Raw genomic sequence first — 115343 nt, 5'->3', positions numbered from 1 at the left:
TTTGGATTCAGTTCTTGAATATATGACTGATGGCGTGATTGCGACCGATAGGCGCGGCAATATTAATATCATTAATATTGCAGCCTTAAGAATGACAGGGCTTGCAGATAATCATGATGCAATAGGACGTTCAATTCTAGATATCTTACGCATTGCCGATCAATATAGTTTGCGTGATTTATTGGACAATCGTCATGAATTATTGTTAGATTTTAGTACCAATGAACATCAATTAATGATTCGGGCATACTTTAGTTTAATTGAGCGGTCATCCGGATTTATTTCTGGATTAGTCATTGTGTTGCATGATGTTACTGAACAGCAGCGCACTGAACGAGAACGTCGACAATTCGTATCAAATGTGTCTCACGAGTTAAGAACACCATTAACATCAGTTAAGTCATATGTTGATGCCTTGCAAGATGGTGCATTAGAAGATCCAGAAGTGGCTCATAGTTTCTTGAGTGTTGCACAAGATGAAACAACACGTATGATTCATATGATTAATGACTTGTTAGAATTATCACGCATGGATTCTGGTACGATGAAAATTGATAATGAATTTATCAATATTGCTAATTTATTTAATTATGTTTTAGATCGTTTCGATATGATTATTGCAAATGATGATAAACCTGAAAAATATTATACCGTTAAACGAGTTATTCCAGATTTTCAAATTTGGGTTGATGTCGATACATCAAAGTTAACTCAGGTGCTTGATAATATTATGAATAATGCAATTAAATATTCTCCTGATGGCGGTGTGATTACGGCACGACTAGAAGATCATCAAACTGAGGTTGTCTTAAGTATTACAGACCAAGGTTTGGGTATTCCAAATAAGGATGTAACGCAAATATTTGATCGTTTCTTTCGTGTTGATAAAGCACGTTCACGTGCACAAGGTGGTACTGGGCTTGGTTTGGCAATTTCTAAGGAAATTATCGAACGTTTTGGTGGCCGCGTTTGGGTTGAATCAACTGAAGGCCGTGGATCAACATTTTTTGTAGCATTACCATATGAGCCATACAACGAAATAGATGATGATTGGGATGATGGTGATTGGGATGAAGAAAGATAGGCAATGGCGGATTCGCTTAATTTATTTTCGACAACGATATGGTTTAATCATAGCCCTAATTATTGCCATTTTAATTAGCGTATTTTTGTCAGTTCAATTATGGCAAACACCAGGACATGTCACGCAAAAAAAGCAAATAACAGCTACACAACAAGAAGAAGCTGTGGGGAAGAATTTAGCGAATGTTTACGGCCTTTCAAAATTGACGTTTAATGGTAAATCAAAAAATTTAAGCGTGTTGGATTATCAAGCAGTTTCCTCGAAATTAATTTCGCGAGTTAAAGGTTGGCATCTGAAGTATAAAGGTGATCAGAAACTTTCTAAAAGCGCTTATTTGCAATCTTTATCAAAGCAAAATATGCTTGTGATGAGTTTTCCGGATTCAGTGTCAGGAAGTGTTATTAAAAACGTGTTTGGTAAGGATATCAAAATTGCTGATAATGTCATGATTGATCACGTACGTTTGCCACAAAGTGGAACAAATATTATTTTGTATAATGATGCTCATCATAAAACTTATCATTATCAAGGAACTGATGTTGTACAAACGATTAAACAGGTGAAACGTAGTGAAAGTGCAGTACCGGTAGATTATCGATGGATTGGTAAGCATGTTGTGACTGCACCAACAGAACGTGTTCAGTTACAGGCGCACAGTTATTTATTGAATTCTGATGATACGATGGCACAATTATTAAAAATTTTCCCTGATGGTGGCAAACGCACAGTTAATAATGATCAAGAAATTCTGACTTATACAAATGGAAATAATCAGCGTATGACTCGTAATATGACGACTGGTATCATTAGTTATGATGCGTATGGTATAAATGATCATGTTGATCAAGTTAGTCAACGACAACGGCAAGGTTATCAATGGCTAGTTGATTTGCATCAATTGACGGATGATTTATATTATTTTGAAGAAACTAATAATGCCAAGTCGTTAATGTACCGTTTGTTTGTAAATGGATTGCCTGTATTTAACCAAACTGATAATGGTACGGTACAGGTAAAACAAAAACCTAATAACCATGAACAAATTATTTTGTCGCAATATTCATTACGGGTGCCGTTACCAACTGATAATAAAAATAAAGTAACGTTACCAACGATGGATGAAGAAATTAATAAATTAATGGCAGCTGGGATTGATAAAACTGATATTCAAAAAATTTTACTGGGTTATCGTTGGCGACTTAATCCCAAAGATCAAATTGTGACGTTAGAACCAACTTGGTATTTTGAACAAGATCATGTATGGCGTTCGGTAGATAACTGGACAGCTGATAAAGGAGGGCAATAAATGGATTTTAAAAAAGTCTTAACTGCCTTCTTGATTGTCTTTGTGTCTTTGGATATATTCTTAGGTACGCAATGGTTACGACAATATCCATTTAATGATCGTCGTACAACGGAAGAACAAATTATAGACGAGATGCATGATGATGGTATTGCTTACCGGACATTGTCAAAGAGTCGTACAACAGGATCGTATGTGGCTGGTAAAGATGGTAGGAGTATTTTGGCTGCACATCAAGCACAGTTGAATCATGATTGGAAAAGTAAAATGGTAGGCGATACGTTGAAGGTAACGATGCCTACACCAGTTAAATTACATTATCCAAGTAAAAATGATATTCATGCTTTGAATGATTTTATAAAGCAGGACGATCAAGTTATCAATGGTTCCCAATATAAGTTGAGCACTAAATTGAGTGAAATTGCGCAAAAAGATAATAAATCAGCAAATAAATTATATGTTTATGTACAAAAGATTGCGAAAGAGAAAAGAACATTTACTACAAAGCGTGCGCAAATTATTTTTGAAGTCACACCAAATCATGAAATTAAGGGGTATGAACAACGTTATATAAGTGATACACAGTATTTACGGGATGACGTACAATTAATTTCTGAAGAGCAAGCATTGATTTCATTGTATCAATATAATGATTTATCGAATAACAGTCAGATTACCTTTTCACAATTAGGGTATCGTGAAATGACGACCGTAGGAAAAGATGTTATTTTTGTGCCAACATGGCAATTTTGGGTGTCGAATAATAAACGGAAGGCAACAATTATTACAGTTAATGCAATAAATGGTGCAATTATGAAATAAAGGTTTTACAACGTGTTAAAATATAACAAGTGGTGGAATCAGAAATAAAAAGCCGCTTGTTTTAGGATAACTAAAATAAACGGCTTTTTATTTGATAAGGAGTTAGGAATGTCAAATGATTTTAAAGTATCAATGTTAGCATCTGGTAGTAAAGGTAATGTGACATACATTGAAACTCCCAGACATAAGGTGCTTGTTGATGCTGGCTTATCAGGTAAAAAAATAACGGCGCTCATGTCACAAATTGGGCGTTCACTAAATGATGTTGATGCATTATTTGTGACACATGAGCATAGTGATCATATTGCTGGCGTAGGCGTGTTGGCGCGTAAGTATGGTATGGATGTTTATGCTAATCAAAAAACATGGCAGGCGATGGCTGGTAAAATTGGAAAAATTAATACCGATCAAATTCAATTATTTGAACCAGGTCAAACCAAATTAATGGATGATTTGGACATTGAAAGTTTTGGCGTTTCGCATGATGCGGCTAATCCGCAGTTTTACGCTTTTCATCATGATAATAAAACTTTTGCTATGTTGACAGACACGGGCTATGTAAATGATCGTATTGTGGGGACATTAAAAAATGCGGATGCAATTTTGATGGAAGCCAATCATGATTATGAAATGTTACGTATGGGGAGTTACGCCTGGCCATTAAAACAACGTATTTTGGGTGATCAAGGGCATTTATCTAATGAGGATGGCGCATTAGCGTTAACCCAGATATTAGGTAATCGTACAAAACAAGTTTATTTAGGTCATTTGAGTCAAGAAAATAATCAAAAACCCTTGGCACATTTGACTGTACAATCAGTTTTGTCAGAACATGATTTTGGGGTAGATCATGATTTTAATTTACTAGATACAGATCCAAATATTGCAACGAGATTGATTCAAATATAGCCTGGGGTTAAGGCGATTTAAAGGGAATCAGCTTAAAGTAACAACTAACGTTAGTTATGATAAATATATGATGAAATGAATAAGATATGGGGCATAGATATGAAATTATCTTCGGGAACAAAAATTGTTGTCATGAGTGTTGTTGCTGGTTTAATTGGTGGTGGTGTTGCTGCCGGTGGTGTCGTACATTTTACACAAAATGATCAAGCAGCAAACGTGACGACTGCAAAGAATAGTGCAGTTAAAGTGAATGAAAATAATGTAAAAGGCAAGTCTAGTGCAACTAAAGCGTTTAAAAATGTTTCTGGCGCAGTCGTGTCTGTTATTAATTTACAAAAACAACAATCATTACAGTCCGATTTTTTTGGGGATCAAACACAAAATCGTGATAGTGATTCGTCAGATTTACAAACAGCTTCGGAAGGATCAGGAGTTGTGTATAAAAAAGATCGTAATATGGCCTATATTGTGACAAATAATCACGTGGTGGCAGGTTCGAATGCGATTCAAGTCTTATTAAGTGATGGCACGAAGTTAACAGGAAAATTAGTGGGGACTGATGAACAAACCGATTTGGCAGTTTTGAAGGTGAAAGCTGATAAGATTAGTGAGGTTGCTAACTTTGCCGACTCTGGTAAAGTTGAAGCAGGACAATCAGTTCTAGCTATTGGGTCGCCGCTAGGATCTGATTATGCCACTTCAGTAACGGAAGGTATTATTTCGGCAACGAAGCGTCAAGTTGATGCAACAGATGAATCAGGAAATTCTCTTGGTAAAGCAAATGTTTTGCAAACTGATGCAGCTATTAATCCTGGTAACTCTGGAGGCCCACTAGTTAATCTAGCGGGTCAAGTTGTTGGTATTAATTCGATGAAGTTAGCGTCATCTGAAGATGGTACATCAGTTGAAGGGATGGGTTTTGCAATTCCGTCAAACACAGTGGTTACCATTATTAATGGTCTGGAAAAAGATGGTAAAATTGAACGGCCAGCTTTGGGTGTATCAATGGTTGATTTGAGTAACGTGTCAGCTAGTGACCAAAGAGAGGTATTGCATTTGCCAGATAGTGTTTCTGATGGTGTTATTATTGTAGAGGCACAAGATGATTCGCCAGCAGCAAAGGCTGGACTTGAACGTTATGATGTGATTACAAAGATTGACGATACAAAGGTGAGCGATTCTGGTGAATTACGTGATGCGCTTTATAAGCATAAAGTTGGTGATTCTGTTAAATTTACGTACTATCACAAGGGACAAGAAAAGACGGTTACAGTTAAATTAGATAAAACAACCAGTTCTTTAAATAATGCACAATAAACATGACGAGAAAGTACACTTCAAGTATACTTTCTTTTTTTGTGTTTAAATCGAAAGAATTATGAAACTTTTTTGTAACTTTAGTTGTATATATTATATATATTCACTTTTGTTAGTGGAATTCATTACTCCCCAAAGTATATGAAATTACATAGTTCCCCAAACTATGTATCCCCCCTTCGCTGGTTGCGATAGTAGCCGGCGGTGGACCATCGTTGCGTTCCCCCTCTTGCACGATGGTCTTTTTTTTACCCCAAAAAACCGTTTACAAAAGAATTGACAAGTGTCAATCTATTTTTGTAAACGGTTTTTGTTTTATCAGTTAGCTTTTGCTATGGATAAATTTAAGGCATAAGTGCCAATGATGCTATCGTTATTAAGCAATGAATAAGTAATCGCTAGTTGCCCATAAGGATGGTCAGCAGTGATTTGATTAACAAATGAATCAGTACGAACTGCTATTGGTATGTTTCCTTGAGAGGTAACATATTGCGTTTGAAAGGTTTTGTTTGGCACGAAATGCAGTTGCATATCAGTAAAGTCATTATGACGATGCAACAGCACAGCATCAATCTGTGATATTTTAAACGTAACGGGTGTTTCAAGGTTTTGTTGATGCTCTGTGTAGCGAATGTATAATGCGTTTTGCGTACGTGTTAAAATGCCGACTTCTTCAAATGAAAATTCTTCATGACTTGTATCCTGGGTAATTTGTGTGGTGAGGGTGACAATAGTTGACCAACTTTTTGGTGTGGTTTGCATATTAAACTCCTTATAATTAAAGATTACTTCAGTTTATTATACCGTGTTCAATAAGGTATAATATAGTAAATTAGGTATTATTCGTCAGAATTGGAAAGGATATCATGGCACAATTTATTAAAACAGGTTCGGAAAAAGTTTTTAGGGATCCTGTGTTAAATTCAATACGAGTAAAAGATCAAGTGATTTTGGATTTGATTGGAACGTCAGAATTTCAACGTCTACGTCGTATTAAACAACTAGGTGTTGCCAGTGCAGTCTTTCATGGTGCTGAACATTCTAGATTTTCACATTCATTGGGCGTGTATGAAATTGCGCGTCGGTTTGCGAATCACTTAGCGCAATTTTATCCTTCACAGGAGCCTGGGGATGGGTTATGGGATGTGAATGAACGATTGGTGTTATTATGTGCAGCGTTGCTACATGATGTTGGACATGGGCCGTATTCTCATACTTTTGAACATATTTTTAATACTGATCATGAAGCTTATACGCAATCGATTATTTTATCACCAGATACTGAAATTCATCAGGTCTTGGTAAAGGTAAGTACAGATTTTCCACAAAAAGTTGCGAGTGTTATTGCCAAAACATATCCAAATCCACAAGTTGTCCAGTTGATTTCCAGTCAAATTGACGCAGACCGCATGGATTATTTATTACGTGATGCTTACTATTCTGGCGCTACATATGGTCAGTTTGATTTATCACGTATTATTCATGTGATGCGCCCGTACGCAGGTGGCATTGCCTTTGATGATAAAGGTTCATATGCTATTGAAGACTATGTGGTGTCACGTTACCAAATGTACGTTCAAGTTTATTTTCATCCAGTATCACGTTCGTTTGAAGTTGTATTGCAACATTTATTAGAGCGGGCAAAATTTATATATGATGAAAGTAAGCACGATACTCGCGTTAATATTAATTTCATCTCACCGACGCTACAACCGTTATTTGCAGGTGATTTAACCTTGCAACAGTATTTGATGCTGGATGATGCCGTGATGATAGCTGATATTAGTGCTTGGCGGCATGCTGATGATCCCATTTTGAAAGATTTAGCAACACGTTTTATTGATCGCAAGCCATTAAAATCGATTGTGATTACAGATGAAACACGAAATTTGTTGCCAACCATTAAACAGTTAATTGATTCGGCTGGGTTTGATACACGTTATTATACTGCTGAAAATGATAGCTTCGATTTGCCGTATGATGCTTATGATCCCAAGGTTAAAAAGCCACGTACCCAAATTGAATTAATGCAGTTAGATGGCTCGCTGGTTGAATTATCAACGCAAAGTGCTTTGGTAGAAGCGATGACTGGGCGCGTCTTTGGTAATGCACGCTTTTTCTTCCCGCGTGAAATGTTAGTACAACATGCAGTGGATGATATTATGGCACCAATTTATTCAGATTTTCAAAGGTATGTCCATAACGAGACGTTGGTGGCACCAAAATAAATAACTAGGGGAAATATTATTAAAATGGGAATAGAATTAATTACAATTGATATTGACGACACATTGGTGAATTCAGATAAAAAAATTACGCCACGTGTCAAAAAAGCTTTGCAAGATGCGACTGAGCAAGGGGCTAAAGTCGTGTTAGCAACGGGACGTCCACTGTCTGGCGTAAAAGATTACTTAGCAGAGTTGGGGTTGGCTGATGAAACAAATCAATTTGCCATTACATATAATGGGAGTATTGTACAAACAACAGCCGGCGAAAAATTGGGTGGTCATGAATTATCATTGGCAGATTTTAAGAAATTTAAGGCGGTTGCTGATGAATACGATGCGTATTTTCAAATTGAATCGTTAGACTATGCGATTACTGCCAATACATTGATTAATCGTTATGCAAATGGTGAAAACAACATGGTACAAATGCCATTGCAAATTAAGTCAGTTGATGACATGTCGGCTGATGAGCATTATATAAAATTTATGTTTATTGATGAAACAGAAATAATCGATAAATTAGTTGCTAATATGCCAAAAGAATTGCAAGATAATTATTATATTGTGCAGTCGACACCTAATTTTTTAGAGGTCATGCATAAAGAATCAACAAAAGGTAATGGCTTAGCTATTTTGGCGGATAAATTGGGCATTGATCTAGCAAAGACGATGGCGTTGGGTGATCAACATAATGATCTAACAATGATTCAACAAGCTGGTTTGGGGATTGCGATGGCCAACGCAGTTGATGAAATTAAAGATAATGCTGATTTCATAACAACTTCACAAAATGACGATGGCGTTGGCTTGGCTGTTGAAAAGTGGGTTTTAGGTAAAAATGTGCCTGAGTTAGAAAAATAAAGTGAAAAAGATTTGCTGAAAAGCTAGAAATATTGTAATATTAGACATTGAGTAAAATCGCGAAAGGACGTGCAGTGATTTGGCATTAACACAATTTGACGGCCAAAATAAGGATGAGCTTTCAATGATTGAAGTTGCTCGTGCAATTTTGTCTGACCGTAATGAAACAATGGGATTTAATGATTTGTTGAATGAAGTACAATCATTCACGGGTAAGTCGGACGAAGAGATTCGTGCGCGCTTATCACAATTTTATACTGATTTGAATATTGACGGCTCATTCATTTCATTGGGTGATACGATGTGGGGATTGCGTTCGTGGTACCCAATCGACTCAATTGATGAGGCCGTTCATTTGGATCTAGAAGAAGAAGTTGAAGGCAAGCCAAAGAAGAAGAAGCGTAAGAAAATCAACGCCTTCTTGGCAGATGCTGACGCTGATGATGATGTTATTGATTACAATAATGATGATCCTGAAGACGATGATTTTGATGTAGATGCGACGGATGATGAAGTAGCAGATGCAGCAGATGATGATGATATCGATGATGACGATACCGATGACGATGACAGTACGGATGATGATTTTGGTCATGATGAAGTTGCTGGCGGCATTGGCGATGAAATTAGTGGTATTAAGACTGATGTCGATGATGATTATGGTTCAGGAGATATTGAACACTAATTAATCGGTTGAAGGTTGTCTTTGATTAATTGCTTGACAGTCATGTGTTTTTAATGTATAGTTAAATTCCGGGCTCTTGTATTAATATACAAGGCGTAATCAAAGTTGATTAATGCTCCCAACGCTACCTAAGCATTGGGAGCTTTTTTATTTTTTTTGGCATTGACATAGAACTCGGAGGATATATTTATATGACGGCTAAATACATCTTTGTTACTGGTGGTGTGGTTTCATCATTAGGTAAAGGTATCGTTGCAGCTTCATTAGGACGCTTGTTAAAAAACCGTGGCTTCAAAATCGCAGTACAAAAATTTGATCCCTACATTAACATTGATCCTGGTACCATGTCACCATATCAACACGGTGAGACATTTGTGACCGAAGACGGTTTAGAAACTGATTTGGACCTTGGACATTACGAGCGTTTCATTGATATTAACTTAAATAAATATTCAAATGTGACGTCAGGACGTGTCTACTCAGAGGTTCTTGCAAAAGAACGTCGTGGTGACTATGATGGGGCAACTGTTCAAGTAATTCCACATATTACAAATGCACTAAAAGAAAAAATGATGCGTGCAGCGGAAACGACAGATGCAGATATCGTGATTACTGAAGTGGGTGGAACTGTAGGTGATATTGAATCACTACCATTCATCGAGGCTTTACGTCAAATGAAGAGTGAAGTAGGAGCAGAAAACGTTGCTTATATCCACACATCATTGATTCCATATTTACGTGCTGCTGGTGAAATGAAAACTAAGCCAACTCAACATTCTGTTGCTGAATTACGTTCACTAGGTATTCAGCCTGATATGTTGGTTGTCCGTACTGAACAACCAATTAGTCAAGGCATGCGTGATAAGTTAGCTTTGTTTACAGATGTTAAACCAGAAGCTGTTATTGAATCATTAGACGTTGATATTTTGTATGAAGTTGTCTTGAATATGCAAAAGCAAAGTATGGACGACGTTATTTTGAAACGTCTAGGCCTAACGGCACCTGCTGCTGACTTGACTGAATGGCGTGCGATGATTGATAAAATCCGCTATTTAAAGAAGGAAATTAACATCACTTTGGTTGGTAAGTATGCCGACTTGCAAGATGCGTATATCTCAGTTAATGAGGCGTTACGTGCGGGTGGTTATGCCGTTGATGCCGACGTAAAGATTACGGCTATTAATTCTGAAAAGGTTAATGCTGAAAATGTTCCTGAGATACTTGCTGATGCTGATGGTGTGATGGTTCCAGGTGGATTTGGTTCTCGTGGTACTGAAGGTAAGATGGCAGCTATCCAATATGCGCGTGAAAATAATGTGCCATTCTTGGGTGTTTGCTTAGGAATGCAACTGGCAACTGTTGAATTTGCACGTAATGTTTTGGGACATGCTAACGCTAACTCAATTGAATTAGATGAAAAGACGGATACACCAATCATTGCTTTGATGAATGATCAAAAAGAAATCACTGATCGTGGTGGCACAATGCGTTTGGGATTATATCCAGCTAAATTAAAAGAAGGTAGTTTAACGAAAAAGTTGTATGGAGATAAGACTGAAATTACAGCTCGTCACCGTCATCGTTATGAATTTAATACGACTTACCGTCAAGAACTAGAAGAAGCTGGTATGGTATTTGTCGGCACTTCACCTGATGAAACATTAATGGAAATTATTGAAATTCCAGCAAATGATTTCTTTGTGGCTGCACAATACCACCCAGAATTCACATCACGTCCAGATCATCCTGAACCTTTGTATGCCGGATTTGTTAAGGCTGCCTTGGCTCATCATGAAAATTAATAAATGATATAAAAAGAGCTGATAATTTTAAATTGTCAGCTCTTTTTTAGGTTATTATAGTATTCAGTTGTTATAATAAAATATATAGTTATTTTTTGAATGTTTTGTATTATTTTAAAGATGTTTAATAACGACATGTTGTTGTAATTTAAATGTAACTACTGTAAAATTGACTGAGTATATTATTCATGATGATATGGGGTCATTATCGTTTGGCGATAGTCATGCGAAGTAAAATAACAAAAAATTTTGAATGAATGGACCTTGATTAAGGATGATAGAGTTTTAACTCTAAAAGGATTAATAAAATGAAGAAGTTGATTATCCATGGTGGACGGCGACTCAGTGGTGAAGTGACCATTGGGGGGGCTAAAAATTCGACTGTCGCGTTAATTCCAGCAGCTATTTTAGCTGAGACACCGGTGAAATTCGACAGTGTACCTGATATTTTAGATGTTTATAATTTGCAAGCTATTTTAAGTTCTATGAACGTTAATTCAACGTTTAAGGGTGGCGAGTTGATGATCGATCCAACGGAAATTGTTGAATCAGAGTTACCATCAACAGCCATCAAGTCTTTGCGTGCATCTTATTATTTTATGGGATCTTTACTGGGACGCTTTGGTCGTGCAACAGTGACGTTCCCAGGTGGCGATAATATTGGTCCACGTCCAATTGACCAACATATTAAAGGGTTTGAAGCATTAGGTGCAACTGTATATGAAAAAAATGACACCGTGTATATTAATGCTGAAAATGGCTTGAAAGGTGCTCGTATCTTTTTGGATGTTGTTTCAGTAGGTGCCACAATGAATATCATTATGGCTGCTGTTCATGCTGAAGGAACGACAGTTTTAGAAAACGCTGCTCGTGAACCAGAAATTATTGATTTGGCAACATTTTTGAACAATATGGGTGCCCAAATTCGTGGTGCAGGAACTGACGTTATCCGCATTACTGGGGTGTCACGTTTAGAGTCTAAAAATACACATACAATTATTCCTGATCGTATTGAAGCAGGTACGTATCTTGCTTTGGCTGCGGCTCAAGGAGATGGTGTTTTAGTTAAAAATGTGATTCCAGAGCATTTAGAATCATTTACAGCGAAGTTACTTGAAATGGGTGTCAAATTAGATGTTCGCGAGGATAGCATTTACGTCCCTAAGTCAGTTGACTTAAAGCCTATTCAAATTAAGACAGCACCATTCCCTGGCTTTGCAACAGATTTGCAACAGCCAGTGACGCCATTGCTAACATTAGCAAATGGTGAAAGTATTGTGCATGAAACAATTTATCCGGAGCGTACACGTCATGTACCAGAGTTGCAAAAACTTGGGATGGCAGTTACAAATCCAGAACATGGCAAGATGGTCGTCGCACAATGCAGTGATTTCCATGGTGCTCGTGTTTCGGCTGCTGAAATTCGTGCCGGTGCTGCGTTGGTTTCAGCGGGGTTGATGGCTGATGGCGTAACAGAAGTAATTAATGCAGAACACGTATTACGTGGTTACGATCGCATTGTTTATAAGTTAACCATGTTGAACGCTGATATTGAAATTGCTGAAGAATAATGTCTCAAAATGTAAAAGTCAAACAGGTCATGAAAGCGGACTCATTTTGATTTTTACATTTTTTTTGAGTAATTAAGTAAAAAAAGAGTGTTAATGGTTGCTAATTGCTGATTATAAGGATAAACTAGATAAGTTACAAAAATTAGCGGACGATTACTAAAAACAGACGCAGTAGGGACGCCGGATTGTGTCTAGTCTGTTTTTATGTTGATAAGTTCAAGACAATTAGAGAACGTTTGTTGCGGCAATCGTTACTGGAGGAAAAATTTTGAAGTTTTCAGAGTTAGGTCTTACACAAGACCTTTTGACGGCCATTGAGAAGCATGGCTATGTAGAAGCTACGCCAATTCAGGAAAAGACAATTCCGTTGACGATGGCTGGTAAAGACGTTATTGGTCAAGCCCAAACAGGAACCGGTAAGACAGCTGCATTTGGTTTGCCAATCCTAGAAATGATTGACAATGATAATAAAGATGTTCAAGCCTTGGTTGTTTCACCAACCCGTGAATTAGCTATCCAAACCCAAGAAGAATTATTCAAGTTGGGTCGTGATAAGCATGTTCGTGTACAAGCCGTTTTCGGTGGTGCTGATATTCGTCGCCAAATTAATGGGTTAAACCATGGTGCCCACATTGTTGTTGGAACACCTGGTCGTTTAATTGACCATATTCGTCGTGGTACGATTAACCTATCACATGTTAAGACATTGGTATTAGATGAAGCCGATGAAATGTTGAACATGGGATTCTTAGAAGATATTGAATCAATCTTGAAGGCCGTCCCTGATGAGCGTCAAACATTGTTGTTCTCAGCAACGATGCCTGCAGCTATCAAGCGTATTGGTGTTCAATTTATGACTAATCCTGAGCACATTCAAATTGCTGCTAAGGAATTAACAACAGACTTAGTTGACCAATATTACGTACGTGTACGTGATTTTGAAAAGTTCGATGTACTAACGCGTATTTTGGATGTACAACAACCACAACTAGCTATTATGTTCGGTCGTACAAAGCGTCGTGTTGATGAATTGACACGTGGTTTGGAATTACGTGGCTTTAATGCTGCTGGTATTCATGGTGACTTGACACAACAAAAGCGTACACAAGTTTTGAAACAATTCAAGAATGGTGAAATTCGCATTTTGGTTGCAACTGATGTTGCTGCTCGTGGATTAGATGTTTCTGGTGTTGATTACGTTTATAACTTTGATATTCCACAAGATTCAGAGTCATATGTTCACCGTATTGGTCGTACAGGTCGTGCCGGTGCTCATGGAACTTCTGTAACTTTCATTTCAAATGCTGAGATGGATTACTTGAAGGATATTGAAAAGCTAACTAAGAAACGTATGCAACCATTAAAGCCATACACACACGAAGAAGCACTTGCTGGTCGTATGAGTGTTGCAGCTGCATCTGTTGATGCAATTGTTAAGACGACTGCTAACGTTGCTGATTCAGAATTAGTTGATCAATTAGCTGAAAAGTATGATGCTCGTGAATTAGCAGCTGCCTTATTAGGTTCTGCCGCTAATGTTGAAGAGATGGATGCTGAATTTAAGTTATCACACGAACGTCCTTTGCCACACAAGCATGGTGGTAATGGTGGCCGTCATGGTGGCGGTAACCGTGGTCGTCGCGATGGTGACCGTCGTCATGGTAATGGTGGTGGTTACCGTGGTAACCGTGGACAACGTGAGCGTCGTTCATATGATCGTGGTTCACGTACTGGTTCAGGTGATCGTTCACAACGTGGACATTCAGGTGCACCACGTCGTCAATCACGTAACTTTGTGATTAAGAATAACGACTAATCATTAAGTCAAAAATTATTAAAAGCATCACAAGAATTTATTCAAATTCTTGTGATGCTTTTGTGTATGGTAGAATAAAAATTAAGCGAATATATTTGGACATAGAGGGTATAATGAAATTAGTATTTTTTTGGGAGGAAACAACATGATTGTGGGACATGGAATTGATGCACAAATGATTAGTCATGTTGCTGACGTTGCAAAACGACGTCCGAGTTTCATTGACGTTATTTTGACACCAGCTGAACTAGCAGTGTACAATGCTCGAAAAGGCAAACATCAAAAAGAATTTTTAGCGGGTAGATTTTCAATTAAAGAGGCTTATAGTAAGGCGATTGGAACTGGTATTGGCACACAAGCTCGTTGGCAAGATATTGAAGTTTTGCCAAATGAAGCAGGTCAGCCGGTTATGGTTAAGCACCCTAAGCAAGGGGAAGTTAACGTACATATTTCAATATCACATACAGGTGATATGGTTCATAGTTCTGTTATTTTAGAAACGGCTACATCAAAAATAACTGCACCACATCAACTTGATGTCATCGATCAAGCTGTTATTAGTACTAGGCGTCCGGCTTGGATTGAAGTTTCAGCAAGTGCCATTGCACATAATATAACGGCAGTACGCCATTTAACGGGTACTAAACGATTTATCGCAATTGTAAAAGCGAATGCGTATGGTCATGGCTTAACACAAGTGGTGTTGGCTGCGCAAAAGGCAAATGTTGATGGTTTTGGTGTCGCAACAATTGATGAAGCCATCTGGTTACGTGAATTTGGCATTGACTTACCAATTTTTATCCTTGGTGTAACGCCGGCTACTTATGCAGCTGATTTAGTTAAATATCAATTAATACCAGTTGTAACTAGTGAAGCTTGGTTAGATGAGTTAATTAACAATATGCCTCAAGGCAAGCGGCTAGACGTGTCAATTGGGGTCGATACGGGGATGGGACGAATTGGTATTCGTCAAAAAGATGAGTTGGTACGAGTCGTTGCACAAATAATAGCACATCAGCAATTATCTCTAAAAGGAATTGGTATGCATTTTGCAACAGCTGATCAAAAAGATACGGCTTACTATCAAAAGCAACTTCAAAATTGGCATGACTTGGTTGATGATTTAACTTTGCCAGCGGATGTTTGGTATCACATGGCTAATTCAGCCACGACATTATGGCATGAACAACCGACGTTAGATACCGTGCGTGTTGGAGCAGCTATGTATGGTTTTAACCCGTCTGGTGATGAATTAGCAACTGATAAGTTAATCGCTGCTTTATCATTAAAAGCAGCTTTAGTGCATGTTAAACAGGTAGCGGCAGGAACATCTGTATCCTATGGGGCGACTTATACAACTAGCCAACCAGAATGGATTGGGACGTTGCCAATTGGTTATGCAGATGGTTATGCACGTCAATTACAAGGAATGTACGGTTTGTTACCCGATGGCCGCCGTGTTGAAATTATTGGGCGCATTGCAATGGATCAATTAATGGTTCGTTTACCAGAAGCGTTACCAGTGGGAACGGTTATAACGTTAATTGGTCAAGCTGGTCAAGAAACAATTACGCTAGAAATGTTAGCCAATCGCTTAGGAACAATTCCGTATGAAGTAGCAACCAGTTTAGCGCCCCGCTTACCACGAAAATTAGTGAAGTAAAGAGAGACGTATGGCAAATAAAAATGAAATTAAACGCGGTGATATCTTTTTTGCAGACTTATCACCCGTTATTGGTTCAGAACAAGGTGGTCAACGCCCTGTCGTTATTATTCAAAATAATGTTGGTAATCAGCACTCACCAACTGTTATTATCGCACCAATTACAGCAAAAATTGCCAAGCCTAAATTACCAACACATGTTGGCTTACCGGCAGAAGCAACAGAAGCTGGCATTGGTCGTGATTCCGTTATTTTATTGGAACAAATCAGAACCATTGATAAAAGACGTTTGCAAGATCGTATTGGTTTGATACCGGATGAATTATTAGTTAGAGTTGATCAGGCATTAGTCATTAGTTTGGGACTAGTGTAATTTAATGTTAGATAGGTGGATAAAGCGCTAATGCTTTAGCCGCCTGTTTTTATTAGTAACATCCGTGAAAAGGAGGGTAGTATGGCTAAGGAAAGAGATCTTGAACAACATAGATTAAATGATGTGGCTCAAGAAATTGATAAGCAATTACAAAAAGCTGAAACGTTTTATGATAAAGCACATTCAGAGACCCGGGCAGTTGAAAGTAATTATATTGCCAATACTTCGATTAATACTGCTGAAGTAGATGATGCAATGGAAACGAATGCCGAAATTCAACAACAACGAAGTATTGTCGCCCGTGTTACGGAAACTGAAAATATCATGGCTAAAACAGTTGGTACACTTAAACTTTTACGGAAGAGTCCTTATTTTGGTCGCGTAGATATTATTGAAGATAATTGGCCTGAAACTTTATATATTGGTTTAGCATCTTTACAAGATGAGGCGGGTAATTTCCTGATTTATGATTGGCGGGCACCAATTAGCGGTATTTATTATAATGGTACGTTAGGTAAAGTTGCTTATCCCACACCAAATGGTGAACAAACGGTTGACTTACAAAAAAAGCGGCAATTTGTTATTCAGGATGGTCAAATCACGAGTATGTTTGATACAAATGAAACTGTTGGGGATGAAATGTTACAATATGCGCTTGGACAACAAAACGATGATGTGATGCGTAATATTGTGGCAACTATTCAAAAAGAACAAAATCAAATTATTCGTGATACAACTAGTGATTTATTAGTCGTACAAGGTGTTGCTGGTTCCGGTAAAACATCAGCCATTTTGCAACGTATTGCTTTTTTGCTTTTCCATTCTAGAGAAGAATTGAATTCTGATCAAATTGTGTTGTTTTCACCTAATCGTTTATTTTCAAGTTATATTGCGGATGTCTTGCCGTCACTTGGTGAACGAAATATGCGTCAGGTAACGTTAGCAGAGTTCTTTAGCGCTCGTTTGCAAGGGTTAATCGTTCAGACGTTGTTTGATCGTTATGAGCAAGAACAGCATTTTATCGGTCAGGCTAGTTACTCTGTACGCCAAGAATTAGAAAGTGAACAGATTGTATCGTTAATTGATGATTATATGGCACAACTATCTGCTAGTGATATCCATTTTGTTGATATTTATTACGAAGATAAAGTTTTCTTTGGTGCGCAAGAATTTCAGGCATATTTGGCAACGCTATCAACCAGTTATACAATACGCGAACGGATTAGCCAACTTCAAAAACATTTTATGCAAGTGTTAACTGATCGTATTGAAAGTTTACAGGACGCTGACTGGGTACAAACAGAACTAGATAATCTAACAGACCAAGAATATCAAAATTTACTTGGCGATGATGATCTTGAAGAAACGCTGGTTGCTGAAAATGAAGATAGTGTTATTTCATTAGTTGCTAAACGTTATTTAACAAAACAATGGCAAGCTATTGATGATGCTTTGTACAATAATTTTTATTTAGATATTTATCAACAATATCGTTCATTTTTACAATATGTTATGCAACAAAAAAATGATGAACAAGCTGAATGGTGGCGGGCTAAGCAACGACGTTTTGATCTGCAATTAGAATACCATCGCATTGATTTAGAAGACGCAGCACCCTTATTATTTTTGCGTGACGAGTTAACTGGTGGGGGAACTAACCAGGCAATGTCCTATGTCTTTATAGATGAAATGCAAGATTATGCGATGGCACAGTTACTATATTTGAAACATGCTTTTCCTAAGGCTAAATTTACCGTTTTGGGAGATTCTGAACAAGCATTATTCCGACAAGTTGAGACACCGCAAGCCTTGTTAAATAAATATGCGCAAGGATTTGATGCACAAAAACCAGCATTAATTAAATTAAATCGAGCTTATCGTTCAACGCATGAAATTATGAATTTTGCTAAAGCACTCTTACCTGATGGTAATGATATTGTGACTTTTACACGCCACGGCGAAAAGCCAAGCTTACGGCAAGCATATCCAGAAACGATTGTGGAGGTTTTAAATGATGAAGTAGCCCAGCTACGTCAGAATTTTCAAACAGTGGCGATTTTAACTAAAACAGCAGAACAAGCTGAATTAGTACTGGAAGCTTTACGCCGTTACCCAGAAAAAGTACAATTGCTACATGCAATGGATCGTACACGGACAGCTAATGTGTTAGTGATGCCAATTTATTTAGCCAAGGGATTGGAATTTGATGCCGTTATTGGTTATGATGTATCACAAAGCAATTATCCTGATGATAAAGCAATTGGTTTATTATATACATTAGCTTCCAGAGCAATGCATGCGTTACATTTGGTGACAATTGGTCCGGTATCACCATTAATAATTCAAGTACAAAATACGGTGGCGTCATCATTATTAGTACAATAATGATTTAAGTGCTTGTTATCATGCAAAAAAACTTTTACAATTGGGTTTGACGAATTTAAATTTGTGGTTTTACCGCATAGAAAGAAGAAAAGATATGGATGAAAAGAAAGTTTTGTTAACGGGTGATCGCCCAACTGGTAAATTACACATTGGGCATTACGTTGGTTCTTTAAAAACACGTGTTGCAATGCAAGATTCTGGTTTGTACGACCCATATATTATGGTTGCTGATAAGCAAGCATTTACGGATAATGCACGAAATCCCGAAAAAATTCAAAACTCTCTTTTGGAAGTTGTTTTGGATTACTTGGCGGTGGGCATTGACCCTAAGAAAACAACAATTTTCGTGCAATCAGCAGTACCTGAATTATCTGAATTAACGGAATACTTTCTTAACTTGGTCTCAGTTGCACGTGTACAACGTAATCCAACTGTTAAAGCAGAAATTCAACAAAAAGGTTTTGGTGAAAGTATCCCAACAGGTTTCTTTATCTATCCTGTATCGCAGGCAGCTGACATTGCTTTGTTTAAAGGCCAAGTTGTTCCGGTAGGGGATGATCAAAAGCCTATGTTGGAACAAACACGTGAATTAGTTCGTACGTTTAATCGTTATTACAATACAGACCTTTTGGTTGAACCAGAAGGTATCTTCCCACCAGAGGGTCACGGACGTATTCCAGGATTAGATGGTAATGCTAAGATGTCAAAATCTTTGGGTAACGCAATTTACTTGAGTGATGATGAAGAAACATTATGGGCAAAAGTTAAGTCAATGTATACAGACCCAACACATGTTCGGTTGACTGATCCAGGTCATATTGAAGGTAATATGGTATTCACATATCTTGATATTTTTGATGAAGATAAAGCATATGTTGCGGATCTTAAAGCACAATATCAAGCAGGTGGCTTGGGCGACATGAAAATTAAAAAGTATTTGTTTGAAGTATTAAACAAAGAATTAGCCCCAATTCGTGAACGTCGTGCGCGATATGCGGAGGATCATGATGCTGTTTTGCAGATTGTTAAAGAAGGTTCGGAAAAAGCACGCTTAATTGGACAACAAACCATGGCTGAGGTTCGTCACGCTATGGGTGTTGATTATTGGGGTTAATGATTAATTAGTACCTTTAAGGAGTATTAAATGAGTTATTTAGCAGTCATTGACTTGGGTTCAAACTCAACTCGTATGGTAGTTGAAGAACTGCAAGCAGATGGGAATTTTATTGAATTGCGTCGCCGTAAATTGGACACACGTTTGGCAGAAGGTATGGCCGAAAATGATGGTGAATTAACAGATGCAGCGATGACACGTGTTGTTAATGCATTGTTAGAGTTTCAACAAGATTATATGATGTTTGACGATGTGACAGTTGTGGGTATTGCAACAGCAGCTGTGCGTGAGGCTGAGAATCAAGCTGTATTCTTAGATAAAGTTTTCCGTGCAGTTGGTGTGGAAATTCGAGTACTAACAGGTGATCAAGAAGCCTATTATGATTATCTTGGTGCTGCATCAGCGTTGGATATTACTGATGCGTGGTTGTTAGATACTGGTGGTGCAAGTGTTGAATTAGTTGGTATTGAAGATCGAATGGCAACAAATATGATGAGCTTACCATTTGGTGCCGTTAATTTATCAGAAAAATTTAAATTGAATATTGAAGGTGTTGTATCACCTGAGTCCATTGAAAAGGCAGCTAAATATGTTAATACACAGTATGCTAAGTTGCCTTGGCTTGATGATACGGTAACGCTACCAATTATTTTATTAGGCGGTGCTAATCGTTCATTGGCCCGGTTAGATCGGGTAAAACATGGGTTACCTGCTGATTCAGATTTTCATGGATATGAAATGTCAACATCCGCAGTTGTCGAAACCTATCATAAATTAACAATGATGACTAAGGCCGAACGAGAAGAACTATTAGACTTAGAAGCTAATCGTGCTGATATTATTGTGAGTGGTTTGCTACCTTTGATTGAATTAATCAAACACACTGGTGCAAATAAAGTAATTTTCTCCGCTTCAGGGGTACGCGAGGGATTGCTACAAGAATACCGTATGGAAAATTAATAGAAAACAGCGTTTGGAGCATTGCTCCAAACGCTGTTTTGATTTGTTATACAAAACGGTAGTTATATCCGCTCTTCATAAACGCGCACCAATCAGCAACATTCCTTATATAAGCCCAATTTTGACCCAGACTCTTGGCAGAGTCAGGGCACAAAACAGGTCTTATACCGGAACGTTATTCGCAGATTGGCGACGCTCTCCATACAAAAAGCCGCCGGTTCGTTGACCCGCGGCTGTTTTTGTTAGATATGATACGTCTAACAAGGGGTACACTTTAATTTGTATCCCTATATTCAATTGTAATGGTAACTACTAGAGGTTTAATCTGCAGATTTAAACGACTGTCGCTAGCAATTACCTAAACCAACTACATCTTGCTGCAACTACTACTGCATCCAAAGTTATTCGTATAAAAAGCGAATCGTGTCGGGAGCAGCCTTCAAATCAAGATATATGCTTACGCCCTAATGTGGGTTATCATATCTCGTTGAAGAAACTGATGCTAATGATAACAAGATAGTCAATTCATGACTTAATGTTTATCTTTAAAATTTGATACGAAAATTATCTTGTTTCATTACTGTAACACGCCCATATGGATCTGTGTAGAAGAAGTGATGTTTGTGGTTAGATTAATATAATCTGTCAAATCACGCCCTCCTTTTCCTTTTGGTACACCTATATAGTAGCATTTAATGAAAGCGGTTACAAGAAAAAGTGTCTGATTAATCGTTAAAATTTACAATATGAGGACTAGGTGCTGATGCACCAGCTTCTAGAATACTAATTGTTGTGAGTAATTGCTCATTGGAAACCAGTTTATCCTGATGATTAACAAGTGTTTCATAAACGGCATCATAGACACGCCCATAATCACCATTAATAGTAGGAATGATTTTTTCGATACGATCGTTGTTTTGATTATAGTAAGTGACTTTACCATAATCTTGCGGTGCATCAATTCCAAAACCAGTATCACCAGGCATAATACCGGTTTTTAAATCATATTCTTGTTGGTCGATATTGTATTTAATATATGAACCTTTAGACCCATGTAAAATCCACTTAGGATAGTGTACTGCAGTTATTTCACTAGATTGAATCGTTGCTTTAAAAGCATCTTTATAAAATAGGTTGACTTCAAACTGGTCAGACAAACTGGCTGATAAATCACGCGCAACGCGTAAATCATATGCAACATGTTGTGGTTTACCAAATAAGGCAACCATTTGATCGACTAAGTGTGCACCATGATCAAACCAAGTTGTTTCCATAACGCCACCAGATTGTTTAGCATCATTCGGACGATAGTGATCCATATGTAGTTCAAGTTCAATAGGACGACCAATATAACCAGCAGCTAGCACATGCTGTAAAGTAATAAAATCACTATCAAAGCGACGGTTTTGGAATGGCATAAAGAAGGCGTTGTGTTGTTTGGCCAAATCAATTAATTCAGTAATTTCTTTAACAGTTGCAACAACGGGTTTATCGATCAAAACATTTTTACCAGCAGCTAGTAATTGTTTAGCAACAGCAAAATGAGTTGGCGCAGGTGTGACAACAACAACTAAATCTAGCGTGTTATCAGCAATGATATCTTGAATATCGGTTGAAAAGACAGTCCCAGTTGCCTCAAGCTTTGCACGATCACTGGGTCGTTTATCAATATGTGGTGCAACAATACGGCTAATGTGGAAATGTTCTGAACGCTCTTTAACGTAAGGAATATGATAACGATTAGTACTTTTACCAAATCCAATATAAGCAATATTAAGCATAAAAATTCTCCTAAAATATTAATTACTATTATTGTTACTTAATTAATGTATTTGTGCAATAGATGATAGAATAGTAATATAAAATAAAAAATATCGGTTAATCTTATACCACTATCTGGACGCGGTATAATTGATATACTAGACAAACGGAGCGTGACCATGGTTATTAATGAATTAAAATCAGATATTTTACATGAAGTTATTTTAAGGCGTCCTGACGATAGCCATAAAGGGGATTTTGGTCGTGTGCTGTTAATCGGGGGCAGCATGCAATATGGCGGTGCCATCTTAATGGCTGGACAAGCCAGTGTTGGTGCAGGTGCAGGTTTGACCACAGTGGCAACAGATAGGGTTAATTTAACTGCTTTACACACGAGAACACCAGAAGCCATGTTTTTAGATTGGCAAGATGATGACCAATTACTAACTAATATTGAAAAGAGTGATGTTATTGTTATTGGGCCAGGTTTGGGTGTTGATCAACACGCATTACATCTTGTGAAGTTAGTGTTTAAAGCAGTAACTAATAAGCACATTTTAGTTGTTGATGGTTCCGCTTTGACAGTGATGGCAGATAATCATTTAACTTTTCCAAGGTCAGCATTTACAATTGCAACACCGCATCAAATGGAATGGGCCCGTTTAAGTGGTATTCAATTAAATTATCAGACAGAGCACCAATTAAATGAAGTACAACGGCAAATTTTAAATTTGGATGTCTTAGTATTAAAACAACATCATACGTTGATTTATGCTGAAAACGTCTTGCATCAACTGATGATTGGTGGTGCATATCAAGCAACTGGTGGAATGGGTGATGTTTTAGCAGGCATTATTGGTGGATTTGTTGGTCAGTTTAAACAAAATCATCTTAAAGCAACGGAAGCAGCTGTCTATGCGCATTCAATTATTGCGCAAGAAATGGCAGTGCATAGCTATGTTGTTAAACCATCATTTATAGCGGATGCAATATCAAATTATATGTCACGCATTCAATCTAATTTGTAAGGGCATCTAAAGTAAGGTGTGTAATAATATAAAGAAGTGTATAATTGAGAACAAATATGAATGACTCTTGGAGGGATTTACAAATGGTAAAACAATGGCATGCTGAAGCCTTAAAATATGAAGATGATTTATTAACAGATTTAAAAGAAATGTTAGCAATCAAATCTGTTCGTGATGACGATGCAGCAACAACTGATGCACCTTTGGGGCCAGGTCCTAAGGAAGCTTTGTTGAAGTTTGAAGAGTTTGCAAAGCGCGATGGTTTCCGTGTTGGTAACTACAAAAATTTGGTTGCCTATGCTGAATTAGGTCCAGAGGATGCTGAAGAAACAGTTGCTATTATTGGACACTTGGATGTGATGCCTGAAGGGGATGGCTGGACTAAAGATCCTTGGACACCAGTTATCGAAGATGGTCGTTTGTATGCTCGTGGCTCATCTGATGATAAGGGACCAACTTTCACAGCTTATTATGCTTTGAAGATGATTAAAGATTTAGGTTTGAAACTAAACCGTAAACTCGTCTTAGTTGTCGGCATTGATGAGGAGTCTGATTGGACTGGAATGGACGAATTCTTTGCAGAATATGGTGAGCCAACAATGGGCTTCTCACCTGATGCAGAGTTCCCAATCATCAATGGTGAAAAAGGAAATGTTTCAATTGTAACGCGCTTTGCTGGGACGCAAGATGGTGCGTTGAAGTTGGTATCATTTACGGCCGGGCAACGTCCAAACATGGTGCCTGGTGTTGCTAAGGCAGTAGTTGAAACTGTGGATGCAGATGCATTAGTTGCTGCTATGAACAATTATCTAGCAACTGAATCACGCGTTAAGGGTGAGGCTGACGTTGTCGACAATCAGGTAACCGTTACTTTTTATGGTAAGCAAGTTCATGGTGCCATGCCTGAAACTGGTGAAAATGCTGGGACTTACTTGGCTAACTTCCTCCAAGAACAAGACTTTGGTGGTAATGCACAAGGATTCTTAACATTCTTAGGAACGCAATTACATGATGATACAGTTGCAGCTAAAATTGGTGCCAAGACCCATGATGACTTGATGCATGACTTATCAATGAATGTTGGTATTCAACGCTTTGTTGATGGTGAAGATGGTTTTGTGAATGCTAATTTCCGTTATCCACAGAATACAACGGCACAAGAAATTGAAGACCATGTTGCAGCATCTTTGCCAGCTGGTTTTGAGGCAACTGCTAAGGCTGAAGGTCATGCTCAAGTACCACACTACGTGCCTGGGGATGATCCATTAGTTCAAACATTGTTGCAAGTTTATCGTGATCAAACTGGTTTGCCAGCAGCAGAACAGGTAATTGGTGGTGGAACATTTGGCCGCTTGTTGAAGCGCGGTGTTGCTTTCGGTGCAATGTTTGAAGGTGTTCCTGATACGATGCACCAAGCTGACGAATTTTATCCAGTTGCTGATCTAACACGTGCAATGGCTATTTTTGGTCAAGCGATGTATGAATTAGCAAACGTCTAAGCATATATAAATAGGATGTCGTAACAATAAACTACCTATTCTAACAAAAGCAAATTACCAATGTTATTGGTAATTTGCTTTTTTAAAAGGGTGCCGGTCAAAGTCAATATCTCATGATGCTTTTTTTCGTTTTCAATAAAAGTGTGTTACAATTATGTTACATGTCAATGCGTGATTGGTGCTTAATTAGCAAAAATGTTTTAAAATATAAGTCGTCACATAAAAGCATGTACAATTTTGTGCATGCTTTTATTGTGAAAAATTAATCGGTCAATTAAACTGAAAAGTGAAAATTAAAACAGATTGTTAGGGAACCTTAAGCATAACGCATTATACTAATAATAGTTAATTAAAGAGAGTAGAAAGAGTTATGAATCGAAAAATATTCGTTTTGACGGGCAATACTGGCACTGGGAAAACGACGGTTGCTAATTATTTAAATGAATTTTATGAAATGCCAAAAGTGATTACGCACACAACGCGACCACCACGTGAAGGAGAGATTGATCAAATTGATTATTATTTTGAGTCAACTGAAAGTTTTGCAAAAAATCATTATTTAGAAAGTGTGGCATATGCTAATTTTCAGTATGGTTCATCATATGAAGGCTTAGAGCGAGCTTGGGAAAAAAGTCCCTTAATTACAATTGTTCTAGACACAGCGGGCGCTAAAACTTATGCTGATAAACTAGGAGATGAAGCGGTGATTATTTTTTTGACCGTGACTAAAACAGATGAAATTTTAGGACGTCTATCTAAACGTGGTGATAATCTAGAAGAGATGCGTCAACGTTTAACCAGTCAAGAGTATCAACGTGATATTCAATTACCAGCATCATTACAAGATACAGCTCATGTGGTGGTAAATGATGATTGGCAAAGTACTAAAATGGCAATTGATAGGATTGTCAAACAGGCTGTGATTGTTGAACCAGAGGAGGAATAACATATGGCATACCGTACACCACCATTTATGACACCGGTAGCATTAGTGTCAATTATTTTAGCAGTTAGTGCTGGAAATGCGATTGTTAACGTTTCAACGCATTCATCAAACGGGGCACCTAAATCATCAGTAGTATCAACCAATACATCAACATCTGAGATTGACTCAACGAATAGTAGCAAGTCATCAAGTGAATCAGAAAATTCTGATACAACCAGTAGTCAATCTGTTGAAGATGATGCGGATGTTTCTTCATCTAGCGCAGTATCATCAGCTAGTGATGCAGATAGTAGCCAAACAAACGAACAACAGTCATCAAGTGAAGAGACAACGGATAATGCTGACCAAGCATCAAGTAGTAGCGATGCTGGTGGCGCTAATGATGTTACCCCGGATACAAATAATGCAACAAATGATGCCACGAATAATGCGGCAAATGATGCACCCCAGGAAGGAGTAACTAATTAATGTTAACGATCTTAGATTTACTTAATCATTATTTGGGTATGTTCAATGTGAATGCGCGTTGGAAGGGGCAAGTATACTCAATTCTTGCCGGTGTTGGTAACTTTTATATTTTGTATTTGGCAATACGACATATTCAAAATGGGGCTTATCTACGAGGTGCCGGCTTATTAATCGTCTTTTTGTTTATTTTGTATTGTGTCATCCTAAATATTCTTTATTACTACACTAAAAAAACAGTTAAATGGGATATTTCACCGTTACTTGAAAAAATGTTAGGTGGTTCACAAGCGGATAAGTCAGATAACAGTTCTGCTGCGATGCCCTATGTCCCAGCCAATGGCTTATATGATAAACAACAAGTGTTACCAGCAACTGCTGTATCTGATGGTGACATGGAAGCCGAACTAAGTAAAGTTGTTGATCAACTACGTGAAAGTGGTATGTTTACCGATAATTATGGTGGTTTATCAGAAAAAGAACAAATGGCTTTTTTGGCCACAGGTCAACCACATATTTTTGCTAATCATCCGGGAACACCATTACCTTACTTTCGTTTAGAAGAGGAACGCGGTGGCTTGTCAGTTTATGGTGGTGTTAATGAAATGCTATCATCACGTTTGGCTCGTATCCAAACCATCGGTTTACAGCCAGTAGATTTAGCTTTAAAGTCATACAATTTATATATTGCTTCAGTTGTGGTATCTGGGGGGCCTGGTAAGGCACGTGGCCGCAGCTCATTAACGCCAATTGAAAAGCCTTATTTTTTATCTGTTGAATTAGCATATACCAAAAAACAAACATTTTAAATGAACTAATTTCACATGTCGTGTTAATAAACTTAACAAGATGTTTGACATTTTAGATAATTTAAGATTATTATTAGTTTAGCGACCCGTCACGATTAAACTCGCGGCGGGCCATTTTATATACCAAGATAATCCATTGAGAAGATTATCTATAAGGAGGAACCGTTATGTCGATGATCGAATTCAAAGATGTCAATAAGTTCTATGGTGATTACCATGCGTTGACGGACATTAACTTAAAGGTAGAGGCTGGTGAAACAGTTGTTTTAATTGGACCTTCTGGGTCAGGTAAATCAACATTAATTCGGACAATTAATGGTCTAGAACCGGTACAAGGTGGTCAGTTAATTGTTAATGGTCAAGACTTAGCCAATCCTAAGACTGATATGAATCGTACACGTAAAAATGTGGGAATGGTTTTCCAACATTTTAATTTGTACGCTAATAAGACAGTTTTGGAAAATATCATGTTAGCACCACGTTTGGTACTACATCGTGATGAAGCCGAAAATAAGAAAATGGCTATGGAATTATTGGATCGTGTTGGTTTGGTTAGTCAAGCTAATAAAGTACCGTCAGCATTGTCTGGTGGTCAGCAACAACGTATTGCTATTGCGCGTTCATTAGCTATGAAACCAAAGGCTTTGTTGTTTGATGAACCAACTTCAGCTTTGGATCCGGAAATGGTTAATGGTGTTTTGCAAATTATTAAAGACATTGTTAATGATTCATCAATGACAACATTGGTTGTAACACACGAAATGGGATTTGCTAAGCAAGTGGCTGACCGTGTTATTTTCATGGATAAAGGACAAATTTTAGAGGATTCACCAACCAATGAATTCTTTGCGCAACCAAAGGAACCTCGTGCACAAGAATTCCTATCGCAAATTATTCGCTAAGGAGGTGCAACATGAAAAGTAGATTTCAAGTTGTTATGAAGTCAATATTAGCGGCTTCAGCCTTTGCATTGGTTGCTGGTGTATCAGCAACCAATGAGATACATGCTGATAATGTTAAAAATGACACATACAAGCGTATCATGAAAACGGACCGTATGAATTGGGGTGTTAAAGGTGACACTAAATTAATGGGGTTGATGAACATCAAAACGGGTAAACTAGAAGGTTTCGATGTTGAGATGGCTAAAGAAATTACGAAACGTGTTAATCCAGATGCTAAGGTTGTTTATACACAAATTACATCAGGAACACGTGTGCCAATGCTAATTAATGGGAACATTGACGCGATTATTGCAACAATGTCTGTTACCCCAGATCGTCAAAAAGTTGTTGATTTTTCACAACCTTATTTTAATGCGGGACAATCTATTTTAGTAAAGAAATCAAGTAAATATCATAATGTGAAGGAGCTTAATACGCCTAAAGCACGTGTTTTGGCAGTACAAGGGTCGACTTCAATTGATGAAATTAAGGAATTTGCACCTAAAGCAAAGGTTGTTGGTCTTCAAGATTATGCAACCGCTTTGACGGCCTTAAAAGCTGGTCAAGGAGATGCGTTGACCACTGATAACGGTATTTTGTATGGTATGGCTGCTGGTTCTAAGTCATTAGAAGTTCGTGGTGGTACCTTTACAAAGGAACCATATGGTGTTGCGATGCAAAAGCAAAATCCAAAGCTAGTAAAAGCTGTTGATAAGGCCATTGATGATATTAAACAAGATGGTACTTATGAAAAGATGGCTAAAAAGTGGTTTGGTGACGTTAAAGGTATGGACTGGAAGGAGTTGGCTGGAGAATGATATCATTATTTCAATCACATGCCGGTGAATTTCTAACCGGCTTTGGCTGGACGATTCTGTCGTCGGTATTAGCGTTGATTGGCTCAACTATTTTAGGAACAGCTTTTGCGATTATGGAAGTCGTTCCCAATAAATTAGCCAACATTATCGGACGTATTTATATAGAAATTGTACGTAATATTCCATTATTGGTTATCACGATGTTCTTTTATGTTGTAATTGCTAATGTCATTAAAATTAGTGGTTTTGCAGCTGGAACTTTTGGTTTGACCCTTTATACGTCTGCATTTATTGCTGAAACGGTACGCGCTGGAATTAATGCCGTGCCAAAGGGTCAATTAGAAGGTGCGATGTCAAATGGCTTGTCATGGTGGCAAGGAATGCGTTATGTTGTTTTGCCCCAAGCTTTTAAGTTAGTGATTCCACCACTAGGTAATCAATTCATTAATCTAATTAAGAATTCATCTGTTTTGGCATTCGTTGCAGGGTTGGATTTGATGTATCAAGCTAACCAAATTTCACAGTCAACTTTTGATACATTTGGACCATTTATTATTGTTGGTATTTTCTATCTTATTTTGACGATGCCTTTGAGTTACTACATGCGTTATTTGGAGAATCGTCTTGAGAAGAAAGGAGGCCAAGCATGAGTGAATTCTTTTCAGCCTTTTCATGGGTTAATTTACGTTTTCTAATAACTGGATTAGGTGTTACGGTCCAAGTAGCTGTTATCTCAGTTATTTTGAGTTTTATTATTGGATCAGTTTTGGGTGTGATTAGATATGTAAAGATTCCCTATTTTTCACAAATTATTGGTTTTATTATTGATTTAATTCGTAATTTACCATTATTGTTGATTATCTTCTTTACTTATTTTGCTTTGCCTAAGGTTGGTATTCATTTTGGGGTGGTAACGTCAACTATCTTTGCATTGACTATCTTTGAATCAGCGATGTTGGCCGAAATTATTCGTTCAGGTATTATGGCTGTGCCAAAGGGACAATTAGAAGGGGCATTATCAAATGGTTTGAATTTCAAGCAAGCGCTATGGCATATTATTTTGCCACAAGCTTACAAGAAAATGATTCCACCAATTGTGTCACAGTTCGTTTCTTTGATTAAAGATACGTCGTTGGCAACGATTATTATGTTGCCAGAAGTGACGTATCGTGCACAAATTGTTTATGCCCAAGAACCAAATGCAATTGTGTCAATGTTCTTTGCTTTAGCGGTTATTTACTTTATCCTAAATTTCATTATCTCAAAAATTGGAGATATGTTGGATCGTCGTATGGCTGCATAACAAAATTTTGAATATAAAAGCATATGCCAATTATTTTTTGGGTTATGTTTAAAAGCGTCAATCTACCAGACTAATATGGCTAGATTGACGCTTTTTTAATAGTTTAATGAGAAATGCAAACGTCATAAAATGAGCTGAAAATGAGAAACAATATTTTGATGAAACGTTTTAATTCGTTTGTATATCAGTGTTTTTGGGGTATAGTAGCAACTTTATTAAAAATAATCTTAAATAAATTGTTGACTAGGACAAATGTTTATTATACTATTATGAAAAAGTTATCACGTATTATAAATGTGGTTATAAGGAACGGGGAACGATTATGAATAAGACATTAAAGGTAAGTGCTTTGTTGTCTGGTGCAGTGATTTTAGGATCAGCTATTGTACCAGTTACAGCAAGTGCCGCAAAGTATAAGACAATTAACTGGACAGAAAGCGCTAACGTTGGAACGATGGACCCTTCAAAAACAACGGCCGCAATTGATTTTACATATCTACAATCAATTGGTGAAGGTTTGTACCGTATGGATAAATCTGGTAAGCCAGCATTGGCAGGTGCCACATCAGTTGATAAGTCTGATGATGGTTTGACATTTACCTATCATTTGCGTGATGCAAAGTGGTCAAATGGGGATCCTGTTACAGCTAATGATTATGTATACGGCTGGCAACGTACCAACGATCCTAAGACTGCATCACAATATGCATACCTATTCTCAGGTATTAAGAATGCCGATGAAATTCAAAAGGGTGACAAGCCTGTAGCTGACTTAGGGGTTAAAGCAATTGATGATAAGACACTTGAAGTAACCCTTGACCGACCAATGCCACAATTAGAATCAGTTATGACAATGGCTACTTTTGAACCACAGAACAAGAAGTTTGTGGACAAAGTTGGTAAGAAATATGGAACTGCTTCAAAGTATACAATTTCTAACGGACCTTTCGTCATGAAGGGTTGGACTGGTTCAAATAACAAAATTTCTTTGGTAAAGAACAAGGACTACTGGGATGCAAATACAGTTAAGACACCAAAGGTAAATATCCAAACTATTAAGGACCAAAACACAGGTTATAACTTGTATAAGTCAAAGAAGGTTGATTACACAACCCTATCACCTGATCAATATAAGGCCTCAAAGAACAAGAAAGACTACACTGTTATTTCACAAGCTTCAACGGCCTTCATTGAATTCAATGAGAACAAGAAGCCATTGGATAACACAAATATCCGTAAGGCATTATCAAAGTCAATTGACCGTAGCACAATGTCATCTAAGATTCTTGGTGGAGGTGGTAAGCCAGCCTACTCATTTACTGCTACAAAGTTAGCTAAGGATCCTAACTCAGGTAAGGACTTTGCTACAGTAGCAGCTGATAAAGATGCCAGTGGTTACGATCTAAAGGAAGCCAAGAAGCTATGGAAGCAAGGCTTGAAGGAAACTGGTAAGAAGAAGGTTAGCCTACAATACCTAACAGATGATACTGATGGTGCTAAGCGTTCAGCACAATTTATCCAATCACAAATGGAGAAGTTGCCAGGCTTGAAGGTAACTATCAAGACGGTACCATTTAAGCAACGTATTTCATTATCAGATGATAAGAAGTTTGATATGGTTAACACAATTTGGGGTGGTGACTATGCTGACCCATCAACATTCTTAGATTTGTATACATCTGATTCATCATTTAACAATGGTAGCTGGAAGAATGCTGATTACGATAAGTTGATGAGCGATGCTAAGACAACTGATGTTAATGATGAGAACAAGCGTTATGAAGATTATGCTAAGGCTGAAAGGTTGCTACAAGAAGATGCAGCAATTGCGCCAGTATACTACCAAGCAAAGCCATCACTATTGAATAAATCAGTAAAGGATGTTGTTTCAAATACAACCGGAGCACCGTTCGACTGGAAGTGGGCTTATAAGAAGTAATTTAATCCTTATATTAAATGACTGATTAAAAAGGGGGAGTGACGAATGCAGATTTGTCCTGCTCTCTTTTTTTATTCTCTAAAATAAGTAAAAAATTAGCATAGCTATTGTTAATAAGGTTCGTATAATGATTGATTTTATTAGGTAAACACGTATAAAAATTAAATGATTATGTGAAAAATTATCACAAACTCTTTTATAAACAGTAAACGTCTGGTAAAATTAAAAACATCTAATTAATAACTATGAGATATGAGAGTATGGTTATTTCAATAATGACTTTCTAGCATATTATGAATAGAAGTAAAAAATAGGGGAAGGCATAGCCATGTTCAAATATATAATTAAACGGTTAGCAATTATTGTGTTAACTTTGGTCTTGATTATTTCAGCCACATTCTTTTTAATGAAGCTGATGCCAGGATCACCGTTGGCTAACGCAGAACGTTTATCTGCCAGTCAACAAAAAATGATTGAATCACAGTATGGTCTAGATAAGCCATTAGTTGTGCAATACGTTACTTATCTTTGGGATGCACTGCATTTTGATTTTGGTGTTTCATTCCAATTTGCTAACCAAGAAGTTTCAACGTTGGTGGCACAACGTCTTGGCCCATCTGCTCAGCTTGGAATTCAAGCATTGATTTTTGGCCTAATAGCTGGAACAGGATTGGGTGCTGCAGCTGCCGTTCGACGTAACACAAAAACTGATACCTTCTTATCTGTTGTGGCAGTTTTGGGTATTTCAATCCCATCATTCGTATTCGCCGCTTTGTTGCAATATTGGATTGGATTGAAATTAGACTGGTTGCCAATTGCTGGTTGGAAAGGGTTTGCCGCAACTATTTTACCAACAATTGCGTTAGGAATGAGTCCGTTGGCAACATCAGCACGTTTTATTCGTACTGAAATGGTTGATGTGCTAGGTTCTGACTATATTGAATTGGCTCGTGCTAAGGGTCTTTCAAGTAATGAAATTATTTGGAAACATGCACTCCGTAATTCATTGATTCCATTGGTCACTTTGATTGGTCCAATGGCAGTTAACTTGCTAACTGGATCAATTGTGGTGGAGAATATTTTTTCAATTCCCGGTATTGGAAGTCAGTTCGTTGATTCAATTTTGACTAATGATTACCAAATTATTATGGGAACAACAATTGTTTATTCAATGATGTTAATGGTTATTTTGTTAATTACAGATATCCTTTACGGTATTATTGATCCACGTATCCGATTGGCTAAATAAGGAAGGAGCCGCTCATGTCTGAAAAAGTAAATTTAACAGCAGATGATTTTAAATTGCTTCCCGCTGATCGTCATACTGATAGTGAAGAGATTTTAAAGCCATCGGTCAGTTTTTTGAAAGATGCTTGGCGTCGTTTAAAGAAAAATAAAGGGGCATTCGTTTCACTTTGGATCTTAATTGCTGTTTTTGTGGTGGCTTTTGCGTCATCACCAGTGGCTAATTCAAAAGCAACTTCACGTCAAGATGTTACGATTCAAAATTTGCCAGCGCGTCTGCCAGGTGTGCTGGGTGAAATTCCTGGCTTTACAGGTGAAGCCAAATTAGATGGTACTAAAATTGATCAGTATGAATCAGCTGGTGTGTCTGATAAGAAAAATTATTGGTTTGGAACTGATCAATTCGGTCGTGATATTTTCAAACGTGTCCTATATGGAACACGTATTTCACTAGAAGTTGCCTTAATTGCGACCTTAATGGATTTGGTCATTGGTGTTATCTATGGTATTACGTCAGGTTGGCGTGGTGGTAAAGTTGATATCGTGATGCAACGAATTATTGAAATTGTTTCTTCAATTCCAAATTTGGTTGTCTTTGTGCTTTTGATTTTAATTATGAAACCAGGTATGTTGTCAATTTCATTAGGAATTGCATTAACTTCTTGGACTTCCATGGCCCGGCTAGTTAGAGCGCAGGTGCTAACAGCTAAGGAACAGGATTATATTCTAGCAGCTCGTACTTTGGGATCATCAACTTGGCGAATTGGATTACGGCATTTAGTACCGAACCTAAGTTCAACGATTATCGTACAACTAATGTTTACCATTCCATCAGCAATCTTCTTTGAGGCATTGCTTTCATTTATTGGATTAGGAATTCCAGTACCGATGGCTTCATTGGGTACGTTGTTAAATGATGGACAAAAAGCAATGCAATTCTATCCATATCAATTAGCAATTCCAGCTGTAATTTTGGGGATTATTATGATTGCGTTTAACTTATTAGGTGATGGATTACGTGATGCGTTTGATCCACGTACAAAGGATTAATGGAAGAGAGTGAAGAAATGGCAGAAAAAATTCTTGAGGTTGATGACCTTAAAATTAATTTCAATACCTATAATGGAAGTGTTCAGGCCATCCGCGATGTTTCATTTGACTTGTATAAGGGTGAAACATTGGCAATTGTTGGTGAGTCTGGATCAGGTAAGTCGGTAACGACACGTTCATTAATGGGACTATTGGCGAAAAACGCCCGAGTGGAAAAGGGTTCAATTACCTTTAAAGGTGATGAAATTATTGGTAAATCAGAAAAGCAGATGCAAAAAATCCGTGGTTCTGAAATTGCAATGATTTTCCAAGATCCAATGACGTCTTTGGATCCAACAATGAAAATAGGACAACAAATTGCAGAACCATTGATTAAACATCAAAAAATGAGTAAAAAGCACGCATGGGAAAAAGCTTTAGAGATGATGAAGCTTGTTGGTATTCCGAATGCTAAGGCACATATCAATGATTATCCGCATCAATTCTCTGGTGGAATGCGCCAACGTATTGTTATTGCAATTGCGTTGATTGATAGTCCTGAAATTTTAATTGCTGATGAACCAACGACTGCCTTGGACGTAACGATTCAAGCTCAAATTTTACATTTAATGAAGGATATCCAATCACGATTGGATACTTCAATTATCTTTATTACGCACGATTTGGGTGTGGTTGCCGGTATGGCTGACCGTGTTGCTGTGATGTACGCTGGTGAAATTATTGAGATTGGTAAGGTCGATGAGGTCTTTAATTTCCCGCAACATCCGTATACTTGGGGATTGTTAAATTCAATGCCAACAACCGCAACTGAACGTGGATCGCTAGAAGCAATTCCAGGTACGCCACCTGATTTGTTGAATCCACCTAAGGGGGATGCCTTTGCAGCACGTAATCGTTATGCAATTGCGGCTGATGAAAAGGTTAAGCCACCATTCTTTAAATTGTCACAAACGCACTATGCTGCAACTTGGTTATTAGATGAACGTGCACCAGAAGTTGTACCACCGGTAGAAGTTCAAAAACGATGGACACGTTTCCAAGCTGAGCACCCCGAAGCTGATCGGTCAAAGGCAGTTGCCGTTGAAAATTCAGCTGTTCTTGGTAATGGAGGTGGCAAATAATGGCTGATGAACGTAAAAAATTAGTTGAACTAAAAGGATTGGACATCACGTTTAATGCTGGTAAGTCTAATGAAACTAAAGCAGTTCAAAATGCTTCCTTTGATATCTATGAGGGAGAAACATTTGGCTTAGTTGGAGAATCTGGTTCTGGTAAGACGACTATTGGGCGTGCAATTATGAAATTGTATGAACCAACTAATGGCCAAATTTTGTTTGAAGGTGAAGATTTAGCACAAATTAAAAAGCGTGGTAAGTTAAGTAAATTCCGTCAGGCAGTTCAAATGATTTTCCAAGATCCGCAAGCATCTTTAGATTTACGTATGAAAGTTAAAGATATTGTTGCAGAAGGAATTGATGTTAATCATTTGGCTAAAAATGATGCTGATCGTTCAAAGCAAGTAGAGGATTTATTAGAGATAGTTGGTTTGAATCGCGATCATTCTAGTCGTTATCCGCATGAATTTTCAGGTGGACAACGACAACGTATTGGTATTGCGCGTGCACTTGCTGTTCAACCTAAGTTTATTATTGCTGACGAACCAATTTCAGCGTTGGATGTTTCAATTCAAGCACAAGTTGTTAACTTGCTGAAGGAACTACAAAAAAAGCAAGGACTAACATACTTGTTTATTGCGCACGATTTGTCGATGGTTAAATATATTTCAGATCGTATCGGGGTTATGCATTGGGGAAAAATGGTTGAAATTGGTCTTGCCGATGAAGTGTATAATCATCCTTTACATGACTATACACGTTCATTATTGAGTTCAATACCAGTGCCTGATCCAACTGTTGAAGAACAACGCGTGCCAATTAACTATGATCCGACTGCAGAATTAGATGGTCGCGATCGTCAAATGGTTGAAATTGCGCCCCAACATTTTGTTTGGGCAGCTGAAGATGAAATTGCAATCTATCAAGAGCGTGCGCGTGAGTTTGGCTTAATTGACTAATTGCTTGACTGCTCGTAAGCAAAAACGTAAAAATTAATAGCAACAAATAAAAAAGTTTGTAAGGTTGACGATTTTGTCAGCTTTGCAAACTTTTTTGGTTCGTTTTAATTGTAACAATATATTAAAGTCGAGTTGTAGCGATTCTTATGAGTATACTTATGTCTTTTTATGCAAATTGCACAACATTTTATTGGAAAGTTTCTTTATGTTATAATAATACGATACAAATAAAAGAATAGGCTAGGTGGAACGGGTGAGAAAATTTACGGCGTTACCGACATTCTTTAAAAACCAACGCCTTGGTAGTATGGCAGCGTTAGTGTCATTTATTGCCGTTGTGGGAGCAATTTTAGCATGGTTAGTTAATTGGGTTGTAGGAATCATTTGGGTAATATTAGTCGTTATTGCATTGATTGTCATTTTTAAAACTTTGCAAGATCTAAGTGAACAAACAACACATTATATTGAAAATTTGTCTTATCGTATTAATCGTGGTGAACAAGAATCAATTATTCAAATGCCATTAGGCGTGATGTTGTGTACTGATAGTGGTGATATTGAATGGGTTAATCCTTATTTGCAACAATTACTTGGTGAACAAACAATTGTTGGTCAAAACTTAAAAGATGTTTCAAAGCCGTTAACTGAAGTTGTTGACTTATGGTCAGATAACGAAAAACGCATAACAGAATGTCATTGGTTAGATCGTTTTTTTCAAGTACAGGTTCAGCCAGAACTAAATGCGATTTATTTAATGGATATGACAGCATCAGCACAAGTTACAGCAGATTATGAGAATCATAAATTGTTTTTAGGAATTGTTTCTTTAGATAATTATGATGAAGTTACGGAAGGAATGAGTGATGCAGATGCGTCTACGTTACGAACTTATGTAACCAAAACACTGTCTGACTGGATGACTGATCATGATATTTATGCGCGACGCCTTTCTGTTGATCGTTACCTATTAGTTGGTTATCGTGAATCACTGATAAAAGCGGAAAATGATAAATTTAATTTATTAAAGGTTATTCGTGAATCAACATCAATGCAGAATACGCAAATTACATTAAGTATTGGTATTGCTTATAATGAAATGGCAATTGATGTGCTAGCAGAAAATGCGCAATCTAATTTGGATCTGGCACTTGGTCGTGGTGGCGATCAAGTTGTTGTTAAATCTTCCACTGGTTCGGCACGCTTTTATGGTGGGAATACTAATCCAATGGCTAAGCGGACACGTGTTCGTGCTCGAGTGATTTCACAAGCGTTGGCTGATTTGTTTGATCAAGCTGACCAAGTGTTTGTGATGGGACATAAACGTCCTGATATGGATTCATTTGGTGGGGCATTAGGTGTGCGACGTTTAGCAGAAATGTTGGGGAAACCAGCATGGGTTGTGTATGAAGAAACCGGTCAAGAGCATTCTGACATTCGCTTACTATTAGATCAAATGGCAACGGATACTTCTGATGAAAATGCCATATTAGCACCAGATGATGTTATTGCGCAGATGACGGACCAAAGCTTATTAGTAATTGTTGATCACTCAAAACCATCGTTATCTGAATCACAAGATGTTTATGAGGCAATGAAAGACAGTGTCGTGATTATTGATCATCATCGTCGTGGCGAGGAGTTCCCCGATGAGGCTCAGTTGGTCTACGTTGAGTCGTATGCATCATCAACTTCGGAATTGGTAACAGAATTATTTGAGTATCAGCCACGTCGGGCACAAGGCTTACGTCGTTTGGAAGCTACTGCCATGTTAGCGGGTATCCAAATTGATACCAAATCATTTACGTTACGTTCAGGAACTCGGACATTTGATGCAGCGAGTTATCTACGTGCAGTGGGTGCAGATGGTTCATTACTACAAGATTTTATGAAGGAATCAGTTGATTCTTATCGACAACGTGCTCACTTAATTGAACGAGCAGAAATCCATGATAGTGCAGCTATTGTTACTGGTGAAGATGATATTCAATATGATTCAGTAGTGGCTGCACAGGCAGCGGATTCGCTGCTGCAAATGATTGGTGTGCAATCAGCATATGTCATTAGTCGTCGTGATAATAATACAGTAGCTGTATCAGCACGTTCGACTGGTAATGTTAGTGTTCAGTTAGTAATGGAAGCTATGGGTGGCGGTGGCCATCTAAGTAATGCGGCAACGCAATTTAAGGATACGACAACAGATGATGTTTACGATCTGTTGTTAACGGAACTTAATCAAGATAGTGATCAAGAGAATGAATAAAAAAGAAGGTATAAATTAATGAAAGTTATTTTCTTAGAAGATGTTAAAGGTCGCGGTAAAAAAGGTGAAGTTAAAAATGTACCTGATGGTTATGCCAATAATTTTTTGATTAAAAATAATAAGGCTAAACCAGCATCAAACGCAAATGTTTCAGCATTACGTGGGCAAAAGAAAGCGGCTGATCGTGAAGCTGCTGAAGAAAAAGCAGCTGCTGTTGCATTAAAAGAGCAATTGGAAGATGATAAAACGGTTATTGAGTTAAAGGCCAAGGCTGGTAAAGATGGTCGTTTATTCGGTGCTATTTCATCAAAGCAAGTCGTTGCTGGTTTGCTTGATCAATTTGGTATTAAAATTGACAAACGCAAAATGGATATGAAGGAACCCATCCGTGCGTTGGGTTACCGTAATGTGAAAGTAAAACTACATCATGATGTTGAAGCAACTATTCGCATCCACACTGACGAGCTATAATGAAGTAAATTTATAACAATAGGTCAACTTTTGGTTTTATTAACCTGGGTTAGACCTATTTTATTTTTCCCCATTGTCTTTGGTAATTTGGTACAATGAAGTTTGGACAAAACCACAACAATATTGTGGTTGATAAATAATGGAGAGGAGGTTATGTTCACATGGCTGATCAAAATTCTGGCGTGCCATTACAAGTGCCGCAAGATGTCGAAGCTGAACAAGCAGTTCTGGGTTCGATTTTATTAGCGACAGATCCACAGGATTTGTTAGCGGATTTAATGACTGTTTTGGCACCAGATGATTTTTATCGTACAGCTCATCGCTTAATTTATACGGCTATATTGGCCTTAGATGAGACACAAAGAGCAATTGATATTCTAACGATTACAGATGAGTTAGATAAAGATAATCAAGTTGAAAATGTGGGTGGCATGGCCTACCTAACAGAATTAGCATCAAGTGTGCCGGTTGCTGGTAATGCAATGTATTATGCGCGTATTGTTCGTGAACGTGCAGTGCGTCGCAATATGATTGATACCCTGCAAAATAGTTTGACACAAACTTATGAAGGTAGTGATTCTGTTGATGATGCTGTCGCTGATTTGTCGACGAAATTAGATTTAATCAATAGCGGCGAAAAAAGTGCTGATTTTAAAAACATTGCGGATGTTGTTAATAAATCATTTGAAGAAATTGAAGAAAACTCGCGTACTGAGGATACTGTTACGGGGTTAGCATCAGGTTTTCCAGCATTAGATAATTTAACGACAGGTTTTCATGACGGTGAAATGATTATTATTGCTGCACGACCTGCAGTTGGAAAAACAGCTTTTGTTTTAAATATTGCACAAAAAGTAGCAGTAGCTGATCCAAAATTACCAGTGGTTATTTTTTCATTAGAAATGCCTGATACGTCACTTGTTAATCGTATGTTAGCGGCGGAAGGCAACATTAATTCACAACATATGCGTACTGGTCAATTAGAACCTGAAGAATGGGATTCATTAGTTGTTGCAACGGATTCATTGGCACGTACGAATATCTATATTGATGATACACCGGGTATTCGCGTAACCGATATTCGTTCAAAACTACGTCGCTTGTATAAACGTGAGGGTCAATTAGGCTTAGTCATTATTGATTATTTGCAGTTGATTGAAGGAACACGTAGCGAAGGACGTCAACAAGAAGTTTCAGCTATTTCACGTGCAATTAAAATGATGGCAATGGAGATGAACGTGCCAATTATTGCCTTATCACAGTTATCACGTAGTGTGGAACAACGACAAGATAAACGACCAATGTTATCAGATATTCGTGAATCTGGATCTATTGAGCAAGATGCGGATATTGTGGCGTTTTTATATCGTGACGATTATTATGAGAAGTCAAATGAAGATGATGACAACCAAAATGATCCACGTGATGAAGAGCAGCAAGATATTGGTGAAATCGAAGTTATCTTGGAAAAGAATCGTTCAGGTGCACGTGGCACAGCACGATTATTATTTGTGAAATCTTATAATAAGTTTTCAAATATTGATTATCATAATGAAGAACCAGGTAGTTTTAATTAAACGGTCATAACAAAGAGTCGGGGTTGATGATGTCTATCATTGACCTCGCTCTATTTTATGTGGATAAAAAGAAAAGAGGTTTATGATGCAGGAGGTTAACAAGGGCATGTCATTACGCTGGCTATTGATAGCAAGTTTTATTAATAGTTTTGCATTTGGCTTTATTTGGCCGCTAACATCTGTTTATTTGTATAATGAATTATATCAAACGTTAGTAACCATTGGCTGGGTTATGATGGCCAACGCTGTTGGACAAGCAATTGGCTCGTTAATTAGTGGCCGTTTATTTGATCGCTTTAAACCATATGTGTTAATTCAATTTGGTGTTAGCGCTATGATTATTTTGCAAATTGCTTTTATTATTTGGCATGGTTGGCCAATTTATGCCATTATTTTAACACTAGTCGGCTTTTTTGGTGGTTGGATTACAGCGGCTGTAAATTCGTACGGGACACAAGTACGTTCTCATGATGGTCGCTTTGTTTTTAATATGTTGTACTTTACAAGTAACTTTGGTATGGTTTTTTCAACGGCATTAGTGGGACCGATTTATCCTTTAGGTATTACGTGGTTGTTTATTTTGGCCTTAATTTTATATCTTGTTTTATTTGTCATTGTTCATGCAAAATTCAACTTCACACTAGACAATCGATCAACTGGTAAAGTAATGGCTAAGATTAAATTACCTAAATGGAATATGGCATTGGTTTACGCCAGTGTCTTGGGGTTAGTCGTATTATGGATTTCATATGCACAGTGGCAGGGAAATTTGTCAGTTTATATGAACAGTGTTCTAAAACTACCATTATGGCAGTACTCAATGTTATGGACGATTAACGGTATTTTAATTGCTGCTATTCAACTGGGGATGAATGCTTTGAATTTATCAAGCAATCATCGTTCGATGTTTATTCAGATTTTCTTAGGAATTGTCATGTTTGGCTTATCATTTTTGATTCTGCCGTTTAGTCATCATTTTGTTGGCTTTGCGGTCGCAATGATTATTACGACAATTGGTGAGGCAACGGCTTTCCCAATGATTCCAGCGCTAGTTAATGAATTAACGCCAGTATCGTTAAAAGGTCGTTATCAAGGATTATCAGCAGCCGCGCCATCAGTTGGTCGTGCTGTTGGACCGTTAGTAGGTGGATTAATCATTCAACAACAAGGCTATGGGACCTTGTTTTATGCAGCGGCTGCCTTAACATTTGTTGCATTTGTTGGCTTGTTGTTTAGTATCATGACGGGATATCGTCATACTGTACGTTATGAAGAAAATTAAATAATTAAATGTTGAACGTCAATCTAATGATTTGTTAGATTGACGTTTTTAGTATGCTTAAAAAATTAATTAGCGTTTAACGGGTTTCAAATCATCTTGGGGTGCACACTATTTTGCGTATTATGAAAGAATAGATTAAGATTATCTTAGAATACGACAAGGGGAATATGATGACAGATCAAGATAAAATAACTTTATTAAGTGATTTAGTAGCGATTAAAACGGTCGCTGATCATGAAAAAGAGATTGCAATGTATTTAAAAAACTATTTTGCACAACATGGTATTGATAGTAAATTGGTAGATGTTACGCCAAATAGGGCTAATTTAATAGCTGAAATCGGTGAGGGCCATGGCCCGGTATTAGCCTTTGCCGGCCATATTGATACGGTACATGAAGGTGACTTGAATACTTGGGAAACCGATCCGTTTACGCTAAATGTGCAAGATGGTAAATTATACGGTCGTGGTGTAACGGACATGAAGGGTGGCTTAGCTGATTTGGTTATCGCTTTTGTAGAATTATACGAAAGCGATGTCCCTTTGCATGGAACATTGCGCTTTATTGCAACTGCTGATGAAGAAAAGAATGAATTAGGTGCTGACAAATTAGCAGCTGATGGGTATTTGGATGATATTGATGCAGTTATTATTGGGGAACCAACAGGTGTCGCTTTGAATGAAATTTCAGAGTATTTCACTAGTGGTGGTGCTGTCATTGAGCCGGCAACCTTGAAAAAATTACAACAAGCGGCAAAAACTTCGCCGGCAGCTGAACAGCATTTTATCTTTTTTGCCCATAAAGGCTTTTTGGCGTATGATGTCACGGCAACTGGTAAGGCTGCACATAGTTCAATGCCTAAATTAGGGGTGGATGCGATTAATCATTTGGTACAATACTATCAAGCAGAACAAGCGCTTTATGATGATTTGCCTGAAGAGAGTCCTATCTTAGCTAAAACGATGCGTGGCGCTAATATTATACAGGGAGGTGCGCAACAAAATTCAGTTTCTGATTTGGCGACGTTAACTGAGTTAACACGCACTATTCCAGAATTACCAGCTCAAACATTGATTGAACGATTACAAGCATTAATTGCTGATTTAAATCAGGCTGATGAGACAATGAACTTATCATTACACGTTAACGCTTATGATGAGGCTGTGGTGACACCACGGGATAGTCAATTAATTAAAATCGTCCAGGCAATCATCCCCCAGTATTTAATTGAACCCATGGTTGCACCAACAATAGCCGTTTCATTAGGCACTGATGCTGCCGCATTTGTTCATGCTAATCCAAGTGTGCAATTAGCAATTATCGGTCCAGGTAATACTACTGCTCATAAAGCCAATGAATATGTGACACAACAGGCTTATTTTGCGATGGTTGATATTTATCGTGAGGTGGCAAAACGATATTTAAAGTAAAAAACAATTGGTAGTACTTAGACTAGCCAATTGTTTTTTGGAGACTTTATTTTTCTACAAACCATTTTGTTAACCACCAACCACGATAAAAGCCTTCCATGGCTAAAATTTGTGATAGTGATGCTAGAATTAAGGTTATTTGTAACCAAAGCTTGCCCGACATAAAGAAGGGGATACACATGAAAGCGGCTGTAACAATATAAATGACAAGGCGATTTTTCTGAGTCAATTGGCGCTTGTAAATACCATCATGGATATACTGTTGGTAATACTTATTGTGTTCTAACCAATTCTGTAAACGTTTGGAAGACCGGCTCCAAAAATAAGCAGTTAGTAGATAAAAAGGAGTTGTTGGAATACCAGGTACCCAAATAAAAACAGTACCGATACCAAAAGTAATTAGACCTAAAATAATGTAAATAAAACGCATAGCAACTCCTTAATGAATATATAAATGTAAGTATATCAATAAAATGATGCTAGGCAAAGTTGAAATCTTTAGGCTGGTTATTTAACAATTTAATTCAACTTGCTATAATTAACATAATGTTATGAAAGGATTAAGCCGCAATGGAAGTATTAGAGCAAGCGTACGCTAAGTTAAATATTAGCCTTGATACCCCATTTCTCCATGCTAATGGTGAACAAGAATGGGATATGTTAATGGTAGCTATCGATCTAGCTGATACAGTAACCATTCGTACGACTACTGACCATCAAGAAATTGTGGTTGAGTCGACAAGTGGTGTCCTGCCACTCAATGAAAAAAATTTAGCTTATCAGGCTGCCCGTTTAATGCGAGAAATTGCTGGTAAGACTGACGGCATTGAAATTCATATCATGAAGCGAGTGCCAGTAGCTGCTGGATTAGGCGGTGGCTCTTCAGATGCTGCAGCCGTCCTGCGAGGGCTAAATCGTATTTGGCAATTAAACTACACGGAAGAAAAATTAGCTGTTATTGGTTTGAAAATCGATGCTGATGTTCCTTTTTGTGTTTATTCAAGACCAGCACGTGTTCGGGGACGTGGTGAAATAGTGGAACCATTAACACAGGCGTTGCCACCACTGTGGGTGATTGTTGCTAAACCAGGTATTAGTGTTTCAACTCCTAAAATATTAAAAATGGTTAACTATAATACCATGCAACATGGTAATATGGCGGCTTTGATGACTGCTGTCAATCAAGCAGATTTTCAAACGGCTTATCGACAAATGTTTAATGTATTAGAAGCCATAACTGGTGGTAAATATCCAGAAATTTTAAAACTTAAACAAAAAATGTACGAGTTTGGTGCTGAAGCAGCACAAATGTCAGGGACTGGGCCAACCGTATTTGCCGTTACTGAAAAGGCATCACGGGCTAAACGCATTTACAATGCTGTGAGCGGTTTTGTACCGGAATCTTATTTAGTACGCCTGGTTAATTCTGAAAAATGTAAATAATTAGCGAAACGTTCGTGTTTTAACACTGTAGCGTTTTTTTTATGTCGTTTTTTTAGTAAAAAGCTTTACTTTTGGAACATTATACATTATATTTAATGAGTAGTTCGTGATTGTCGAACAATATAATTGGTTTTTTAATAAAAAGGAGTAAAAAATGGCTTCAAACGCAAAGATGTGGGTGGCAGGTGCCGCAGTTGTAATTATTGCAGGGGGTGCATATGCCGCTTGGTCTGGAAACAAGTCAGGTGATACTAAGGATGATAAGACCTCAGTTGCCTTGATAACTGATGGTGGTGGAATTGATGATAAGTCATTCAATCAATCAGCTTGGGAAGGTATGAAAGTTTGGGCAAAAGATAATGGTGTCAAAGAAGGTAAAGGTGGGTATGCTTACTATCCTTCAAAGACAAGTGCAGATTTTACCACTAATATGGATCAAGCACGTTCTGATGGTTTTAAGAATATTTATGGTATTGGTTTCCAATTGGTTTCAACAATTAATGAACAATCAAAGAAAAATCCAAATACTAACTATATGATTATTGATGATATTGCTAAGGCACGTAAGAATACTGTTTCGGTAACGTTTAAGTCTGAACAATCATCATACTTGGCTGGTGTTGCAGCTGCTAAGACAACTAAGACCAACAAAGTTGGGTTTGTTGGTGGTATGAAGTCAGCAGTTGTGCAATCATTTGAAAAGGGCTTTACTGCTGGTGCTAAGTCTGTTAATCCGGATATTGTGGTTGATGCACAATATGTTGGTAGTTTTACGGATGCTGGTAAGGGTAAGACAATTGCCTCAACAATGTATCAAAGTGGTACGGATGTAGTCTTTACTGCTGCTGGTGGTTCTGGAGCCGGTGTCTTTACAGAAGCTAAGGATCTAAACAAAGCTAAAAATGCAGCTGATAAAGTTTGGGTAATTGGGGTTGACCGTGATCAAAATTCTGATGGTGCTTATACAGCAAAGGACGGTAAATCTAACTTTACATTAACATCTTCTGTTAAAAAGGTTGGTAAGGCCGTAACCGATGTTACGGAAAAAACTGCTAAAGGGAATTTCCCTGGTGGTAAGCACCTTGTGTACGGACTAGATGATAAGGGTGTCGCTTTGACACGTGGTCATATGTCAAAGGATGCATGGTCAGCTGTGCAAGATGCTGAGAAGAAAATCATCAATGGTGACGTCAAAGTATCGGCAAAATAAATAAATAATAATTAAAAACAAGTATCGTTTATCTGATACTTGTTTTTTTAATTTCCGATAAATAGGTTAAACAAAAAAACTTGATACTAATAATAGGTTTAAGCGTTTACAAATTTGCTTTTACAATATTATTGAATAATAATGAAACTTGTATTAGTCAAGTTATTACCGGTAATAAAACTATATACGTTTAAATAAATAGGTTTAATGGAGAAGTTTTTTGGTAAATAAAGAGAAGTTATTTAATAAAGGGTTTATCAGTGTTACATTGATAAACTTTTTGGTTTATTTTGTTTATTATTTATTGATGGTTATTATTGCAGTGGTCGCCCAAGACAAATTAGGCGCAACATTGAGCCAAGCAGGGCTAGCATCAGGTATTTACGTTATCGGTACATTAATTGCCCGATTATATATTGGTAAAAAACTTGAGGTTATGGGGCGTAAACAGGTATTACGAATCGGTATTGTATTATATTTAGTCACAACGATTATGTATCTATACATGCCGTCACTGATTGTATTATATGGCGTGCGTTTATTAAATGGTTTCTTTTATGGTATGGTATCTACGGCAACTAACGCAATCGTTACAGCATACATACCACTTGCACGACGTGGTGAAGGCATCAACTATTACGGATTAAGTACGAGTTTAGCAGCAGCAATTGGTCCATTTTTAGGGATGTTATTATTACAAACAACGAGTATTAATTTTATTGTTATAATGGCTAGTGTTATGTTGATTGTGACAACAATGGGTTGTTCTACAATCAAGGTTAATAATATGCAATTAACAACTAAACAGCGGGCTATTGCTGATAGTTGGCAAATAAATACGTTTATTGATACAAAAGTTGTCTTTATTGCAGGAATTGCATTTTTGATGGGATTAGCATATTCAAGTGTTTTGTCGTTTTTAGCATCGTATGTTGTCACAATTAATCTTGTATCCATTAGTTCATTGTTCTTCGTTGTTTATGCGCTTGTTATCACAGTTACAAGACCAATAGCCGGTAGAATTTTTGATCAATATGGTGAAAATTCGGTGATGTATCCAAGTTATATCTTCTTAGCAATTGGTTTATTGGTACTAAGTATGACAACGTCATCTTGGTCGTTATTGTTATCAGGCGCTTTGATTGGATTAGGATATGGGACATTTATGTCAAATGGGCAAGCAGTTGCTTTACACTTAGAAAAAGATGTTAGCCGGATTGGGGTTGCCTTATCAACTTATTTTGTGGGGCTAGACCTAGGTATTGGCGTTGGTCCTTACCTATTAGGCGCTTTGCGACGATTTGTTGATTTTAAACAAATGTATATCATCGTGGCAGTGTTACCAATTATATGCGCTATTTTGTATCGTTTATTTTATAAAGGTTTACCTCAAAAGCAGCATATTTAGTAAATTTAGTGATTTAATACGGGGTATTATCTGCACAATGTTCGTTAATTACGAATGTTGTGCAGGTTTTTTATTTTTATTTAGGACATCAGAGGTTTAAAACCGAATTATTTGTTTACATTAATCTTTTTTTGGGATATGATAAATATAATGCTTGAGGGGAAACGCAAGCAAGATGAAATACATATAGGGGCATATGATATTAGTTAAAAAGATACTTACAGATACTGGGGTAGTTATTCTTTAACTTGTCATAACCTAAAAAAGGTTGGTAATTTTACCAACCTTTTTTAGTCTTGATTTAAAATAGCGATGCCTGACAAAGATAGTGATATCCGTTATACTTGTTAAAAAGAGATGAGAAAGAATTAAGGAGAATAAGCACGCATGGATAACCAAGATGAAGAATTACGCAATGATAAGCTGCTTGATGCAATAGCAGTTTTTCGTGAAGAACAAAACGAGGTTACAGAACATAATTTTATCCAAGCATTGATTGATGCTGTCTTTATTGCACCTGTAAATTTCTCAGAGCAACCAAAAATTAAAGAAGATGGTAGCATTGATATTCCAGAAAATGCACAAATGCAGTTATTGACGTTTGAATTGGAAGACGGTAATGGGGTGTTCCCAATATTTACTGATTTAGATGCTTACAATGCAAAACCAATTGAATCAGATTTACCAGTTTATCCTTGGGCCATGGCCTTGTCAGATTATTTGCCAATCTTGCAAAATGATGATTCACAAAGCATAGAAGGCTTAGCACTTAATCCGTTTACTAATGGTATGCCGATTACGCGAGACAATATCGCTTATATCGCACAACAGGTCGCCCAAGATGCACAACAAGCAGAAAATGCATCTGAAAACGCAGGTGACAGTGATATGGAAATTTCATCTGCTGAAGAAATTATTCCGACACCATTACGTTATGATTTAATTGGGATTGCTGATGACGCAATGGGTGTAATCGAGAGCATGCATTTATTGTGGTTAACAAATAATGATGCACAGACATCAAACTATTTGTTGGTAGTGAATGGTCCTAATCGTGAAGACGTGCAGGCCTTGTATCAAAAAATCGCCACGACATTTGAAGAAAAGTCAGGTGAAGAAGGCAGTGCTGTAGATATTGTCTTTGCAGATGATTTCCAAGTTGATTTATCTGAATTTGATAGTCTATACAATCGTACGTTAGATTAAACGTTATAAGTCAAGATGTTAGAAGGTATGAAGTAATGAATGAAGACGTTGATTTAACAATCGTTGGAGCTGGTCCAGTTGGGATGTTTGCAGGCTTTTATGCAGGTCTACGTGAATTAAAGGTTGTTATTGTTGAAAGTTTAGCGGATTTGGGTGGCCAAGTTACAAATTTTTATCCTAAAAAAACCATTTTAGATATTCCGGGATATGTGAATGTTTTAGGAAAAGACATCGTGACCGATTTAACAAAACAACTAGAACAATTTGAACAAAAAGTGTTATTGGGCACAACTGTAACAGATATTGTTTCAAGTGGTGATGGGTTCCAAATTAAGACCGATAAACAAGATGCTTTTCATACAAAGGGTGTTTTATTAGCGACTGGTGCAGGTGCTTTTGAGCCACGTCGAATTGCGGATGAAATTTTAGGTGATAATGTTAGCCAAAATATTCATTATTCGATTCATGATTTACAGCTTTTTGCAGATAAACGTGTGTTGGTGGCTGGTGGTGGTGATTCAGCAGTCGAAATGGCACTACAATTAGAAACAACTGCAAAAAACGTTAAATTAACACATCGTCGTGACAAGTTCCGGGCACTTGAACATAGTTTAACTAAGTTGTCAGATTCATCAGTGACGTTAGAAACACCTTATACCATTAAACAAATTACCAGAGATACAACTGGGGCATTGTTGGTGACGTTACAATTGGCGCGATCAGAGGAGACCAAGGACGTTATTGTTGATGAAATTGTCATTAGCTATGGTTTTCAAACAGAAAATAAAATTATGGCTGGCTGGGCGATTAAGCCAGAATATGATGCACAAAATAAAATTTTGGTTACTCAAAATATGGCGACTACAGTACCAAATGTCTATGCAATTGGTGATGTTGCCGTTTATTCTGGTAAGTATGATGTTATTGCCACTGGTTTTGGTGAAGCCCCAACGGCAATTAATGATCTCATGACACATATTTTATCTGATGTTAAGGGACCGGCACATTCAACAGCATTAACAGTTGAAGATGGAACGGTTAAACACTAATTAATATCAGTAACTACTAAAACTTCGTGAAATTTGATACAATAGTAACGAAAACTAATAGAAAAAAGAGGTGTACCAATGGCAAAGTTGGTTTTAATTCGTCACGGTCAAAGTGAATGGAATGCATTAAACTTATTCAACGGATGGGTTGATACAAAGTTAAGTGACAAAGGTGTTGCGCAAGCAAAAGCAGCGGGACAATTGTTAGCTAAAGAGGGCATTCAATTTGATCAAGCTTATACGTCAGTTTTGACACGTGCTATTACAACATTGCACTTGGCTTTGGAAGAAGCTGATCAATTGTGGGTACCAGAAGTTAAGTCATGGCGTTTAAATGAACGCCACTATGGTGCTTTGCAAGGTTTGAATAAAGCTGATGCAGCAACTAAGTGGGGTGATGAACAAGTTCATCAATGGCGTCGTTCATACGATGTTTTGCCACCATTACTAGAAGATCAAGCTGAAACAATGACTATCGACGGTAAGTCATATCCTGCAATGGATCGTCGTTACCATGATGTACCAGCTGGTGAACTACCTAAGGGTGAAAACTTGAAGGTTACATTGGATCGTGTATTGCCATTTTGGGATTCAGATATCTCAAAGGCATTGAAGGACGGTAAGAACGTTGTTATCGGTGCCCACGGAAACTCATTGCGTGCCTTAGTAAAGCACGTTGAACAAATTTCTGATGAAGATATCATGGGTGTAGAAATTGCTAATGGTCAACCTTGGGTTTATGAACTAGATGAAGATTTGAACGTTGTATCAAAGGACATCTTGAAGCCTGAAGCTTAATTAGAAAATAAATTAATGAGACTGCTGACAGTGATGTTGGTAGTCTTTTTATTTGCTAGGGCAGATAAATATAGTTAAAAATTTTAAATTAAAAGTTTCAAAAGACGTTCTCACGTGGACGGAGTGGATATTATCTACTTAACGATAGTCCAAATAAGCACCAAGCAACAAAATTAACTATCCAAAAAAGGCAGAAAAAAATCACATTCTCTCAATGAAAGTGGAAAAGGAAGTAGTTACAAAGTCCAAGAGAGTTCTGAAAATAATAGTTCAATTAGTACTAGTGTTATTGATATGAAGTGTTTGTCTGCTAAACAAGCAGGTTTATCACGGTTCGTGGCACAATGGCAAAGTGATATGCATCAAACATACGTATGTATATATGATGGGAAAAATGTTAATCATTGATATAAGTATTATAATGAATGTACGCCTGTTTACGAAAATTTTATATTCAAGGGAGAATCTAATTTACACAACGATCGGTTACTTTAAGTTCATAGATGACGAATATATGGGGGACTTTTTAATTTAAAAAAATTATTGTTATGAAGGTGCATTATTTCAGTTTAGATTGGCGTTGCCTGCTTTTATAACTAGTTTTACTAAAGTTACTAAAAATTATTTTGATGAAGATGGTTATTTAAGGAATGATATAGCAGAAGTATTAATTAATAACGAGGAAGCAACAGAAAAAAGCGTGATTTTGTTTTTATTCCAGAATCTAATATCGAATTATTGAAGCAGCGTATTTGGAATGCTATGACCGGTGAACGCAGTGGGGCTTTAGAAAAAAGTGATATATTTTCCAGAGAAGTAAAATATTTGAAAAACTATGAAGAGAAAATGGTAAATTTTGAACTGTAAATTCTGAATGGTTAAGTAAATAAAGAGCAAATAGGAGAAGCTATGTTGGTAACTAAAAGTAGTTCATATAAAATTCAAGATGAATACAGGCTTGGTATTGTGTCTTCACAAATGATAATAGATAATGAAAAGTTAGATAAGGAACTTGGAGCAAATGTTGTGTTAAAGCCTGTTATTAATAAGTTTGCAATAGCTAAATTTCCTAGAAATAAAATGCAAAATTTGAATGTACAAGAATTAAGTTTGCTTAATGAAGATTAGAGATGTTTTTAAATAGTATTTGATTGGTTTTGCAGTTACACGATAGAAATATACAAATTAATTGGAGTTATTATTAGTAATAAATTGAGAGATTAAATGCGAAAATTTAGGAGAAATGAATGAACTTATATTCTGAAAGACATGGGAAAAGATTGCCCAAAATTAGTACTTATAGTATAAATGAAGACGCGTATGCATTATTGCTTAATTTGTGTAGTAGGTATAGAAAAAATTTGACTTCAAAATTTCCTCAAGAAAATTATTATGGATTTACGGGGGAAAGATATATTGATTTTGATGAAAGTACTTATGATAAAGAGATTCATTTCAGAATTCCGAATCTTTTTCGAAATGAAGCGGGATTGATAGCATCTCCTAAAATAACGGATGATTATGATCAGTTTGCATTATTGGATTTAATTGAATTCTATGCACAAAATATTCGCGATATAGATGAAGATTGGAATAATGGAAAATATAAAAATTATAGATATATTATTACTTACAATACTGCTAGGGTGTTTAAGATATTTCAAAATGAAGTTAATGATTTCTTTACGGAAATAGGGTTGTTGTATACACTTACCGATAAGAAAATAATTGAACGAAAAATCAAGGATGGTGCCATTACTGATAGCCTCGATAAGGAAATAAGTATGATACCAGAAGATGGACTACGTAGTCTTTTAAGAGATGCTGTTGATTTATACAGAACGCCTAATAATTTAGCTCGTCAAGATTCAGTAGAGAAAATATGGGATGCTTTTGAAAGATTAAAAACTTATTATACAGCGTTAGATAAAAAAAGAAGTAGTCATAAAATTTTAGAGGCTATGTCTCATGGAAATACCAAATTTTATGAAATGTTTGATTCTGAGTTTAAAAATTTAACCAATATTGGTAATAATTTTGGAATTAGACACCATGAAACGAGTCAACAAGATATAACGGATCCCAATCATTATGATTATTTGTTTAGTAGGTGTTTGTCACTAGTGGTTTTGGCAATTAAGTACCTTGAGGATGATGTTCAAAAGAATAGGTAAACGATTAGACATTGAGAATGTGATTTTGGAGGTACTTAGTATCTTTGAGACTTGTAACGACTGTCAAAAAAATTATCATATTTTCGATGGTAGAACTTTCTATGAATAAAAATTTGAAACGGTAAAAAATGTACTAACATAGAGGGAAATAGGGTTGTTTGAAAAATATCTTGCGTTAGTTCCAACTTTTATTGGAGTAGTTGATTATAATATGTGTAGGAGACTGCTCAAAATTGACACTAAATGGCACTTGAAATAGGCTACTTGTTGCTCGTATTCCTCTTGCTATCAACGTTTTCATTGAATTAATAAGCACCGATAAAGAATTCGAGAAGAATACAAAGAAATCATAGCTAAGTCATTAGCTAATAAAATGGCCTTACTAATTTGGTAGTAGGGTCATTTTTTGTTGCTATGCTAGAGTTTATGGATATTGATGTGTGATATTGACATTGAGTAGTGAAGATTGCTGATAAGGTGGATTGGGTTAAAACTGATTATAATTGACTCCAAAAAGTATTATAAATTGTCAATTACTTATTATTGCTTTTGTTCAAAATAAGTAAGATTGTGAATAAAGATATTCTCTTGGTTAACACCTCCTCGAAAAAAGCATTCCAAATATGAGTAAAGGGGGATTAAATAGTGTGTACAATGTAAGTAAGGAGACACGGCAATTTTGTCATTGAGTCAATTTATGAGATATAAGGGGTACGATTTATGGAAAAATAATGTACGAACTAGAAGATGTTGCACAAATATTTTTAATATTTGGCTATTTTTCTTTAGCAATAGGTGATTAGGAATTTGTCTCTCACTTGGTGACGTTATATTTATCATTTTCGAAAATAAAAGATACCACTGCCTGTATCGCTTTTGGGTATTTATTTGTGATGTTTGTTAACAAAATAGTGGAATATAATTCTATTCCGCTATACGTTGGTAGCATTGTTGAAAACAATACGGCAGATGATATATCTGAAGATACAGCAGCCTATATTGCTAATGAATTAATTTCTGAAGAGTCAAGAAATAGAAATTCACAAGATGATCTAAGTTAGATATGATAAAAAATTATATTAATTTGTAAGCTATGTTTCCTCAATAGAACGCCGCTTCCCATTTAAAAAGCTCCCCAAATTAGAGAAATTTGAATGTCATAAATATAGAAATTGAATTATGGTAAAATGATTAAAGTGATTGCGTATAAAAAAAGATTATTAGAGGGATAATCAAGAATGGCAGGAGATAAGTTTGAACAAGCCGTAATTCAAAAATTAGGAAATAAAGGCTGGGAGTATTTAAGCAATTATTCAGGATTGAAAGTCGATAGATTACATAATCATTGGCGTGATATTCTTAATCAAAATAAGACACTCTATGATGTATAACTGCTGCTGGCAGGTGGGACGCTACCTTTGAATAGTTACAAAAATATGATAGTGATGGGATGTATACGGGATTCTTTTTTTACAGGTGCAGTTTATTCTATCCCAGCACTCAGCGCACTATCTCGTGCGTCCCAAAAATGAACGATCATATAATCATGACTTTGTTTTTGGTTGGCGAGATGAAAATGGAAAAGATGTTACTGACATGATGGCATTTATTCACGAAGTAATGGGCATTCCAGCACTACACCGCCTTGTTACCGTCAACATGATTTCAAATGCAGCCAATGACAATTTGATGGTCATGCGGTCATATCAAATTCAAGCAACTCGAAAAATTTTAGATTGTATGTGTGAAATAAACAATAATGATTTTATTGAGAGAGAAGGCGGTTACGTTTGACATACAATCGTTTCAGGTAAAACAGTAACGTCATTTAAAGTAGCACGGTTATTAGCATCAATGCCACGTGTCCAAGATGTATTGTTGATTGTGTGAAGCTAGTCAATTAAACTTTTGGAAATTTTAAATCAATTGCTTATAAAAGCTTTGAAAACAGAATCAAAATTGTTAATGGTCATGAACTAAACCGGAAAATAAAGACACAAATGACTTTCGCAAAGAAAGTTTCCAGATGAACAATTAAAATCAATGCAAAAAACTATTGGATCAATCACAATAAGTACAATTAATTGTTGAAAGGAAAATTGAAAAATTTACAGCTATTAATTCTAAACAAAATAAGCACGACAAACCAACTTTGAACAACGCTAATAATTTAAAAAAATGCCACCAGGCATTTTTGGGTAAGAATAAAATTTAACCATGTTAGGATGTGAAAATAATGGATACTTATTTATTTGAACAAAGTTCTGATCCATATACTCTATTGAATGGTATGTTTTCTACGCAATTACCTCCATTGCTTAATAATTTGATCACTGAATATTCTTCTAATGAATTAATTAAAGAATTGCGGAATAATCCCCAAAAAACACTTTTTACTATAGAGTCATCAACCAAATTAATTAAAAGACTTAATAATGGAATTAAACCTCCAGAATATATTTATGGAAATAACTGGGCTGCTGAATCAATTAAGTTTTTTACGATAAAAATGAATGATTCTTGGAGACCAATGGCGATACCAAATATAAAGCATTCATTAATGTTTACATATAACACCCTCATTATTGCAAATTCAGTGCTTAGTAAATTGTACTCTACTGAAGAACGTTTAAATGGCAAAACAAGTCATTCTGAATCCCCCATAATTGGTCGAGACGGACTTTTTTCATCTATGTTATATGACGAAGATACAGTTGAAGACGATATACCTGTTGGTTTTATAGGATACGATGGAACAAACAGATTTTTTAAAGAAAGCAAACTACAGCGTTTTAATATAGAGTCAACATACTCATATGTTTTGCAAATGGATTTAAGTAAATTTTTCGAAAACATATATTCACATTTATTGTCTAAAATTAGGATTACTGATTCTGAAACGTTTAAACATTATCTACTTTGGTTGGATGAGTACAATCAAAAAATAAATGATGCACATACAAAAGGGATAATACAGGGGCCAATCTCCTCTAAAATATCCGCAGAATTGTTTCAATTATCATTGGATAAAAAAATATTCAAGTTAATCAACAAATTAAAATTAGATATTAACTTTACTCGCTATGTTGATGATTATCGTTTTTTTTCCAAAAGAAATTCTGATTTGGAATTAATAAAGCACCATTTAATAAAACTATTCAGGCAATATGAATTATCTTTTAATGACAGCAAATTTCAAATCTATAAAGGTTTTGAAATACAAAAACAAGCGCATTTAGAACGTTATCCTATAATAAAAACTCTTACAAACGGACATATAGAACAGTTTTTGTTTGAAGATTACAATACCCTAAGAGAAACTATTATTAATCTACTTGCAGAAAGCGATATACCTACTGCAAAAGCTATCTTATCAATAATTGAAAAACAATTAAAAAACAAAAACATAAAATTTAAGAACAATAAAGTTGTGATATCTTTGATGCTTTTTTTAATAAAAGTAACATATGTCAAACCTGTACTAGCCATGCATATTTACAAGGTTATTTCTGCAGCCATTTCTACTGCAATACCAATTATTAGACACAAAATTTGGAATACTCTTTTTGCAGAATTAGATTATATTGAAGAGAGCTTTTCTGATACAGATTTAGAAGTATGGTACTTCTATGCCTTGGGTAAAGCAGGTACGTCTAAAGAAACATCTAAAGCATTTTCTGCGTACAAAAAAAAGAAAAACCAAACAGACCTTAATGTATTGGTTTTAACAGTTCTGCTGAAGCAAAACAGCAAACAAACCAATCAACGCATTGAATCAGAAATTGTTAATATAGCAAATAGTAGTTTGTCCCCTGATGGATACTGGGCAACAATTTCTCAATCCAAATGGTGGCTCCCTATCTCAAAACTTTGGATAGTAACTGAAAGAAAGGTTTGTCCTGATATTAAAAAATTGTTTATCTCAAATAATGGTAACAAAATTCAGTGGGATAAACTTGGTATAATAGAGTTTCTACTAAAAAACAATAATTAGCTAAATACTATGTAACCTTTTGAAGGCCTATCCGTATAAATTAAGCCACAAAACCATAGATAGGTTATGTTAGGAGCAAGTGTTAAGACCGATATATTACTGAATGTTAGTTATTTCAATTCAAATATAAAATCAACACTTGAAAAAATCAATGAATTATACGAATTTGAAGAATAATTATAAGAGGCCGTTATTATATAAATTGCCCCTATAAAACCCTATTAAAACGGATTCATTATCTAGCGATTAGATAACGGAGCTGTTTTTTTGATAAATGATACACTAGGCGCTATATTAGCGTAAATAAATTGGGGGAATTCAATGTATGAAAACATCAAAGCAATTATAAGCGGAGTAGGTACCTTTTTAATTTCTCAATGACTATAACATGCACTATCACAAAATCCGAATATCAATATTGGGTTGCTAGACTTTTGTCTATCACTATCATTTTTATTCTATTCATTTTCGAATGAATAAAAATTTTGCCCTCTTTTTTCTAAATAAAACGTTTTTGGCTCCAAAGTTCAAAAAAGAAGTAAATGTTTGTAATGCTGAGTCGACTATTTTAGCAAACTTTGGCATTCCAGACATAAAGAAATATGAGATTAGTGTGTCATCTATAGAAGAGCAAGAGAAAATCGGAAAGCTACTTGACAATGTAAATAACCTAATAACTTTTAACCAGTGGATTGTTGGTTTATTCAATTTTCAGGAAATTTTACATTAACGCTTTATTTTAACCCGACTTAGGAAATAGATTCAAAAAAATCATGTTTTTTTGAAAATCCATGATCTTAAATAATACTATTTGTAATAGTTTATTGATTTCACATTAGCGTTTTTAAGTAACGCATAATTTTATCAGTATTGGCATTTTCTAATGCTTGTGTATCATGTAAATAAGTTCTTTGTGTTGTATTCATGTTTGAATGACCGAGTCGTTGAGTAACTGAGGCGATTGAAACTTTTGTTGATTTATAGTCCCGTGTTTTATTTACAGAAAGGGTTAATCGTGATAAATCAAAGACATCAGATGTAATTCCTAAGTCCTCGTTAAAACGAAGATCAGTCTTTGCAACTAATAGGAAAAAATAATCAATTGAAAGTTCTTTACCTAAGTTAAGCTGATTCAGAAGTTTTGTTAGCTGTTGTTGATTGAAATACTTAATTTTATGATGTCGCGTTACAGTTTCTTCGATAGCAACTTTTCCTGTTGCATCTATGGTTAAAAGACATTCTTCAAGAGCATCTAATACCGTTTGTTTTTCATGGGTCTCAGCATAAGTATTTAACAAGTCTTGATAAACTTGCTGATTTAAATCGCTTAATCATAAATTTGGTACTAACTTTTTTAATTGTTTGTAAGTTTGTTGATATTTAGCATAGGTTATTTTAAGAACAGTTCCCTCTTTATAAATTTTCATCCATTGGTGATAGTATTCATGAAAAAGTAATGCATTTTTTGTGACATAATAGTCACCTCCTGAAAGTATTACTTAACTAATTTTAGTAAGGTAATTTAATCATCAAGAGTAGCCTTACATAAAGCAACAGAATAGTTTTCAAATATTTGTATGAATTGAAATATCAAGTATATATTTTAAGTGTGACAGGATAAAGCTGTTGAGAAATATTTGGTATTAGAAAAAAATAATGAATATACAGCAGTATACGATATGATTTACCAGTATGTTGTTCCAACGATTACAGAATGGTTAGGTAGCAAAATAAAGATGAAATATACCAGATTTTTGGGAAAATAATTGATATTATCATATTGTGCACGGATGGTGCTTTAGAAATCGGAAGAGCAAGTGCCTATCGTATTCAAATTGTTTATGAATGTTTTGAAATCGCTATGTTACTGGAAGTGGGAACGGGTATAGTTATGTTGAGGTGTAGGATGAAACAATTTGGTCATATAGTTAGATTAACGGCTGAACAAGTATAAAATAATCTGGCAGTAGAGAAGTAGTAGGTGGATCATCCTGAATAAAGATGCAAGGTTGTTAAAGAAGGGGATAAATGCTTATGTATCAAGAACATGTTGTGTTAAATGGTCAGCATTGGATTGATGTGACTGATCCGACAGATGAAGATATGCAGCAATTAAAAACAAAATTTCATTTAACAAGTAAGTTTGAATCTTATGTGCGTGATTCTAGAGAACGTTCACGATTTGAATATAATGATCAAACGAAAATGGCGATGTTGATATGGCAAGTTATCGTGAAGGATGATCAACTTAATGAATATCAAGTTGTACCAGTTAGTTTTATTTTGACAGAAGAAACGTTAATTTCGGTAGTCCCAGAGAATACCAATATTGTTAATCAGACATTACATGAATTGTTTGCCCAGATGGGGACAAAGCCATTGAGCATTTTAACTGTGTTATTACAATTATTGTGGCAATTAAATGATCAATATATGGATCAAATTGATGAGATTAATACACTCCGTGAAGCGTTGACAAAATTCCATAATAATCCAAGTAACCGTCAGATTAAGGGGCTATCTTCATTGAGTAATCAGCTCGTGCACCTAACGACCGCAATCGATAATAATGCAATGGCGATTCAACAGATAAAAATAAATGCAAATGATGCTACGGATGAGTTAGTTTTAACTGATAAGGAACGAAATCTGATTGCAGATGTTGAGATTGAGACAAAGCAAAGCCAGCAAATGACGCAAGATACAGCTGACTTGGTGGACCGTTTATCGAATACGTATAATAATTTATTGAATAATACTTTAAATGATACAATGCGCTTTTTAACAATTTGGTCATTAATTCTGGCAGTACCACCAATTATTTCGGGCTTCTACGGGATGAATATGCATCTGCCTTTGGCAAAAGGCAATCTTGCTTGGTTTGGGACGATAATAATGACGGCTATTTTAATTATTATTATTGTGTATCTAGTTAAGAAGCGAAAATGAATTTTATTTGAGAGTAAATATGGAAATGTAAATTTTCTGTATTTACTCTTTTTATTTTTATGCAAGACATACCGTTTACAACATAAAAATTAAATGATAGAATTTTAGACAAATAAGTAAGTGAGTGATTACTTACTTTGTGAAAACGTAATAATTTGAGGAGATATTTTGCATGGGGAAGACAATTATTAGTTTAAACAATGTACAAAAGAATTTCGGTAACCAGCCAGTTTTAAAAGAAGCCAATTTCAATGTTCAGCAGGGGGAAATAGTCGGATTGATTGGACCTTCTGGAGCAGGTAAATCAACCATTATCAAAATTGTTTTAGGCATGGAAAAAGCAAATGAGGGTCAAGCACTCGTATTTAATACGCAAATGCCAAACCGTGAGTTACTAAATAATATTGGTTATATGGCACAAGCTGATGCATTGTATGACGTGTTAACTGGTTATGAAAACTTATACTTTTTTGCACAAATGAACGGTATAAAAAAAGCGGTCATTAAAAATGAAATTCAACATGTATCACAAGTTGTTGAATTAACTGAGCATCTTGCTAAAAAAGTTAGTGGATATTCTGGAGGCATGAAACGACGGTTGTCATTAGCGATTGCGTTATTGGGAGAACCGGATTTGCTTATTTTGGATGAACCAACGGTTGGTATTGACCCAGGCTTAAAGAGAAAAATTTGGCGAGAGTTATATCACATTAAAGAAGCAGGGCGCACTATTTTAGTAACCACTCATGCAATGGATGAAGCGGAGTTAACGGATCGGGTTGTTTTATTATTAGACGGTAAAATTATTGCTGATAAAAGTCCTAAAGAATTGGAAGATGCTTATCAAGTAGATTCAATCGAAGCTGTATTTTTGAAAGCGGAAGGTGAACAATAATGCGTATATTAGCGATATCTAAACGAGTCCTAAAAGAATTATTACGTGATAAAAGAACGCTAGCGTTAATTTTTATTGCACCATTAGTTGTATTAGCCTTGTTATCTTATGTGTTCAACGTAAATACAACGAACAATGCAACAGTTGGTACGGTTGGTGTGGAACGAGTCGTGCGAACAACGTTAGATGATAATAATCATGTAAGCGTTAAGACGTATAAGAATGATACAACTGCAAAAAAGGCATTAACAGATGAAAAAGTTGATGCAATTATTGAAAATAAAGCAGGTGACTTGTATGTTACTTATGCTAATACAGATGTTGGTAAAACAAATGTCACGAAAGCAGCATTACAAAGTGCTTTAACCAAAAATAAAATGACACAACTTGCTAAAGCTGTTAAAACAATGCAAGAAAAGTTGCCAGCTGGTAGACAAGTTATTCAGTCATCAATGTCATCACCCACGATACACAATAGTTATAATTATGGGGATGGGAATTCAACATTTTTTGATAAGATGATGCCTATTATGATTGGCTTCTTTATTTTCTTATTTGTCTTTTTGATTTCCGGCATGGCATTGTTGAAAGAACGTACTTCGGGAACATTAGATCGGTTACTAGCAACACCAGTAAAACGTTCAGATATTGTGTTTGCTTATTTGATTAGCTATGGAATTGTTGCAATTGTACAAACCTTGTTAATTGTTGGTTTCTCAGTAACTTTGTTACATGTTGAGGTTGCCGGATCAATTTGGTTAGTGATGTTGACGACGATTTTGATTGCGTTAGTGGCACTGTCATTTGGTATTTTTGTTTCAACATTTGCAAAATCGGAATTCCAGATGATGCAATTTATGCCAATTGTTGTTATTCCGCAATTATTCTTTTCAGGACTTATTTCATTAAGTGCAATGGGCACTTGGGCACAATGGTTAGCATCAATTTTGCCACTAAAGTATGGTGCTTCTGCATTAAATACGGTTATTTTAAAGGGTGGCGATTTTAATAATATTTTGGGTAACTTGGTGGCGTTAGTCGTATTTATTGTTATTTTGTCTGTTGGTAATATAATTGGATTGAAACGTTATCGAAAGGTGTAGTTATATGACTGATGTAGTAGGAAAGAATTTTGATGAATGGTTAGATCATGCCGATATGCCCAATGGTAAACGGGAAATTTTAAAAGCAACGATAAAATTACTTGCTGAGCAGGGCTATCAAGGGACTTCAACAGCTATGATTGCACGTGAAGCTGGTTTGAGTGAAGCAACAATCTTTAAACACTTTAAAACCAAAAAAATATTGTTAAATTCAATCTTGCAGCCATTGATGAAACAATTGTTGCCAAATTTTGGTGAACAATTCATTAATCATGTGCAAGAACATGCAACGACAATTGATGATTTGATTGCATATGTTGTACGTGATCGTTACTATTTTTTAATTGATAATTATCAAGTTAGTATTATCTTATTAAATCAGATATTAGTCGATGAAAAATTTGGTGATGATTTAAAACAGACGTTACTGCCTAAGCTGACACCCGGCTTCAAACGGATTCAGCACTTACTAGATGTAACGGATGATATTGATCCGCAAATTGTCCCTAGTGATATTGTTAAGTTAGTGCTTGGACAATTTATAACGCATTTCCTTGGACAGTATAAATTAAAATTGCCTCAGGAGGAACCGGAAATAGTTATCAAAAAAATAACGACGATTACGCAACGAGCCATTCGAAAAAATTAATTACAATAAAAACGGACATACTTTTTGATAAGTGTGTCCGTTTTTGGCAACATGGTATTATACTAATTTCTAAATTTCTACATCATCGATATTAACACCGATTGCCTCAGCAACACGCTTACCATAATCCATATCAGCACGGGCCATTTGTTGGACCATTAATTGCTTATTTTCAAGACTATCAATGGTACCCAAATTGCTCTTAAATGTGTCTACTAAACGTTGCTTTTCGTCTTCAGACATTAAGTTATATAAACGGCCAGCAGCAGAATAATAATCCGTATCATATGGTTCATAGGCACCAGTCATGCCTTGGAACATGTCACCTGTAATTGATGCATGGGGATCTTCAGTTGGTCCACTTTGTGTATTTGGCTCGTAATTAACACTACCATCCTGGCCTTGTGCCATAAATCCATCACGAGCATAGTTATGAACTTCGTTACGTGGACGGTTAGCCTTTAATTGTTCATAGTTAGCACCCAAACGATAACGTTGTGCGTCTTTGTATGAGAACAAACGACCTTGTAGTAACTTATCCATTGAAGCTTCGATACCGGGTACTAAATTAGCAGGTGAAAAAGCAATTTCTTCGACGTCTTCAAAATAGTTGTCAGGATTGGCAGTTAATGTCATGACACCAACTTCGTGAAGCGGATAATCCTTATGAGACACTGTCTTTGTCACATCAAAAATATCATATTTATAATCTAGACCTTCTTGATATGGGATGATTTGAACTGAAAGAGTCCATGAAGGGTAATCACCATCTTCAATGGCGTTGAACATTTCGTTTTGTAGGTAATCAGTGTCTTCGCTAGCTAATTTAGCAGCGAGTTCATTGGACATATTTGAGACACCTTGGTTGCTGATAAAGTGATACTTTACCCAGAATTGTTCACCATCAGCGTTTACCCACTTATAAGTGTGACTACCGTAACCATTCATCGTGCGCAAACTAGCTGGGTTACCACGATCGCCCATTAGATAGGTAACTTGGTGAATTGATTCTGGGGAATGTGCCCAAAAATCAAATTGCATATTGACGTCACGTTTATGCGTTCGTGGGTCACGCTTTTGTGAGTGAATAAAGTCTGGAAACTTTAGTGGGTCATTAATAAAGAAGATAGGTGTATTGTTACCAACAATGTCGTAATTACCTTCTTCTGTATAAAATTTAATAGAAAAGCCGTGAACATCACGAATTGTGTCAGGATAACCAGATTCACCCGCAACTGAGGAGAAGCGAACAGCGAGAGGTGTTTCTTTGTTTTCCCCATTGAACAAATTTGCTTTGGTAAATTGACTCATATCATGGGTCAATTTAAAGACACCTTTGGCACCAGCCCCCTTAGCATGAACTACGCGTTCGGGTATACGTTCACGATCAAAATGTGCTAATTTTTCTAGCAATTGATAGTCTTGCATTAAGACAGGGCCACGTTGTCCAGCCGTTAAACTATGTTGATTATTGGCCCAAGGTTGTCCTGCTTGTGTTGATAACTTATCGTTCATTGTATTCCCCCATTTTTAATTTGTTGATTACACAGTATATAGATTTTGTTCATCTATATAAGTCATTATACTGTTAATTATGTATTATGCAAATTAGATAAATTTTATAATGCATATATTTTATATAAAAATACATGCTATAAGACTGTTTTAACTAATTGATTCGATTGCTTTTAATGGCTGAGGCTGATGGTGGTATCTAAAAGAATATATAAAAAGTAGCAAATCCACTTCATTGATTTGCTACTTTTATATTAGTCTATTGATATGGGTCTTATGATAGTTAGTAATAGATAAGTTAATGAGTGAAGTCAATTACCATGCGGCCAATAATTTGATTATTTTTCATTTCATCAATGATATCATTAATTTCAGATAATGATCGCGTTTTAACAATTGGCTTGACGTTATGTTCAGCACCAAATTGGAAAGCTTCGGCCAGGTCTTGGCGAGTTCCTACTAATGAGCCAGCGACTTTAATGCCATCAAGAACGGTTTTAGAGATGTTTAATCCCATGTCTCCTTTAGGTAAGGCGATAGCGACTAAGGTACCATCAGGACGTAAGGCATTAACGGCTGTCGTAAACGATTCAGAATTGACAGCAGTAATCAGTGCACTATGAACGCCACCAACTTTATCTTGGAGAATTTTTGAAGCATCTTCCTTTTTTGAATTAATGGTTAAATCGGCACCTAATATTTTGGTGGCAACTAATTTTTCGTCATCAATGTCAACAGCTGCAACGTGGGCACCAAAAACATGATGGGCATATTGAACGGCTAGATTACCTAGTCCACCAGCACCAACAATTTCTACCCATTGGCCAGGTTGTACATGACCAGTTTTTAGCCCTTTATAAACTGTAACACCAGCACAGGTGAGTGAGGTTGCTTCAATGGGATCAAGACCTGCGGGGACTTTAACGGCATAAGAAGCAGGAACAATGCATTCTTCAGCCATTGCACCATCAACAGTAAATCCTGAATTTTCAACATTACGACATAATGTTTCACGGCCTGTTGTACAATATTCGCAGTGACCACAACCACGATAAAACCAAGCAATGGAAACGCGATCACCAATGGCAAGATTATCGGCACCGTCAGCTAATTGAATGACTTTACCGACGCCTTCATGACCAATAATACGACCAGGTACTTTACCAAAATCACCTGCAGCGACATGTAAGTCTGTGTGACATAAGCCACAATATTCCATTTTAATGAGTGCTTCACCATATTTTAATTCTCGTAATGTGACTTCTTTAATGTCGACATATCCGTCACAATTATCTCTGACAACTGCTGCTTTCATAATGTTTATCCCCCTGAAAATGTACGTTATTAAAAACAACTAAAGTATAACAAAAACTTGTTTATAGATAAAGTGAAAAAGTTCACAATATTTAAAGAGATATGAAATAAATATCTAATTACGTCAAAAATGGTAATATTATCTTAATTAATAAGGTAGTAGGGGATAAATATGGCAAGTATTCAAGATATTGCAACATTAGCTGGTGTTTCAAAAGCAACAGTTTCCAGAATATTAAATCAAGATCCGAGTTTTTCGGTATCAGATGGTACGCGTAATCGCGTTTGGCAAATCGCGAATCAATTACATTATAAATTAGCGAATGTTGCTAACCGCAATCATCAAGACAAATTACACTTAGCAATTGTGACAGCTTTAACAGCACAAGAAGAATTAGCAGACCCTTATTTTCAAGAAATATTAGCTGGTATCAATGAGCAAGCAACCCTGTGGGGCATGAAAATTGCAGATAGTATTAGACTTCCTGCAAATAATAATGTTGATTGGCAAAATTTGGCGGTTTATGGTGCAGTTATCGTTGTGGGCGTGCTAACCAATGATGTGTTGGCAAAAATTTATCAATATAATAAAAGTGTTGTGATTATTGATGATAATCGTATTTTTGATAATTATGATGTTATTCAAAATGATTTTGGTCGCCAAACAAAACGATTATTAGATTTACTTTTTGCTAAAGGTCATCGGCAAATTACCTTTATTGGTGGTGAAAAAAAGCTAGTTGGAGAGCAACGAATTGAAAAAAGTGAATTATTGGATGTACGTCATCAAGCCTATTTAGATTGGATGACGTTACATCAATTAGAAGCATACAAAGATACCTATATTACCAATTGGACATCCGAAGACGCGATGCAGGTGACGAAAAAAATCTTGCAACAAGCAGAGCGCCCAACGGCAATTTTTGCAAGTAATGATTTACAAGCAATTGGTATTTATCGTGTCATTCAAGAAATGACTTATAAAATACCAGATGATATTGCAGTCGTAAGTTTTGACGGCATCGAAATGTCTGAATATTTGTATCCGTCATTAACAACAGTGCGACCAGCAACTAAAGAAATGGGGAAGGAAGCCATTAACTTAGCGCGTGAAAAATTAGTTGGTGATCGTGAATCTGCAATTCAATTAACTATTAATTCAAAATTAATAATACGAGAGAGTATGTAAATAAAAAAACATTTGTTTATCATTTTAAAAGCCTAAGATAGGATAATTCCTGTCTTAGGCTTTTTTTAAAATAAGTTGATTTTTAAAAAGAAAGCGGTTACAATCTAGGTATTGATTAGTAAACAAGTAAACAAAACTGAAATTACTTGTTTATGTGCACTGTTTTAATAAATCTTAGGGGAAGTATTATGGAAAAAGTTAACGATCTGGCTAAACAAAGTCCAATGCAAAAAGCAATTTCACGAATTTCTTATGCATTCGGTGCATTCGGTAATGATGTTTTTTATGGGGCATTATCAACATACTTCATCATGTTTGTGACAACTCACTTGTTTAATACAGGGGATAAGGCACAAAATGATCGCATGATTATGTATATCACGGCGATTATTACGATTTTACGTGTTGTGGAGTTAATTATTGATCCATTTATTGGTAATTGGATTGATCGTACCAAAACACGTTTTGGACAATTTAAACCATGGGTTGTAATCGGTGGAACTATTACATCCATTATGTTGCTCTTGTTATTTACTGATTTAGGTGGTTTGAACCAAAGTCATCCTTATTTATATTTAATTGTCTTTGCAATTTTATACATCACAATGGATATTTTTTATGCCTTTAAAGATGTTGCATTTTGGTCAATGATTCCAGCATTATCGTTCAATTCAAAAGAACGTGAACGAACATCGTCATTTGCGCGTATCGGATCAACACTAGGTGGTGGCCTTGTTGGTGTTGTCGTAATGCCATTAGTGTTGTTCTTTTCAGTTAACCAAGTCAACGGTACGGGTGATTCACGTGGTTGGTTTGCCTTTGGGTTAATTGTTGCTTTAGTTGGTATTGCAACGTCATGGGTTGTTGGTTTGGGAACCAAGGAAGTGCAGTCTGACTTACGTAAAAATGTTAAAGATACTGTTGGTTTCAAACAAATTTTTTCAACATTGGCAAAAAATGACCAATTGATGTGGATTGCTTTAACGTATGGTATCTATGCAATTGGTATCAACATTGAAAATTCGTTGGTTTTGTACTACTTTACATTTATTATGGGTAAATCAACCCTATTTTCAATTTTCCAAGGTGTTAATATCGTCATTAGTTTAATTTCTGTTTCAATTTTCCCAAAGTTAGTGGATCGGTTTAATCGACGCCGAGTATTTGCGACATGTATTGGGATTATGTTGGCAGGACTATTGTTATTCTCATTAGCTGGTAAGTCATTTGCAATGGTCATTGTTGCAGCTGAAATGTTCCAAGTACCACAAGCAGTTATCTTCTTGGTTGTATTGATGATTATTTCAGATTCAGTTGAATATGGTCAGCTAAAATTAGGCCATCGTGATGAGTCATTAACATTGTCAATTCGTCCATTATTGGACAAATTAGGTGGTGCACTTTCAAATGGTGTTGTTGGACAAGTAGCTGTTATTGCAGGAATGACAACTGGGGCAACAGCAGCATCAATTACAGCTAGCGGTGCCTTCAAATTTAAATTTATGATGTTTGGTGTGCCAGCTGTATTGTTAATTATTGCTTTCATTATCTTTTGGCGTAAGTCAACGTTAACTGAAAAAAGACACGCAGAAATCGTTGATGAATTGGCTAAGACATGGGGAAAGAATATTGCGGTTGAACAAGAAGAGACACGCAATGTACAAAATATTGTTTTAACAGCACCTGTTGATGGTCAAATTAAGCCATTAACTTCAGTGTCAGATCAGACATTTGCGAGTGGCCAAGTTGGTCGAGGATTTGCTGTTGAACCGACTGATGGTAAAGTGTATGCACCATTTGATGCAACAATTAAGCAGGTTTTCCCAACGCGTCATGCAGTTGGATTGGTTTCAGAAGATGGCGTTGCACTATTAATTCATATTGGATTTGGTACAGTGCACATGAATGGTACTGGCTTTGTTAGTCTGGTGACAGAAGGTCAAACTGTTAAAAAAGGTGACCAATTAATTGAATTCTGGGATCCAGCTATTAAAAAAGCAGGGTATGACGACACAGTAACTGTTGTGGTAACGAATTGGCAAAACTTTACAGATTTTAACGTCGTAACGCCGGTAGATAAGCAAGTGACAGCAGTGAGTGAAGCGGTGTTTACTTTAAAGCAAGCGACCAACGATAATAAAGGAGTAAGCAAATAATGACACAAAGTAATTTAATTGATTTTGATACAAAAACGCAATCTTTTCACTTGCATAACGACGATATATCATATGTACTCGGTATTGAGGCAGGCGGGGTTTTAGCGCACTTGTATTATGGCCAACGAATCAAACAGTATCATGGCCATCTTAAGAGCCCTAGACTTGATCGTGGCTTTTCGGGTAATTTACCCAAATCATCAGATCGTACCTATTCATTAGATGCAATTTTGCGTGAATATAGTTATGAGGGAGATGGTGATTTTAGAACGCCAGCGCTTGTAGTTCGGCAAGCAGATGGTAGCCGGTCAGCATTTTTTAAATATCAAGACTATACAATTTCAGATGGTAAGCCCACGTTAGCTGGATTACCAGCAACATATGTGGTAGATGAGCATGAAGCGCAAACATTAACGGTTAACTTAGTAGATGAGGTCAGTCAGCTAACCTTGGCAATGCGCTATACGATTTATCGACAACGACCAGTTATCACACGGTCTGTTCAAATCATTAATAATGGTGAGCAGGCGGTTCATCTAGAAAAAATTGCATCAATGATGATTGATTTACCTGTTGGTGAAAAAGATGTTATTTCCTTACTTGGGGGCCATGCCAATGAACGGAATATCAATCGTGAGCCAATCACATTTGGTACAAAAACATTCCAAAGTCGACGTGGCACAACAAGTCATCATATGAATAATTTTATTGCCATTGCAGATACACAGACTAATGAATTTAAAGGTGAAGTTGTTGGCTTAAGCTTTGTATATTCTGGAAATCATAAAGAAGAGGTCAGCAAGGATCCGTATGGTACTTATCGGATTGCTGTCGGGATTAATGATGATCAATTTGATTGGGAAGTGGCTGCTAAAGATAGTTTCCAAGCACCTGAAGTAATTATGACCTACTCAAATACTGGTTTGAATGGTATGAGTCAAGCATTGCATAATTTATTACAGCAACGAATGGTTCGTAGTAAATACAAAAATTCAGTACGACCAATTGTTGTTAATAATTGGGAAGCAACTTTCATGGATTTTGATGAAGCAAGACTACAACCAATTGTTGATGAAGCAAAGGATATGGGAATTGAGATGTTTGTGCTTGATGACGGTTGGTTTGGCCACCGTGATGATGACAATACCTCATTAGGAGATTGGCAGGTGCTTGCCAAAAAATTCCCACAAGGACTGCAACATTTCGCAAATTATATTCATGAACGTGATTTACAATTTGGTATTTGGTTTGAACCAGAAATGATTTCAATTGATTCCGATTTGTATAAAAATCATCCAGAATATATGCTTAAAGTGCCAAATCGCACACCGAGCCCATCTCGCAATCAATTTGTATTAGATATTGGACGACCAGAAGTTCGTGAAAATATTCATAGTCAAATGAAAGCAATCTTTGATAATACAGATATTGATTACGTAAAGTGGGACATGAACCGTAATTTAACGGATATTTATGCAACTGATTTGCCAGCTAGTCGCCAGGGAGAAGTCATGCATCGCTATGTATTGGGATTGTACCAATTATTAGAAGAATTAACGACTGAATATCCTGATATTTTATGGGAAGGTTGTTCAGGCGGCGGTGGTCGTATTGATGCTGGGTTCATGTACTACATGCCGCAATCTTGGACAAGTGATAATACAGATGCGGTTGCACGTATGAAAATCCAATATGGTACATCACTAGCCTATCCAATTTCATCCTTTACGTCACATGTTTCAGAGGCACCAAATCAGCAAACTGGTCGCTATACTTCTTTGCAAACTCGAGGTGCTGTTGCGATGAGTAGTGTCTTTGGTTACGAATTGGATCTAACCCAGATGACAGACGATGAAAAACAAGCTGTTAAAGAACAAGTTGCACAGTATAAGCAAATGCGTCAACTAGTGCAATATGGGCAATATAGTCGCTTGATCGATCCGAATGAGGGTAATCGTTGTGCTTGGATGTTTGTTAGTGATGATAAAAATGAAGCTTTAGTATTCTCATTTAATATTTTGTCACAAGCTCAACCAGAAAATAAGATGTTGAAGTTAGTGGATTTGGATGCTGACAAAGTGTATGAAGATGTTGCTACGGGTGATGAATTCGGTGGGGATGAATTAATGCATGCTGGCATTTATGAACCAGCAGTATTTTCAGACTTTAATGCGATGATTTATCATTATAAAGCGAAGTAAGCTTAAGCAGGGTTCATTAATTTTTAGGAGGCTATCATTAATTTGATGATAGCCTCATTTTTATTTAGTGAAATATAATGAGTAAAAACAAGTTATAATAACTTCATGGAAGGGAGGGTACAATGTTGAATAACAGCAAAATCACACAATATTGGCAAAAATTTTGTGAACGACAGGGAATATCGTCAGCAACAGCCTATTCTGCTTGGTCATATGGGGATAACCCAGCAATGGCAGATGAATTGTCTGAGTTAACGCGTTGTGGTCTTAAGACGGCTACAACATCTGCAGCTGATTTATATGAGCCAAACGAAGCGCGACCATACGTTGGTGAATATAATATAATTTTAGATGGACAGCAACAACCAGTCTGTATTACGGAAACGAAAGTTGTTGAGATAATGCCTTATAATTTAGTTTCAGCTGAGCATGCCTACCATGAGGGTGAGGGAGATCGTTCGTTAGCGTATTGGCGCCAAGTTCATGAAGCCTTTTTTAAAGCAGAATATGCTAGTGTCGGGCGTCGCTTTAATGAACAAATACCTTGTATTTGTGAAGTGTTTGAAGTCGTATATGTTTAAATAAAGAGGGGAAATAAAGGATGACACAAGAAATATTTAGCATGCAACAGTTTGATTTGACTGGAAAAGTCGCTATTATTACGGGTGGTGCTTCAGGATTGGGGCAATATTATACAAAGGCGCTTAGTACAGCTGGCGCAGATGTTTTAGTGATTTCACGTTCGCAAAAGGGGTGGGATGATATTAAAGCCCATGCTAAAGTAACAGGACATCGTGCTGAATTTTTAGCGATTGATATAACAGCAGATGAGGCAGCTGATAAAATTGTCGCTTATGCAACGACAGTTTTTGGTAAAATTGATATTTTAGTTAACAATGCTGGTATGACAATCCGTCATGAATGGGATGAATTTCCCAAAGAAGATTGGAATAAAGTTATTAATTTGAATTTAAATGCCCTATATTACTTATCACAAGCTGTTGCTAAAGTGATGGCAACACAAGAAAGTGGCAAGATTATTAATATTGCATCAATGCAAGCATATCGGGCAGGAAAATTCATTTATCCATACGCAGCCAGCAAGCATGGGGTTGTTGGGTTGACAAAGGCTTATGCAGATGCGTTAGCTGCGCATAACATTCAAGTCAATGCGATTGCACCAGGATATGTAAATACTGACATGACTAAACCATTGCAAGAAGACCCAGTACGTGGACCTGAAATTTTGAATCATATTCCAGCAGGTCATTGGGCAGATCCTTCTGAATTAATGGGAGTCGTAGTATTTTTGGCAAGTGACGCTGCTAGTTATGTGACAGGTGTTACACTACCAGTTGATGGTGGTTATCTACTACGTTAAAGTAAAGTAACTGTTTCTCATGAAAGTGGAGAGGACACATTCAATCAAGTATTTAATTATGGGGCAAAAATTAGATAAAATTAATGTGTATAAGGGCTAGTCAAAATTCCTGAAAGCGATTACAATTAAATGTACCGTTTTGATTGTGAACGGTATTATTAATACTTTATTGATATTTTAATCGTTATCTTAAGGAGAAATTATTATGCCATTATTTTGGGTTTTCGTAGGCATTGTTTTATTGATTTTATTAATTGTCAAATTCAAACTAAACACCTATGTCTCATTGTTAGTGACAGCTGTATTTTTAGCACTTGTGTTGGGAATTCCGGTCGATAAAATTGGCCCAGCTATTGAAACAGGAATTGGTGGTCAGTTAGGCCATTTAGCAATTGTTTTTGGTCTTGGATCAATGATCGGAAAGTTGGTTTCTGATACTGGTGGTGGGTACAGAATTGCAAATACTTTGATTCAAAAATTTGGTCGCAAGCAAATTCAAATTGCCATCATTCTAGCTTCATTTATTGTTGGAATTGCACTATTCTTTGAAGTTGGTTTAGTTGTATTGCTACCAATTTTGTTTGTGATTGCCAGCGAGCTTAAAATTCCATTACTATACCTTGGTATTCCAATGGCTGCCACGCTGAATACAGCGCATGCATTCTTGCCACCTCATCCGGCACCAACAGCTGTTGCAGGGGTATTTAATGCAAGTATTGGTCAAGTTTTGCTACTTGGAATTATTGCAGCTATTCCAACTATTATTATCGCAGGACCTATTTTCAATATTGTTTTGAAAAAAGTATATCCAAGTGTTTATCATAAGGAAACACCAAACGTTTTTGGGGAATTCAAGACATTTAAGATTGAAGAAACACCAGGTTTTGGTATTAGTATCTTAACATCAATGATGCCTGTTATCTTGATTGGAATTGCTACAATTTTAGAACCATTCTTGTCTACTAAGTCAGTTATTGGTCAAACAATCACATTTATTGGTAGTCCAGATATTGCTATGTTATTGTCATTAATCTTTGCTGTATTCACAATGGGTGTGATGCGCCATGTTAAGATGACAGATATTGGTAATACTTTGACAGAATCAATTAAGCAAATTGCGATGATGCTACTAATCATTGGTGGTGGTGGTGCCTTGAAAGAGGTACTTATCGAAGGTGGTATTTCAGATTATGTCTCAGCATTATTTGCTGGTACTTCAATGTCACCAATTATTGCTGCTTGGTTAATCACGGCTGTTTTGCGTGTTAGTCTAGGTTCTTCAACTGTTGCTGGAATTACAGCTGCTGGGTTGATTGCACCATTAGTTGCTTCATCAACTATTAACCCTGCTTTGATTGTCTTGGCAATTGGTGCTGGTTCAGTCTTTGCTGATCACGTTAATGATGCTGGTTTCTGGATGATCAAGGAGTACTTTGGCTTATCACTAAAGGAAACATTATTATCATGGACAACTTTGACTAGTGTGTTGGCAGTAGCTGGTTTAGGATCAGTGCTTGTTCTATCATTATTTGTTTAAATAAAAAAACCAGGATAGTTATCTATCCTGGTAATAAAAGCTTGGGAGCGACGTGATGTCAATCTTGAGCTTTTTGTTTTGCATTAATGTCTTTTGGTTTACCAACAGGTGCATCTTGTACACCTAAGATACTTAAAATGAATGCCACAATTGGAATACCAATGATTAATCCCCATGCACCTAACAAGTGTTCCATGACAATGATGGTTGCAAAGGTCAAAAAGATTGGTAACTCGGTACGATTAGCCATCAAACGTGGATGCAAAAAGTACGACTCAAACAAATGGATAACAGCAACTAAAGCCCAAACTTCAAACATACCCGTCCAACTCAAGGCAGCAAATGAAATAATGCTTAACGGAATTAATGAAATAATCACACCGGCAATTGGGATTAGACCTAAAATAAAAATCAATAAAGCCATCACCATAATACTTGGCACTTTAATCAAGCTCAAACCAATCACCATTAGGATTGTGTTAATAAAAGCAATCGTTAACTGCACCTCAATGACACTACCTAAAATGAGAATAAAAGTACTACTTAGATCGTAAACATGTTTGAAAAAAACAGGATATTCTGAGTTTAAAAACTTAGTGCCAAATTTTTGAAGCTTGGTCCATGAAATGGCACAAATAAAACTCAAAAAGATAGATAAGGCAATTTTTGATAGGACACCACTAATAGCCGTAATGGTATCTAAACCACTTGCCAATAGTGTTTGCCAATTTTTAGTCACTTCAGTTAACAAATCCAAATTCTGATATGTTTCGTCTAGATACTTTTTGACATCAGGAAAGTTTTGAATAAATTTCATCACTTCATCAGGAATAACCGCAAATTGTTCAATCAAGGTTGGCATGATAAAGGTAATCGACATTCCCAAAACAACTAAACAGACGATAAAGAAAAGTAAAACAGAAAAACCATAGGGGATTTTAGTCCATTGCTTAATTTTAGTAGCGCTTTTAATCGCTAAGTAACTAAAAATAATGGTTAAGAGGACAATGCTAATTAAATCTTTGATAACGTATAAAATAGCTAAAATAAAAATTAAAGCAATTAACTTTTGAACATCTACTCGTTTAAATAATGCTTTTAAATCGTTCACGTATGTACTCCTTAAATTTTTAATAACTATTTCTCATTATACGCATGTTTTAAAAAAATAACACGTGAGGAGGCATGTCGATAACTAATGGATTAAACGCATGAGAAAGAACATAAAAATTATTTGTTATCTAATTGTAAACAAAAAAATTAACGAATAGTAACGTTAAGAAAATAACACACTACGAAATTAAAACGTTTTATGCCAAACATTTTTAATTTCGTAGTGTGGTTTATTCGCTTTTTTATTTAATAAACAGGATAAAACCATGTAAAACGTTTTACTAATGTTATAAAAAACTAACAATAATAGATTGCACATGACGGCGTGACAAGCTATACTAGTCAAAGAAATTAACGATAAACGTTTTGTTAACCGAATTGTTAACCAAACGAATTAAGCAAATAGTGATGCATGAAAGTTGAGGAGAATGAAACATGGTTTCACGTCGTAATTTAGTAATTGGTGGAGTTGCAGTTGTTATTATAGCTGGTGTTGGTGCAACGGTACTGGGTAATAAGGACACAAGTACTGATAAAAAAGATTTTTCAGTTGCCATGGTAACTGATGTTGGCGGTGTGGATGATCGCTCATTCAACCAATCGGCCTGGAAAGGTGTTACTGATTGGGGTAAATCACATGATTTAACTAAAGGTAAAGACGGTTACAATTATTTTGCTTCAAAAACAAATGCTGATTTTGCACCTAACTTCCAACAAGGAGTTTCAGCTAACTATAATTTGCTAATTGGAGTTGGTTATGCAACAAATGATGCTTTGGTTGATTCAGCATCAAAAAATAAAAAGACTAACTATGTGTTGATTGATGATGTTGCGAAGAAACCATTGAAAAATGTGGCATCAATGATGTTTAAACAACACGAAGCATCATACTTAGCAGGTGTTGCTGCAGCAACAAAAGCACAAGAATTAGGTGACAATAAGGTTGGCTTTATTGGTGGTATGAGTTCAGCAACAATTAAAGCGTTCCAAGCAGGTTATACTGCAGGTGTTAAGTCTGTTGATCCAAATATGAAGGTTGATGTGCAATATATTGAATCATTTACGGACACGGCTAAATCAAAAACAATTGCTGATGCGATGTATACATCTGGTTCACATATTATTTTCCAAGCTGCTGGACCAGCTGGAAATTCAGTGTTTACAGCCGCTAAAGATATTGATACAAAACTACCTGCCAATGATAAAAACAAAGCCTGGGTAATTGGTGTGGATATGGATCAAAAAGATCAAGGTGCATACAAGGCTAAGAATGGTGATGCATCTAACTTAACCATGGCTTCAGCAGTTAAGAAAATTCCAAGTTCAATTGTTAAAATTGCCAACCAAGCAATGAAGGGTGATTTCCCTGGTGGTAAGACTGTTACATTTGGTTTGAAGAATAATGGTGTAGGATTAACAACAGCTAATTTGAATGATAAAGAAAAGCAAGCAGTTCAAAAAGCTGAAGATGCTGTAAAATCTGATGAAGTTAAGGTACCTAGTAAGGTAAATTAAGAACATTAGTCATAATAATTTGTCAAAAAAGCGGAACAAATTAATGTTCGGCTTTTTTGACTGTTAGTTAGCATATTATAAAAGTTATGTAACAAGAATATTAAAAGGCGAATTATTTTGTGTTGGATACTAGTAAAACGACTTGAATATATGTAAAATGACTCTTATATATTGAGTTTATGATCGGTAAGTTAGAAATTTTTTCAGGGAGAAAGAAAATATGGCAGATGAGCCAATTGTGCTTGAGATGCACAATATCGTGAAACAATTCGGTGAGTTTCGAGCAAATGATGACATTAACTTACAAGTAAGACGTGGTCAAATTCATGCCTTACTTGGTGAAAATGGTGCGGGTAAGTCAACTTTAATGAATCAGTTATCTGGTTTATTACAGCCCACTTCAGGTGATATTTTAATTAATGGTCAAAAAACAATTGTTGATAGTCCTGCAAAAGCAGCCGAATTAGGTATAGGGATGGTCCACCAACATTTTATGTTGATTGATGCTTTTACAGTAACTGAAAATATCGTGTTAGGGTCAGAGCCTGTTAACGGTATGAACCTAAATATCAAAAAAGCGACACAGGATATTAAAAATTTATCAGAACAATACGGCTTAGATGTCGATCCACAAGCCTTAGCTGGTGATATTTCAGTGGGGATGCAACAACGTGTTGAAATTTTAAAAACATTATATCGTGGCGCTGATATTTTGATTTTTGATGAGCCGACAGCAGTACTGACACCACAAGAAATTGATGAATTGATGAACATTATGCGTCATTTAGCAGCTGAAGGTAAATCAGTTATCTTGATTACACATAAATTAGATGAAATTAAAGCAGTTGCTGATCAAGTGACAGTTATTCGTCGTGGTAAATCAATTGATTCATTTCCAGTTGCTGGGGTGTCATCACAAGAATTGGCTGATATCATGGTTGGACGTTCCGTATCACTATATGATACAGCAAAAACACCGGCGAACCCTAAGAATACAGTAGTCTCATTAGAGCACCTAACAGTTAAAGATAGCCGTGGTATAGCAGCTGTTAAAGATTTAAGCCTTGATTTTAAAGCTGGTGAAGTTTTGGGAATTGCAGGGATTGACGGTAATGGACAATCTGAACTTATTTCAGCCATTACGGGCTTGATGCCAGTTACTTCTGGAAAAGTTGTGCTACACGGGAAAAATATTACAAATAAAAAGCCGCGTCAGATAACGGAAGCTGGCGTTGCTCATATTCCAGAGGACCGGCATCGTTTTGGCTTGGAATTAGACATGACTTTAGCTGAAAATATTGCCTTGCAAACATATTATAAACGACCACTTTCAAAAATGGGTGTTCTTGATTACAATGCCATTAATCAACATGCTCGTGATTTGATTGAGAAGTTTGATGTGCGTACGGTTAATGAATTAGTAACAGCTGGTTCATTGTCGGGTGGTAATCAGCAAAAAGCTATTATCGCTCGTGAATTAGATCGTGATGCAGATTTTGTGATAGCAGCGCAACCAACACGTGGGTTGGATGTCGGGGCCATTGAATATATTCATCAACAATTAATTAATCAACGTGATGCAGATAAAGCAGTCATGTTAGTGAGTTTTGAATTAGATGAAATTTTGAATGTTGCCGATCGTATTGCTGTTATTTCACACGGTGAAATAACAGGTATTGTGAACGCAAATGAAACTTCAAAAAATGAGTTAGGATTGTTAATGGCAGGGATGTCATTAGATCAAGCTCGGGCACAATTAGCAGGAGAATAATCTCGTGAATAAAATTAATTCATATAGTACAGGGCTCGTTGCCGGCTTAGCTGTCTTCTTTGGTTTGATAGTTGGTGCGGTGATTATGCTTATTTCAGGATTTAATCCAGTTACTGGGTATGTTAGTCTCGTTCAATCGGCCTTAGGATCTTCATTAAATATTGGTGAAGTCTTACGCGCAATGACCCCATTAATCTTGACGGCAGCTGGTTTTTTGGTTGCCCAATCAGCTGGGTTCTTTAACATTGGACTTTCTGGTCAAGTTTGGGTAGGTTGGATTGCATCAACTTGGTTTGTATTAGCTAATCAAGGTATGAATCCTTGGATTTTGATTCCAGCTGCTGTCATTATTGGTGCAGCAGGTGGAGCCGTAATGGGCTTTATTCCAGGTTGGTTACGTGCGCAATTTGGGGCTTCAGAAGTTATTACAACAATTATGTTAAATTATATTGTTTTGTATGGTGGTAATGCAGTTGTTCAAGGTTTGCCACAAAAATTGATGGCCACAACGGATATGACTAAAACATTATCGACAACGGATTCATTACGCTGGGATTTTTTGTCTAACTTAACAGGCGGGTCACGATTTAACATTGGGTTTATCATTGCAGTTGTCGCTTTATTTGGTATTTGGTTTGTGATGAAACGGACCACGTTAGGATTTGAAATTCAAGCTGTTGGTTTGAATCCGGATGCAGCTCGATATGCAGGTATGTCAGCTAAGCGTAATGCTATTATGGCAATGACTATTTCTGGTACATTAGCTGGCTTAGCTGGTGCAACTGAAGGCTTGGGAACTTATCTAAATATCTTCTCACAATCATCAGCACCACAAGTTGGTTATGATGGTATGGCCGTTGCATTGCTAGCATCGGGTTCATTTATAGGTATTTTGTTTGCCGCCTTTTTGTTTTCAGTTCTATCCGTTGGTGGTCTTGGAATGCCATTGGCTACCGGTGTACCAACTGAATTGGTTTCAGTTGTTACAGCAGCTATTATTTTCTTCATTGGTGCTAACTACTTAATTCGTTTAATTTTGGTTAAACTTGATGAAGACGATAGCAAATCAAAGCGTAAAAAAGATAAGAATAAAAAAACAACAAAACTTAACAAAAAGGAGGCCAAGTAATCATGAGTGTGGAAACGATTTTACAATTAGTGATTTCAAGTACATTGGTTTACTCAGCGCCGTTAATCTTTACTGCGCTAGGTGGAACTTTCTCAGAACGTTCAGGTATCGTTAACGTGGGACTTGAAGGAACCATGATTATGGGAGCCTTTGCTGGAGTTGTCTTTAATCTTAGTTTTGCTGATCAGTTTGGTAGCGCAACACCATGGTTGGGGTTGATTGCTGGTGCCGTTGTCGGCTTGGTGTTCTCGTTAATTCATGCTGTGGCAACTATTACATTACGTGCTGATCACATTGTGTCAGGTACGGTTATGAACTTGATGGCTCCTGCCTTGGGTGTCTACATTATTAAGTTGATGTATGGTAAGGGTCAAACATCAATGATTTCAGAAAACTTTGGTTATTGGAATGTTCCTGGGTTAAGCAAAATTCCATTCATTGGTCCAGTGTTGTTTACAAAAACATCATCAACAGCCTGGGTAGCAATTGCAATTGCTTTTGTTGCTTCATGGCTATTGTTTAAAACGCGTTTTGGATTACGTTTGCGTTCAGTGGGTGAAAATCCACAAGCATCTGATACTTTAGGGTTAAATGTTTATGCTTTGCGCTATTCAGGTGTCTTAATTTCAGGTATCTTAGGTGGTATTGGTGGTGCCTTGTTTGCACAATCAATTGCCGGTAATTTTTCAGCGTCAACCATTGTGGGGCAAGGTTACATGTCAATGGCCGCAATGATATTTGGGCGTTGGAATCCTGTTGGGGCTATGGCCGCAGCTTTGTTCTTCGGTTTCTCACAATCAATGGCCATCGTTGGCGCACAATTACCAGTTGTTAATCAAATTCCAGCTGTTTATCTACAAATTGCGCCTTATGTATTTACCGTGTTAATTTTGGTTATCTTCTTTGCTAAATCAAAGGCACCAGCTGCTGATGGTGTTAATTATATTAAGTCAGTTTAATGATTAATAGCTGTTTTGCGTTTTACAAAATAAGGCAAAAATATTAGTTTAAATAGTTATGTTTGAGGCCACTAAATTCTTATTGAATTTGGTGGCCTTTAGTACAGGCCGTTTATTGTTATAATAGGATTGGTAATAATAAATAATTAAGAGGGTGGAAAATATGATAACAACCATTGCATTAGATTTAGATAATACCTTATTGAACGCTAATAAAGAGATTTCAAGTGAAAATGAACGGGTTTTAAAACAGCTGCATCATGATGGTAAGCGGATTGTTTTATGTACTGGTCGGCCAATCCAAGGAATTCAAAAATTATTAAAACAACTGGCATTATTTGAAGCAGGAGATTATGCAATTACTTTTAATGGTGGTTTGGTACAACATAATCAAACGCAAACTGTTTTAGATCAAACAACTTTAAATAAAACAAATGTTGCTGCTTTGTATGCTGATGCACAAGTAAGAAATTACCCACTTGATGTTATTGGGCCGGATCAGGTGTATTCATTGACAGCATTAGGTAAATCTGATTATGAAGATTTTATGGGCAATGCATTGAATTTTTCAGATGTCACATTTGACGAATTACCAGATAATCAAAATTTTGGTAAAGTGGTATGCTCAGCGCCGGCTGATAAGATAAAGGAAGTACGCGCAGGTTTGCCAGGGGCTTTAACTGATATGTTACATATTGTCCCTTCACGTCCAGAATTATTAGAATTTTTACCAAAGGATGTTAACAAGGCGCGAGGATTGACGCAACTAATGGCTCATTTTGATGAATCACTTGAAAATGTAATGGCATTTGGGGATGAAGAAAATGACTATGAGATGATTGAACAAGTTGGTGTCGGTGTTGCGATGGGGAACGCGATTCCTAAAATAAAGAAAGTCGCCACAGCTGAAACGCTAAGTAACACTGAAGACGGAGTTGCAGCATATTTAAAGTCATACTTTAATCTAGATTAAAAAAATAAGCCACCTTAATTTTAAATTAGGGTGGCTTATTTAGTATATTTAATTAGTTGTCATCTGTTTTACAATATTTTCAAGGTGAACACCGTGTGATCCTTTCAACATGATCATATCGTTAGCAGAAAGATCATTTAATAAATCTTTTAGTAGTGTTTCTTGGTCGTCGATAGCATAACGTTTAACACTACCAGCTGGATAGATGTCACGTAAGACATCTTCTAATGGTGCAATTTCTTCGCCGACAAGATAAACACGTTGAATTTTATCAGGATCTAAACTATCAGCGACGCTAGCATGTAAAGCTGCTGAAGCTTCGCCAAGTTGTAACATGTCACCAATTACGGCAAATCGGTGACCAGTAGTTGGAACTTCAGCAAAGAAATTCAAGACTTCTTTAGCTGCAGTTGGATTAGAATTATAAACATCAGATAGAATTTTGCCGCCAAAATTACCAACTAACCATTCAGTACGGTTTTCAGTAATCGGTGCATCTAATAGGGCAGTTGCAATTTGTTCATCAGTAATATTTAATAGATGACCAACACTAATAGCGGCTAAAGCATTGGCAACGTTGTATTTACCAGTTAATGGAATTGTAAAACGTTGTGTGCTTTGATTTGTGACGAAACTAGCCTGTAAAGGGGTCATTTCAATTTCACTAGCGAATAGGTCGTTGCTATTTGTTAAACCGAATGAATCATAATTTAGCGTAGCGTGTTGTGCAACGCGTTCATTAAGCAAGGGCTCGTCACCGTTAAAGACTAAATGACCATTTTTCTTCAAGCCGTTAATGATTTCCATCTTTCCGTCAGCAATACGCGCACGTGTCTTGAAAAATTCAATGTGCGCTTCACCAATCATGGTCAATAAAGCGATATCAGGTTCAACAAGCTTTGATAGAAAATCTAAATCACCAGGGTGATCCATACCAATTTCGATGACTAATAGTTCAGTATCATTTGGCATTGATAAAATTGTTTGCGGAACCCCAATTTCATTATTGAAATTAGCTGGTGTTTTAACAGTACGATACTTTTTTTGACCAATTGCAGCGATAAAATCTTTGGTAGTTGTTTTACCATTTGAACCAGAAACGGCGACAACTTTAGGGTTAACCTGGTTAAGGTAGTAATTGGCTAATTGTTGATAGGCTGCCAAAGTATCTGGGACAATAATGACAGGAATATCAGTTGGCACATCAGGATGGTCAGCCTGCCAAAGTGCAACACTAGCACCGTTTTTTTTAGCTGAGGCAATATAGTTATGGCCATCATTGTCAGCAACCAAGGGAACGAATAAGCTGTTTTGCGTTGCTTGGCGTGAGTCAAAAGTTGTGTTAGTAATAAATACATCAGCTTTATTTTGAATAGGCGCATTTAAAATGGTAGCCATTTCGTTAAGTTTTAATTTCATTTTTTTCAGTCCTTTAGATGTTTTTTGTTAATTATCATTTTACTATGTTCGCAAACAGCCGGCAATCAAAGTGAATGGATGCGGATTTTGCAAGATTTTTTTTTGCGTATGGTTTATACTATTAAAGATAGTATTTAGAAATTTGGACGAGCTTGCTCGATACAAAACAAGAGGTGAAATTCATGGCCAAAGAAATCGGCGTTGATTTAGGAACGGCAAATGTGCTGATTTATGTTGATGGAGAGGGAATCATTTTAAATGAACCATCTGTGGTGGCAATTGATACGAAAACAGAAAAAATTCTAGCAGTTGGGACGGAGGCTTATCAAATGGTGGGCCGTACGCCAGGTAATATTCGAGCCGTTCGTCCATTAAAAGATGGTGTTATTTCTGATTTTGATATGACTGAAGCGATGCTGTCACGGTTTATGTCAAAATTAAATGTTAAAGGCATCATGGCACGACCAAATATCATGGTCTGTGCGCCAACTAATATCACAAGTATTGAACGTAAAGCAATTATGGGTGCTGCTGAAAAGTCTGGCGGTGGTAAAGTTTATTTAGAATATGAGCCAAAAGTTGCTGCAGTTGGCGCTGGGTTAGATATTTTTTCACCCATTGCATCGATGGTTATCGATATGGGTGGTGGTACAACGGATATTGCAGTTTTGTCACTTGGCGATATTGTAACATCAGAGTCAATTCGCGTTGCTGGTGACAAAATGAACACTGATATTACAATGATGGTTAAAAATGATCATGGTTTACAGATTGGTGAACGTACTGCTGAACAAATTAAAATTCAAATTGGTACGGCTAATCCATTGGATGAACCGGAAAAAATGGATGTTCGTGGTCGTGATGCCTTTACGGGGATGCCGCGAACAATTACGTTAGATGCCAATGAAGTTGAGCTAGCAATGCATGATACTTTATCATTAATTGTTGATGCTGCTCATGAAGTGTTATCGCGTATTCAACCTGAATTAGCATCTGATATCATTGATCGTGGTATTGTGTTAACAGGTGGTGGTGCCTTGCTACGAGGTGTTGATAACTTAATTGCCCAACACCTAGGGGTACCCGTAATGATCTCTGACAAACCGTTGGATAATGTTGCTAAAGGAGCAGGTAAGCTTCTTGCGCATATGCATGCAAAATAAGGAAGGTAAAATATGGCGCGTAAAAATAAACCAGTTGCTGTTGAAATAAATGAACTTGATGATAGTGTTTCGCAAATCATCATTAACAAAGTGATCTTGGGGACTGTTGATGAAAAAGATTCGCCGCTTGTGGTAACTTTTGCTGATGGTCACACACAAACAGCAGATAATTTTGATAACGCAGTTGCTAGTCTGCTTGCTGAATATAATTTACATCATTAATATAATGAACCAATAAAAAGGGGGAAACATGCTTAAACGTTTTTTCTCAAAAGATGGTGGTGAAATTGATTGGTCAATCATCTTTGTTGTCATGATGTTAGCGCTGATTGGCTTGGCTTCATTGTATGTCGCAGGGACACATGATGCAGGTGTTAATGTAATTAGGATGGTTGTTTTGCAATTAGCCTATTATATTGTTGGTATCATTGGCGTTGCTATTTTAATGCAATTTGATTCAGAGCAATTATGGCGAATTGCGCCATACGCTTTTGGAGTCGGAATGCTGTTGATGGTAGCTGTCTTGTTCTTTTATTCGAAAGCTTATTACGAGAGTACTGGTGGTAAGTGGTTTGCAATTGGACCAGTAACATTCCAACCAGCTGAGATAATGAAACCAGCTTTCATTATCATGCTAGCACGTGTTATTACTGATCATAATATTGCTAATCCGACACATACAATGAAATCAGACTGGCGTTTACTATTAAAAATCATGTTGTGGACAGTGCCCGTATTGATTGTTAATGGTAGCGATTTTGGAACTAATTTAGTCTTTATTGCAGTTGTTTTTGGTATGACGTTGGTGTCTGGTCTATCATGGTTAATTCTGGGACCAATTATTGCTTTTGTTGGGGCGCTAGGTTCGGTTGCTATTTTGTTAGTGACACAAACTTGGGGTCGTCATATGCTAGAAAATATTGGGTTTAAGGCTTATCAATTTACACGTATTGATGCCTGGTTAAATCCACAAAATGATACGTCTAATGGGGCTTACCAATTGTGGCAATCAATTAAAGCGATTGGGTCTGGTGGTATTACGGGTACAGGATTTAATGTGTCACATGTTGATGTACCAGTACGCGAATCTGATATGATTTTTTCGGTTATTGGTGAAAACTTTGGCTTTGTTGGGGGCGTGTTGTTGCTTATCTTGTACTTCTTGTTGATATACCAAATTATTCAAGTTGTCTTTGATTCATCGAACCAATTTTATGCTTACATTGCAACTGGTGTTGTGATGATGCTATTGTTCCATATCTTTGAAAATATTGGTATGAACATTGGGCTAGTACCATTAACAGGAATTCCATTGCCGTTTATCTCACAAGGTGGTTCGGCATTAATTGGTAATATGATTGGTATTGGTTTGATTATGTCAATGCGCTATCATAATAAATCATTTTCATTGTCTGAACGTGAAGGCTTTTCATAATAATAAGTGAGTTAAAGTGGTTGCTATTTAAACGCTTTAACTCACTTTTCTTTTGCAATAATAGGGGCTATGTTATGATAAAAAATAACGAAAGTAATAAAGGAGTATAGTATGCTTACAATTGGATTTATTGGTGCAGGTAATATGGCACAAGCTATGATACAAGGATGGTCTGGTAATCCTGAAGTGCAATTAACTGTATATTCACCAAATTCTGGTAAAAAAGTCGCAAATGAGTTGGGAATTACGGCTGAAGATTCGGCGATGGCAGTCTGGCTAAAATCAGATTTAGTGGTTTTAGCAACACCAGCAGACCAATTAGCAGCAACAGCTAAAACGTTGCAACCAGCTATTTTAATGAAACCTAGTGTGATTGTCGCATCTGTTTTAGGTGGCATTTCCTTAGCACAGTTGCATGAAGCGTTAGGTGCACAGTTAATTATTACGCGTGCTCTACCAAATGTTAATGTCGCTGTTAAGTATGGGTATACTGCATTAGCTTTTGATAAAGACACGGATCCTGATATTAAGGGGGCTGTGGCCGCACTCTTTTTGGAATTTGGCCGTACTGATGAGTTGGCTGAAGAAAACTTTGGTGCTGCTAGCGCAGTAGCTGGCTCTGGTCCAGCATTTGTGGCTGCATTTACTGAATCACTTAAGCAAGCAGCAATAAAAAATGGCTTAACTGAAGAAATTGCTGCACGTTTAGCTGAACAAACAGTTGCTGGAACTGCCCGTCATATGATCCAAGCAAAAAAGACGCCACTGACACTTGCTAATGAAGTTATGACGCCTGGTGGTTCAACTGCAGCAGGCTATGATGTCTTACAAAAAGGTGATTTAAATCAACTTGTATTGGACACAATTGCTGCTACAATGGCAAAAAATGCTGAGTTTGAATAAAAAATAAAAAAAGGCTTGCAATACATCTTTTAAACTGGTATTATTATTTATGTTGTTGAGGCAACGTAATAATAATGGCTCATTGGTCAAGCGGTTAAGACTCCGGTTTTTCACACCGGCATCCAGGGTTCAACTCCCTGATGAGCTATCAGTTAAGAGGACTAACATTAAATTTGTTAGTCCTTTTTTTATGCCTTAGAAAGACAATCAAGCTTGCAGAGACTATGCTAAAATAGGTCATATATGATTATTAGTCATAAATGATAGGGGGATAATAGATTTATGGTAGCAGGACAACGTTTGGTAGATATATTTCAACCAACACATTATGATATTTATTTAGATATTAATCGGGTGACAAAAGATATTTCAGGTAAGGTAGCAATTAAAGGGAATGCTAAGCAGACAGAAATTTTGTTACACCAAAAATTTATGACAGTACAACGAGTTATGATTGATGATCAAGTTGTGAACGCGACAGTTGATGATGATAGTGAAACCATAGCGTTTACAGCACCACATACTGGCGAAATGACGATTTACGTTGATTATACAGCACCATTAACTGATACGATGATGGGCATTTATCCCTCATACTATCAAATTAATGGTGAAAAGAAACAATTAATTGGCACACAGTTTGAGACGACAGCTGCTCGTCAAGCATTTCCAAGTATTGACGAACCAGCTGCTAAAGCGACTTTTTCACTCGCAATTAAGTATGATGAACAAGCTGGCGAAACGATTATTGCCAATATGCCGGAAGAAAAAGTAATCGATGGTGTGCATTATTTCGCTGAGACAGTGAAAATGTCAACTTATTTGGTTGCTTTTGCCTTTGGTGATATGCAAAGTAAATTGACCCAAACTAAGAGTGGTGTCCAAGTAGGCGTTTTTTCAACGAAGGCACATCAAGCATCTGAATTAAATTTTGCGTTAGATATTGCTAAACGCGCAATTGAATTTTTTGAAGATTATTATCAAACACCCTATCCGTTACCACATTCTTGGCAACTAGCTTTGCCTGATTTTTCGGCAGGTGCAATGGAAAACTGGGGGTTAGTGACGTATCGTGAAGCATACTTGGCACTTGATGAGAACAATGCTTCATTAGAAATGAAGCAACGGGTTGCGACTGTTATTGCTCATGAATTGGCCCACCAATGGTTTGGTGATTTGGTAACAATGCAATGGTGGGATGATCTATGGTTGAACGAAAGTTTTGCTAATATGATGGAATATGTTGCTATTGATGCATTAGAACCTGACTGGCATATTTGGGAATTGTTCCAAACATCAGAAGCGGCATCAGCGCTCCAGCGTGATGCGACTGATGGGGTTCAATCTGTCCATGTCCAAGTTGAAGAGCCAGCAGAAATAGATGCCATTTTTGATGGTGCAATCGTGTATGCAAAAGGATCACGGATGTTGGTAATGGTCCGTGCTTTGATTGGTGATGATGCTTTACGTCGTGGTTTAAAGGCATATTTTGAAGCGCATCAATATGGTAATGCACGGGGTGCCGACTTATGGGCAGCTCTTGGTCAAGCAGCTGGTATCGATTTGACTACAATGATGAATACTTGGTTGGAACAACCAGGCTACCCAGTGTTAACAGTTGAAGTGGTTGACGGTCAATTACAAGTAAGACAACAACAATTCTTTATTGGTAATGGTGTTGATCAAGCACGTCAATGGCAAATTCCATTGAATAGTAACTATGCAGCTGTACAAGAATTAATGGTGACAAACAAGTTGGTCTTAGGTGACTACAAGACAATGCGCCAGAATGCTGGCACACCATTCCGCTTGAATGTTGGTAATACGGCACACTTTATTGTTAATTATGAACCAGATTTGTTACAGGAAATTTTGTCTGATATTGATAACTTAGATGCGATTACACAGTTGCAGCTATTACAGGATTTGCGTCTGCTTGCTGAAGGACGTCAAATTTCATATGCGGTCATTGTACCATTGTTACGCAGCTTTGCTAATAGTCACTCGGGTGTCGTTAATACGGCATTATATCAGGTCGTTAATAATCTGAAAAAGTTCGTCACAGCTGATACAAAGGCCGAAAGTCAATTACAGCAATTAGTCAATCAATTAAGTGTCAATCAATTTACACGTTTAGGATGGCAAGGTCAGTCTGATGAAGCAGTCGCTAATCAAGTGAGTCGACCAGTTATTGTGAACGCTTCTTTATATGCACAAAATGAAGTCGCTATTAGTTCAGCTCATGAATTAGTTATGACAAATCGTGCAGCATTGGTTGCTTTACCGGCCGATGTCCGTGCTGATATTCTAGCTAATGAAGTTAAGCGTTATGGTAACCGTGCTTTGTTTGATCAATTATTATCAGATTATCAAACAACGTCTGACGGTGGATATCAACGTGATATTATGACAGCTTTGACAAAGACTAAGGATGTTGACCTGATTAAAGAAATCATCACTTCTTTCAAAAATAGTGATGTGATTAAACCACAAGATCTCCGGGGATGGTACAGTGGTATCCTAAACAATGATCAAGGGCAACAATTAGCTTGGGACTGGTTGCGTGATGAATGGGCATGGTTGGAAAAGACGGTTGGTGGTGATATGGAATTTACAACGTATATTACGGTGACCGCAGCTGTATTCAAGACAGCAAAAAGGCTGGCCGAATTTAAAGATTTCTTTGAACCAAAGTTAGATACACCAGGATTAGGGCGTGAAATCACAATGGATGTGAATGTTATTGCGGGTCGTGTGGCCTTAATTACTGATGAAAAAACAGCCGTACACCAAGCAATTAGTAAAGAAGCATAATTAACAAGGAGAAGTTAATATGACGCGTTTATTTGTAAGTGATTTAGATCAAACATTTTTGGATGGCAAACGTCATTTTAATAAGCCACGATTTGAGGCTCTTTTAGATAAGTTAACAGCAAATGGTGATCAATTTGCGATTGCAACTGGTCGTGATGAAAAGTGGGTTAAAAATAAATTTGGCAAACTAGCTAATCGCGTTCATTTGGTAACGGGTAATGGGGCAACCTGGCGAGTTAATGGTTCTGATACATTGCATGAGCAAAATATTGATACGGCGGTATTGCCAAAATTGGAGTCGTTGTTATTGAGACCAGAATTTTCGGCTATCCGCGTGATTGCTTTTTCGGCTAATAATATGTATAAATTAGCTGGATTAGAAGATGATATTGACGGCATTAAATCAGATGTTACCCAAGCTTATCCAAATATTATTGTCGTTGATCATTTAGCAGATATTACAGAACCGCTAGTCAGTGTAACGGGTGCATTTTCATCAGCGAATGCACAAGCGGTTATTGACGTTGTTGACGATAATCGTCTACCACTACATGTGACGACTTCTGGTTATGGCACTGTCGATATTTTGGCGGATGGCGTTAATAAGGCAACCAGTTTGGCTAAACTGATTAAACAAATCGATATTAACCCTGCAGATTTGATCGTTTTTGGGGATGGGATGAATGATTTGGAAATGATGCAGCTTGCAGGTCAAACTTACATTATGCCAAATTCTGACGAACGACTATTCGGTCGCGGCTATCATGTTGTTACAAATGATAATGAGCACGATGGCGTATTAGCTGAAATTGAAAAAATCATAGCATAATAAAAAGATGTGTTGTCTAAGCTTAATAGATAACACATCTTTTTTAGAATGTTAAGTTTGTTGACGGTGACTTTTAAATAGCGTAAACTAGCCAATAATTGTGGTAGCATAAGCAAGTACTCGGAGGAGTGTAAATGGCATATTTAGAATTAAGAGATATTCAAAAATCTTATTATTTAGGCAAAGAAAAGTTTCCTGTTTTAAAGGGAATTGACTTGGACTTTGAGTTAGGCGAGTTTGTCTCGATATTAGGTGAATCTGGTGGTGGTAAGTCTACCTTAATGAACATTATTGGTGGTTTAGATCGTGAATTTGATGGTTCAGTAACAATAGAAGGCAAAACTTTAGATCATCGTTTAGAAAATCAATTAGATGCATACCGTCGTGGCACAATTGGGTACATTTATCAATCATACAACTTGATTAGTCATTTAACGGTATTGGAAAATGTGTTAGTTTCATTAGAAATGACAACATTGTCACAGTCGGAAAAAACAAAACGGGCAACTGAATTGTTGCAACGAGTTGGCCTAGGTGAACAAATCCGTAAGCATCCAAATCAATTATCTGGTGGTCAAAAGCAGCGTGTTGCGATTGCACGAGCATTAGCTTCAGACCCGCAAGTGATTATTGCTGATGAGCCAACAGGGGCTTTGGATGCAGAAAATACAGCAGATGTTTTAGAAATTTTAAATGAAATTGCTGCAGAAGGTCGCTTGGTTATTGCTGTAACGCATTCACAAGATGTTGCTGATCATGGAACTCGGATTGTGCACTTGGCAGATGGGAAAATTGATAATGATCAACGTTTGCGTGAACCATTTGCGTTGCCTGAAAATGTTGATCGACTATCTGATCGACCATTGCCTGCAAGTTCGTCATATCGAAATGCATATAAACATTTAACTTTTAGTTTTTGGCGTAATTCATTAATTATGTTAGGAACAGCGATTGGTTTATTTGCTGTTATGCTATTTTCTGGTTTGGGGAATGGTGTTAAAGCTTATATTAACGATCAGGTTAATTCATTAGCTAATCCAACTGCCATTACGGTTGCACGTTATCAAGAAGATGATGGTAACGGTGGTGTTGGTCAAGCAACGGCTGGTGCAGGTGGCGTTGATATTGAAAAAACAACGATTTCAAACCAGCAAATGAAACAAATTCGTCAGATGAAGGGTGCTAAAAATGTCCAACCTGGATACCAATTATCAGGTGTTAAGGGAAAGTTAGACGATAAAGATTATAATTTAGGGACTGTACAAACTTGGTCGGCAACTTATCAAAAGAAATTGATTAAGGCAGGACATGTGCCGGGCAAGAATGAAATTTTGGTTGATAAGAAAACAGTTGCCAAGCAATTTGATAAAAAAGATTGGCAATCAGTTGTTGGTAAGCATATTAATGTTACTTGGGTGACGGTTAAAGATGACGGTCAAACACCAGTGACAATTAATAAAGACTTGAAGATTTCAGGTGTAATCGATGCTGGTAAAGCTGGAACAGCCAACGTTGTTGATGCCAAAACAGTTAAAGATACGTATGAGCAAACTGGTGCAGCAACTAATGCATTGTTTGCAACTGTTCGTGTAAAAGATGCTGATGCGGTTAAGCCATTCCAAAAAGCAGTGCAAAACATTAAGACCAGTGATGGTAAGCGCGCATTTTCAGCGATAACCGTTGGTTCAATTCTAGATACAATTAATACGATTGTGTCATTAGCAACTAATGTATTGGCAGCTATTGCTGCAATTTCATTAATTGTGTCAGCATTGATGATCATTGTAACAATGTTTATGTCTGTTTCAGAACGAACTAAGGAAATCGGAATTCTACGTGCTTTAGGTGAAAGTAAAAAAGATGTTCGTCGCTTATTTACTTCAGAATCAGTATTAATTGGTTTGGCAAGTTTCGTCTTAGCAGTTGTATTGGCCTTTGTAGTAGGGGGCATATTGAATCATGCATTGTATAAAATTGCATCGTTTGATATGATTCAGATTTCATTTGGTAATATTTTCGTTACGTTAATTTTGGCGTTGATTATTTCATTCCTAGCAGCATTATTGCCTGCTCGTCGGGCAGCTAAATTGAATCCAATTGATGCTTTATCTGCAGATTAATTAAATAGCTGTATATAATATACGAAAGGTGCTAATCTATCATTTTGAAATGGTGGATTGGCACCTTTTGATATGTTTACGAATTAACAAGTTGTGACGGTTGATCTTAGTAAATATTTTAGCTAATGTTTTTTGTAGAAGAGATGACTAGAAAAATCGGTATAGACCGTGTAAACTTAGAGACGATTAGAGATGAATTTCAGACGGTCATTATCCGCTTGTGTCATTGAATGAATAAGGGGAATAATCATGAGTAAAGTATTAACACACGCAACTATTTATACAGGAAATGATAATCAACCACTACTAAAAGATGCTTATATACGGTTTGATAAACAAATTGAAGCGATTGGTATGATGGCAGAATTAATAATTAGTGCGAATGATCAAGTTATTCGCGCTGATCGTAAAGTGATTGTGCCTGGATTTATTGATGTTCATACACATGGTGCATATGGATTTGATACAATGGACGGTAATGCCCAAGATGTCGTTAATATGGTTCATGGACAAATTTCAGAGGGAATTACATCGGTTTTTCCAACAACGATGACCCAATCTGTAGAAAATATATCAAATGCAATGGTGGCGATTAATGAAGCTGCTAAACAAGAACCTGCTATTGTAGGTGTTCATTTGGAAGGACCATTTATTAATCCACATTTTAAAGGTGCACAACCAGAACAATATATTATTGCACCTAGTCAAGAATTAGTGCAAAAGTGGCATGAATTATCAGGTAATCGAGTGCGTCTGATTACTTACGCACCAGAACAAGCAGCAAATGTGGCTGATTTTGAAAATTATTTAGCTGAGCATAATATTATTGGCTCGATTGGGCACTCCAACGCAACACGAGAGTTTTTACAACAACATTCAAAAGCAAGTCATATTACACATTTGTATAATGCACAACGGCCGATGGCACATCGTGAGCCAGGCGTAACTGGTCATGCCATGTTAGAAGATAATATTCGTACGGAGTTAATTGTTGATGGGTTCCACGTGTATCCTGATATGGTTAACCTTGCTTACAAATTAAAGTCAGCACGTCGCATTGACTTGATTACAGATTCGATGCGTGCTAAAGGATTGGGTGATGGCGAGTCTGAACTGGGTGGTCAAAAGGTTTGGGTTAAAGATAAGCAAGCTCGGTTAGCTGATGGTACGTTAGCAGGATCAGTGTTAGAGTTTGATGATGCATTCCGAAATATCATGGCTTTTACAGGTGCGACAGTCCATGAAGCTATTCAAATGGCGTCGGTTAATCAAGCTGTTGAATTTGGTTTAACAACTAAAGGTACTTTAGAAGAAGGTAAAGATGCTGATTTAAATGTCTTTAGCGCTGATTTTTCTGAATTAACAGCAACTTATAGTATGGGACGTCGTTTTTCTAAACAAGATGGTGTGCAAACAAAGGAGTAAAGAAGATGGGTTCTCCGGTATATATTCAAATTCATGATGAAATTCATGAAGCTATTGATGCAGGTCGTTGGGTCCCAGGTGATCGTATTCCAGCAGAACGAGAATTAGCTGATCAGTTTGGTGTTTCACGAATGACGTTACGTCAAGCAATTATGCTCTTAGTTGATGAAGGTATTTTAGAGCGACGTGTTGGTTCAGGAACTTTTGTATCAGAACAAAAAGTACAAGAGCATTTAAATGGCATTACATCATTTACTGATTTAATGGCAGATGCCGGTAAACAAGCAACATCTAAGACAGTTAGCTTCCATATTGGGCGTGCATCAAATTCAGAACAAGAACAATTATTGTTAAATGAAAATGATCGAGTACTTCGTATGGAACGTGTGCGGTATGGGGATGGTGAGCCAATTGCCTTTGAGGTGGCGGCGATTCCTGAAACATTGGTGACGGGATTATCACGCCAAGCATTGACAGATTCATTGTACCGGACATTAGCAAAAGAACGGGGCTTGAAAATTGGGCGCGCAAAACAAGTTGTGACAGCAGCAGCAGTTAAAGAACGTGTGTCAGAGTATTTAGCCATTAAGCGCGGGGACCCTGTCTTAGTATTGCGACAAATCACTTACAATGAAAAAGATGTCCCTTTTGAATATGTTCAAACGCAGTATGTTGGGTCACGTTTTGAATTTTACATGGAAAAATCATAAGGATTCAAGTAACTAATCCTTGTGTATTATTCAGTAATTTGATAGAATACTTGAAGTGTTGAAAACTGCAGCGGGTTGTCCGCAAGCTCGTCAACAATTTACCGACCCGTTTCAATAATGGCGGAGAACACACCAGTAACTGCGCTGCAGCAGCGAACGTTTGGGTAAATTGCACGAATGTGAGGCAACTCTCTAGAATTCAACAAAATAAAAATTCTGGAGGACATTTTAATATGTCACGTTATACTGGTCCTAAGTACCGTTTGTCACGTCGTCTAGGCGTTTCATTGTCAGGTACTGGAAAAGAACTTGCTCGTCGTAACTACGCACCTGGTGATCACGGTGCCGGACGTCGTTCAAAGCCATCTGATTATGGTATTCAATTAGCTGAAAAGCAAAAGGTTCGTTTTACTTACGGTTTGACTGAACGTCAATTCCACAACTTGTTCTTGAAGGCAGGTAAGGTTCGTAAGGGTACTCACGGTGATAACTTTATGTCATTGCTAGAGCGTCGTTTGGACAACCTTGTTTACCGTCTAGGTTTGGCAACTACTCGCCAACAAGCACGTCAACTTGTAAACCACGGCCACATCTTGGTTGATGGTAAGCGTGTTGATATTCCTTCATACGAAGTTAGTGTTGGACAAGAAATCTCAGTTCGTGAGAAGTCACAAAAGAACGTTTACATCCAAGCTGCTGTTGAAGCACAAGCTGGAACTCTACCATTCGTTGAGTTTGATAAGGATGCACTAAAGGGAACTTTGGTTCGCGAACCAGAACGTGCTGAGTTGGATCACGAATACAACGAATCACTAATCGTTGAGTACTACAACCGTATTGGATAATTTTAATTATCACATTGGTATGTGGTTTAACGATACAAAAAAGCTAAGACATTTGTCTTGGCTTTTTTTGTATATCCAGTAATATATACAATAAAAAGTTAAAAAATGTTAAAGAACAACAAATAAACACTAAACCGTATTAAAAAATAACATGAATGGTGTGTCACGTGGTACGCTAATCATATTAGAATTCCCGAAAGTTAGGAGTATGGTGACAATGGTTCACCAGATAAAAGAGTATGACACAGATTGGACATATTGTAATTGGCTTGATTATTGTAGTTGCAGCCATTTATTTGATTATCTTTGTCTCTCAACGATTGACGGTGCGTAAGGTTAATAAGTTAGTTCAAAAAAAGGCACAATTAACTGAGATTCCAATGCGTGATCGGTTAATCAAGGGGCGCCAGTTAAGTTTGACAGGACAATCCTTGAAACAATTTCAATTGTTGGAAGCGAAATATAATCATTTGGAAAAAACAGAATTTAATAGTATCGATTTAAAAGCAAATACAGTGTTGTTTGACTCACAAGGATTAAACTTTTTAAAAACGTCGCAGGGAATGAAGGAGTTGCAACGTCAAATTCGTGAAGCCGAGACGACAATAGATGTTGTTAACCAAGGTCTAAATGATCTAGAACAATTAGATGAAGCACATAAGCAGGCAGTTAAAGATTTAGAAGCTAAGTATCAAGAATTACGTAAGTTATTATTATCACAAAATTTCACATTTGGTCCAGCAATTGATAAATTGGAAGAAATTTTGGGATCACTTGAAGAAGACTTTGATGAATTTTCTCGTTTAACTGAAATGGGTGACCACGCAACTGCAGCTGGTATTTATGAAACATTGAGTATGGAGACGAATCAGCTAGAACAACGTATTGAACAAATTCCAACGATTAATACTGAATTAACAGATACGATACCTGGCCAACTTGATGAATTACAAAATGCGTATAACAAAATGGCGGCAGAAGGCTTTAAATTTGAAACTAACATTGAAAAGCAATTAGCAAATATTGCGGAACAACGACAAGCAGCGTTAGAATTGTTGCAAGAATTAACGTTGAAAAAAGCCACAGAAGAAATTGCAAAAATGAAGGCACAAACTGAACTTTTGTATGAAACTTTTGACGAAGAAGCAAAAGCTGCGCAAATTGTTTGGGAAAATAATGAAAAATTAACAAGTTATGTGGCACAAAATAAGCGTCAAAACCATGAATTATATGCGCGTTTAGATCGTTTGAACCAAGATTTTGTTTTTTCAAAAGATGAATTAGGCCAAATTCGTAGTTGGGAAATTCAATTAGGCAATAATACAGTTAATTTTGAAGAATTAAGACAACATATTAGCCGTCATGAGGCAGTTTTCTCAACATTAATTAGTCAACAAGAGGCAATGTTTACTGACCTTGAACGTATTGCCAAGGAACAAACGACAATGTGGCAAGCATTTCAGGAGTTACCAATGGTGTTGGAACAATCAAAAAAGCGCGTTACGCTATTAGCTGATAAGTTACGATTGATTCAACGTTCGTTTGAACGGCAAGGTTTACCAGGATTGCCAGATACGTACTTATCGATTTTTTATTCGGTTAGTGATGAATTAGAACGTGTAAAACAACAACTCGGATTTTCACGAGTGAATATGGATGATGTTTTACGTCAATTAAGCATTGTGACAGCAGATTTAGACACGCTACAAGAACGAACGGATAGTTTGATTGAGGCGGCAACGATTACGGAACGTTTAGTACGAAAAGCTTTGATGTATCGTGATAATCCAGCGGTTGCACAGTCGACGCAACAAGCACGCTACTTTTATGAGACAAGCTATGATTATGAACAATCAATGAAGACACTAGCGGTTATTTTGGATCAAATTGAACCAGGATTAACCAATCGTGTTGTGCAACAGTATCGTCAAGAACAAGCAACGTTGCAAGCGGAGTATTTAGAACAAGAATAATTGATAACACTTTATCTGAAACATTTTGTTTCGATAAAGTGTTTTTTGTTGTCAAACAGCGCCTTTAAAAGTTACGTTTTATATGAAAACTTTACAAATGGCTGATGATTTGTTAGTATTTAATTAAGGGAAAGATGAAATTCCAACAACAAAGGAGAGAATATGGTAGAAAAAGCAAGTCAGGACCATGCCCTGAAAAGCGTGGATAGAGTTAATGGGTTAACGAGTGATCAAGTTCAAAGTGCAAGAGAACAGTATGGTCAGAATGTTTTTAAAGAAGCAGCGAAAGAACCCTTATGGCAAAAAGTAAAGCGTAGTTTGAGTGATGTAGCGACAATCATTTTGATTATTGCTGCTGTTATTTCATTGATAACATCGATAATGCAAGGAAATGGTCATTATTTTGAGAGTGTTTTAATTATTGCAATTGTTATCATTAATTCAGTATTATCAATTTATCAAGAAGGACGAGCTGAAGCAGCTTTAGATTCGTTAAAAAGTTTAGAAGTGGCGCAAGCAACCGTTAAACGTGACGGCCAAATTAAAACAATTCCAATCGCTGATATTGTGGTTGGTGATTTAATGATTTTAGAAAATGGTAAGCGTATTTCTGCTGATGCACGTTTGCTAGAAACAACAGAATTACGAGTTGAAGAATCGGCATTGACTGGGGAAAGTGATGCCATTGAAAAAGATGCAGATTTTGAATCTTCTGAAGAAGATGCGTTAGGTGATCGTTTAGACCGCGTTTATCGTGGTACGGCAGTTGTTAATGGTCGCGGTGTTGCAACAGTAACAGCCGTTGGTATGGAAACTGAAATGGGAAAGATTGCTGGTTTGTTAGGCGATCAAAAACGTGAACAAACGCCATTGCAGGTACGTCTTGCACATCTAGGTAAGCGTTTGAGTGTTATTGCGATTTTAGCTGCGTTAGTCGTGATTGGTTTAGGAATATTCCATGGTGAGCCATTACTTACTTTGTTCATGACGGCTGTATCATTAGCTGTTGCAGTGGTTCCTGAGACATTAATGATTATTGTGACAATCACATTGGCATTAGGTGTACAAAAGATGGCAAAGCAACATGCGATTGTACGTCGTTTGCCTGCTGTTGAAACATTAGGGTCAGCAACAGTGATTGCATCTGATAAAACAGGAACGCTAACGCAAAATAAGATGACTGTGCGTCGTGTATGGGATGCGCAAGCTAATCAAATTTTTGATAATCAAGAAATTGCAAGTAATTTACCAGACGTTTTGAAATTCGGAGCTTTATCAACTAATGTGACAAAGCCAGAAGAAGAGGTAGTGGGATTACCTACTGAAATTGCGATGGTTAATGCTTTAGGTGAATATTCAGAATATGAAAACCTACAAGCAACTTATCCAAAGGTTTTTGAAATTCCATTTAACTCAACACGAAAGCGTATGACAACCGTACACAAAGTAGCGGATGGTTATCTGGCAATAACTAAGGGAGCTTTTGATGTCTTGTTACCAAAGTTTCCGGAAAGTGTTCATCATGATGCAACTGATGTGAACGAGCAATTCGGTTCAAAAGCATTACGTGTGATTGCCGTTGGAGCAGTTAAATTAGCATCAATTAGTGACGAACCAACTGAAGACGAAGTTGAAAGTAACATGACGCTATTGGGACTGGTTGGTATTATTGATCCACCACGTCCTGAGTCAGCTGAAGCTGTTGCACAAGCCCGTGCAGCTGGTATTAAACCGGTTATGATTACAGGTGATCACGTGGTAACAGCTAGTGCTATTGCACGTGAGATTGGTATTTTAGGCGATGAAGACCATGCATTGTCAGGGGCTGAGTTGCATAAAATGTCTGATGAAGAATTAGATAAAAATGTTGAAAAATATGCGGTTTATGCTCGAGTAACGCCAGAAGATAAGATTCGTATTGTGAAATCATGGCAAAAACGCGGTGATGTTGTTGCCATGACAGGTGATGGTGTTAACGATGCACCAGCTTTGCGCAGTGCTGATGTTGGTATTGCAATGGGTGAAACGGGGACCGATGTTGCCCGTGAAGCATCAGCAATTGTTCTAACTGATGATAACTTTGCAACGATTGTCCATGCAGTTGAAGTTGGTCGTGGTATTTACGGTAATATTCGGAAGACGATTAATTTCTTGATGAGTGCAAACATGTCAGAAATTGTGATTATTGTGGCAGCAATGATATTTGGCTGGGGATCACCATTGATTGCAACGCAACTGTTGTTTATTAATTTGGTAGCTGATGGTCTTCCTGGTTTTGCTTTGAGTCGTGAACCTGTTCACGATAACGTCATGAATCAAGAACCAGTAAGTCCAAAAGCAAGTATCTTTGCTAATGGTTTAGCTGGGCGCATCATGATAAATGTCATTTTATTTGCAGTTCCAACGTTGATTGCGCAAGGTTACGGTGTTTATGTGGGTAATCCAGAACTTGGAAACACAATGGCTTTCATTGTCTTATCACTAACATCAATTTTACATGTCTTCAATATTCGTAGTGAAGAATCAATGTTTAAGATTAAGTTTAGCGCTAACCCAATGCTAGTTATGATGGTGGCATTGGCCGGATTATTGACAATCTTACTAGTTATTGTGCCGGTAACACAAACGTTGTTTAGCTTTGTATCATTAACAGGTATAGCCTGGTTAATTACAATTTTCTTGTCATTAGTACCAAATATTTATTGGGAAATTGCCAAAGCCATTAAGAATAATAAGTAATTCATTTAAACGCACAAGACGTTCGGTTCTTGTGCGTTTTTTAGTGAAACAAAGTAGGAAAGATAGTGTTTAATGTTATATCATTAGCTTTTTAATGTTTTTTTTGATTAAAAGTCGAACTTTTAAAGAGAATAACATTGAAACCTAGCTAGTTTCTTGGTAAACTTAATTAAGTATTGAGAAAAGTTTATATTGTTCGTGTTTAGCGAACCTGAAATAGGAGGCCAATATGGCAGGGATTGTAGTTGTTGGTAGTCAATGGGGTGATGAGGGTAAAGGAAAGATTACAAACTTTATCTCACAAAACTCTGATATGGTGGTCCGTTATCAAGGTGGTAACAATGCCGGACACACAATTTATGTAGATGGTAAAAAGTTTGAATTATCTTCTGTACCATCAGGAATTTTCAATCCTGAGCGTTTAGCTGTTATTGGTAACGGGACTGTTGTTACTCCTAAAGCATTGTTGGATGAATTGCATGAAATCCAAGCACAAGGTGTGACAACTGACAACTTACGTATTTCTGACCGAGCTCATGTAATTTTCCCTTACCATATGTTGATGGATAAACTAGCCGACGCTAAAAAGGGCGATGGCAAGATTGGGACAACTGGACGTGGCATCGGCCCAACTTACATGGATAAAGCTGCTCGTATTGGTATTCGCGTGGCTGATTTATTAGATGAAGATGTTTTGCGTGAGCGTCTAAGTAACGTATTAGCTGAAAAAAATGAAATTCTAGAAAAAATTTATAATCAAAAGCCGTTTGATGTGGAAACATTGGTAGCAGAATACTATGGCTACGGACAGACTTTAAAGCCTTATATTGTTGATACAACAGTTTTGATTAATGACTATTTAGATGATGGCAAGCGTGTGCTATTTGAAGGTGCACAAGGTGCAATGTTGGACATCGATCAAGGGACCTATCCATACGTAACTTCATCTTCACCAGTTGGTGGGGGTGCAACGGTTGGTGCTGGTGTTGGACCAACAAAGATTAACGGTGTCGTAGGAGTTGCTAAGGCATATACATCACGTGTTGGTGATGGACCTTTCCCAACGGAATTATTTGATGAAGTTGGTGACCGTATTCGTGAAGTTGGTCATGAATACGGTGTTGTGACTAAACGACCTCGACGTATTGGGTGGTTAGATACAGTTGTTTTGCGCCATGCTGCTCGTATTGGTGGTTTTACACACTTGTCATTGAACAGTCTAGATGTTTTGTCAGGACTTAAGACAGTTAAATTGGCTGTTGCTTATGAATTAGATGGTCAACGTATTTCACATTATCCAGCTAACTTAAAGGATGTGCAACGTGTCACACCAATTTATGAAGAACTACCAGGTTGGTCAGAAGATATTACTGGTATTAAGTCACGTGAAGAGTTGCCAGCAAATGCTGAAAACTATCTAAAGCGTGTTGAAGAACTAATTGGTGTACCGCTATATACGTTTGCAGTTGGCCCATCGAACGAACAAACAATTATTTTGTTTGATATCTGGAATGAGGGGTAAACATGCCGGAAATGAGATTAGCGCGCACTATTTTGTCAGTTGATGATATTGAAAAAATGGTCAATCGGGTAGCTGGCGAATTGAATGAAGTACTAGTTGATGTGGAACGTCCAGTATTTATTGGTGTTATGAAGGGTGCTTACATGTGGATGGCTGATTTAATGCGGGCTATGCAATGTGAGGTTGAACTTGATTATATTGATGTTTCTAGTTATGTTGGTGATAAGTCAACCGGTCATATTACAATTCAACGTGATTTGAAGGTTGATTTAAAAGATCGTACAGTTGTTATTTTAGATGAGGTTGTTGACTCAGGACTAACATTACGTTATCTCAAGGCAGATTTTGAGGCACGTGGTGCTAAAAAAGTTTATGTCGCAGTTGCAACTGATAAACGACAATCTGAATCAGCAGGTGGTATCACGCCAGATTTTATTGGCGCACATGTACCAGATGAGTTTTTAGTTGGATATGGTATGGATTACAACGAATATTATCGTGGTTTGCCATATGTGGCTGTTTTGGAATTAAATAATTAAAATAAAAATTCGTTAAGTTCATTTTTGAACTTAACGAATTTTTTGTTTTGAAAGATGAGTTAGATGGTGTTACATGGATCATCAGTTTTATTTTTTTCCAGTTGAATTGTTGTGTGTTGAATGTGCATGTCATTTTGTAGCATATAACCTAATTGTGATAGCAAGGTCATATCACCAGGATTCTCAACAACCAGATGCACGGTTAATGCTGTCTCAGTAGTGGATAAACCCCAAATATGTAAATCATGCATACTGATAACTTGTGGGGTTGCTAAAATGGCATTTTCAACAGCTTCTTCATCGATATTTTCTGGGACACCATTGAAGATTAAGAGAATAGATTGTTTAAAAATCCCCCAAGAAGAAACGATAATAACAACGCCAATTAAAATTGAAACAACTGGATCAAGCCAATACCAGTCTGTCAGGAACGTTAGTAGTCCAGATAAAACAACGCCAAAAGATACACCAGCGTCGGCTAATAGGTGTACATAAGCACCTTTGGCGTTGATATCATGTTCATGATCACCAGCCATGGCAAAAAATTTAGCAGCTAAAAAGTTGATTACAATACCAATAGCTGACACAATCATAATTAAACTACCAGCTGGTTCACTGTTGCTATTGAGCAATTTATCAATCGCTTCAAACCAAATAATAAAAACGGCACCTAATAAGAAAAGAGCGTTCATGAAACTAGCTAAAATGGTGGCATTATGCCAGCCGTACGTATGCGTTGATGTCGCCCGTAATCCAAAAACAGCAACAGCAGCCCACGCTAAAATTAATGAGGCCACATCGCTAATACTATGCAATGCATCAGCAAATAAGGCTGTGGAATCCGCATAGTAGGCAAAAATCATTTCAGCAATAATAAATATGGAATTAAGAATAATGCCAATTAAATACGGCAGTTGTTTTTTTGGAACGCCTGCATGCTCATGATGATTATGCATATTATATTTTTTCCTCCAAGTGGTTTGATGCTAAGGCAATAATTTCATGGATATGGTCATCTTTTAAGGTATAAAAGATTTGTTTACCATGACGATGATGACTAATAATATCAGCTGCTTTTAATATTTTTAATTGTTGTGATATGTTTGATTGCGAATAGCCTGTCAAAATAACTAAACTGGAAACATTTTGTTCATTTTGATCTAAAATTTGTAAAATTTTAAGCCGTAAGACATTTGAAAATAATTTAAAAAATTCTGATAATTGTTTATCCATAAACATATTATAAAACGTTAATATGTTATTTGAAAGTAAAATTTCTTCCTATTTTTATAGTTGTTGCAAGAAGATAATCATAATTGTCAGTGTCTGTAGAACGGTAAAAAAGGTCATTTGATAGCGTTGTTTTAAATTCAAATTAATTAACACTAGCCAAGTAAATACGATAATTAGTACGCCCAAAAACATCCATAAGTTCCAATCTAATGCTAAAACATTGATTAGTAAAATAATACCAAATACTAGCGATGTTAAGCGTTTGTTACGTCCTTCTGGTACAAATAAGCTACTCATGAAAAATAGATAGCTGAAAAATAGGGGAAATAAACTAAGCAAAAATGGTTGGGTCAAGAATGTATTTTGTTGATAAAAAATAACAACAGGCATCACTAAGGCTGCAATACCTGAATATAAAATGAGCCCTAAAATATTTTTTAAGTTTAAGCCAGGAATATTAATTAACAATAGTGCAAGTGGTAATAGTGTAAGCAACATCACTTGTTGTCCAGTAAAATGTTTATACAAAAAATATAAAAATAGTAGTGGGACTAAGATAACGATGTAATTAAACCATTGTGCAAAATTGCGATTAAACGTTAAAAAAATAGCCAATGATAAAATAATACTATAGGTTAACAGGAGCGGGTTGTGTTGAATTTGGCCACTAACTAAACGATTAGAGTATATTAAAGGATAAACCCACCAAACCACATTTTGGGCGATGACACTGATTAACATTGATAGCCACGGTATTTTTGCTTGTGAGAAATTAAGTAAACGTGATGCAAGTGGATTTGATGATTCACGGTGTTGCGTACGAGAATCTTTAGAATTAGAACTTGGATTCATAATAAAGCCTTTCTAGTTAATTAGTTTTGCAAGAACCTATGATAATAATTGTAGCAAACTAACTGTTTAGTGGTGAGTCTGATATAATATTTTGAGTATAATTTTGTAAATTTATCGAAATGGAGTAATAAAATGCGCACAATCATGGCAAAAATTGTCAAGTATCGTATGCAACTAATGTATTTAATATTTGGTGTTTTGACAACTCTGGTAAATATTGTCGTTTATAGTGGTGCTCGCTGGATGGACTTAACGATCAATGTATCGTATGTTCTAGCATGGTTGTTGAGTGTGTTGTTTGCTTATTTAACTAATCGTAAATGGGTATTCGATAGTCAAACAACCGGGTTCGGTAATATTATACTAGAAATGATAAAATTTTTTCTGGCACGTTTGGCAACGGGCATGTTAGGATATTTAATTTTACTATTTGGTGTTCATGTGATGCACCAGAATGATATGATATGGAATGTTATTCAAAATATATTTGTGATAGTTTCGAATTATGTATTAAGCAAATTAGTAATATTTAAACTAAAGGAGAAAATTAAAAATGACGATTAAGTTAATTGCAACAGACATGGATGGCACGTTATTACGTGATGATCGTACATTTGATTATGCACGTATGGAAGATTTATTAGATGAATTGGATGAACGTGGTATTCGTTTTGTTGCAGCAAGTGGTAATCAATACACGCAATTACGTTCGTACTTTAATCCAGTTAATCCTGACCGTGTGACATATGTGTCTGATAATGGTGCATTGGTTATGAACCATGAAGAAGTGATTGCTGAATCTTCAATTACTAATGCCCAAATTAAACGGGTTATTGACTGGAATAATCGGACTAATGCGGAGTTGGAAAATTTGATTGTGCTATCAGGACACAATGGTGCATATGTTTCTAATCATGCAACCCCCGAAGTCATTGGTATGGTAAAACAATTTTATCCAATTGTTCACCAAGTTGAAAAGTTCAAAGAAATTGATGATAATATTTTTCGTTTTACTTTTGTTTGGCCACAAGGTATTGATGTGCACCAATATATTCAACAATTACGAGTAGAATTTGGTGAAGAATTACATACAACTGGATCAGGATTTGGAACTGTTGATATCTTAGCACCAGGTGTCAATAAGCGAACTGGGTTACAACAACTAGGGGGAAAATGGCATATTAAGCCGGAAGAAATGGCAGCCTTTGGTGATAATGGGAATGATTTAGAGATGTTGCGGTATGTTAAATATCCATTCGTGATGCCAAATGCGGAAGACTTCATGAAAGTCCGGGTTAATAACTTAGCTGTTAATGACAATAATCACAACGGCGTTTTGGATACGATTGAAGCATTATTAGCTGGTGCTTTTGATTAATAAAGTGAGTAAAAATTTTGATAAATAACCAATAATAGTAAAATGTTTCGTAACAAACTGTTATAATGTATAAGATTATGATGTGCTATGCAATCTATTAATGATTATTTATCAAGATATCGGAGGGAAAATCGTGTTTTTTAATGACCAACATGAGAAACATGTTGATACGCAAACAATTGAATTGGATAATGAACAAATCCCAAAACATATTGCGATTATCATGGACGGTAATGGCCGATGGGCAAAAAAACAGAATCTACCACGAGTTTCGGGTCATCAGCGTGGCATGGAAGTTGTTAAAGATATTACAAAAGCTGCCAGTGATTTGGGTGTAAAGGTGTTAACGTTGTATGCTTTTTCGACAGAAAATTGGAAACGCCCAGATACTGAAGTTGGTTTTTTAATGAAATTACCTGGTAAATTTTTTGATACCTTTGTGCCAGATTTAATTGCTAATAATATTCGTGTAAATGTGATTGGTTATATTGACCAGCTACCGATGCACACACAAAAAGCAGTGCACAATGCCATTGCAAAGACAGCCAATAACACCGGAATGGTATTAAATTTTGCTTTGAATTATGGCGGTCGTGCTGAAATTGTTTCGGGTATGCAACAAATTGCGCAACGTATCATAACAGGTGAAATCAAACCAGAAGATATTGATGAACAGTTGGTTGACCAAGCGATGATGACCGCATCATTAGATTATCCAGATCCAGATTTATTAATTCGAACAAGTGGTGAAGAGCGGTTATCTAATTTTTTGCTTTGGCAGATTGCCTATGCTGAATTTGTTTTTGTGGATGAACATTGGCCAGAATTTACACCAGCCGTTTTGAAACGAACTATTATGACTTACCAATCACGACACCGTCGTTTTGGAGGTTTAGCAGAAAATAAAAGTGATAAAAAGCAGGAGATAAAAAAATGAAAACACGGGTGATTACAGCAGTTGTTGCACTAGCAATCTTTATCCCCATTTTAATAGCAGGTGGGATTTGGATTCAAATTGCTGCGTCAGTATTGGCAGCTGTGGCTGCTTCTGAAGTAGTCTTGATGCGTCGCACATTGCTAATTGATTTTGGCGCTGTTCTAACCATGTTAGGTGCAGTCGTCATGACATTGCCAACTAGTATTTGGCATGAATTAAACTTGCCAGTAACTTTGCAACGTTCTTCATTATTATATATTTTTGTTATTTTAATGTTATTGCATACAGTTGTTGCACGTAATAAATTTAATTTCGAAGACGCTGGTGTCTTTACGTTAACGATGATTTATGTTGGACTAGGCTTTGGGATGATGGTTGCAGCACGTACAGCTGGTCTTGATACGTTAATGTATGCTTTCTTAATTGTCTGGGTAACAGATTCGGCTGCTTACTTAGTCGGGCGTAAATTAGGTAAGCACAAACTAACGGCTATTTCACCTAATAAAACCTGGGAAGGATCAATTGGTGGTAGTGTGATTGCTGTTGTATTGGCAGCGATTTATGTTTACTTCTTTCCACAACGTTATAACTGGGGAATCATGCTTCTAATTAGTATTGTTTTGTCAGTTGCTGGACAATTTGGTGATTTGATTGAATCATCTTTGAAGCGTTTTTATCACGTTAAAGATTCAGGAAATGCTTTGCCAGGACATGGTGGTATTTTAGATCGTTTCGATTCAATGTTGATTGTATTGCCATTGATGTATTTGTTAGGTGTCTTTGCGTAAGTTTTCTGTGGGAGTCACGGTATATCCAAATAACCTAACATTAAGGAATGATTTTTGAAACAAGTTCAAAAGGATCGATGATTATCATCGATCCTTTTTCAATAGTACCGTGGAAACGGTTTTTATTGTATACTAACCCTACTTAGAATGGGGATGGAGAGAAAAATGACAGCAATTATTACATTTATTATTGTGTTTGGCGTAATCGTTATTGTTCATGAGTTTGGACACTTTTACTTTGCAAAAAAATCGGGTGTACGAGTACGGGAATTTGCGATTGGCATGGGACCAAAAGTTTTGCAAACGCAACGTCATGGCACAACATATACTTGGCGTATCTTGCCAGTAGGGGGTTATGTACGCATGGCTGGCCGTGGTGATACGGACAATGATCCCATTCAACCAGGTATGTCTGTGACAGTGGTCGTGACAGATGATGTTGTCACGAAAATTAATTTGTCTGAACAAGAAGAATTAGTTGGGGGTCAAACGATGACTGTCAATCAAGTTGATTTAATTGATGGTATGTTTATTGAAGGCTATTTGGCGAACGACAATCAGTTAGTACGACTAACTGTTGATCATGATGCGTCAATTATAGAACCCGACGGGACCATGGTATTAGTTGCACCAAGAGATACGCATATTGAGTCTGCCAAGCTTTGGCAACGCGCATTAATTAATTTTGCGGGTCCACTTAACAATTTTATTTTGACATTAATTTTATTCATTGGGTTAGCATTTTCTTTACCAGGTGTTTCAACAACAACCGTTGACCAAGTGAACAAGGATTCACCAGCAGCTTTAGCAGGATTGAAACATAACGATGAGATAACGGCAATTAATGGTGAGAGAATCCATTCATGGCAAAAAATGCAAAATACAATTCAACCTTTAGCAAATCAAAAAGTTAATATTACATACGAGAGAAATGGTAAGGCGCACCATGTTACGCTTAAACCTAAAGGTGTTAAAAATGGTGGTATGGTTATTGGTCAAGTGGGTGTAACGTCTAAACAGACCAATGCATTAACGGCACGCATTCGCTATGGGTTCCAAATGACTAGTCAATCTATGACACAAATTTTTAGGGCTATTAAAAACTTGGTACAAGGTTTCTCACTAAATAAATTAGGCGGACCAGTTGCCATTTATAAAAACACATCAGAAGTCAGCCATATGGGAATATTGGCAATTGTGTCATTCATGGCTTGGTTATCGGTTAATTTAGGAATGATGAATTTACTACCAATTCCAGGTTTGGATGGTGGTAAGTTACTGTTGAACGCAGTTGAAGCAATTATCAGACGCCCTGTGCCTGAAAAAGCTGAATTAGCGGTAACTTTGGTGGGTGTTGGCTTATTGTTTGTTTTGATGATAGCAGTCACTGGAAATGATATATTACGTTATTTCATTAAGTAATTAATCAGCTTGAAATGTTGTAAAAAGACAAATGTGTTAAAATAGTAAAAGAATTTTAATGTGCGTAAAAGCGCAGAGATGAGGAATGGGTATAAATCATGAAACAATCAAAGGTTTTTATCCCGACATTACGTGAAACACCAGCTGATGCAGAAGTAATTTCACATCAAATGATGTTACGTGCGGGATATGTTCGTCAGGTTACAGCAGGGGTATACGCCTACTTACCATTAGCACAACGAGTATTAAACAAAATTACAGCTATTATCCGTGAAGAAATGGAAAAGATTGATGCTATTGAAATGACTGCACCAGTTTTGTTGCCAGCAGAACTATGGCAAGAATCAGGTCGTTATGAAACATATGGGCCTAATTTGTTTAAGTTGCGCAATCGTCATGGACGGGATATGATTCTTGGCCCCACACATGAAGAAACGATGACAACTTTGATTCGTGATGATATTAAGTCATACAAACGTTTGCCATTGACGCTGTACCAAATTCAGACAAAGCTACGTGATGAAGATCGCCCACGTTTTGGTGTTTTGCGTGGACGTGAGTTTATTATGAAGGACGCTTATTCGTTTTCAATTGATGAAGCCAGTTTAGATAATACTTATAAGAAAATGGAATCAGCTTATATTAATATTTTTAATCGAGTTGGTTTGGATTATCGTGTCATTGTTGGTGATGCTGGTGCCATGGGTGGATCTGATTCAAAGGAATTTTCAGCCCCTGCTGCTGCTGGTGAGGATACCATTGCATATTCTGATCAATCAGAATATGCTGCTAACTTAGAAATGGCCAAAGATTTATATGTACCAAATAAATCACATGCCCCATTAGCTGATTTACAAAAAATTGCAACGCCAGAAGTAGGGACGATTGCCGAATTGGCTGATTATCTACAGACAACAGCTGATCAGTTAGTTAAGACCATGTTGATGATGGCTGATAATCAACCAATTTTAGTGTTAGTTCGTGGTGACTTTGAGGTCAACGAAGTTAAAGTACAAAATTATTTACATGTAGACGAATTACGTTTAGCAACTGAAGAAGAAACGCAACAATACTTAAACGCCCCATTTGGTTCACTAGGACCTGTTGGTGTTGGCGAAGAAGTAAAAATTATTGCTGATGAATGGGTCACAGACATGGCCAATATTGTCGTTGGCGGCAATGAGCAAGGATTCCATTACTTGAACGCTAATATTGATCGTGACTTTAGAATTGATGAAGTAGCAGATGTACGTGTTGCGCGCGAAGGTGATTTATCAATTGATACTAAAGGACATTTGCAATTTACTAAGGGAATTGAAATCGGTCATATATTTAAGTTAGGAACACGTTATTCTAAGGCCATGGGGGCACAAGTCTTAGATGATAATGGTCGTCAAGCAGATGTTATTATGGGATCATACGGTATTGGTGTTTCTCGTTTGCTTGCAGCAATTGCTGAACAAAATGCTGATGAACACGGCCTTTCATGGCCAGCTAGTGTAGCACCATGGGATGTTCACCTAATACCAATTAAGTATAAGAATGAAGAGCAGGCTAAGCTAACAGATGAATTAAATAATAGTTTGACAGCTGCTGGTTATGAGGTGCTTTTGGATGATCGTAATGAACGTCCTGGTGTTAAGTTTGTAGATTCTGATTTAATTGGTTTGCCTGTACGAGTAACAGTAGGTAAAAAGGCTAGCGAAGGCATTGTAGAAGTTAAATTACGTAAAGCTGATGAGGCAATTGAAGTTCGAGCTGAAGAACTTGTGTCAACGTTACATGTATTTTTAAATGGTAATAAAGATTAATCGATTGTAAATCTTTATTCTTTTTTTAAGATTTTAGATTTATAGTATAACTATCGATGAGGGATACAGAGATATCACATCGATGCCCATAATGATTACTCATAACCTAGCAGGAATGCCCGTTCCTGCAACTACTCCTTAAACTGGTATGTGTTAAATATACCTTTTCTAATCAAGTTGGACGCCCATCTAACTTGATTATAGTAACGACATAGTATTAGTGCTATTTGTTACGAAAAGAGGAAGCAACTTGCCCGTTGCTTCCTCTTTTTTTGTGCTTAACAAAGCAATTAATTGTTTTGTTGTTTTTATCTTACGAGGACAATGTATAATAACAATAGATTACAAAATTCGTGAAAGGGGCGATAAGTGATGGCATTAAACCCACAAGAACAATTTCAAGTATTGTTACAACAGTTGCAATACAAGGAGGTGCCGGACACCTTTAAAGAGGCAACTTTAACAAAATTAACGGTCCATAAGCAATCACGTGTTTGGCAATTTCATTTATCATTGCCTGAATTGCCAGAAGTGACAACATTGGCAATGTTAATTAGTAAATTACAAACAACATTTGCTAGTATTGCAACGGTTAATTACGAAATTAGTTTGACAGTTCAACCAAAGTTACCCCAAATTATTAATTATTGGGGGTGGGTATTAAACCAACACCAAAATGAACCAGGGGCATTTCAACGAGCTTTTAACCAAGTAATGCCAGTGATTGATAATGAACAATTAGTGTTAAACTTTGCATCGACAGCTTGGAGTAAATATGCGACGCAAACAGGCTTACCAATCATTCAAAATGCCTATCGACAAATAGGTGTTACGACAGAATTACCATTTAAAGTGAATGTTGATGAACAACTAGTTGCAGAATCGCAAGCAACTGCTATGGCCCAACGTGCATCTCAAGATGAGCAGTTATCACAAATGGCGCAAGTTCAAATTGAACAAGCAGCTAAGCAACGTAAAACAGTCAGTTATAATGGTAAAAATGTTGGTAGCAATAATTTGGGTCGTAAAATTGCTAGTGATGCAGACGTGACGGATATGATTGATATTGTTGATGAAGAACGGTCAGTCATTGTTGAAGGCTATATTTTTGCGGCTGAAGTGAAGGTATTAAAGTCTGAACGCCAATTATTGACGATGAAGATAACTGACTATACAAGTTCGTTTGTTCTAAAAAAGTTTTCACGTGATGATGCAGATGTTGCGTTTTTTGAAAATATTAAACCTGGCATGTGGGTCCGAGCACGTGGACCGGTACAACAGGATGATTTTTTGCATGATTTGACTATGATGGCTTATGATATTCAAATTGTTAAGCACCAACCACGTCTGGAAACCTATGAAGGTGACAAAAAGCGGATTGAGTTGCATACGCATTCATTGATGTCGACTATGGATGCCACCAATGGTATTAAAGACTATGTTAAACAAGCCCATAATTGGGGAATGGATGCGATTGCCATTACTGATACTGCTGGTGCTCAAGGCTTTCCTGAAGCATCAACATCTGCAGCGGCGAATGATATGAAAATGATTTACGGTGTTGAAGTGAATTTGGTTGAGGATGGTGAACCAATTATTTTTAATCCAGCTCATGTTGAACTGAGTGATGCTGAATATGTGGTCTTTGATGTGGAAACGACTGGGTTGTCAGCAGCCTATGATAAAGTAATTGAATTATCAGCTGTTAGAATGCAAAAAGGTAATGTTGTTGCTGAATTTTCTGAGTTTATTGATCCAGGATTTCCGCTTAGTCAAACAACGACGGATTTAACATCAATTACCGATGATATGGTTCGTGGTTCAAAGTCTGAAAAAGATGTGTTTACAGCTTTTCGTGAATTCTATGGTGATGCCATCTTAGTTGGACACAATGTAACCTTTGACATGGGCTTTATGAACGAAGGCTATGAGCGTCATGGTATGCCAGTCATCTCTAATCCAATTATCGATACTTTGACGTTAGCACGTTTCTTATACCCACATATGCGTTCTTACCGTTTGAATACATTAGCAAAACATTTTGGTGTGCAATTGGAACAACATCACCGAGCAATTTTTGATTCGGAAACGACTGGTCATTTGAATCGTATATTCCTGGAAGAGGCTCGTGAGGCATATGGTATTACACATGCTGATCAACTAAATGAGCGCATGACAGAAAATGATGCTTGGCGTCATGGCCGACCAAATCATGCTGTTGTTTTGGTGAAAAATCAGGCCGGTGTTAAAAATCTATACAAAATGATTTCTGAATCAAATATTCATTATTTTTATCGTAATGCGCGAGTACCACGGTCGTTACTAAATAAATATCGAGATGGTTTATTATTAGGAACTGGTGATACATCTGGCGAATTTTGGGAAGCCTTAATGCAAAAAGGTTATGCTGCTGCTAAATCTAAAGCAAAGTATTATGACTATATTGAAATTCAACCTTCAGCCAATTATTTACCTGAAATTGAAGGCGAATTAATTAAAGATGAAGCGCGTTTGCGTGAATTAATGATGCAAGCCGTTAAAATTGGCGATGAATTGGATAAACCGGTTGTTGTGACAGGAAATGTGCATTACTTGAATCCAGAAGATGCGATTTATCGTAAGGTTTTAGTTAGTTCACAAGGTGGTGCTAATCCGCTAAATCGACACAGTTTGCCTGAATTGCACCTACGGACTACCCAAGAGATGTTAGATGATTTTAGTTGGATGGGGCCAGAGCTTGCTCAAAAAGTAGTGATTGATAATACGCATGTGGTTGCTGATATGATCGATGATGTTGAAGCGATTAAAAGCGGCAATTACCCACCTAATATGCCAACGGCTAATGACGAAATACGCCAAAAATCATATGAAACAGCGTATCGTATGTATGGTAATCCATTGCCGCAAATTGTTGAAGCGCGTGTTGAACAAGAATTAAATTCCATTATTAAAAATGGATTTGCGGTTATTTATTTAGTTGCACAACGATTGGTGGCTAAATCAAATAAAGACGGTTATTTGGTTGGCTCACGTGGATCAGTTGGATCCTCTTTGATTGCGCTATTGATTGGAATAACTGAAGTGAACGCTTTACCACCACACTATCGGAGTGTGAATGGTGATTATGTTGAATTTGTAGATCCAAGGAACTATGAGTCAGGATATGACTTGCCAGAAAAATATAGCCCCATTGATGGTACAAAACTAATTGGTGATGGTCACAATATCCCATTCGAGACTTTCTTAGGGTTCAAGGGAAATAAGGTTCCTGATATTGATTTGAATTTTTCAGGGGATTATCAACCTTTTGCGCATAACTATATGAAGTCATTGTTCGGAGAAAATAATGTTTTCCGTGCTGGAACAATTGCAACGGTCGCTGATAAAACGGCGTTTGGGTACGTGAAAGCGTACGAACGTGATCACGATAAGCAATTTAGAGGTGCTGAAATTGAGCGGCTAGCTATGGGCGCAACTGGTGTCAAGCGAACAACAGGGCAACATCCAGCTGGTATTTTGATTGTGCCGGATGATATGGAAATTTATGATTTCACGCCTATTCAATATCCAGCTGATGATCTATCAGCAACTTGGCGAACAACCCACTTTGATTTCCATTCAATTCACGATAATATTTTAAAAATGGATATTTTGGGTCATGATGATCCGACGATGATTCGTGCCTTACAGGATATGTCGGGGATTGACCCAACAACTATTCCGATGAATGATCCAGGGGTGATGAGCCTATTTTCATCACCTGAAGTGTTGGGGGTGACTGAAGAACAAATTTTTTCTAAGACTGGGACATTAGGGGTACCTGAATTTGGAACAGCCTTTGTTCGAGGGATGTTGGAAGAGACGCATCCCAAGAACTATTCTGAATTACTACAAATCTCAGGTCTATCTCACGGAACGGATGTTTGGCGTGGTAATGCTGATGAATTAATTGAACGTGGTGTGGCTACGATTGGTACAGTTATTGGAACGCGTGATAAAATCATGACCGACTTAATTAATTATGGTGTTAATTCAGAGTCGTCTTTCCAAATCATGGAAAAAGTACGTAAAGGTAAAGGGATTACAGATGAATTCCAAGCAGAAATGCGCGCAGCTGGCGTACCTGAATGGTATATTGAATCTGGTTTGAAGATTAAGTACATGTTCCCACGAGCTCATGCGGCAGCGTATGTCTTGATGGCTTTGCGTATTGCGTACTTTAAAGTCTATTTTCCAACGCTTTATTATGCGGCTTATTTTTCAGTTCGTGCTAGCAATTTTGATATTGTTTCGATGTCGCATGGGTTAAATAGTACGAAAGCAAAAATAATGGAAATCAAACATCAAGGAAATGATGCTTCAGCTAAAGATAAAGATTTATTGACTGTACTTGAAATTGCAAACGAAGCACTGGAACGCGGTATTGATTTTAATATGGTAGATCTTTATAAATCAGATTCTGAAGAATGGTTAATTGGGGGTAATACACTAATTGCGCCATTTAATGCTGTGCCTGGTCTGGGTGATAACGTGGCGAAAAAAATAGTTTCAGCGCGAGCAGCTGGAGAATTCCTCTCAAAGGAAGATCTTGCACAACGTGGTGGCATTTCAAAAACATTGTTACAGTTTTTAGATGAAAATGGTGTGTTAAATGGTATGCCAGACGAGAATCAACTAGCATTGTTTTAATTATAATTGAAGATTATTTATAGCAAAAGCTAAGGCAAATCAAGGTTTGCCTTAGCTTTTATTGTGTTTTAAGAGGGTTTTAAAATTAGTTTTGATATTTGTTTCACTTAAAGTGTTGACTTTTAATAAAATGGTGTGTAATATATATCAAGTTGGCAACGACATTACATCAATGCATATCAAATATTGTTAATATTTATTCTTAAAAAGATGTTGACAAGTTTGTATGAGTTCTGTATTATTAATTAAGTTGTCAGCGAGACAACAACGTTGATCATTGAAAACTGAATATCGTTTCGATAGAACAAATGTGTAGGGTCTTCAAGCATTAAGCTTGAAACAAAAACATTTGCGAAGTCAATTCGCTAATAA

The 115343-nt window shown here is 36.8% G+C and carries 92 protein-coding genes, 1 tRNA gene and 2 pseudogenes (1 of these 95 running past the window's edge); 84 read left to right on the top strand and 11 right to left on the bottom strand.

The window, feature by feature from the left end:
* The 5 genes from walK to G7Y65_RS04555 form a co-directional block, all read left to right on the top strand.
* Positions 1-1084, top strand: partial view of a cell wall metabolism sensor histidine kinase WalK gene (walK, locus tag G7Y65_RS04575; protein ID WP_042492986.1) — the 3' portion only. Its footprint begins 800 nt before the window's first position; only the last 1084 of its 1884 coding nucleotides appear in the window; its start codon lies off the left edge, out of view; it ends in the stop codon at positions 1082-1084.
* Positions 1071-2390, top strand: coding sequence for a two-component system activity regulator YycH (locus G7Y65_RS04570; protein ID WP_165206661.1), 1320 nt, complete (start codon positions 1071-1073; stop codon positions 2388-2390). Before walK ends, G7Y65_RS04570 begins: the two co-directional genes overlap by 14 nt.
* Complete coding sequence (locus G7Y65_RS04565) at positions 2391-3209, top strand: two-component system regulatory protein YycI (RefSeq protein ID WP_042492984.1); 819 nt, start codon at positions 2391-2393, stop codon at positions 3207-3209.
* Between the two features lie 108 nt (positions 3210-3317).
* Positions 3318-4118 carry an MBL fold metallo-hydrolase gene (locus G7Y65_RS04560; RefSeq protein ID WP_137600478.1) on the top strand — a complete coding sequence of 267 codons (801 nt, stop codon included), beginning with the start codon at positions 3318-3320 and terminating at the stop codon, positions 4116-4118.
* 99 nt (positions 4119-4217) lie between these two features.
* Positions 4218-5435 carry a S1C family serine protease gene (locus tag G7Y65_RS04555; RefSeq protein ID WP_165314673.1) on the top strand — a complete coding sequence of 406 codons (1218 nt, stop codon included), beginning with the start codon at positions 4218-4220 and terminating at the stop codon, positions 5433-5435.
* A 318-nt stretch (positions 5436-5753) separates the two neighbouring features.
* Here the strand turns inward: G7Y65_RS04555 and G7Y65_RS04550 are convergent, their stop codons facing one another.
* Positions 5754-6197, bottom strand: coding sequence for a YwiB family protein (locus G7Y65_RS04550; RefSeq protein ID WP_042492981.1), 444 nt, complete (start codon positions 6195-6197; stop codon positions 5754-5756).
* 104 nt (positions 6198-6301) lie between these two features.
* Between G7Y65_RS04550 and G7Y65_RS04545 the strand changes: the two genes are divergently transcribed.
* The 11 genes from G7Y65_RS04545 (at position 6302) to G7Y65_RS04495 (ending at position 20893) form a co-directional block, all read left to right on the top strand.
* Positions 6302-7663, top strand: coding sequence for an HD domain-containing protein (locus G7Y65_RS04545; protein WP_042492980.1), 1362 nt, complete (start codon positions 6302-6304; stop codon positions 7661-7663).
* Between the two features lie 24 nt (positions 7664-7687).
* Positions 7688-8524 carry a Cof-type HAD-IIB family hydrolase gene (locus G7Y65_RS04540; RefSeq protein ID WP_042492979.1) on the top strand — a complete coding sequence of 279 codons (837 nt, stop codon included), beginning with the start codon at positions 7688-7690 and terminating at the stop codon, positions 8522-8524.
* A 79-nt stretch (positions 8525-8603) separates the two neighbouring features.
* Positions 8604-9209: a DNA-directed RNA polymerase subunit delta gene (gene rpoE, locus G7Y65_RS04535; protein ID WP_042492978.1), complete on the top strand. Its 606-nt coding sequence runs from the start codon at positions 8604-8606 to the stop codon at positions 9207-9209.
* A gap of 191 nt (positions 9210-9400) precedes the next feature.
* Complete coding sequence (gene pyrG, locus G7Y65_RS04530; protein WP_165314672.1) at positions 9401-11011, top strand: CTP synthase; 1611 nt, start codon at positions 9401-9403, stop codon at positions 11009-11011.
* Between the two features lie 308 nt (positions 11012-11319).
* Positions 11320-12582, top strand: a complete 1263-nt coding sequence (gene murA / locus G7Y65_RS04525) for a UDP-N-acetylglucosamine 1-carboxyvinyltransferase (RefSeq protein WP_042492975.1) — start codon at positions 11320-11322, stop codon at positions 12580-12582.
* A gap of 268 nt (positions 12583-12850) precedes the next feature.
* Complete coding sequence (gene cshA / locus G7Y65_RS04520) at positions 12851-14398, top strand: degradosome RNA helicase CshA (RefSeq protein WP_165314671.1); 1548 nt, start codon at positions 12851-12853, stop codon at positions 14396-14398.
* A 145-nt stretch (positions 14399-14543) separates the two neighbouring features.
* A complete protein-coding gene (alr, locus tag G7Y65_RS04515; RefSeq protein ID WP_141926501.1) occupies positions 14544-16061 on the top strand; it encodes an alanine racemase in 1518 nt (505 codons plus the stop codon).
* Positions 16062-16071: 10 nt separating this feature from the next.
* A complete protein-coding gene (locus G7Y65_RS04510; protein ID WP_141926502.1) occupies positions 16072-16434 on the top strand; it encodes a type II toxin-antitoxin system PemK/MazF family toxin in 363 nt (120 codons plus the stop codon).
* An 81-nt stretch (positions 16435-16515) separates the two neighbouring features.
* A complete protein-coding gene (gene helD / locus G7Y65_RS04505; RefSeq protein ID WP_141926503.1) occupies positions 16516-18819 on the top strand; it encodes an RNA polymerase recycling motor HelD in 2304 nt (767 codons plus the stop codon).
* A 94-nt stretch (positions 18820-18913) separates the two neighbouring features.
* Positions 18914-19933: a tryptophan--tRNA ligase gene (gene trpS / locus G7Y65_RS04500; protein ID WP_042492969.1), complete on the top strand. Its 1020-nt coding sequence runs from the start codon at positions 18914-18916 to the stop codon at positions 19931-19933.
* A gap of 30 nt (positions 19934-19963) precedes the next feature.
* Positions 19964-20893 carry a Ppx/GppA phosphatase family protein gene (locus tag G7Y65_RS04495; protein WP_042492967.1) on the top strand — a complete coding sequence of 310 codons (930 nt, stop codon included), beginning with the start codon at positions 19964-19966 and terminating at the stop codon, positions 20891-20893.
* Between the two features lie 725 nt (positions 20894-21618).
* Here G7Y65_RS04495 and G7Y65_RS04490 read toward each other — a convergent pair.
* Positions 21619-22674 carry a Gfo/Idh/MocA family oxidoreductase gene (locus G7Y65_RS04490; RefSeq protein WP_042492966.1) on the bottom strand — a complete coding sequence of 352 codons (1056 nt, stop codon included), beginning with the start codon at positions 22672-22674 and terminating at the stop codon, positions 21619-21621.
* A gap of 159 nt (positions 22675-22833) precedes the next feature.
* On the opposite strand from G7Y65_RS04490, the gene G7Y65_RS04485 reads away from it, so the two are divergent.
* The 19 genes from G7Y65_RS04485 (at position 22834) to G7Y65_RS04395 (ending at position 43794) form a co-directional block, all read left to right on the top strand.
* On the top strand, positions 22834-23682 hold the full coding sequence (locus tag G7Y65_RS04485) for an NAD(P)H-hydrate dehydratase (RefSeq protein ID WP_081839298.1): 849 nt from the start codon (positions 22834-22836) through the stop codon (positions 23680-23682).
* Positions 23683-23765: 83 nt separating this feature from the next.
* Complete coding sequence (gene pepV, locus G7Y65_RS04480; protein WP_042492965.1) at positions 23766-25181, top strand: dipeptidase PepV; 1416 nt, start codon at positions 23766-23768, stop codon at positions 25179-25181.
* 370 nt (positions 25182-25551) lie between these two features.
* Positions 25552-26127, top strand: coding sequence for a guanylate kinase (locus G7Y65_RS04475; RefSeq protein ID WP_042492964.1), 576 nt, complete (start codon positions 25552-25554; stop codon positions 26125-26127).
* A gap of 3 nt (positions 26128-26130) precedes the next feature.
* A complete protein-coding gene (locus G7Y65_RS04470) occupies positions 26131-26595 on the top strand; it encodes a hypothetical protein (RefSeq protein WP_042492963.1) in 465 nt (154 codons plus the stop codon).
* The gene (locus G7Y65_RS04465; protein WP_042492962.1) at positions 26595-27401 is read left to right on the top strand and encodes a DUF6681 family protein; all 807 of its coding nucleotides are present in this window, start codon (positions 26595-26597) and stop codon (positions 27399-27401) included. The genes G7Y65_RS04470 and G7Y65_RS04465 overlap by 1 nt, the downstream gene beginning before the upstream one ends.
* A 167-nt stretch (positions 27402-27568) precedes the next feature.
* The gene (locus G7Y65_RS04460) at positions 27569-28303 is read left to right on the top strand and encodes an amino acid ABC transporter ATP-binding protein (protein WP_042492961.1); all 735 of its coding nucleotides are present in this window, start codon (positions 27569-27571) and stop codon (positions 28301-28303) included.
* An 11-nt stretch (positions 28304-28314) separates the two neighbouring features.
* Positions 28315-29163, top strand: a complete 849-nt coding sequence (locus G7Y65_RS04455; protein ID WP_170999647.1) for a transporter substrate-binding domain-containing protein — start codon at positions 28315-28317, stop codon at positions 29161-29163.
* Positions 29160-29813: an amino acid ABC transporter permease gene (locus G7Y65_RS04450; protein WP_042492960.1), complete on the top strand. Its 654-nt coding sequence runs from the start codon at positions 29160-29162 to the stop codon at positions 29811-29813. The genes G7Y65_RS04455 and G7Y65_RS04450 overlap by 4 nt, the downstream gene beginning before the upstream one ends.
* Positions 29810-30466, top strand: a complete 657-nt coding sequence (locus G7Y65_RS04445) for an amino acid ABC transporter permease (RefSeq protein WP_042492958.1) — start codon at positions 29810-29812, stop codon at positions 30464-30466. The genes G7Y65_RS04450 and G7Y65_RS04445 overlap by 4 nt, the downstream gene beginning before the upstream one ends.
* Before the next feature lie 322 nt (positions 30467-30788).
* On the top strand, positions 30789-32405 hold the full coding sequence (locus tag G7Y65_RS04440; RefSeq protein ID WP_165314670.1) for a peptide ABC transporter substrate-binding protein: 1617 nt from the start codon (positions 30789-30791) through the stop codon (positions 32403-32405).
* Positions 32406-32733: 328 nt separating this feature from the next.
* A complete protein-coding gene (locus G7Y65_RS04435) occupies positions 32734-33654 on the top strand; it encodes an ABC transporter permease (RefSeq protein ID WP_042492956.1) in 921 nt (306 codons plus the stop codon).
* Between the two features lie 14 nt (positions 33655-33668).
* Positions 33669-34700 carry an ABC transporter permease gene (locus G7Y65_RS04430; protein WP_042492954.1) on the top strand — a complete coding sequence of 344 codons (1032 nt, stop codon included), beginning with the start codon at positions 33669-33671 and terminating at the stop codon, positions 34698-34700.
* 17 nt (positions 34701-34717) lie between these two features.
* Positions 34718-35821, top strand: a complete 1104-nt coding sequence (locus G7Y65_RS04425; protein ID WP_137600473.1) for an ABC transporter ATP-binding protein — start codon at positions 34718-34720, stop codon at positions 35819-35821.
* Complete coding sequence (locus G7Y65_RS04420) at positions 35821-36774, top strand: ABC transporter ATP-binding protein (RefSeq protein WP_042492951.1); 954 nt, start codon at positions 35821-35823, stop codon at positions 36772-36774. The genes G7Y65_RS04425 and G7Y65_RS04420 overlap by 1 nt, the downstream gene beginning before the upstream one ends.
* 253 nt (positions 36775-37027) lie before the next feature.
* Entirely contained in the window at positions 37028-39034 is a 2007-nt protein-coding gene (locus G7Y65_RS04415) for a DHH family phosphoesterase (RefSeq protein WP_141926505.1), read from the top strand.
* 18 nt (positions 39035-39052) lie between these two features.
* Complete coding sequence (gene rplI / locus G7Y65_RS04410; protein WP_042492948.1) at positions 39053-39505, top strand: 50S ribosomal protein L9; 453 nt, start codon at positions 39053-39055, stop codon at positions 39503-39505.
* Positions 39506-39666: 161 nt separating this feature from the next.
* Entirely contained in the window at positions 39667-41082 is a 1416-nt protein-coding gene (dnaB, locus tag G7Y65_RS04405; protein WP_042492947.1) for a replicative DNA helicase, read from the top strand.
* Between the two features lie 106 nt (positions 41083-41188).
* Positions 41189-42364 carry an MDR family MFS transporter gene (locus G7Y65_RS04400; protein ID WP_228179643.1) on the top strand — a complete coding sequence of 392 codons (1176 nt, stop codon included), beginning with the start codon at positions 41189-41191 and terminating at the stop codon, positions 42362-42364.
* Positions 42365-42534: 170 nt separating this feature from the next.
* A complete protein-coding gene (locus G7Y65_RS04395; protein WP_042492945.1) occupies positions 42535-43794 on the top strand; it encodes a M20/M25/M40 family metallo-hydrolase in 1260 nt (419 codons plus the stop codon).
* A gap of 46 nt (positions 43795-43840) precedes the next feature.
* Here the strand turns inward: G7Y65_RS04395 and G7Y65_RS04390 are convergent, their stop codons facing one another.
* Positions 43841-44224 (bottom strand): YbaN family protein, encoded by a 384-nt coding sequence (locus tag G7Y65_RS04390; protein ID WP_042492944.1) that lies wholly within the window; start codon positions 44222-44224, stop codon positions 43841-43843.
* 140 nt (positions 44225-44364) lie between these two features.
* Between G7Y65_RS04390 and ispE the strand changes: the two genes are divergently transcribed.
* The 12 genes and pseudogenes from ispE to G7Y65_RS09540 form a co-directional block, all read left to right on the top strand.
* Positions 44365-45237 (top strand): 4-(cytidine 5'-diphospho)-2-C-methyl-D-erythritol kinase, encoded by an 873-nt coding sequence (gene ispE, locus G7Y65_RS04385; protein ID WP_042492942.1) that lies wholly within the window; start codon positions 44365-44367, stop codon positions 45235-45237.
* Positions 45238-45391: 154 nt separating this feature from the next.
* Positions 45392-46447: a BMP family lipoprotein gene (locus tag G7Y65_RS04380; protein ID WP_052348405.1), complete on the top strand. Its 1056-nt coding sequence runs from the start codon at positions 45392-45394 to the stop codon at positions 46445-46447.
* Positions 46448-46667: 220 nt separating this feature from the next.
* Complete coding sequence (locus tag G7Y65_RS04375; RefSeq protein ID WP_165314669.1) at positions 46668-47855, top strand: MFS transporter; 1188 nt, start codon at positions 46668-46670, stop codon at positions 47853-47855.
* Between the two features lie 387 nt (positions 47856-48242).
* Positions 48243-49061, top strand: coding sequence for an SseB family protein (locus G7Y65_RS04370; RefSeq protein WP_042492939.1), 819 nt, complete (start codon positions 48243-48245; stop codon positions 49059-49061).
* Positions 49062-49096: 35 nt separating this feature from the next.
* Positions 49097-50110, top strand: a complete 1014-nt coding sequence (locus G7Y65_RS04365) for an NAD(P)/FAD-dependent oxidoreductase (RefSeq protein ID WP_042492938.1) — start codon at positions 49097-49099, stop codon at positions 50108-50110.
* A 78-nt stretch (positions 50111-50188) separates the two neighbouring features.
* Entirely contained in the window at positions 50189-50908 is a 720-nt protein-coding gene (gene gpmA / locus G7Y65_RS04360) for a 2,3-diphosphoglycerate-dependent phosphoglycerate mutase (RefSeq protein ID WP_042492937.1), read from the top strand.
* Positions 50909-51817: 909 nt separating this feature from the next.
* Positions 51818-52036 (top strand): hypothetical protein, encoded by a 219-nt coding sequence (locus G7Y65_RS04355; RefSeq protein WP_042492936.1) that lies wholly within the window; start codon positions 51818-51820, stop codon positions 52034-52036.
* A 119-nt stretch (positions 52037-52155) separates the two neighbouring features.
* Positions 52156-53082, top strand: a complete 927-nt coding sequence (locus tag G7Y65_RS04350) for an AbiJ-NTD4 domain-containing protein (RefSeq protein ID WP_141926507.1) — start codon at positions 52156-52158, stop codon at positions 53080-53082.
* An 890-nt stretch (positions 53083-53972) separates the two neighbouring features.
* Positions 53973-54143, top strand: coding sequence for a hypothetical protein (locus tag G7Y65_RS04345; RefSeq protein ID WP_155982506.1), 171 nt, complete (start codon positions 53973-53975; stop codon positions 54141-54143).
* Between the two features lie 177 nt (positions 54144-54320).
* A pseudogene (locus tag G7Y65_RS09315) lies at positions 54321-55076 on the top strand (DEAD/DEAH box helicase family protein); the annotation flags it as partial.
* A gap of 242 nt (positions 55077-55318) precedes the next feature.
* On the top strand, positions 55319-57076 hold the full coding sequence (locus tag G7Y65_RS04330) for an RNA-directed DNA polymerase (RefSeq protein WP_165314668.1): 1758 nt from the start codon (positions 55319-55321) through the stop codon (positions 57074-57076).
* A gap of 448 nt (positions 57077-57524) precedes the next feature.
* A pseudogene (locus G7Y65_RS09540) lies at positions 57525-57806 on the top strand (restriction endonuclease subunit S); the annotation flags it as partial.
* A 100-nt stretch (positions 57807-57906) separates the two neighbouring features.
* Here the strand turns inward: G7Y65_RS09540 and G7Y65_RS04320 are convergent.
* A complete protein-coding gene (locus tag G7Y65_RS04320) occupies positions 57907-58374 on the bottom strand; it encodes a site-specific integrase (RefSeq protein ID WP_443098352.1) in 468 nt (155 codons plus the stop codon).
* A gap of 736 nt (positions 58375-59110) precedes the next feature.
* Here G7Y65_RS04320 and G7Y65_RS04315 point away from each other — a divergent pair.
* The 4 genes from G7Y65_RS04315 to G7Y65_RS04300 all read left to right on the top strand — a co-directional run bounded on the left by G7Y65_RS04315 (position 59111) and on the right by G7Y65_RS04300 (position 62672).
* Complete coding sequence (locus G7Y65_RS04315; protein WP_042492929.1) at positions 59111-60025, top strand: magnesium transporter CorA family protein; 915 nt, start codon at positions 59111-59113, stop codon at positions 60023-60025.
* Positions 60026-60197: 172 nt separating this feature from the next.
* Positions 60198-60920, top strand: coding sequence for an ABC transporter ATP-binding protein (locus tag G7Y65_RS04310; protein WP_042492928.1), 723 nt, complete (start codon positions 60198-60200; stop codon positions 60918-60920).
* Positions 60920-62023: an ABC transporter permease gene (locus tag G7Y65_RS04305; RefSeq protein ID WP_042492927.1), complete on the top strand. Its 1104-nt coding sequence runs from the start codon at positions 60920-60922 to the stop codon at positions 62021-62023. Before G7Y65_RS04310 ends, G7Y65_RS04305 begins: the two co-directional genes overlap by 1 nt.
* 4 nt (positions 62024-62027) lie before the next feature.
* Positions 62028-62672: a TetR/AcrR family transcriptional regulator gene (locus G7Y65_RS04300; RefSeq protein WP_042492926.1), complete on the top strand. Its 645-nt coding sequence runs from the start codon at positions 62028-62030 to the stop codon at positions 62670-62672.
* 69 nt (positions 62673-62741) lie between these two features.
* Here the strand turns inward: G7Y65_RS04300 and G7Y65_RS04295 are convergent, their stop codons facing one another.
* On the bottom strand, positions 62742-64187 hold the full coding sequence (locus G7Y65_RS04295) for a catalase (RefSeq protein ID WP_141926513.1): 1446 nt from the start codon (positions 64185-64187) through the stop codon (positions 62742-62744).
* A gap of 298 nt (positions 64188-64485) precedes the next feature.
* On the bottom strand, positions 64486-65502 hold the full coding sequence (gene adhP / locus G7Y65_RS04290; RefSeq protein ID WP_042492923.1) for an alcohol dehydrogenase AdhP: 1017 nt from the start codon (positions 65500-65502) through the stop codon (positions 64486-64488).
* Between the two features lie 171 nt (positions 65503-65673).
* Between adhP and G7Y65_RS04285 the strand changes: the two genes are divergently transcribed.
* The 6 genes from G7Y65_RS04285 to G7Y65_RS04260 all read left to right on the top strand — a co-directional run bounded on the left by G7Y65_RS04285 (position 65674) and on the right by G7Y65_RS04260 (position 73965).
* Entirely contained in the window at positions 65674-66690 is a 1017-nt protein-coding gene (locus G7Y65_RS04285; RefSeq protein ID WP_165314667.1) for a LacI family DNA-binding transcriptional regulator, read from the top strand.
* A gap of 188 nt (positions 66691-66878) precedes the next feature.
* Positions 66879-68846, top strand: a complete 1968-nt coding sequence (locus G7Y65_RS04280) for a sugar MFS transporter (protein ID WP_165314666.1) — start codon at positions 66879-66881, stop codon at positions 68844-68846.
* Positions 68846-71047 carry an alpha-galactosidase gene (locus tag G7Y65_RS04275; RefSeq protein ID WP_165314665.1) on the top strand — a complete coding sequence of 734 codons (2202 nt, stop codon included), beginning with the start codon at positions 68846-68848 and terminating at the stop codon, positions 71045-71047. Before G7Y65_RS04280 ends, G7Y65_RS04275 begins: the two co-directional genes overlap by 1 nt.
* Before the next feature lie 122 nt (positions 71048-71169).
* Positions 71170-71628 carry an ASCH domain-containing protein gene (locus tag G7Y65_RS04270; protein WP_042492918.1) on the top strand — a complete coding sequence of 153 codons (459 nt, stop codon included), beginning with the start codon at positions 71170-71172 and terminating at the stop codon, positions 71626-71628.
* A gap of 20 nt (positions 71629-71648) precedes the next feature.
* Positions 71649-72428 carry a glucose 1-dehydrogenase gene (locus tag G7Y65_RS04265; protein ID WP_042492917.1) on the top strand — a complete coding sequence of 260 codons (780 nt, stop codon included), beginning with the start codon at positions 71649-71651 and terminating at the stop codon, positions 72426-72428.
* Between the two features lie 205 nt (positions 72429-72633).
* Positions 72634-73965, top strand: coding sequence for a gluconate:H+ symporter (locus G7Y65_RS04260; protein WP_042492916.1), 1332 nt, complete (start codon positions 72634-72636; stop codon positions 73963-73965).
* Positions 73966-74023: 58 nt separating this feature from the next.
* Here G7Y65_RS04260 and G7Y65_RS04255 read toward each other — a convergent pair whose 3' ends face one another.
* Positions 74024-75076, bottom strand: a complete 1053-nt coding sequence (locus tag G7Y65_RS04255; protein WP_042492915.1) for an AI-2E family transporter — start codon at positions 75074-75076, stop codon at positions 74024-74026.
* A 437-nt stretch (positions 75077-75513) separates the two neighbouring features.
* Between G7Y65_RS04255 and G7Y65_RS04250 the strand changes: the two genes are divergently transcribed.
* The 5 genes from G7Y65_RS04250 to G7Y65_RS04230 all read left to right on the top strand — a co-directional run bounded on the left by G7Y65_RS04250 (position 75514) and on the right by G7Y65_RS04230 (position 81425).
* Entirely contained in the window at positions 75514-76593 is a 1080-nt protein-coding gene (locus G7Y65_RS04250) for a BMP family lipoprotein (protein ID WP_042492914.1), read from the top strand.
* 220 nt (positions 76594-76813) lie between these two features.
* Positions 76814-78364 (top strand): ABC transporter ATP-binding protein, encoded by a 1551-nt coding sequence (locus G7Y65_RS04245; protein WP_042492913.1) that lies wholly within the window; start codon positions 76814-76816, stop codon positions 78362-78364.
* A gap of 4 nt (positions 78365-78368) precedes the next feature.
* Positions 78369-79493, top strand: a complete 1125-nt coding sequence (locus G7Y65_RS04240) for an ABC transporter permease (protein WP_042492912.1) — start codon at positions 78369-78371, stop codon at positions 79491-79493.
* A 2-nt stretch (positions 79494-79495) separates the two neighbouring features.
* Positions 79496-80452 (top strand): ABC transporter permease, encoded by a 957-nt coding sequence (locus G7Y65_RS04235; protein ID WP_042492911.1) that lies wholly within the window; start codon positions 79496-79498, stop codon positions 80450-80452.
* 163 nt (positions 80453-80615) lie between these two features.
* Positions 80616-81425 carry a Cof-type HAD-IIB family hydrolase gene (locus G7Y65_RS04230; RefSeq protein WP_042492910.1) on the top strand — a complete coding sequence of 270 codons (810 nt, stop codon included), beginning with the start codon at positions 80616-80618 and terminating at the stop codon, positions 81423-81425.
* A gap of 48 nt (positions 81426-81473) precedes the next feature.
* On the opposite strand, the gene G7Y65_RS04225 is transcribed toward G7Y65_RS04230, so the two are convergent.
* The gene (locus G7Y65_RS04225) at positions 81474-82844 is read right to left on the bottom strand and encodes a UDP-N-acetylmuramoyl-tripeptide--D-alanyl-D-alanine ligase (protein ID WP_042492909.1); all 1371 of its coding nucleotides are present in this window, start codon (positions 82842-82844) and stop codon (positions 81474-81476) included.
* 182 nt (positions 82845-83026) lie between these two features.
* Between G7Y65_RS04225 and G7Y65_RS04220 the strand changes: the two genes are divergently transcribed.
* From G7Y65_RS04220 to G7Y65_RS04150, 15 genes are all read left to right on the top strand, one after another.
* Positions 83027-84007, top strand: a complete 981-nt coding sequence (locus tag G7Y65_RS04220; RefSeq protein ID WP_042492908.1) for a rod shape-determining protein — start codon at positions 83027-83029, stop codon at positions 84005-84007.
* Positions 84008-84019: 12 nt separating this feature from the next.
* Positions 84020-84229: a DUF2969 family protein gene (locus G7Y65_RS04215; protein WP_042492907.1), complete on the top strand. Its 210-nt coding sequence runs from the start codon at positions 84020-84022 to the stop codon at positions 84227-84229.
* 28 nt (positions 84230-84257) lie between these two features.
* On the top strand, positions 84258-85442 hold the full coding sequence (locus tag G7Y65_RS04210) for an FtsW/RodA/SpoVE family cell cycle protein (protein ID WP_042492906.1): 1185 nt from the start codon (positions 84258-84260) through the stop codon (positions 85440-85442).
* A 111-nt stretch (positions 85443-85553) separates the two neighbouring features.
* A complete protein-coding gene (locus G7Y65_RS04205; RefSeq protein WP_042492905.1) occupies positions 85554-86345 on the top strand; it encodes a pyrroline-5-carboxylate reductase family protein in 792 nt (263 codons plus the stop codon).
* Positions 86346-86421: 76 nt separating this feature from the next.
* Positions 86422-86493: transfer RNA gene (locus tag G7Y65_RS04200), tRNA-Glu, on the top strand.
* Between the two features lie 134 nt (positions 86494-86627).
* Positions 86628-89159: a M1 family metallopeptidase gene (locus G7Y65_RS04195; protein ID WP_042492904.1), complete on the top strand. Its 2532-nt coding sequence runs from the start codon at positions 86628-86630 to the stop codon at positions 89157-89159.
* A 19-nt stretch (positions 89160-89178) separates the two neighbouring features.
* Positions 89179-89988, top strand: a complete 810-nt coding sequence (locus tag G7Y65_RS04190) for an HAD-IIB family hydrolase (protein ID WP_165314664.1) — start codon at positions 89179-89181, stop codon at positions 89986-89988.
* A gap of 134 nt (positions 89989-90122) precedes the next feature.
* Positions 90123-92108: an ABC transporter ATP-binding protein/permease gene (locus G7Y65_RS04185; protein ID WP_042492902.1), complete on the top strand. Its 1986-nt coding sequence runs from the start codon at positions 90123-90125 to the stop codon at positions 92106-92108.
* A gap of 249 nt (positions 92109-92357) precedes the next feature.
* Positions 92358-93533, top strand: coding sequence for an N-acetylglucosamine-6-phosphate deacetylase (gene nagA / locus G7Y65_RS04180; protein ID WP_042492901.1), 1176 nt, complete (start codon positions 92358-92360; stop codon positions 93531-93533).
* Between the two features lie 5 nt (positions 93534-93538).
* Entirely contained in the window at positions 93539-94243 is a 705-nt protein-coding gene (locus G7Y65_RS04175; protein ID WP_042492900.1) for a GntR family transcriptional regulator, read from the top strand.
* A gap of 233 nt (positions 94244-94476) precedes the next feature.
* Positions 94477-95088, top strand: coding sequence for a 30S ribosomal protein S4 (gene rpsD / locus G7Y65_RS04170; protein ID WP_042492898.1), 612 nt, complete (start codon positions 94477-94479; stop codon positions 95086-95088).
* A gap of 239 nt (positions 95089-95327) precedes the next feature.
* Positions 95328-97061, top strand: coding sequence for a septation ring formation regulator EzrA (locus tag G7Y65_RS04165; protein WP_042492896.1), 1734 nt, complete (start codon positions 95328-95330; stop codon positions 97059-97061).
* A 162-nt stretch (positions 97062-97223) separates the two neighbouring features.
* Positions 97224-99800 carry a cation-translocating P-type ATPase gene (locus G7Y65_RS04160; RefSeq protein ID WP_165314663.1) on the top strand — a complete coding sequence of 859 codons (2577 nt, stop codon included), beginning with the start codon at positions 97224-97226 and terminating at the stop codon, positions 99798-99800.
* 229 nt (positions 99801-100029) lie between these two features.
* Positions 100030-101322, top strand: a complete 1293-nt coding sequence (locus G7Y65_RS04155) for an adenylosuccinate synthase (RefSeq protein WP_042492894.1) — start codon at positions 100030-100032, stop codon at positions 101320-101322.
* Between the two features lie 2 nt (positions 101323-101324).
* On the top strand, positions 101325-101861 hold the full coding sequence (locus tag G7Y65_RS04150) for a phosphoribosyltransferase (RefSeq protein WP_042492893.1): 537 nt from the start codon (positions 101325-101327) through the stop codon (positions 101859-101861).
* 59 nt (positions 101862-101920) lie between these two features.
* Here the strand turns inward: G7Y65_RS04150 and G7Y65_RS04145 are convergent, their stop codons facing one another.
* From G7Y65_RS04145 to G7Y65_RS04135, 3 genes are read right to left on the bottom strand one after another with little or no spacing between them, the layout of a single operon-like run.
* A complete protein-coding gene (locus tag G7Y65_RS04145) occupies positions 101921-102817 on the bottom strand; it encodes a cation diffusion facilitator family transporter (RefSeq protein ID WP_165314662.1) in 897 nt (298 codons plus the stop codon).
* A 1-nt stretch (position 102818) separates the two neighbouring features.
* Entirely contained in the window at positions 102819-103094 is a 276-nt protein-coding gene (locus G7Y65_RS04140; RefSeq protein ID WP_165206631.1) for an ArsR/SmtB family transcription factor, read from the bottom strand.
* 54 nt (positions 103095-103148) lie between these two features.
* Complete coding sequence (locus G7Y65_RS04135) at positions 103149-103946, bottom strand: hypothetical protein (protein ID WP_042492890.1); 798 nt, start codon at positions 103944-103946, stop codon at positions 103149-103151.
* Positions 103947-104078: 132 nt separating this feature from the next.
* On the opposite strand from G7Y65_RS04135, the gene G7Y65_RS04130 reads away from it, so the two are divergent.
* From G7Y65_RS04130 to G7Y65_RS04100, 7 genes are all read left to right on the top strand, one after another.
* The gene (locus G7Y65_RS04130) at positions 104079-104510 is read left to right on the top strand and encodes a GtrA family protein (RefSeq protein WP_042492889.1); all 432 of its coding nucleotides are present in this window, start codon (positions 104079-104081) and stop codon (positions 104508-104510) included.
* Positions 104500-105324 (top strand): Cof-type HAD-IIB family hydrolase, encoded by an 825-nt coding sequence (locus G7Y65_RS04125; protein WP_165314661.1) that lies wholly within the window; start codon positions 104500-104502, stop codon positions 105322-105324. Before G7Y65_RS04130 ends, G7Y65_RS04125 begins: the two co-directional genes overlap by 11 nt.
* Before the next feature lie 100 nt (positions 105325-105424).
* On the top strand, positions 105425-106261 hold the full coding sequence (gene uppS, locus G7Y65_RS04120; RefSeq protein ID WP_081839295.1) for an undecaprenyl pyrophosphate synthase: 837 nt from the start codon (positions 105425-105427) through the stop codon (positions 106259-106261).
* Positions 106258-107049: a phosphatidate cytidylyltransferase gene (locus tag G7Y65_RS04115; protein ID WP_137600459.1), complete on the top strand. Its 792-nt coding sequence runs from the start codon at positions 106258-106260 to the stop codon at positions 107047-107049. The genes uppS and G7Y65_RS04115 overlap by 4 nt, the downstream gene beginning before the upstream one ends.
* A gap of 165 nt (positions 107050-107214) precedes the next feature.
* Positions 107215-108471: an RIP metalloprotease RseP gene (gene rseP, locus G7Y65_RS04110; protein ID WP_042492884.1), complete on the top strand. Its 1257-nt coding sequence runs from the start codon at positions 107215-107217 to the stop codon at positions 108469-108471.
* 98 nt (positions 108472-108569) lie between these two features.
* A complete protein-coding gene (locus G7Y65_RS04105) occupies positions 108570-110282 on the top strand; it encodes a proline--tRNA ligase (protein WP_165314660.1) in 1713 nt (570 codons plus the stop codon).
* Between the two features lie 372 nt (positions 110283-110654).
* Positions 110655-114971, top strand: coding sequence for a PolC-type DNA polymerase III (locus G7Y65_RS04100; protein ID WP_042492882.1), 4317 nt, complete (start codon positions 110655-110657; stop codon positions 114969-114971).
* Positions 114972-115343: the final 372 nt, after the last annotated feature.

Source organism: Weissella sagaensis, assembly GCF_010306265.1.
Taxonomy (GTDB): Bacteria; Bacillota; Bacilli; order Lactobacillales; family Lactobacillaceae; genus Weissella; species Weissella sagaensis.
This window is presented reverse-complemented; position numbering and strand designations above follow the sequence as displayed.

Bases quoted from the DNA above. Each gene is read 5' to 3' on its own strand.
- G7Y65_RS04570 (WP_165206661.1), top strand. From the start codon at position 1,071: ATGAAGAAAGATAGGCAATGGCGGATTCGCTTAATTTATTTTCGACAA.
- G7Y65_RS04565 (WP_042492984.1), top strand. From the start codon at position 2,391: ATGGATTTTAAAAAAGTCTTAACTGCCTTCTTGATTGTCTTTGTGTCT.
- G7Y65_RS04560 (WP_137600478.1), top strand. From the start codon at position 3,318: ATGTCAAATGATTTTAAAGTATCAATGTTAGCATCTGGTAGTAAAGGT.
- G7Y65_RS04555 (WP_165314673.1), top strand. From the start codon at position 4,218: ATGAAATTATCTTCGGGAACAAAAATTGTTGTCATGAGTGTTGTTGCT.
- G7Y65_RS04550 (WP_042492981.1), bottom strand. From the start codon at position 6,197: ATGCAAACCACACCAAAAAGTTGGTCAACTATTGTCACCCTCACCACA.
- G7Y65_RS04545 (WP_042492980.1), top strand. From the start codon at position 6,302: ATGGCACAATTTATTAAAACAGGTTCGGAAAAAGTTTTTAGGGATCCT.
- G7Y65_RS04540 (WP_042492979.1), top strand. From the start codon at position 7,688: ATGGGAATAGAATTAATTACAATTGATATTGACGACACATTGGTGAAT.
- pyrG (WP_165314672.1), top strand. From the start codon at position 9,401: ATGACGGCTAAATACATCTTTGTTACTGGTGGTGTGGTTTCATCATTA.
- murA (WP_042492975.1), top strand. From the start codon at position 11,320: ATGAAGAAGTTGATTATCCATGGTGGACGGCGACTCAGTGGTGAAGTG.
- alr (WP_141926501.1), top strand. From the start codon at position 14,544: ATGATTGTGGGACATGGAATTGATGCACAAATGATTAGTCATGTTGCT.
- G7Y65_RS04510 (WP_141926502.1), top strand. From the start codon at position 16,072: ATGGCAAATAAAAATGAAATTAAACGCGGTGATATCTTTTTTGCAGAC.
- helD (WP_141926503.1), top strand. From the start codon at position 16,516: ATGGCTAAGGAAAGAGATCTTGAACAACATAGATTAAATGATGTGGCT.
- trpS (WP_042492969.1), top strand. From the start codon at position 18,914: ATGGATGAAAAGAAAGTTTTGTTAACGGGTGATCGCCCAACTGGTAAA.
- G7Y65_RS04495 (WP_042492967.1), top strand. From the start codon at position 19,964: ATGAGTTATTTAGCAGTCATTGACTTGGGTTCAAACTCAACTCGTATG.
- G7Y65_RS04490 (WP_042492966.1), bottom strand. From the start codon at position 22,674: ATGCTTAATATTGCTTATATTGGATTTGGTAAAAGTACTAATCGTTAT.
- G7Y65_RS04485 (WP_081839298.1), top strand. From the start codon at position 22,834: ATGGTTATTAATGAATTAAAATCAGATATTTTACATGAAGTTATTTTA.
- pepV (WP_042492965.1), top strand. From the start codon at position 23,766: ATGGTAAAACAATGGCATGCTGAAGCCTTAAAATATGAAGATGATTTA.
- G7Y65_RS04475 (WP_042492964.1), top strand. From the start codon at position 25,552: ATGAATCGAAAAATATTCGTTTTGACGGGCAATACTGGCACTGGGAAA.
- G7Y65_RS04470 (WP_042492963.1), top strand. From the start codon at position 26,131: ATGGCATACCGTACACCACCATTTATGACACCGGTAGCATTAGTGTCA.
- G7Y65_RS04465 (WP_042492962.1), top strand. From the start codon at position 26,595: ATGTTAACGATCTTAGATTTACTTAATCATTATTTGGGTATGTTCAAT.
- G7Y65_RS04460 (WP_042492961.1), top strand. From the start codon at position 27,569: ATGTCGATGATCGAATTCAAAGATGTCAATAAGTTCTATGGTGATTAC.
- G7Y65_RS04455 (WP_170999647.1), top strand. From the start codon at position 28,315: ATGAAAAGTAGATTTCAAGTTGTTATGAAGTCAATATTAGCGGCTTCA.
- G7Y65_RS04450 (WP_042492960.1), top strand. From the start codon at position 29,160: ATGATATCATTATTTCAATCACATGCCGGTGAATTTCTAACCGGCTTT.
- G7Y65_RS04445 (WP_042492958.1), top strand. From the start codon at position 29,810: ATGAGTGAATTCTTTTCAGCCTTTTCATGGGTTAATTTACGTTTTCTA.
- G7Y65_RS04440 (WP_165314670.1), top strand. From the start codon at position 30,789: ATGAATAAGACATTAAAGGTAAGTGCTTTGTTGTCTGGTGCAGTGATT.
- G7Y65_RS04435 (WP_042492956.1), top strand. From the start codon at position 32,734: ATGTTCAAATATATAATTAAACGGTTAGCAATTATTGTGTTAACTTTG.
- G7Y65_RS04430 (WP_042492954.1), top strand. From the start codon at position 33,669: ATGTCTGAAAAAGTAAATTTAACAGCAGATGATTTTAAATTGCTTCCC.
- G7Y65_RS04425 (WP_137600473.1), top strand. From the start codon at position 34,718: ATGGCAGAAAAAATTCTTGAGGTTGATGACCTTAAAATTAATTTCAAT.
- G7Y65_RS04420 (WP_042492951.1), top strand. From the start codon at position 35,821: ATGGCTGATGAACGTAAAAAATTAGTTGAACTAAAAGGATTGGACATC.
- rplI (WP_042492948.1), top strand. From the start codon at position 39,053: ATGAAAGTTATTTTCTTAGAAGATGTTAAAGGTCGCGGTAAAAAAGGT.
- dnaB (WP_042492947.1), top strand. From the start codon at position 39,667: ATGGCTGATCAAAATTCTGGCGTGCCATTACAAGTGCCGCAAGATGTC.
- G7Y65_RS04400 (WP_228179643.1), top strand. From the start codon at position 41,189: ATGTCATTACGCTGGCTATTGATAGCAAGTTTTATTAATAGTTTTGCA.
- G7Y65_RS04395 (WP_042492945.1), top strand. From the start codon at position 42,535: ATGACAGATCAAGATAAAATAACTTTATTAAGTGATTTAGTAGCGATT.
- G7Y65_RS04390 (WP_042492944.1), bottom strand. From the start codon at position 44,224: ATGCGTTTTATTTACATTATTTTAGGTCTAATTACTTTTGGTATCGGT.
- ispE (WP_042492942.1), top strand. From the start codon at position 44,365: ATGGAAGTATTAGAGCAAGCGTACGCTAAGTTAAATATTAGCCTTGAT.
- G7Y65_RS04380 (WP_052348405.1), top strand. From the start codon at position 45,392: ATGGCTTCAAACGCAAAGATGTGGGTGGCAGGTGCCGCAGTTGTAATT.
- G7Y65_RS04370 (WP_042492939.1), top strand. From the start codon at position 48,243: ATGGATAACCAAGATGAAGAATTACGCAATGATAAGCTGCTTGATGCA.
- G7Y65_RS04365 (WP_042492938.1), top strand. From the start codon at position 49,097: ATGAATGAAGACGTTGATTTAACAATCGTTGGAGCTGGTCCAGTTGGG.
- gpmA (WP_042492937.1), top strand. From the start codon at position 50,189: ATGGCAAAGTTGGTTTTAATTCGTCACGGTCAAAGTGAATGGAATGCA.
- G7Y65_RS04355 (WP_042492936.1), top strand. From the start codon at position 51,818: ATGTTGGTAACTAAAAGTAGTTCATATAAAATTCAAGATGAATACAGG.
- G7Y65_RS04350 (WP_141926507.1), top strand. From the start codon at position 52,156: ATGAACTTATATTCTGAAAGACATGGGAAAAGATTGCCCAAAATTAGT.
- G7Y65_RS04330 (WP_165314668.1), top strand. From the start codon at position 55,319: ATGGATACTTATTTATTTGAACAAAGTTCTGATCCATATACTCTATTG.
- G7Y65_RS04315 (WP_042492929.1), top strand. From the start codon at position 59,111: ATGTATCAAGAACATGTTGTGTTAAATGGTCAGCATTGGATTGATGTG.
- G7Y65_RS04310 (WP_042492928.1), top strand. From the start codon at position 60,198: ATGGGGAAGACAATTATTAGTTTAAACAATGTACAAAAGAATTTCGGT.
- G7Y65_RS04305 (WP_042492927.1), top strand. From the start codon at position 60,920: ATGCGTATATTAGCGATATCTAAACGAGTCCTAAAAGAATTATTACGT.
- G7Y65_RS04300 (WP_042492926.1), top strand. From the start codon at position 62,028: ATGACTGATGTAGTAGGAAAGAATTTTGATGAATGGTTAGATCATGCC.
- G7Y65_RS04295 (WP_141926513.1), bottom strand. From the start codon at position 64,187: ATGAACGATAAGTTATCAACACAAGCAGGACAACCTTGGGCCAATAAT.
- adhP (WP_042492923.1), bottom strand. From the start codon at position 65,502: ATGAAAGCAGCAGTTGTCAGAGATAATTGTGACGGATATGTCGACATT.
- G7Y65_RS04285 (WP_165314667.1), top strand. From the start codon at position 65,674: ATGGCAAGTATTCAAGATATTGCAACATTAGCTGGTGTTTCAAAAGCA.
- G7Y65_RS04280 (WP_165314666.1), top strand. From the start codon at position 66,879: ATGGAAAAAGTTAACGATCTGGCTAAACAAAGTCCAATGCAAAAAGCA.
- G7Y65_RS04275 (WP_165314665.1), top strand. From the start codon at position 68,846: ATGACACAAAGTAATTTAATTGATTTTGATACAAAAACGCAATCTTTT.
- G7Y65_RS04270 (WP_042492918.1), top strand. From the start codon at position 71,170: ATGTTGAATAACAGCAAAATCACACAATATTGGCAAAAATTTTGTGAA.
- G7Y65_RS04265 (WP_042492917.1), top strand. From the start codon at position 71,649: ATGACACAAGAAATATTTAGCATGCAACAGTTTGATTTGACTGGAAAA.
- G7Y65_RS04260 (WP_042492916.1), top strand. From the start codon at position 72,634: ATGCCATTATTTTGGGTTTTCGTAGGCATTGTTTTATTGATTTTATTA.
- G7Y65_RS04250 (WP_042492914.1), top strand. From the start codon at position 75,514: ATGGTTTCACGTCGTAATTTAGTAATTGGTGGAGTTGCAGTTGTTATT.
- G7Y65_RS04245 (WP_042492913.1), top strand. From the start codon at position 76,814: ATGGCAGATGAGCCAATTGTGCTTGAGATGCACAATATCGTGAAACAA.
- G7Y65_RS04235 (WP_042492911.1), top strand. From the start codon at position 79,496: ATGAGTGTGGAAACGATTTTACAATTAGTGATTTCAAGTACATTGGTT.
- G7Y65_RS04230 (WP_042492910.1), top strand. From the start codon at position 80,616: ATGATAACAACCATTGCATTAGATTTAGATAATACCTTATTGAACGCT.
- G7Y65_RS04225 (WP_042492909.1), bottom strand. From the start codon at position 82,844: ATGAAATTAAAACTTAACGAAATGGCTACCATTTTAAATGCGCCTATT.
- G7Y65_RS04220 (WP_042492908.1), top strand. From the start codon at position 83,027: ATGGCCAAAGAAATCGGCGTTGATTTAGGAACGGCAAATGTGCTGATT.
- G7Y65_RS04215 (WP_042492907.1), top strand. From the start codon at position 84,020: ATGGCGCGTAAAAATAAACCAGTTGCTGTTGAAATAAATGAACTTGAT.
- G7Y65_RS04210 (WP_042492906.1), top strand. From the start codon at position 84,258: ATGCTTAAACGTTTTTTCTCAAAAGATGGTGGTGAAATTGATTGGTCA.
- G7Y65_RS04205 (WP_042492905.1), top strand. From the start codon at position 85,554: ATGCTTACAATTGGATTTATTGGTGCAGGTAATATGGCACAAGCTATG.
- G7Y65_RS04195 (WP_042492904.1), top strand. From the start codon at position 86,628: ATGGTAGCAGGACAACGTTTGGTAGATATATTTCAACCAACACATTAT.
- G7Y65_RS04190 (WP_165314664.1), top strand. From the start codon at position 89,179: ATGACGCGTTTATTTGTAAGTGATTTAGATCAAACATTTTTGGATGGC.
- G7Y65_RS04185 (WP_042492902.1), top strand. From the start codon at position 90,123: ATGGCATATTTAGAATTAAGAGATATTCAAAAATCTTATTATTTAGGC.
- nagA (WP_042492901.1), top strand. From the start codon at position 92,358: ATGAGTAAAGTATTAACACACGCAACTATTTATACAGGAAATGATAAT.
- G7Y65_RS04175 (WP_042492900.1), top strand. From the start codon at position 93,539: ATGGGTTCTCCGGTATATATTCAAATTCATGATGAAATTCATGAAGCT.
- rpsD (WP_042492898.1), top strand. From the start codon at position 94,477: ATGTCACGTTATACTGGTCCTAAGTACCGTTTGTCACGTCGTCTAGGC.
- G7Y65_RS04165 (WP_042492896.1), top strand. From the start codon at position 95,328: ATGACACAGATTGGACATATTGTAATTGGCTTGATTATTGTAGTTGCA.
- G7Y65_RS04160 (WP_165314663.1), top strand. From the start codon at position 97,224: ATGGTAGAAAAAGCAAGTCAGGACCATGCCCTGAAAAGCGTGGATAGA.
- G7Y65_RS04155 (WP_042492894.1), top strand. From the start codon at position 100,030: ATGGCAGGGATTGTAGTTGTTGGTAGTCAATGGGGTGATGAGGGTAAA.
- G7Y65_RS04150 (WP_042492893.1), top strand. From the start codon at position 101,325: ATGCCGGAAATGAGATTAGCGCGCACTATTTTGTCAGTTGATGATATT.
- G7Y65_RS04145 (WP_165314662.1), bottom strand. From the start codon at position 102,817: ATGCATAATCATCATGAGCATGCAGGCGTTCCAAAAAAACAACTGCCG.
- G7Y65_RS04140 (WP_165206631.1), bottom strand. From the start codon at position 103,094: ATGGATAAACAATTATCAGAATTTTTTAAATTATTTTCAAATGTCTTA.
- G7Y65_RS04135 (WP_042492890.1), bottom strand. From the start codon at position 103,946: ATGAATCCAAGTTCTAATTCTAAAGATTCTCGTACGCAACACCGTGAA.
- G7Y65_RS04130 (WP_042492889.1), top strand. From the start codon at position 104,079: ATGCGCACAATCATGGCAAAAATTGTCAAGTATCGTATGCAACTAATG.
- G7Y65_RS04125 (WP_165314661.1), top strand. From the start codon at position 104,500: ATGACGATTAAGTTAATTGCAACAGACATGGATGGCACGTTATTACGT.
- uppS (WP_081839295.1), top strand. From the start codon at position 105,425: ATGATTATTTATCAAGATATCGGAGGGAAAATCGTGTTTTTTAATGAC.
- G7Y65_RS04115 (WP_137600459.1), top strand. From the start codon at position 106,258: ATGAAAACACGGGTGATTACAGCAGTTGTTGCACTAGCAATCTTTATC.
- rseP (WP_042492884.1), top strand. From the start codon at position 107,215: ATGACAGCAATTATTACATTTATTATTGTGTTTGGCGTAATCGTTATT.
- G7Y65_RS04105 (WP_165314660.1), top strand. From the start codon at position 108,570: ATGAAACAATCAAAGGTTTTTATCCCGACATTACGTGAAACACCAGCT.
- G7Y65_RS04100 (WP_042492882.1), top strand. From the start codon at position 110,655: ATGGCATTAAACCCACAAGAACAATTTCAAGTATTGTTACAACAGTTG.